Genomic DNA, 115,343 nt, shown 5'->3' on the forward strand with positions numbered 1-115,343 from the left:
GCCGAAGCGATGGCCGGACTGAGCTGGCACGCGCCGCAGATTCCGGTGGTGCAGAACGTCGATGCGCGCGTGCACACCGGCAGCGATGCGATCCGCCAGGCGCTGGCCGAGCAGCTGTACCTGCCGGTGCAGTGGACCGGCTGCGTGCAGGCGCTGGCCGCCCAGGGCATCACCCGGGTCGCCGAATGCGGCCCCGGCAAGGTGTTGAGCGGGCTGATCAAGCGCATCGACAAAAGCCTGGACGCCCGTCCGCTGGCCACGCCTGCCGATTACGCCGGCGCGCTCGAGGCGTGGACGCACTGATTCGACGCACCTGCCGGCGCTGCCGGCAGCCCTCATCGTTCGCGGCTGCGGTCGCGAGCTCCCCACTCGAGGAACAGCATTCATGAGCAAGCCTCTGCAGGGCGAGATCGCCCTCGTCACCGGTGCCAGTCGCGGCATCGGCGCGGCCATCGCCGACACGCTGGCCGCCCAGGGCGCCACCGTGATCGGCACCGCGACCTCGGCCTCCGGCGCCGCGGCGATCGGCGCGCGCCTGGCTGCCCAGGGCGGCCACGGCCGCGAGCTCAACGTCACCGACGCCGCGGCGGTCGATGGCCTGATCGATGCGATCGGCAAGGAGTTCGGCGCGATCTCGATCCTGGTCAACAACGCCGGCATCACCCGCGACAACCTGTTGATGCGGATGAAGGACGACGACTGGCAGGCGATCATCGACACCAACCTGACCAGCGTGTTCCGCACCTCCAAGGCGGTGATGCGCGGCATGATGAAGGCGCGCAAGGGCCGCATCGTCAACATCGCCTCGGTGGTGGGCGTGACCGGCAACCCCGGCCAGACCAACTACGCTGCGGCCAAGGCCGGCATCATCGCGTTCTCCAAGTCGCTGGCCAAGGAAATCGGCTCGCGCGGGGTCACCGTGAATGTGGTGGCGCCCGGCTTCATCGATACCGACATGACCAAGGCGCTGCCGGAGGAGGCCAAGGCCGCCCTGCTGCAGCAGATCGCGCTCGGGCATCTGGGCGCGCCGGAAGACATCGCCAACGCGGTGGCGTTCCTGGCCGGCCCGAGCGCCGGTTACATCACCGGTGAGACCCTGCACGTCAACGGCGGCATGTACATGCCGTGAGCGTGCGGCGCCGGGAGGCGCTAAGTGGCTGATCGGCCGGGACTTGTGATGCAATGCAAGGCTCGGTCGCTTCCACTACACTATCCAACGCGGCCATCGCAGCCCGATGGCGTTTTTTTCGTACCACCACTACTCCATCTGGAGCGATATCCCCAATGAGCACCATCGAAGAACGCGTCAAGAAAATCGTCGTCGAACAACTCGGCGTCAAGGAAGAGGAAGTCACCACCAGCGCATCGTTCGTCGATGACCTGGGTGCCGACTCGCTGGACACCGTCGAGCTGGTGATGGCGCTGGAAGAAGAGTTCGAGTGCGAGATCCCGGACGAAGAGGCTGAGAAGATCACCTCGGTCCAGCAGGCGATCGACTACGTCAAGGCTCACGTCAAGAGCTGATGCGTTGTTCCTGACCGCGGTGGCGTGCGTCAAGCCGTTGCTGCGTCAGACATTCCATGGGGCCGCTGATGCGGCCCTGTGTTTTTCAAGCGTCATCCGCAAACCGCAAGCACCGTCCGTTCCGTGGTGAGGAGATCTGCAATGAGTCGTCGTGTTGTCGTTACCGGCATGGGCATGGTGTCGCCGCTAGGCAATGATCTGGCCACCAGCTGGGATGGAATCATCCACGGGCGCTCAGGCATCGGCCCGATCACGCAGATCGATGCCTCGCAGTTCACCACCAAGATCGCCGGCGAGATCAAGAATTTCGACCCCACGCTTTTTGTGTCCGCCAAGGACGTCAAGAAGATGGATTCGTTCATCCATTACGGTGTCGGCGCCTCGTTCATGGCGCTGGACGATTCCGGCCTGGAAATCGACGAAAGCAATGCCGAACGCGTTGGCGCCATTCTCGGCTCCGGCATCGGCGGGCTGCTCGGTATCGAAGAGCAGACCATCAAATTCCACGAGGGCGGCGCGCGCAAGATTTCGCCGTTCTATGTGCCCAGCACCATCATCAACATGCTGCCGGGCCAGGTCAGCCTGATCAAGGGCCTGAAAGGCCCGACCTTCTCGGCCGTATCGGCCTGCGCCACCTCCAACCATTCGATCGGCACCGCGATGCGCATGATCCAGCACGGCGACGCCGATGTGATGCTGGCCGGCGGCGCCGAGCGCGGCTCCTCGCCGAGTTCGGTGGGCGGCTTCTGCGCGATGAAGGCCATGTCCACCCGCAACGACGACCCGACCGGCGCCTCGCGTCCGTGGGACAAGCAGCGCGACGGCTTCGTGCTGGGCGACGGTGCCGGCGTGCTGGTGCTGGAAGAGTACGAACACGCCAAGGCGCGTGGCGCGCGCATCTATGCAGAACTGGTCGGCTTTGGCGCCAGCTCCGACGCCTTCCACATGACCGCACCGAGCGAAGACGGTGAGGGTGCGGCGCGCAGCATGGCCGCGGCGATGCGCGATGCCAAGCTCAATCCCGAGCAGATCGGCTACCTCAACGCGCACGGCACCTCCACGCCGCTGGGCGATCTGGCCGAGACCCTGGCGATGAAGCGCGCGCTTGGCGACCACGCCTACAAGACCATGGTCAGCTCGACCAAGTCGATGACCGGCCACCTGCTCGGCGCGGCCGGCGGCGTGGAAGCGATCTTCTCGGTGATGGCGCTGCATACCGGCATCATTCCGCCGACCATCAATCTGGAAGAGCCCAGCGAAGGCTGCGACCTGGATTACGTGCCGAACGTGGCGCGCGAGGTGCAGGTGGATGCGGTGATGTCCAACGGCTTCGGCTTCGGCGGCACCAACGGCACGCTGGTGTTCAAGCGCGTCTGACGTCCCGGCGCTGGTGTACCGCGAACAATGCTTCGCGGTACACGCCGCACGCAGGTTACGGCGGTCGGGCAGGGCGCGTGTACGCGGCCGAACGTCGCTCCGCGAGCTGATCCTTCTCTTCATGCGTGCCCTGCCTCCCCTGCAGGGCGGCGCCTCTTAGCACCCCACGCCCAACCGGCCGATGACGCTCACCAGACCCCTGCACGCCGACATCGACCTGCTGGCGCTGCATCGGCTGGCGCCGCAGCGGTATCCGGCACTGCTCGAATCCACCGCCTCCGGCACCGCGCACGGTCGCTGGGACGTATTGCTGCTGGCAGACGGCGCAAGCCTGCGGCTGGATGCCGATGGGCGCACGCGCGACGGCGATGGACGCGTGCTGGACGGCGGCTTTCTGCAGGCACTGGATGCGGCCTGGCAGGCCGAGCGCGTGCCGCACGATGCGACCAGCCCCTGGCCGTTTCGCGGCGGCTGGGCGGTATTGCTGGATTACGAACTGGCCGCGCAGGTCGAACCGATTCTGCAGTTGCCCACGCGCAGCGATGGCCTGCCGAGTGCACTGGCCTTGCGCGCGCCTGCCGCGGTGCTGCGCGACCGGGTGCAAGGCCGCTGCATCGCGCTGGCCGAGCCGGGCCGCGAGGATCTGCTGACCCGCATCGTCGAGGACATCGCCGCCTGCGCCGCATTGCCACCATTGCCCGGCTGGGTCGGGCCGCTGGCTGTTGATGAGGACGCGCCGGAGCGCTTCACCGATGCAGTGGAGCGCGTGCTCGATTATCTGCGCGCAGGCGATGTGTTCCAGGCCAATATCTCGCGCGCCTGGCATGCGAGGTTCGCCGCGGCGGTCGATCCGGCGGCGTTGCATGCGCGCCTGCGCGCGGCCAATCCCGCTCCGTTTGCCGGCCTGTTCGTCGCGGCAGGACGCGCGGTGGTGAGTTCCTCGCCGGAGCGGCTGGTGTCGGTGCAGGGCGATGTGGTGCAGACGCGCCCGATCGCCGGCACCCGCGCGCGCTTTGCCGGCGACGACGATGCCGCACGCATACGCGAGCTGGTCGGCCATCCGAAGGAGCGCGCCGAGCACGTCATGCTGATCGACCTGGAGCGCAACGACCTGGGACGCATCTGCGCGCCCGGCACGGTGGAGGTGGACGAGCTGATGGGCGTGGAAAGCTACGCGCATGTGCACCACATCGTCAGCAATGTGCGCGGCCGTCTGCGCGCCGACGTCACTCCGGGCGAGGCGATCGCCGCGGTGTTTCCCGGCGGCACCATCACCGGATGTCCGAAGGTGCGCTGCATGCAGATCATCGCCGAGCTCGAACGCACCGCGCGTGGGGCCTACACCGGCGCATTCGGCTGGCTCAATCGCGACGGCGACATGGATCTGAACATCCTGATCCGCACCGCCGAGGTGGCCGGGGAGCAGGTGCATTTCCGCACCGGCGCCGGGATCGTGGTGGATTCGGACCCGCAGCGCGAACTGGACGAGACCCGCGCCAAGGCGCGCGGCGTGCTGCGCGCCTTCGACCAGGCATGAGCGCTTCAACGGGACATCACCGGCGCGCGGTATCCTGCGCGGCGCTGGGGCAATGACGAGGTGCGTGTGGCGGTGACTGGCAAACGTGGATGTCTGGCTGTGCTGGGCACGGCCCTGTTGCTCGTGGCGCTGCTGGCGATTGCGGGGCTGGTGGCGTGGCGGCATTACCTGCACTTTGCCGACACACCGGTGAGCGCGAGCGCGCCCAGCGTGGTGATCGCGCCCGGCGATTCGCTCAAGGCCACGTTGCGCAAGTTGCGCGCCGCCGGCGTGGCGCAGGGCACCGATCTGGAATGGCAGTTGCTCGCGCGCCAGGTCGATGCGGCCGGCAAACTCAAGGTGGGCGAATACGCGCTGGCGCCGGCGCTGTCACCGCGCGAGCTGCTCGAACGCATGCGCCAGGGCCGGGTGATCCAGTACCGCTTCACCATCGTGGAAGGCTGGAATTTCCGCCAGCTGCGCGCCGCGATCGCCACCGCCACGCCGCTGCAGCAATCCATCGCTGCGCTGGACGATGCGGCGTTGATGGCGCGGCTGGGGTTCGCCAACCAGCACCCGGAAGGGCGCTTCCTGCCGGAAACCTATCTCTACCAGCGCGGCGACAGCGATCTGGACGTGCTCAAGCGTGCCCACCTGGCCATGGACAAGGCGCTGGCGCAGGCCTGGGAGCAGCGCGCGCCGGATCTGCCGCTCGGCTCGCCGGAACAGGCCTTGATCCTGGCCTCGATCATCGAAAAGGAAACCGCGCTGGGCTCGGAGCGCCCGTTGATTGCCGGCGTGTTCCTGCGCCGCCTGCAGCTGGGTATGAAGCTGCAGACCGACCCCACCGTGATCTACGGCATCGGCAGCAGTTACGACGGCAATATCCGTCGCCGCGACCTGACCACCGATACGCCGTACAACACCTACACGCGTACCGGCCTGACCCCGACGCCGATTGCCATGCCCGGCCGTGAGGCCTTGCTGGCGGCGGTGCGTCCGGCGCCAGGGAATGCCCTGTACTTCGTGGCGGTCGGCGATGGCACCGGCGCGCATGCGTTCTCGGCCACCCTGGCCGAACACAATGCCGCGGTGGCGCGTTACCTGCAGCGCCGTCGCCTGCCGCAACCGGAGTCCACTCCATGACCACTGCGTTTTCACCCTGGCAGCAGCGCGCCTACGACCAGACGCTGGCGGCACTGGACGCCGGCCGGCTCGGGCACGGCCTGCTGATCTGCGGGCCGGATGGCCTGGGCAAGCGTGCGGTGGCCCTGGCGCTGGCCGAGCACGTGCTGGCCAGCTCGCCGGACCCGGCGCTGGCGCAGCGCAGCCGGCAGCTGATCGCCGCTGGAACCCACCCGGACCTGCAGCTGATCTCGTTCATTCCCAACCGTACCGGCGACAAGCTGCGCACCGAGATCGTGATCGAGCAGGTACGCGAGATTTCGCAAAAGCTGTCGTTGACCCCGCAATACGGCATCGCCCAGATCGTGATCGTCGATCCGGCCGATGCGATCAATCGCGCCGCCTGCAACGCCTTGCTCAAGACGCTGGAAGAACCCTCGCCGGGGCGCTACCTGTGGTTGATCAGCGCGCAGCCGGCGCGCCTGCCGGCGACCATCCGCAGCCGCTGCCAGCGTCTGGAATTCAAGCTGCCGCCCGCGCACGAGGCGCTGGCCTGGCTACTGTCGCAAGGTGTCGACGAGCGGGCTGCACAGGAAGCGCTGGATGCCGCACGCGGTCATCCGGGGCTTGCGGCGCAGTGGCTGCGCGAGGATGGCCTGGCGGTGCGCCGCGCGGTGGCACAGGACCTGGAGCAGATCGCCGCAGGGCGCGCCAGCGCAGTGGATATTGCGCAGCGCTGGACCAACGACGGCCAGGCCGACCAACGCCTGCGCCACGCGGCAGACCTTGCGCTGGCACAGGCATCGGCCGGCTTGACCGATCCATCGCGGTTGCACAAGCTGGCGACCTGGTTCGACGCCGCCAATCGCACCCGCGACCTGCTGCGCACCACCGTCCGCGCCGATCTGGCGGTGACGGAATTGTTGCTGGCCTGGCGCGAGGGAGAGCGTCCGGCACGTTCTAGGGGAACTCGATGAGTGCAATGAATGCACGCCAGGGCATTTTGTCGCTGGCGTTGAAGGACAAGCCGGCGCTCTACAGCGCCTACATGCCGTTCGTGAAAGGCGGCGGTATCTTCGTACCCACGCCCAAGCGCTACATGCTCGGCGACGAAGTCTTCCTGCTGCTGACCCTGCCAGACTCCAGCGAGCGCCTGCCGGTGGCCGGCAAGGTGGTCTGGACCACCCCGGCCGGCGCGCAGGGCAACCGCGCCGCCGGCATCGGCGTGCAGTTCCCGGACGGCCCGGAAGGCGAGGGCGTGCGCAACAAGATCGAGATGTTGCTGGCGGGCCTGACGACCTCGGACAAGCCGACGCATACTATGTGAGGCGATGCGGTGGAGGCGGGTGCGCGTGATCGCAGCCGTGTTGGACGCGGGGCATCGAAGCTGAGTATCGGGCGTTTGAACGGCGCCGAATCGATCGCCGCGTCATCGCTGCAAGCTAGCGGGAATGCCGCGCCCGGTCACCGGAACGCGGCGTTTTCGACCGCATCATCATCGCAGTGGATGAACCTGTTGACGAGCGCCGCAGCTGCCCTATAATGTGCGGCTCGCGTCATCGGGCGGTTAGCTCAGCGGTAGAGCATTGCCTTCACACGGCAAGGGTCACAAGTTCGAACCTTGTACCGCCCACCATCGAAACCCAGCAACAGCAAGGGTTTCAGCGCGAGAAGAAGAGCCGGCCATGCGCCGGCTTTTTTGTTTTCCTGCAGTGTCCTGCAAAGCCTGGGCACCTGGCTCGGTTGAAATGCTGGTATGGACGTGGCCGATGCCGTCGAATCGTCGTTGTCGCCGACATCCGTGCGAGTCGAGTGCAGAGCCTGTTGATTCAGTGGTTTGTTCAAGTCGCTGACAGCCGTGTTCATCCGGTTGTGCCTGCTTGTTGCAGGCTCGGGAACGAATCGCCATCCTGCAATCCCCCGCGTTGAAGAAGGAGTGGCGATGAAGGCGCTGCTTGGAAGTGCTCTGGTTGCAATGATGTTGCTGGCGGGTTGTGCCCGTGACGTGGGCGAGCAGTACGTGGGCAAGTGGGTCAACATGAAGTCGGAGAAGAACGTGCTCAGCATCGAGCACAACGGCGAGAGCTTCATCATTCGCGACACCACGCCGGAGCTGCTGGGCGGTGGCGTCAGGACCAGGAATCATCCGGCGATCTTGAACAAGGGCGTGCTGCAGGTGTCCAACGCCGATGGCACGGTCAACTACGCGATCGACCAGGCGACCGGGCACCTGAGCACGGGCGATACCGAATACACGCGGGTCAAGTGATCGCTGCGCGCTCGCTCACTGGGCGAGTGCTGAGTGGCGTGCTGCATGTGCTGCGGGATCACACCACCAACGTCGCAGCGATCCCGTCGTGTAGATCGCATCGCATGCCCGGTCGCCGCTGACCGCCAGTCTTGCGTGCCAAAAACTCGCCGACCAACGTCTGCGCTTGCGGCCCGAGCGGGCGAAGCCAAAGCCCGCAGCTGCATCTCAAGCAGGCGATGCCGACGCGTGCGCCTGCATCCAGCGCCACAACGTCGTGCGCGAGACGCCGAGCGCCTGTGCGGCGAGGGCGCGATTGCCGTTTGCGCGATCGAGCGCGGCGCGTACTGCTGCGGCGGTGAGTTGCATGCGCGAGGTTGCAAGATCGCTGTGTTCGGGTGCCGCCACGCTGTCGCCAGTACGCATGTCAAACAGCTCGGGTGCCCAGCTTCGCAATTGATCCAGGCCCAGGCTGTCGTGCGGTTGGGCCTTCCAGTGGATGCACAGGCGTTCGACCAGGTTGCGTAGTTCGCGCACGTTGCCCGGCCAGGTGTGCTGTTGCAGCCGCTGCAGCGCTGCTGGAGACAATGGCGACGGCAGCGCGCCGAGTTGCTGGAAGTAATGTGCCAGCAACAAGGCGATCTCGTTGGGGCGGTCACGTAGCGGCGGCAGGGCGATGCGTAACGCCGCCAGGCGATAAAAAAGGTCGCGGCGGAAGCGCCCCTGTTCGACCAGGGCCTGCAATGGCTGCAGGCTGGCGGCGATGACGCGTACGTCGACGGAAACCGGCAGTGTGGCGCCGACACGCAGCACTTCGCGCTCTTCCAGCACGCGCAACAGGCGTGTCTGCAGCGGCATCGGCAGTTCGCCGATTTCGTCGAGAAACAGCGTGCCGTCCTGCGCGGCTTCGATCAGGCCGACATGGCCGCCGCGGCGTGCGCCGGTAAAGGCGCCGTCGCTGTAGCCGAACAATTCCGCTTCCAGCAGCGATTCGCTGATGGCGCCGCAGTTGATGGCGACAAAACGGCCGCGTCGTCTACTGCCGGCATGCAACTGGCGTGCGACCAGTTCCTTGCCTGTGCCGGTCTCGCCGCTGATCAAGACGGTGCCCGGATGCGGGGCGTACAGCTGCACCAGCTCGCGCACCTGCGCGATTGCGGCGTCTTCGCCAAGCAATGCGTCGGTGCGCCGCACCCGGCGCGTGCCGGTGCGGCTGGCGACGCGCTCGTTGCCGGGCGCGGTACCCAGCGCGATGGCGTGTTCGAGCGCCAGGCGGACCGAATCTGCCGAATACAGCAGCACGCCGGGTAAACCGGCCTGTTCGGCGAAATCGATCGCCATGCCGGTGCCGACGATGACCTGGATGCCGCTGGCGCGGAGGTCGGCAATGCAGTCGCGCGCGTCTTCGGCGGTGACGAAGCGGCGGTGCTCGATGTCGAGGTCGAAGCTGTCCTGGAAGGCGCGGAACGAGGGCACGTCGGTGGCATGGGTGACCACGCCGATACGCGGTGCGATGCGGCGTGCGCGCGCCAGCGCTTCCATTAGATCGAACCCGGTAGCCTGGATCGGCGCCAGTGGCAGTGCGAGCCGGCTGCGCAGATAGGCGGCATTGGAGCCGCCGGCGACCAGTACGTCGCAACGCTCGCGGCGCAGGCGCTGGCCGATGACCTCCACCGCCTCGGCAAAACCGAGGTTGATCTGCTCGATGCGCGCGCGCTGGTCGAACTCGGGGATGACGTCGGCCAGCAGGCCGGTCAGGCGAGAGACGCTGACGGTCCAGATGACCGGTGGAGATGGCTCCATCGGCTCGGTAAACCTGGGGCTGCGCATCGTTGGTGCCGCGTTGCAAAGATGTTGCATGCTGCGCGTTGCGTTTCAGATTTGCAACATATGGTTCGTTCTGGCCGAATGAAATCAATGGCTTGGCGTTGGCATGCCATTTGCGCCTAATTCCGCATCCCAACTCTGGAATCGCCATGACGTCCTCATCCACCGCTTCCGCCGGCACGCGCTTCCGCGCGGCGTTGGCTGCCGAATCGCCGCTGCAGGTGATCGGCGCGATCAATGCCAACCATGCGCTGCTGGCGCAGCGTGCCGGCTACCAGGCCATCTACCTGTCTGGCGGCGGTGTGGCGGCCGGTTCGCTGGGGCTACCGGACCTGGGCATCAATACGCTGGAAGACGTGCTGATCGACGTGCGCCGCATCACCGATGTCTGCGAGCTGCCGCTGCTGGTGGACGTGGACACCGGCTTTGGGCCGAGCGCGTTCAATATCGAGCGCACCATCAAGTCGCTGATCAAGGCGGGTGCAGCCGGCTGCCATATCGAGGACCAGGTCGGCGCCAAGCGTTGCGGGCATCGTCCGGGCAAGGAGATCGTCAGCCAGGCCGAAATGGTCGACCGGGTCAAGGCGGCAGCCGATGCCAAGACCGATCCGGCGTTCTTCCTGATTGCGCGCACCGATGCGATTCAGATGGAAGGCGTGGATGCGGCGATCGAACGTGCGATCGCCTGCGTGGAAGCCGGTGCCGACGGCATCTTTGCCGAAGCCGCGTACGACCTGGACACCTACAAGCGGTTTGTCGATGCAGTGGGCGTGCCGGTGCTGGCCAATATCACCGAGTTCGGCAAGACGCCGCTGTTCACGCGCGACCAGCTTGCGCAGGCCGGTGTGGCGATCCAGCTGTTTCCGCTGTCGGCATTTCGCGCGGCCAACAAGGCGGCCGAGGCGGTCTACACCGCGATCCGGCGCGATGGTCATCAGCAGGCCGTGCTGGACACCATGCAGACGCGCGAAGAGCTGTACGAGCGCATCGGCTACCACGGCTACGAGCAGCGCCTGGACGCGTTGTTTGCACGCAAAGGCGCATGATCGCGCCTTGCTGCGTGCAGGTTTGGCCACTTCTTCCGTGACACCGCAACACGACACCGTTTGGGAGCGCATCGCATGAACGACACCGTCAATTCCGGCTTCAAGCCGAAGAAATCCGTCGCACTGTCCGGCACTGCTGCAGGCAACACCGCGCTGTGCACGGTGGGCCGCAGCGGCAACGATCTGCATTACCGCGGCTACGACATCCTGGATCTGGCCACCACCAGCGAGTTCGAGGAAATTGCCTATCTGCTGGTGCACGGCAAGCTGCCCAACAACGGCGAACTGCGCGGCTACAAGGCCAAGCTGCGTTCGCTGCGCGGCGTGCCGGCGGCAGTGAAAACCGCACTGGAGCAGCTGCCGCCGTCGGCGCATCCGATGGATGTGATGCGCACTGGCGTGTCGGTGCTGGGTTGCCTGCAGCCGGAGAAGGACGATCACAATCATCCAGGCGCGCGCGATATCGCCGACAAGCTGATGGCCTCGCTGGGCTCGATGCTGCTGTACTGGTATCACTACAGCCACAACGGCAAGCGCATCGAGGTGGAAACCGACGACGACTCGATCGGCGGGCACTTCCTGCATCTGCTGCACGGGTTTGCACCGAAGGACTCGTGGGTGCGTGCGATGCACACCAGCCTGATCCTGTACGCCGAACACGAGTTCAATGCGTCCACGTTTGCAAGCCGGGTGATCGCCGGCACCGGCAGCGACATGTACAGCGCCATCGCCGGCGGCATCGGCGCGTTGCGCGGCCCCAAGCATGGTGGCGCCAACGAGGTGGCCTTCGAGGTGCAGAAGCGCTACGACACCCCGGACGAGGCCGAGGCCGACATCAAGGCGCGTGTGGAACGCAAGGAAGTGGTGATCGGCTTCGGGCACCCGGTCTACACCGTGTCCGATCCGCGCAACAAGGTGATCAAGGACGTGGCGCGCGAACTCTCTGACGAGCAGGGCAGCCGCAAGATGTACGACATCGCCGAGCGCCTGGAGACGGTGATGTGGGACATCAAGAAGATGTTCCCGAACCTGGATTGGTTCAGTGCGGTGAGCTACCACATGATGGGCGTGCCGACGGCGATGTTTACGCCGCTGTTCGTGCTGGCGCGCACTGCCGGGTGGAGCGCGCACATCATCGAGCAGCGCATGGACGGCAAGATCATTCGTCCCTCGGCCAATTACACCGGCCCGGAAGATCAGGTCTTCGTACCGCTGGATCAGCGTTCCTGAGGACGCGCCAGCGGTTGGATTAATCCGCTGATCGCCTTCGTTCAATGAAGGCGATCGAGCTCACGAAAGCGCAATGAGAGATGGCAAAAATCATCGGTGCCTGAAACCCTGATCCGATTCCCGATTCCCGATTCCCGATTCCCGATTCCCGATTCCCGATTCCCGATTCCCGATTTCCGATTTCCGATTTCCGATTTCCGATTTCCGATTTCCGAATCCCGAATCCCGAATCCCGAAATACCCCCGCCCGCTTCGATATCGCCAGCCATGAACAGCCAGTACCGCAAGCCCTTGCCGGGCACCTCGTTGGACTACTTCGATGCACGCGCCGCTGTGGATGCGCTGCAACCCGGCGCCTACGCAACGCTGCCGTACACCGCACGTGTGCATGCGGAGAATCTGGTGCGGCGCGCCGAACCGCAGATGCTGGAGGCCTACCTGCGCCAGCTGATCGAGCGCAAGCGCGACCTGGATTTTCCGTGGTTTCCGGCGCGGGTGGTCTGTCACGACATCCTGGGTCAGACCGCGCTGGTCGACCTGGCCGGGCTGCGCGATGCGATCGCCGAGCAGGGTGGCGACCCGGCGCAGGTCAACCCAGTGGTGCCGGTGCAGTTGATCGTCGATCACTCGCTGGCGGTGGAATACGCCGGTTTCGACAAGCAGGCCTTCGCCAAGAATCGCAGCGTTGAAGATCGGCGCAACGCCGACCGCTTCCACTTCATCGAGTGGACCAAGCGCGCATTCGAAAACATGGAAGTGATTCCGCCGGGCAACGGGATCATGCATCAGATTAATCTGGAGAAGATGTCGCCAGTGATCTATACGCTCGATGGTGTGGCGTTCCCCGATACCTGCGTAGGCACTGACAGCCACACCCCGCATGTGGATGCGCTGGGTGTGATCGCGGTGGGCGTGGGCGGGCTGGAAGCGGAAAACGTGATGCTGGGGCGCGCCTCGTGGATGCGCCTGCCCGACATCATCGGTGTGGAACTGCTGGGCCGGCCGGCGCCCGGCATCACCGCCACCGACATCGTGCTGGCCCTGACCGAGTTCCTGCGTCAGCAACGTGTGGTCGGTGCTTATCTGGAGTTCTATGGGGCCGGCGCCAGCGCGCTGACCATCGGCGATCGCGCGACCATCTCCAACATGACGCCGGAATTCGGCGCCACTGCGGCAATGTTCTATATCGATCAGCAGACGCTGGATTACCTGCGCCTGACCGGGCGCGAGGACGCACAGATCGCCTTGGTGGAGACCTACGCGCGCCAGACCGGCCTGTGGGCGGATGACCTGATCACAGCGCAATACGAGCGTGTGCTGCAGTTTGACCTGTCGAGCGTGGTGCGCAACATGGCCGGGCCGTCCAATCCGCACAAACGCGTGGCCACCAGCGAGCTGGCCGAGCGCGGCATTGCCGGCGTCTGGGAGGAGGTACCGGACCAGATGCCCGATGGCGCGGTGATCATCGCGGCAATCACCTCGTGCACCAATACCTCCAACCCGCGCAATGTCATTGCCGCAGGCTTGCTGGCGCGCAACGCGAATGCACGCGGATTGACGCGCAAACCCTGGGTGAAGAGTTCGCTGGCGCCGGGTTCCAAGGCGGTGCAGTTATACCTGGAAGAGGCCGGGTTGCTGGGCGAGCTGGAACAGCTGGGTTTCGGCATCGTCGCGTTTGCCTGCACCACCTGTAATGGCATGAGCGGTGCGCTGGACCCTGCGATCCAGCAGGAGATCATCGACCGCGATCTGTATGCCACCGCGGTGTTGTCGGGCAACCGTAATTTCGACGGGCGCATCCATCCGTATGCGAAACAGGCGTTTCTGGCATCGCCGCCGTTGGTGATCGCCTATGCCATCGCCGGCACGGTGCGCTTCGATATCGAAAAGGATGTGCTGGGCATCGATGCCGATGGCGTGGCGGTGACGCTTAAGGATCTATGGCCGAGCGATGCGGAGATCGATGCGGTGGTGGCGCGCAGCGTCAAGCCGGAGCACTTCCGCAGCGTCTACGACCCGATGTTCAAGCGCAGCGCGGGGCAGGGCATCCGCGTCAGTCCGTTGTACGACTGGCGGCCGGCCAGCACCTACATCCGGCGCCCGCCGTATTGGGAAGGCGCACTTGCCGGTGCACGCAGTTTGCAGGGCCTGCGCCCGTTGGCGGTGCTGGGCGATAACATCACCACCGACCATCTGTCGCCGTCGAATGCGATCCTGGCCGGCAGCGCGGCAGGCGAATACCTGGCGCAGATGGGCGTGCCGGAGGAAGACTTCAATTCCTACGCCACCCATCGCGGCGATCACCTCACCGCGCAGCGCGCCACTTTCGCCAACCCCAAACTGGTCAACGAAATGGCGGTGATCGATGGGCAGGTCACCGCCGGTTCGCTGGCGCGCCTGGAACCGGAAGGGCAGGTGCTGCGCATGTGGGAGGCGATCGAAGCCTACATGATGCGCAAGCAGCCGCTGATCATCATTGCCGGTGCCGATTACGGCCAGGGCTCCTCGCGCGACTGGGCCGCCAAAGGCGTGCGTCTGGCCGGCGTGGAGGTGATCGTGGCCGAAGGCTTCGAGCGGATTCACCGCACCAACCTGATCGGCATGGGCGTATTGCCGCTGGAGTTCAAGCCGGGCACCGATCGCAAGACGCTGGGCATCGACGGCAGCGAAACCTTCGATGTGGTCGGCGAGCGCACGCCGGGCGCCACGCTGACGCTGTCGATCCATCGGCGCAATGGCGAGCAGGTGCAGGTGCCGGTCACCTGCCGCCTGGACACCGCCGAAGAAGTGTCCATCTATGAGGCGGGCGGCGTGCTGCAACGGTTTGCGCAGGATTTTCTTGAGGCCTCGGCAGCTTGATGGCTTCGACGCCCGAGGACGCCAGGTCGCCCGCTTGCACCCACCCGTGCGGGCGCGCACACTTTGGCAATCTTTGCCATCAGGAGGTCGCATGGCCACGATGAATATCTCTTTGCCCGACGAGCTCAAGCAGTTCGTCGATCAGCAAGTCCAGGAGCATGCCTACGGTTCTAGCAGCGAGTACCTGCGCGAACTGATCCGCAAGCAACGCGATGTAGAACAGCTGCGTGGGTTGCTGCTGGATGGGGCCAACTCCGGGCCGGCCGTGGCAACGGAGCCTGATTTCTTCGACAAGATGCGTGAGCGCGCGCAGGCACGCGCTGCCAGCAAGTGAAGCCGGCGCGCTGGCGCCCGTTGGCGCTGCGCGACGTCGACGAAGCCGCTGCGTGGTATGGCGAACAAGCCGGGCTCGCGCTGGAACTGGCGTTTGCCGACGCGCTGGAGTCGGCGGTCAAGATGCTGATGCAGCACCCGGGTGTCGGTTCCAGCCGGCATGCGGTGCTGTTGAAGCTGCAGGACCTGCGGGCGTGGCCACTCAAGGGATTTCCCTATTTGATTTTCTACATCGAACGCGACACGGACATCGTCATCTGGCGTGTGCTGCAGATGCAGCGCGACATTCCTGCGTGGATGAGCGGCGACGCTTGAGCGGTTCAACGCAAGTTTTGCCTCAACTTTCCGGCAGCGCCGCAGTCAGTGCGTCTTCGCTGTGATCACGATCAACCGAGATAGACCAAGCCCATGACCCATCTCCCCCAACTCCGCATCCCGGCCACCTACATGCGTGGCGGCACCAGCAAGGGCGTGTTCTTTCGCCTGCAGGATCTGCCCGCTGCCGCGCAGCAGCCCGGGCCTGCGCGCGATGCGTTGCTGCTGCGGGTGATCGGCAGCCCCGATCCCTACGGCAAGCAGATTGATGGCATGGGCGGGGCGACTTCCAGCACCAGCAAAAGCGTGATCGTGTCGGCCAGCACGCGTGCCGGGCACGATGTGGACTACCTGTTCGGGCAGGTGTCCATCGACAAAGCGTTCGTGGACTGGAGCGGCAACTGCGGCAACCTGTCGGCGGCGGTGGGGCCGTTTGCGATCGCCAATGGCCTGGTCGATGCCGCGCGGGTGCCGCGCGATGGCGTGGCGACGGTGCGGATCTGGCAGGCCAATATCGGCAAGACCATCGTGGCGCATGTGCCGATGACCGGTGGCCAGGTGCAGGAAACCGGCGACTTCGAACTGGATGGGGTGACCTTTCCCGCGGCCGAAGTGCAGCTGGAATTTCTCGACCCGGCAGACGATGCCGAAGGCGAGGGCGGTGCGATGTTCCCCACCGGCCAACTGATCGATCAGCTGGAGATTCCCGGTCTGGGCACGATCGCCGCGACGCTGATCAATGCCGGCATCCCGACCATCTTCGTCAACGCGCGCGACCTGGGCTATACCGGTACCGAGCTGCAGGAAGCGATCAATGGCGACCCGCGTGCATTGACGATGTTCGAGACCCTGCGTGCGCACGGCGCGGTGCGGATGGGCTTGATTGCGAAGGTGGAAGACGCAGCGACGCGGCAGCACACGCCGAAGGTGGCGTTCGTGGCGCCGCCGGCCGATTACACCGCCTCCAGCGGCAGGCCGGTGCATGCCGCCGAGCTCGATCTGCTGGTGCGCGCGATGTCGATGGGCAAGTTGCATCACGCCATGATGGGCACCGCCGCGGTGGCGATCGGCACTGCAGCCGCGGTGCCCGGCACCCTGGTCAATCTGGCGGCGGGCGGCGCGGCGCGTTCTGCGGTGCGCTTCGGGCATCCCTCCGGGACCTTGCGCGTCGGTGCCGAGGCGCAGCTGGTGGACGGGCAGTGGCAGGTGACCAAGGCACTGATGAGCCGCAGTGCGCGGGTGCTGATGGAAGGCTGGGTGCGGGTGCCGGTCGATGCCGCCGGGGGCGGCTGATCGCCCACTGAGACCGGGCAGGCCCCAACGCACAAATTGCATGCGCGTGTTGCATTAATTCGAACGCCTTTTCGAATTCGGAAAACTTTTTCGCACGCGCTCTGCCAAATTTGTGTAAATCGTGTTAATTCTGTTGCAACGCGGCATGCAGATCAGGCCGCTCCGCCAACCGAATTCGGAGTCTTCCCATGTCCGCCAGCCGGTCGCTCAAGATCAGCGCGCTCGCCGTTGCCGTTGCTTCCCTTCTCCCGCTCCATGCCGTTGCCCAGCAGGCGCCCGGCGACGACGGTGTCGTGCGCCTGGACGCGGTCAAGGTCACGGTCGAGCGCCGCTCGGAAGATTCCAAGGACGTGCCGGTCTCGGCATCGGTGCTGCGTCCGGAGTTCCTGGATGCCATCTCCACCAGCGGCTCGGATATCCGCGTGCTCGCGGGCAAGGCGCCCAGCCTCAACATCGAGTCGTCCAACGGCCGTGTGTTCCCGCGCGTGTACATCCGCGGCTACGGCAACACCGACTTCAACACCTATGCCTCGCAGCCGGTGTCGCTGATCTATGACGACGTGGTGCAGGAAAATGCATTCCTGAAGGGCTTCCCGATCTTCGATCTGGAAGGCCTGGAAGTGCTGCGCGGTCCGCAGGGCACGCTGTTCGGCCGCAACACGCCGGCCGGCGTGGTCAAGTTCAACTCGGTCAAGCCGGCCATCGGCGCCAATGACGGCTACGCCAGCCTGTCCTACGGCACCTACGGCACCATGACCCTGGAAAGCGGCCTGAGCATCGCCATGGGCGACCATTGGGCGGCGCGTCTGTCCACGCTGGGCCAGCGCCGCGACGATTGGGTGGAAAACCGCGATGGCCGCGATCTGGAAGGCTATACCGATTCGGCCGTGCGCCTGCAGCTGCTGTACCAGGCCAGCGACGATTTCAGCGCCTTGTTCAACGCGCATGCGCGTCACCTGGACGGCACCGCGCGGCTGTTCCGCGCCAACATCATCCAGCCCGGCACCAACCAGCTGGTGGACGGCTTCGACGAAGAGAAGTCCTTCATCGACGGCGCTAACAACCAGGAATTGCAGACCTACGGCGGCAGCGCCAATCTGACCTGGGACCTGGGCGACATCGCGCTGCACTCGATCACTGCCTACGAAGGCATCGGCAAGTACTACAGCCGCGGCGATATCGATGGCGGCTTCGGCGCGGTGTTCGCACCGCCGTCCGGCCCGGGCGTGATTCCGTTCCCGGTGGAAACCGCCGGCGGCATCAAGAGCCTGGACCAGTACAGCCAGGAACTGCGTGCCGAATCGCAATACGAAGGCCCGCTCAACTGGCAGGCCGGCCTGTACTACTTCCACGACGATGTGGAAGGCGAAAACTACACCTACAACACCTTCAGCGGCGGCGACCTGGCCAGCTACCAGCTGACCCGCCAGCGCAATACCTCGTGGGCGGCATTCGGCTCGTTGAACTACGCGGCCACCGATCGCCTGAACCTGCGCGCCGGCATCCGCTACACCTACGACAAGAAGACCTTCGACGTGCTGGCGCTGGACCGCGTCACGCTGGTCGAGCCGTCCAGCGGCGAGACCGACAACTCCAAGGTCACCGGCGATCTGGCGGCCACCTTCGCCATCAACGACGGCGTCAACGTGTACGCCCGTGCCGCACGCGGCTTCCGCGGTGCCAGCTTCGGCGTGCCCTCGGGCACCGCGCCGCTGACCGTGGCCGAGCCGGAGACGGTGGATTCGTTCGAGATCGGCATCAAGTCCGACCTGTTCGACAACCGCGCGCGTCTGAGCTTCGACATCTACGATTTCCGCGTCAAGAACCAGCAGCTCACCGCAGTGGGCGGCGTCTCCAATGACGTGCGCCTGCTCAACGCCGACAAGACCAAGGCGCGCGGCGCCGAGTTCGACTTCGAAGCGCTGCTCACCCAGAACCTGCGCGTCACCGCCGGCGGCGCCTACAACTGGACCCGCATCGACGACCCGACCCTGTCGGTGGGCGTGTGCCGCACCTGCACCGTGACCGACCCGCTCAATGCGGCCGGCAACGCCATCATCGACGGCAACGACCTGCCGCAGGCTGCCAAGTGGATGGCCAACGCCACCCTGCGTTACGGCATCCCGATGGGCAACGACGGCGAGCTGTTCTTCTACACCGACTGGTCCTACCGCAGCGAAGTGAACTTCTTCCTGTACGACTCCAAGGAGTTCACCGGCCAGCCGCTGGTCGAGGGCGGCGCCAAGATCGGCTACAACTGGGGCGCGGGCGCGTACGAGTTGTCGGTGTTCTGCCGCAATTGCACCAACCAGATCCGCGTGACCGGTGCGATCGACTTCAACAACCTCACCGGCTTCATCAACGACCCGCGCATCGTCGGTGCGCAGTTCCGCGCCAACTTCTGATCGGCGTCGTGGTGTAGCACTATCGAACCGCCGGCCAACATGCCGGCGGTTTTTTTATGGTCGCAGGAGTGGATGCATGCAGCGTGGATGGCGAAACATGTGGTGGATGCTGGGCCTGTGGTGTGCGTCGGCAGTGGCATGGGCGCAGACGCCTGCTGCCACTGCCGCCACTGCCGCGCAGCCGGCGCCAAGGCCCACGTCGACGTCGACGTCCCCCGAGTTGCTGGTGGTCTCCACCGATATCGGCGACGACATCGACGATGCGTTTGCGCTCGGGCTGCTGTTGCGTAGCCCGCAGCTGCATGTGCTGGGCATCGCATCGTCCTGGGGCGACACCGGCTTGCGTGCGCAGTTGCTGCAGCGCCTGTTGCAGCAGGCCGGGCGCAGCGAGATTCCGTTGGCGGTGGGCGCACGCACCACCAGCGCGATCCCCTTCAGCCAGGCGCGCTGGGCCGCCAGGGGACAGTTGCCCGGCAAGCTGCCGGATGCGGCGGCGATGATCCTGCAGCAGGCGCGCCTGCACCCTGGCAAGGTGACCTTGCTGGTATTGGGGCCGATGACCGACGCCGCAGTGGCGCAGCAGCGCGACCCGGCCGGCTTTGCCAAGCTCAAGCGCATCGTGGCGATGGGCGGTTCGGTACGCGTTGGCTACGGCAAGTCGGCCTATCGGCCGGCCAGCGCGCCAGCGCCGGAGTACAACATCCTGGCCGATGTGCCGGCGGCGCAGCAGGTGTTCGCGGCCGGCGTGCCGATCGTGTTGCTGCCCTTGGACGCCACCCAGATCACGCTGGAAGAACCCGAGCGCATCGCCTTGTTTGCGCACGGCGATGGGCTCACCGATGCGCTCACCCAGCTGTATTACCAGTGGCGCAATACCGACCAACCCTGGGCCAGCGCCACGCCGACCCTGTTCGACGCAGTGCCGGTGGCCTGGCTGCTGCGCCCCGACCTGTGCCCGACCACGCCGTTGCATCTGGACGTCGATGCGCAGGGCTACACCCGCGAAAGCACAGGCACGCCGAACGTGCAGGCCTGCCTGCGTGCGGACAAGCCGGCGTTGATCGACCTGTACATGCGCACGGTGCTGCAGTTGCGCTAGGAGTGGCTATCAACATGTGGGGAGCGCCCGCTTGGTGGCGAGCGCAGTGGTTTTATTGGCCGTACTTTGGGATGCAGTCAAAAGCCTGGTTGGTCGTGTGCGCGGTGCCCTCACCGCTCGCGGGACACGCCGCAAGTACGTCCTTGTAGGCTCGGTGGCGGCATCCATGCCGCCACACGGTCCCGCAATCGGCGAGGACACCGCACCAGAAAATGCGTCGGCTGCTTTGTTGAACGCCTGCTTGTTGCTCTGCTTGTGATGGAACGTTTGTTGGACGCACCATCCTCCGAACAATGCACGCCATGCCCTGAGTGCGCCCCTGCACACCGACCATCTCGACTGGTCCTTGCCCGCCCACCGTCGCGTAAGAGCCTACAGGGACGTACTTGCGGCGTGTCCCGCGATGGTGGGCGGGCAAGGGCCCTGCAGCCAAGCCGCAACTCAGCGACCTGCCATGGACCGGCGTCAAACCACTGCGCTCACCGCCGGTCGGGCGCGCAGGTCCCATCGCAGCGCTGGCCCGGTGGCGCATCATCGCCGCCCATCGGCAAGTCGCTGCGTCGCCCCGTGCCGCCATCGGTGACGTGAACGGCATCGCTATACTTGCGTCCTCAGTCATGGGGTAGTGCGAATGGATAGCCGGGAATCAGGGATGACGTGGTCGGGTACGCGGCGCATGTTGCTGTGGGTGGTCTTGCTGGGCGTGGCGATCGGCGCGGTGGCGTGCAAGCGCAACGAAAGCGGCCAGCTGCCTGTCGCCAGCGGCGAGGCGATCAAGGCCGACAAGCAGGCCATCACCGGTTTTGCGCTGGCGCGCGCCTATCCCGACCAGACCAGCGACGGCCTGTCGCTGGCGCTGGAATTCTCGCGGCCGTTGGTGGGCACGCAGGACTTCGATGCGCTGGTGCGTTTCGAGGAAAAGGTCGGCACAGGCGACAGCAGCTGGACCCTGTCCGACGACGGCAAGACGCTGCGCTACCCGTACGTGGAAGCGGCCAAGGACTACACCGTGCTGGTCGACGCCAACCTGCTGGCCGCCGATGGCAGTCGCCTGGGCAAGCCGCTCAAGCAGAAGGTCTACACCGGCGCGCTCAAGCCGGTGGCCGGGTTCGCTTCGCAAGGCAGCGTGCTGCCGGCACGCGAGAGCCGCGGCCTGCCGGTGGTGTCGGTCAACGTGCCGGAAGTGGACGTGGAGTTCCTGCGCGTGCGCGAGAAGTCGCTGCCGGCGTTCTTCCAGCAGTTCCAGCGCGGTGGTCGTCGCGGCAGCTGGGAGCTGGAGAGCGAATATAACGACAAGCAGCCGTTGTCCAAGCTGGCCGACCCGGTCTACGTCAATCGTTTCATTCTTGGCGGCAAGCAGAACGAGCGCGTGCTGACCTACCTGCCCACGCAGGACATCAAGGAACTGCAGGAGCCGGGCCTGTACTTTGCGGTGATGAAGCGCGCCGGCAGTTTCGACAATGGCTTCGATACCGCGTTCTTCACCGTCAGCGACATCGGCCTGCACACGCGCGCCTACAAGGACAAGCTGTTCGTGCACACCGCCTCGCTGCAAAGCGGCGAGCCGATCAAGAACGTGGAAGTGCGCGTCCTCGATGCCAAGGGCGAGCTGTTCCTCAAGGGCGCCACCGACGGCAACGGCAATGCGCTGCTCAACTACACGCTCGATGCCGGCCACGTGCTGGTGGCGCGCAGCAAGACCGATATCTCGGTGCTGCCGTTCAACCAGCCGGCGCTGGACCTGAGCGAATTCGCAGTGGCAGGGCGCGAGAGCGCCTGGTTCGACGTGTTCGCCTGGGCCGGCCGCGACCTGTATCGCCCCGGCGAGACCATGCGCGTGTCGGCGATCCTGCGCGACAACGACGGCAAGCCGACCAAGCCGCAACCGGTATTTCTGCGCCTCAAGCAGCCGGACGGCAAGACCTTCCGCGAGACCAAGCTGCAGCCGGGTGAGCAGGGCTATTTCGAGTTCAGCCAGCAGATTCCGGCCGATGCGCCGACCGGCCGCTGGCAGGTGGAATTCCGCACCGATCCGGCCAGCAAGGACGCCGTGCAGGGCATGACCGTGCGCGTAGAAGAGTTCCTGCCCGAGCGCATGAAGCTGGATCTGGACAGCACCCAAAAGACCCTGAGCGCCGGCCAGCCGTTCACGCTGGTCGCCAATGCCGCGTACCTGTATGGCGCGCCGGCCGACGGCAACCGCTTCACCGCCAAGCTTGCGGTCAGCGTCGAGCAGCATCCGCTCGAGTCGTTGCCGGGCTGGTTCTTCGGCGACCCCACGCTGGAGCTGCCGCGCGAAGCCAAGGACGTGATCGACACCGAGTTCGGCAGCGATGGCGTATTGCGCGAAGACATCGCGCTGCCTGCCGAAGCCAAGCCGGTCAGCACGATTGCGGCGGTGGTCTCGGGCAGCGTGTACGAGACCGGCGGGCGCACCGTCACCCGCAGCGTCAAGCGCGTGCTGTGGCCGGCCAAGGCGCTGGTCGGCGTGCGCCCCCTGTTCGATGACAAGGAGGGCACCGACGCCAACGGCACCGCGCGCTTCGAAATCACCCGCGTGGATGCCGATGGCAAGCCGCAACCGGCCAAGGGCCTGAAGGCCACGCTGGTGCGCGAGCTGCGCGACTACCACTGGAACTACACCGACGACCACTGGGATTACGACTTCACCCGCCGCTTCGAGAACAAGGACACGCGCACGCTCGACATTGCCGGCGGCAACGCCAAGCTCGAGGTCCCGGTGGAGTGGGGCGAGTACCGCCTGGACGTGTTCGACCCGGCCACCGGGCTGACCACGCGCTACCCGTTCCGCGCCGGCTGGAGCTGGAACGACGAAAACCGCGGCCTGGACGCGCGCCCGGACAAGGTCAAGCTGGCCTTGGACAAGACCGCCTATCGCGCCGGCGACACGCTCACCGTCACGCTGACCCCGCCGCATGCCGGCAAGGGCGTGCTGCTGGTGGAAAGCGACAAGCTGCTGTACGTGCAGGACATCGACGTCAAGCCGGGCAGCAGCTTCGAAATTCCGGTGACCGACGCGTGGGAACGCCACGATGTCTACATCACCGCGTTGGTGTTCCGCGGCGGCAGTGCGCCGAGCAAGATCACCCCGGCGCGTGCGGTGGGCGTGGCGTATGTGCCGATGGACCGCAAGGCGCGACGCGTGGCGGTGGGCCTGGCCGCGCCCAAGCAGATGCGCCCCGAGCAGGCGTTGCCGGTGACGGTGAGCGTGCCGGAGCTGGCCGGCAAGGCGGCGCACGTGACTATCTCGGCGGTGGACGTGGGCATCCTCAACATCACCCGCTTCCCGGTGCCCGATGCCAACGCGCAGTTCTTCGCGCAGCGTCGTCTGGGTACTGATGCCTACGACATCTATGGCCGCGTGATCGAGAGCTTCGAAGGCGCCAGCGGCAAGCTCAAGTTCGGCGGCGACATGGCGCTGGAAGCCTTGCCGCAGGCCAAGCGCCCGACCGCGCGCGTGCAGACCGTGGACCTGTTCTCCGGCTCGGTGAAGCTCGATGCCAAGGGCAATGCGCGCGTGCAACTGCCAGTGCCGGATTTCAACGGCACGCTGCGGGTGTCGGCGTTGGTGTATTCGGATACGCGGTTCGGCAACCACGCGGTGGAAACCGTGGTGCGTGCCCCGATCCTGGCCGAGGCCAGCATGCCGCGCGTGATGGCACCGGGCGACCGCAGCACGGTGACGCTAGATGTGCAGAACTTCACCGGCAAGCCGGGCGAGTTCAATGTGCGCGTGGACGGGATCGGCCCGCTGGCCATCGCCGAGGCGGCGCGCAGCGTCAAGCTCGGTGTGGATGCCAAGCAGACGCTGAGCTTCCCGCTGAGCGCCACCGAAGGCTATAGCGTGGCCAAGGTGCGCGTGCGTGTGGACGGCAACGGCTTCAAGGCCGACCGCAGCTACGACCTGCCGGTGCGTGCCGGCTGGCCGCAGGTGTTGCGTGCGCAGACGCGCGTGCTCGATCCGCTGGCGCCGATCACCCTGGACAGCGGCTTTGCCGATGGCTTGATGGCCGGCTCGGTGACCGCGCGGATGGTGGTCAGCCCGCTGCCGCCGATTCCCTTCGCCAGCGCCCTGCAGGGTGCATTGGACTATCCGTATGGCTGCGCCGAGCAGACCACCAGCAAGGGTTACGCCGCGCTCTTGCTCGACGATGCCACCGCCAGGGCGCTGGGCACCAAGGGGCTTGAGGCGGCCAAGCGCCGCGAGCGCATGGAAGGCGCATTCGGTCGCCTGGCCTCGATGCAGATCGCCAGCGGGCATTTTTCGATGTGGGGCGACGACGGTTACGTCAATCCGGGCCTGACCCCGTATATCGCCGAGTTCCTGCTCGACGCCAAGGACGCCGGTTTTGCGGTGCCCGACAACGTGCTGCAGAAGGCGCTCAATCGGCTCAGCGAGGACCTGCTGTCCGGTGGCAACGAGTTCTACGGGCAGGACCGCCGCGATAGCCTGAAGTTCGCCAACCAGGCCTGGTCCGGCTATGTGCTGGCACGCGTCAACCGCGCCCCGCTGGGCACGCTGCGCGCGCTGTACGACAACCAGCGCGACAAGGCGCTGACCGGCTTGTCGCTGGTGCATCTGGGCGCGGCATTGTCGCTGCAGGGCGACACCAAGCGTGGGCAGGCGGCGATCAAGGCGGGTTTTGCCAAGGACAGCAGCGAGCGTCCGCCGTACTTCGCCGATTACGGCAGCGCGATCCGCGACGATGCCTTGATGATGGCGCTGCTGCACGAGCGTGGCTTGTCCAAGCCCGAGTACGACACCCGCGCAGTGGCATTGGGCCGCGCGCTGGATGCACGCCGCGCCACCGGCTGGCTGTGGCTGAGCACGCAGGAGCAGGTGGCGCTGGCGCGCTTGGGCAAGGCCTTGATGGTCGGGCAGGGCAAGCAAGTGTCCGGCACCTTGACTGTTGGCGGCGAGGCGCAGGAGATTGCGCCGGCACGTCTGTTCGGGCGCAGTTTCGACAGCGCCGCCCTGGCGCGCGGCGTGCAGTTCGCACCGCAGGGCGAGGCACCGATGTACGCCAGCCTGGAAGTGGCCGGCATCCCGCGCAGCGCACCGGAGCCGGACACGCGCAACCTCAGCGTGGAGCGCAGCTGGTACACCACCGACGGCAAACCGTGGACCCCACGTGCATTGAAGGAAGGCGAAGCGCTGATCGTGCGCGTCACCATCACCGCCAACAGCGACATGCCGGACGCGCTGCTGACCGACCTGTTGCCGGCCGGCTTGGAGATCGAGAACTTCAATCTCGGCGATGCCAAGCAATGGGCTGACGTGGTGGTGGACGGCATCGGCATCAGCGAGCGTTCCAGCGCCGCCGACGTCAAGCACGAAGAGTTCCGCGACGACCGCTATGTGGCCGCGCTAGCGCTGTCCTCGGGCAGCAAGGCGCAGCTGTATTACCTGGTGCGCGCAGTCACCCCGGGCACCTACACGGTGCCGCCATCGTTGGTGGAAGACATGTATCGCCCCGAGCTGCGCGGCGTGGGGCGCAGCACACCAGCGACGATGACGGTGGTGCAGCCGTAGGACAACAAGGTAGGAGCGCGCGCGCGCGCGATGGGGCTTTTCCGGTAACGCCCCCATCGCGCGCAAGCGCGCTCCTACGTTCAGGAATTTTCTCACCGAAGCAAGCATCCGATTCCGATGCAAGCGCTTGCATGGGCGGACCAGCATGCATCGATGATCAACTCTATTTCCGCAGGACATCGCGCGCTTCGTCGTGGCCGGCGCTCGCTGGCAGTTGCTGCTATCTCCTCACCGTTACAACCTGGCAGCGGCGACGTGTGTTCGACGATTTTCAGCTGGCCGCGTCAGCATGCCGCGCGTTCATCGCCGCGCTGCCAGAAGATGCCAAGTTACTTGCCTGGGTGCTGATGCCGGACCATGTCCACTGGCTGGTGCAGTTAGGCGATGTCACTCCGCTCGCGCGGACGGTGTCATGCATGAAGGCAGCAAGCACGCGTGCGGTCAACCAGCAACGCAGGATGCCCGCCGTGGTCTGGGCGCGGGCCTACCACGACCGCGGCCTGCGCAAGGACGACGATCTGCGCATCGTGGCTCGTTACCTGATCGCCAACCCGCTACGCGCCGGACTGGTCGAGCGGGTCGGCGATTATCCATTCTGGGGTGCAATCTGGCTGCCGTAGGAGCGCGCTTGCGCGCGATTGGGCATCACCGGGAAAGCTTCATCGCGCGCAAGCGCGCTCCTACGCCAGCACAACCGCTTCTTCGCTTACGACGACATCGCTGCGCACTGTCTTTTCGATGCGATGCCAGCGACACGCAAGGGTCATTTTTAGTGGCTACGTTGGCGTGCTTTCTTATAGGCGCGGCGTCCTTGCTGCGCGATCTCGGGATTCCATGCAGCGCTCCGATTCGTACCGTTTGCACTTGTCCGTTCTCGCCGTTGCCATTGCGGCGTGTTCGCCAGCTCCGCAGGCATGCGCCCACGAGTGGGCAGCTATTGCAGCCGATGCCTCCGCTCAAATGTCTGCTGCGGCCATGACCGCGACCGCGGGCGCATCAGCGAACGCAGCTACACCTACAGCTCATAATGACGAGACAACCACGCCCGATGCTGAAGTTGCGACTGCAAGGCAACGTTCTTCATTGCCAGCAGATGCATCCGCTGATTCCATAGACCCTGCATCCCCTGCATCCCCTGCATCCCCTGCATCCCCTGCATCGTCCACGTCGCCTGCATCGGCACAAGGCGAGGCATCCACTAGCGACGCATCGCCCACCACCAAAACCGGCGTGCAGACCCTCGACGCTATGCAGGTCACCGGCGTGCGCCGTGCCAATGCCGCCGCGGTGGAAAGCAAGCGCGCGGCAACCAATATCACCGATGTGATCAGCGCCACCGATGTGCGCGCCTTGCCCGACAGCACCATCGTCGAAGCGCTGCGCCGCGTGCCCGGTCTGTCGGTATTGCCGGCCACCGACAACGAGCATCCGCGCGACGAGGCGGCTACACCGGTCTTGCGCGGCCTGGGTCCGTCCTATAACAACGTCACCATCGATGGGCTGACCATTGCCTCGCCCGGCACGCCCAACGGCACGCTCGGCTCGATCACCCGAGGCGTGCGTCTGGACCTGCTGCCGGCATCGATGGTCAGCGAGTTGCAGGTGGTCAAGACCTTCACGCCCGATCTGGACCCCAACGCAACGGGCGGGGCCATCAACCTCAAGACGCGCAGCGCCTTCGAAAACGGCGGCAAGCCTTTTTTCAGTGCCGAAGCCGCGCTGGGCCATGCCAACGATGTCGGCAAGCCGCGCGATCAGGACGACCCCGGCTATCGCTTGAACGCCACCGGCAGCCGTACTTTCGGCAGCGAGCAGGAGTACGGGGTCACCCTGTCGGCCAACTACCAGACGCTGAGCAGCTACACCGAAACCCATATGACCACCGACACGGTGCATTACGGGTTCTACGACAACAACGGCGTGCTGCAGACCGGCGCCAACCTCGGCAATGGCTGGGCGGTGCCGCAGCAGGACAAGTACTGGTACGTGCAGAACCAGCGCGACCGCTATGGCGTCACCGGCAAGTTCGAAGTGCATCCCAGTGCCGCGCTCGAAGCCTATGCAACGGCCGGTTACTACTATTTCAAGGACAACATGGAGCGCAACGAGGTCCTCATCGATCCGCGCAACCGTGGCCAGGTGTTCAATCAGACCGCCACCTCCGGCAGCTATCCCGGCGGCGACATCGAGGTGGGGTACTCGAACCAGATCGTCACCACGCGCACCAAGGTCGCGCAGCTGGGCACGATCTGGCGGCCCACCGATCGGCAACAGTTTTCCGCGCGCGGCGCGTGGTCGGATGCGACCTACGACGAGCCGATCCGCATGATCAAGTACGCCACCGGCATCACCCGCGCCGCACCGGTACCGGTGGGTCAGACCGGCAGCGGTGTGACCATCAATGCCACGCCCAACTACGCATTCAACTACGACACCTCCGGCTTCGATCAGCGCTTCGGGGTGTCGCCGCAGGCCTACAACGATCTGGGCAATTACAGCCTGTCGTACTGGCGCCCGGACTACAAACGCACCGCGGCCGATCGCATCCTCACCGGCCGGCTGGATTACGGTTTCAACCAGGGCGAGAGCGATCAGGGCATCGGCTTTGCCGCAGGCATGTCGTACACCACCGACAAGCCGTCCTACGACATCTATCGCGTCGAGTATCAGCCTAATACCAGTGCGCCGGCATTCGGCCTAGCCGATGTGGCGGGCACCGGCCGGGCGCCGATGCGCTACGCCGGTCTGAACCTGATCACCATCGATCCTGACAAGGCCAATCGTGCGCTGGCTGCAACGCCGCTGAGCGCGTTCAACAGCACCGACCAGCAGGCCTTCAGCAATCAGGACAACTTCACCCATACCGAAAAGACCTTCGGCAGCTATGGCCTGGTCAGCTACCGCAGCGAGCGTTTCAATGTGCAGGGCGGCCTGCATTTCGACAGCACCAGGCTCGAAACGGTCGGCCGCCAGCGGCAGCTGGATGCCGCGACCAACCGCTATGTGTATGTCGATAACCCGACCAGCGCCGATTACCACTATCTGCTGCCCTCGGCCATCATGACTTACCACCTGACCGATGCACTGGACCTGCGCGCCGGCGCAAGCCGTACGCTCGGCCGCCCGCCATACGATGCGTATGCGGCGCGCACCTCGATTGGCTTCGTCAACACGGCCGATGCCGGCAACCCGAATGCGCAAGGCGTCACCGTCACCATCGGCAACCCGGACATCAAGCCGCGCGTGTCCAATAACCTGGATCTGTCGCTGGAATGGCGCCTGCCTGGCGATTTCGATGCGTTTGCGTCCACGGCCGTGTTCGACAAGCGCATCCAGGACGAGATCTTTACGCTTTCGCGCACCGACAGCTTCACGTTCGACGGCACCACCTACGCCAACGCGTTGATCAGCACGCCGGCCAATGCCGCCAAGGCGCGCATCCGCGGAGTGGAGTTCAACGGCATCGTCAACACCCTGGCGCCGATCGCGCCGTGGCTGAGTGGGGTTGGTTTCAGCGCGAATTTTGCGGTGCTCGATGGCAGCCTGGATGTGCCCTACAGCGTTGGCAGCGGCAGCAATGTGAGCCAGCGCGAGCGCAAGCTCGACAATCTGGTCGGACAGCCCGACTACACCGCCAACGCCACGCTGTTCTACAACACCGGCGGGCTGGAGCTGCGCGCGGCCTACAATCGCCAGGGCAAGGCCTTGCGTGCCATCGTCAGCAATATCGACTGGCAGGACCTGTATTGGTCGCCGCGTTCGCAGCTGGATTTCACCGCGACCTATGCGATCAGCAAACAGCTCAGCCTGATCGGCCAGGTCAGCAACCTCACCCACAGCCGCATCACCAGCGTGACCGGCCCCGGGCAGAACCTGCTCAAGGACAGTTATTCGGTACCCACGACGTATTGGTTCGGCTTGCGCTTTACGCCGACGTTCTAGGCGCGGCGAAGCTGGCATGGCGAGCAGAGCCCAGGTCGGTGCGTGCAGTGCGTGGAAATCAAGATGTGCACTTGGCAGGCGCCATGCTGAGTGCCCGCCGCGCCTACCTGACCGACACGCAATAGTTCTGTAAATCCCTTCAAGCGGAGTTGTTCGATGACCTTACGTACTGCCGCCACCGTCGCGGCCATGCTGTGCGCGGCACTGGCCACCCATGCGAGCGCGGCGCCCACCGGCGTGGCCGCAATCCAGGCCCGGCTGACCAATCCTGACGGCGGCATCGTGGTGGTGGCCCATCGCGGTTGCCATGCACCGGCACCGGAACATGGGTTCAAGGACAGCGCACCGGAGAACTCGCTGGCCGCGCTGGAGCGCTGCATCGCCATCGGTGCCGACGTGATGGAGACCGATGTGCGCCGCGCTGCCGACGGCACCCTGGTGATGCTGCACGACGCCACCGTGGACCGCACCACCGACGGCACCGGCAAGCTGTCCGAGCTGACCTTGGCCGACCTGCAAAAATTGCGGCTGCGCAGCGACGAAGGTGGCGCGCAGGCGCCGCTGACCGACCAACGCGTGGTAACGCTCGAGCAGATGCTGGCCAGGTCCAAGGGCCATATCCTGCTCAACCTGGACGTCAAGGATGCGATCTACGTGCAGGTGGTCGATGCGGTTGCCCGTGCCGGCATGCAGCACCAGGTGATCGTCAAGGCCGAAGCCGGCATCGCTACGCCGCCCCTGGCGGCGATGCTGCCGTTCGACAAGGTGTATTTCTTCCCGATCCTGATCAACGCCCATGGCACTGCCGACCTGGCCGCGATCGCCACTGCGCAGACACGCAACGCGCATCCGGTCGCGTTCGAGCTGCCCAAGATGTCGGCAGCGCAATTGCCGGCGTTGGTTGCAGTGAGCAAGGCACACAAGGTGCGGCTGATGGTCAACTCGCTGTGGGAAGGCTTCATCGCCGGCTACGGCGGCGACGCCGATGCCGAGCGCGATCCTGACAAGGTGTGGGGCCGCCTGTACCGCGAAGGCGTGTCGATCATCCAGACCGATGCGCCGGAAGCCTTGCTGCGCTATCGCGCGTCGCTGGAGCAGCGGTGAGTGTCGCGTTGCATCACCGCATGCAGTTGGCCTGCGACTGGAGCGGATGTCGCCGCGCAATGTGATCCGTAGAACTGCGTCGGTGGTGTTGCCGTTATAGTCAGCGTTCGTTTGCACGCAAGGACGTCTGCATGCCGCTCGATACATCCCTGCGCCGACTCACGCCGCATGTTGTCTGGTTGTTGGTGCTGCTGGTCGCGCTGCAGGTGCGTGATGTGGCCAAGGCCCTTGGTTTTCCAATCCCGAAAATTCCGGTGCCTTACGGCGGTGGGATTCTCGACAATCTGCTCAGCGTAGTGCTCGTGCTCGTCGCAGCGGCGTTGCTGCGTCCTGGCATGCCAGGCGAGCTCGCGGCACGTCTGGGGTTGCGTTGGAACGGCTTGCGCGGCCCGGCGCTGACGTTGCTTGCCACACTGCCGTGTTGGCTGGGGCTGTGGACGCAGTCCAGCTCGGTCGGCACCGACGATCTGCTTGGCCTGCTCTGGTTGGCGCTGCTGTTTCCGCTAGCGGAAGAAATCGTGTTTCGTGGTTTCGGCTTCGTCTTTGCCTGCCGTGCGCTGGCCTGGCGTCCGGCAATCGCCGCGCTGGTGCAGGCGGTTGTGTTTGGCGGTGTGCATTGGCTCGGGGCCGGCGGTGGAGGTGGCGAGGCGTTGTTGATCTTCGCCATTACTGGCATCGGTGCGCTGCTGTTTGCCATCGTGGACGCGCAGGATGGCTACACGATCTGGAGCGGCTGGGTGTTGCATGTCTCGCTCAACGCGGCCTGGACGGTCTTTGCGGTCTCCGATTCGGCCGCCAGCGGCGGGCTCGGCATTGCGTTACGCCTGTCTGCGGTATTTCTGGCGATGGGGTTGCTGCGGCTGTTCGTAAGGCCGCGTCGCTCGCCGCACGCGGACGTGGTGGGCTAGCGCACCTGTCGTCGCGCAAGCAGGAGCGTACAGTCACGTTGATCGCTCAACGCCACAGCTTGCCGCGCGCGATGGTGGCCGAAATGCGTTTTGCCCTGCATCCTTGGCAGGATGGATGAGCAGCAGCACGCGCAGGCAAGGATCGACCAGACGCAGGAACGCGTCGCTGGCAAGGAGGGTGTTGCTCGGCGTGGCCGGCGCTGGTTGACGGGGCTACGCTGGAGCGCCGTGGCACTATTGTCTGCGATGTTGCTGCTGGACCTGGCCTTCCCACTGCCACTACCCAAATCACGGGACACCTCCACGCTGGTGGTGGCACGCGATGGCACGCCGCTGCGCGCGTTCGCCGACCGCAACGGGGTGTGGCGTTATCCGGCCAGCCCGCAGAGTGTGTCGCCGCTGTATCTGCAGGCGCTGCTCAATTACGAGGACCGCTGGTTCTGGCGCCATCCCGGAGTCAACCCGTGGGGCCTGTTGCGTGCCGGCGGGCAGTGGATCGGGCAGGGGCACATCGTCTCCGGCGGTTCGACCTTGACCATGCAGGTGGCGCGCATCCTGGACCCGCATACGCGCACGCCGTGGGGCAAGGCCAAGCAGCTGCTGCGCGCGCTGCAGCTGGAAGCGCACCTGAGCAAGCGCGAGATTCTGACGCTGTATCTGGAGCGCGCGCCCTATGGCGGCACCATCGAAGGCGTGGAAGCGGCCAGCTGGGCGTACCTGGGCAAGCCAGCCAAGGCCTTGTCGCAGGCCGAGGCTGCGTTGCTGGCGGTGTTGCCGCAATCGCCCAGCCGCCTGCGCCCGGATCGCCATCCCGAAGCCGCGCAACGCGCGCGCGACAAGGTGCTCGATCGCATGGTGGAGCTGGGCGTGTGGTCGCGCGCGCAGGTGGACGATGCGCGGATCGAGCCGGTGGTGACGCGCTCGCTCAAACCGCCATTGCATGCGGCGCTGCTCGCGCAGAGGCTGCATAGCGCGCAACCGCGCGCGGCACGCATCGTGACCACGCTGGATGTGGAGCTACAGCGCACCCTGGAAGAACGCGTCACGACATACTTTTCGCAGCTGCCCGAGCGCACCTCCGCGGCATTGCTGGTGGTGGACAACGCCACCATGGAAGCGCGCGCATACGTGGGCTCGGCCAGCTTTGGCGATCGCAAGCGGCTGGGGCATGTGGACATGGTGCAGGCCTGGCGCTCGCCCGGTTCCACACTCAAGCCGTTCCTGTACGGCATGGCGTTGGACGATGGGTTGATCCACTCCGAAAGCCTGTTGGTGGATGCGCCGCAGAGTTTTGGCAGTTATCGGCCCGGCAATTTCGATGCGGCCTTCAATGGGCCGGTGAGCGCGGCGACGGCGTTGCGGTTGTCGCTGAACGTGCCGGCGGTGGACCTGCTCGACCGGATCGGCCCGGCGCGGTTTGCTGCGCGGCTGTCCAATGCCGGGATCGAGCTGCGCTTTGCGCACGGCAGCGTGCCCAATCTGGCGTTGATCCTGGGTGGCACAGGCGCGCAATTGCAGGAACTGGTCGGTACATTTGCGGCGCTCAATCGTGGCGGTATCGCCGGGCGCGTGCGCTATACGCCGGACGATCCGCGCATCGAGCGCCGGCTGATGTCGCCGGGTGCGGCCTGGATCGTGCGCGAGATCCTGCAAAGCAATCCGCGCCCCGGGTATGGCAGCGGTACCTTCGACACCGCCACGCGCCCAGGCGTGGCCTGGAAGACCGGCACCAGCTATGGCTACCGCGATGCCTGGGCGATCGGCGGCACGCGTCGCTACACGGTCGGGGTGTGGGTGGGGCGTCCGGACGGTACGCCGCTGCCGGGCCAGTACGGCGCCGTCACCGCGCTGCCGCTGATGTTCGAAGTCATCGATGCCTTGCCGCGCAGTGCCGGCGATAGCGCGCCGGTGCCGATGCCGGCCACCGTGCAGGCGCTGGACATCTGCTGGCCGCTCGGCGGCGCGGCCGATCAGACACCACCGGCGCAATGCGCACGCCGCGCCGACGCCTACGTGCTCGATGGCGCAGTGCCGCCCACCTTTGCCGAGCGCGACGCACGGCTATGGCAAAGCGGGCAGCTGCATTTCGACGTGGATGCGCGCAGCGGCCAGCGGCTGTCGCAGGAGTGCAGCCAGGCGCATGAACGCGTGCCGCATGCAGTGGCGCGCTGGCCGGCATTGGTCTCGCCGTGGCTCAGCGCCGCCGAGCGCAATGCTGCGCAACTGCCGCCACTTGCGGCGGACTGTCTGCCCGATGGGCGCATGACCGGGGGCGGCGTGCTGCGTATCGACGGGCTGAGCGATCGCGCCACGCTGGCGCGTGCCAACGCCACCTCGCGTCCGGTGCGCCTGCAACTGCGTGCACTGGGCAGCGACGCGCGCATCGACTGGTTGCTGGACGGCCGCTGGATCGCACAGACCAACGGACGCCAGGGATTTCAGCGCGAATTCGCCGAGGTCGGCACGCATACGCTCACCGCAATGGCCAGCGACGGTGCCTGGACGCAGCTGCGCTTTCGCGTATTGCGCTGACTAGCACGTGCTGCGCCCGGGTGCGCTCCTACGGCAGCAGGCAACCACGCACCATCCTGCGGCATAGAAAACAGACAGGGCGCTCGAGGCGCCCTGTTTGCTTAAATCATCGAGTCGGTTTCAACTTTCAACGTCACTGTGGATGTCGATACCGATCATCGCTCGCAACGCATCGCTGCATTGCAATCGCTCGGCTCACTCGCCGATCCAGCCTTCCAGCAGGTCGGCGAACTCGTCGGCGTGCTCTTCTTCCTGGGCCAGGATGTCTTCCAGGATGCGCTTGGTGGTGGTGTCCTTGTCGCCGATGAAATCGATCATCTCGCGGTAGCTGTCGATGGCGATGCGCTCGGCGATCAGGTTTTCCTTGACCATGTCGCGCAGGTCGCTGCCTTCCTTGTATTCGGCATGCGAGCGCTTGGTCAGCGTGTCCGGATTGAGGTCCGGTTCGCCGCCCAGCTGCACGATGCGCTCGGCGAGCCGGTGTGCGTGCGCCTGTTCCTGCTGCGCATGCTCCAGGAACTCGCCCTTGACCGCGTCGGCAAGCATGCCCTTGGCCATGAAATAGTGGCGGTAATACCGCAGGGTGCACACGTATTCGGTGGCCAGTGCGGTGTTGAGCAGCTCGATCACCGCCTCGCGGTCGGCGTGGTAGCTCTCGGTGATGGCACCGTCTTCGATGCTCTGGCGTGCGCGGCTGCGCAAGGTGGCGGTATCGGTGATGCCGTCAGGGAGTTGCTTGGCTGGCTGGTTAGACATGGCTGGCCGGTTTCCTTCTGAGTGGTTGGGGGGAATCAATGCATCAATCGGGCAGGTGCTGCAGTACGTAATCGGCGGCGGACACCTTGAATTCGCCGGGTTCTTCGACGAACAAGGCCTTGACCACGGCGTCGTCGGCATACAGCGCGTAGCGGCGCGAGCGCAGGCCCATGCCCGAGCCGCTGGCGTCGATCTCCAGGCCCAGTGCGCGGGCCAGTTCGGCGTTGCCGTCGGGCAGCAGGTGCAGGCCGTCGGGGATCAGCTGGCTGCGGCCCCAGGCCTGCATCACGAACGGGTCGTTGACCGCGGTGCACAGCACCTCAATGCCGCGTTTGCGGAATGCGTCGAAGTGCTCCACATAGCCCGGCAGGTGCTTGGCCGAGCAGGTCGGGGTAAAGGCGCCCGGCACCGCGAACAGCAGCACCTTGCGGCCGGCGAACAGGCTGTGGGTGTCCACCGCCTCGATGCCCTCGCGCAGGCGCTTGAGCACGACTTCGGGAATGCGGTCACCAACGTGGATGGTCATGGGGCTGGGCTCCTGCGGCTGAACGAAGTCTAGAAAGGGGCGAGGGAAAAGCGCGTCAACGCGCTTGAAATCCGCAGCGGCACGCCTATCTGACGCACATGGCCGGCGCAACGGCGCACGCCGCGGCAGCCGGCCCCTCACCCAACCTTTTGGAGGCTCGCAATGAACATCGTTCGTTATCCCCAGTGGCCCACCCATGCGCTGCAAAACGAGATCAAGCACGTGTTCGACCGTTTCTTCGAGCAGAACGGCGACACCGACGAATCGGCGGTGGTGACCGCGCAGTGGGTGCCGCGCGTGGACATCAAGGAAGAGGCCAACCATTTCGTGCTGTACGCCGACCTGCCGGGCATCGACCCCGGTCAGATCGAGGTGCAGATGGACAAGGGCATCCTGTCGATCAAGGGCGAGCGCAAGGGCGAGTCCAGCACCGAGACCGAGCGCTTCTCGCGCATCGAGCGCCGCTACGGCAGCTTCCACCGCCGCTTCGCGCTGCCCGACAGTGCCGACCCCGACGGCATCACCGCGACCGGGCACAACGGTGTGCTGGAAATCCGCATCCCCAAGCGCCCGGCGGCCACCCCGCGCCGCATCCAGGTCGGTAACGGCCAGGACCCGGCCGGCAATACGGTGCAGTAAGGCAGCAAAACCTGGAGCGGAGCGGCATGCTTCGCTTCCCGGCGGCAACCGCACCGTAGAATAGGTGCGGTTGCCCGCCCGGCTGCGATATGACTGGCTCGCGGCCTCGGCTGCGGGCCGTTTTTTTCAGAGGTGATTAGATGGAATTCAAGGATTACTACGCAACGCTGGGCGTGGAGCCCAGCGCGGGCGATGCGGAGATCAAGACCGCCTACCGCCGGCTGGCGCGCAAGTACCACCCCGACGTCAGCAAGGAGGCCGGCGCCGAAGACAAGTTCAAGGCGATCAACGAAGCCTACGAGGCGCTGCGCGACCCGGCCAAGCGCAAGGCCTACGACCAGCTCAAGGCGCAGGGCTTCCGCCCGGGCGACGAGTTCCAGGCCCCGCCCAGCTACGGCGGTGGGCAGGGCTACGACTACGAGGAAGTGTTCGGCAACGGCGGCGCCGGTGGCGGCTTCAGCGATTTCTTCGAAAGCCTGTTCGCCGGCCAGCGCGGCGGCCGTCCGCGTGGTCCGGGCGCCGGCCCTGGTGCAGGCGCGGGTCCGCAGGCGCGCGGCGACACCCGCGCCAAGCTGGCGGTGCCGTTGGAAGCGGTGTATGCGGGCGACAGCGTGCGCATCACCATCAACGGCAAGCAGCTGGATGTGCGCGTGCCCAAGGGCGTGCAGCCTGGCCAGGTGATCCGCCTGAGCGGGCAGGGCAACGGCGGCGGCAACCTGCTGCTGGAGATCGAATACGCCGCGCACCCGCAGTTCGAGGTGGACGGGCGCAACATCCTGTACACCCTGCAGGTCATGCCCTGGCAGGCGGCACTGGGCACCACCATCAGCGTGCCGACCCTGGGCGGGTCGGTGGAGTTGAAGGTGCCGGCCGACTCGGACGCCGGGCGCAAGCTGCGCCTGCGCGGCCGCGGCCTACCGGGCACCACGCCGGGCGACCAGATCGTGGAGCTGGAAATCCTGGCCCCGGCCCCCACCGACGATGCGCAGAAGAAGGCCTACCGCAACCTGGCCAAGGCGTTCGGCGAATCGGTGTAGGCCGCGTGGGTCGAGCTGGGAATGGGTGAGGGTTCGGCAGGCAGGTGGTGCGCCAGTGAACGTCGATCTGCGCGGTTGAATCGCCGCCGTCCCCTCATCAGGCGCTAGGTGCCACCTTCTCCCGATGGGAGAAGGGAGCAATTGCCTCTCCTGTGGTGAGAGATTGAGGGCAGGGCAGCATGCACGCGATGCGGTGGCGAACGGCCTTCTGCAACGTTGTTGAATCCAGTTGCCCCTGTGCAACGTAGTACGCGTTGCACAGCACAACAGCAACGTGTCACCAGATCAACACCTCGCAACAGCATCGCCGGGCGCACCGCCTGGCCCAGCTACCGAAAGCGCGGCCGGCGCACTACACTCGCCGCGCATACTAGGGGAAACACATGGCACGCATTCTGATCGTCGACGACTCGCCGTCGCAGCTGCTGGGGATTCAGCGCATCGTCGAGAAGCTGGGGCACGAAACCATCACCGCAACCGATGGTGCCGCCGGCGTGGAAGCGGCCAAGTCCTCGCTGCCGGACCTGGTGCTGATGGATGTGGTGATGCCCAACCTCAACGGCTTCCAGGCCACGCGCACGCTCAAGCGCGAGCCGACCACCCAGCACATCCCGGTGATCCTGGTGACCACCAAGGACCAGGACACCGATCGCATGTGGGGCATGCGCCAGGGCGCACGCGCCTACATCACCAAGCCGTTCTCCGAAGACGAGTTGCTGGAAGTGATGGAGCGCGTGTTCAACCAGAAAGACGAACCGCCGACCGTCTAAGCGCGCCGACGAGGTGCGACCGGGGCGTGGTTTCGCTCCGCAGTGCGACAAGCCGGCGCTGACCGCGGCTGGCGCGATCGACGAAGGCCTGCTTGATCCAGCTTCGCGCAGCGTGGAATCGGTAGACTGGCTGGCGCTGCGCGCCCGCGCGCATCACGCGGCCACCGGCAGCAACGCGCATCGAAGGCCGTTCACCCTCCGGCCTTGCCTGACTCCGAACGCCAAGGTCAGCACATGCGCGCCTTTCCCGCCCCCAGGATCGCGTCGACACGTGCCCCGACCGGTCCATGCCCTGCCATCGCCCGATTTCCCCCGCCCGATCCACCCCAGCGGCTAAACCGGGATGCGCCAATCGGGGCCTTTCAAAACGGTCGGTCTGCCCCATCTAGTAGAATCATCGAATCACACAACACGGCGGCACTGCGGGACTGGCCCGCACAGCCCCTCGATCATGGAGCGTGCATGGCCTGGAACACACCCGGCAACAAGGGCGGAGACGGCCCGGACCCCAACCGTCGCAGGTCCTGGGGCCCGCGCGGTGGTGGCAACGGTGGTGGCTGGGGCAATCTGCCCGCCCCGTTGAAGGAGCTGTTCGATGGCGGCGTGGGGCGCTGGATTCTGGTCGCGGTGGTGCTGATGGTGCTGTTCTCCAGCTTCCAGCTCATCGGCGAGCAGCAGCGTGGCGTGGTGCTGCGTTTCGGCCAGTTCTCGCGCATCCTGCAGCCCGGCCCGAACTTCAAGCTGCCCTGGCCGGTCGAGTCGGTGCGCAAGGTCAACGCCACCGAGATCAAGACCTTCAGCAACCAGGTGCCGGTGCTGACCCGCGACGAGAATATCGTCAACGTCTCGCTCAACGTGCAGTACCAGATCAGCGACCCGCGCAAGTACCTGTTCGGTTCGCGCAATGCCGACCTGGTGCTGGAGCAGGCCGCGCAAAGCGCCGTGCGTGAGCAGGTGGGTCGTTCCGACCTCAATACCGTGCTCAACAATCGCGGCCCGCTGGCCATCGCCTCCAAGGACCGCCTGCAGGCGGCACTGGATGCCTACAACACGGGTCTGTCCGTTACCGGTGTGACCCTGCCGGACGCGCGTCCGCCGGAAGAAGTGAAGCCGGCCTTCGACGAGGTCAACGGCGCCCAGCAGGTGCGCGAGCGCCTGATCAACGAAGCCCAGGCCTACGCCGCCAAGGTGGTGCCCGAGGCACGCGGCCAGGGTGCGCGCACCCGGACCGGCGCCGAAGGCTACAAGCAGGCGGTGATCTCCAAGGCCGAGGGCGACGCCGATCGCTTCACGCTGTTGCAGGAGCAGTACGCCAACGCTCCCGAGGTCACGCGCAAGCGCCTGTGGCTGGAAACCGTGCAGAAGGTGCTGTCGGAGAACCGCAAGGTGATCGGCAGCGATGGCCGCCAGGTCATCTATGTGCCGCTGCCGGCCGACGCCAGCAAGTCCGCCAGCAACAGCGGCACTGCGGGCAACGGCAGCATGCCGTCGATGGTGCCGCAGGATGTGCTGTTGAATCCGCCGCAAACCACTGGCGGCAGCGAGGGCATCCGCAATCCGGAGCGCGGCCCGCGCCCGACCGGCCGTGAGGGAACCGAATAATGAAGAATTCGCTAGTCATCGGCCTGATCGTCGCCGTGTTGCTGACCCTGATGGGCTCGGTGTTCGTGGTCCGCGAGGACCAGACCGCCATGGTGCTCAACCTGGGCCGTGTGGTGCGAGCCGACCTCAAGCCCGGCCTGCACTTCAAGATCCCGGTGGTGGAATCGGTGCGCGTGTTCGATCGCCGCTTCCAGGTGCTGGACACCGCCCCGGCGCGCTACTTCACCGCCGAGCAGAAAGACGTCAGCGTGGACTTCTTCGCCATCGGCTACATCTCCGATGTGCGGGCGTTCTATCGCGCCACCGGTGGTGAGGAGTCGGTCGCCAATTCGCGCCTGGCCCCGATCATCACCGACTCGCTGCGCAACCAGATCAACTCGCGCACCCTGCAGCAGCTGGTTTCCGGCGACCGCAGCGAGTTGATCGCCAACCAGCTCAAGGGCATCAACGGCGCGATCAAGGGCCTGGGCATGCAGATCACCGACCTGCGCATCAAGCAGATCGACCTGCCGACCGACAGCCAGGTGATCACCGACGTCTACGAGCGCATGCGCGCCCAGCGCAAGCAGGAAGCCAGCAAGCTGCGCGCCGAAGGCGAGGAACAGGCCCTGACCATCCGCGCCCAGGCCGACCGCGAGTCCACCGTGATCGTGGCCGACGCCGAGCGCGATGCGCAGAAGCTGCGCGGCGAAGGCGATGCCGATGCCGCCCGCATCTATGGCCAGGCCGGCTCCAAGGATCCGTCGTTCTACGCGTTCTATCGCAGCCTGGAGGCCTATCGCGGCTCCATGACCGACGGCAACGGTGTGGTGGTGCTGGACAAGAACGACCCGTTCCTGCAATACCTCAAGAGCGATCGTTGATCGCTCTGCGCTGAATCGACAACGCCCGCGTGATGCGGGCGTTGTCGTCTCTGGCGATTGCTGTAACTAAGCAAGTCGCCCATCAACAACGAATCAACATCGAGCACGACATCCGCTCAGGGTTGAGTGGTCAACGCTTGGCAATCGCGTTTGCTAGTGCGGTACGGTCGATCTTTGGCCCCAGCCGCTTGCCCATGGCAATGGCCGGCGCCTCAATGAATCTGTGCGTCAGCCACGCCATCGGCAACGTGACCAATAGCGTCGCTGCTGCACACGCTGCATATGAGAGTGCTGGATTCGGCATCGTTTCTTGAATGCGTCGGAACAACGGCACAAGGATTGCGATCACCACCGGGTGGCCCAAGTAGATCGAATAACTGATCTTGCCAAGGAAGCCAGTCACTGCATTGACTATCAAGCGCAGCGGCGACTGCGACATGCCGACCAGCAATAGCGCATACATCAGTCCGCTGACGATCCAGCCCGCTGCGGAGTTGATCAATCCCAGTGTCTGCAGTGCAATGGCCCCTGCCAGGCCCAGCAGTCCGGCTGCAATCAACAACGTTCCCCATCGCCGCGCTTTTTCAGGCTGTGTCGCGCTGAATTTTTCGTAGGCAAAGAAGGTGCACAGGCCGATTGCGAAAACCGGCAGATGGCGTAACAAGCCGTAATCACCAATTAGCGCGGTGCCGAGCTCGCCCATCATTCCCGAAGCTGCCAGACCTGCAGCAACCAGCGTGCACACCGCCAGTGCCACCGCAGTGGTCAGGTTTCGGACGACTGCAAAAAGCAATGGAAATACCGCGTAAAAGAGCATTTCCACGCCGATGGCCCAGCTGGCCCAGACGATGCCGGTTTCCCATCCACGCACCAGATTGAAGGTGAACGACAGGTTCGCTGCGATTTCCGTCCAGTGATGGCCGGCATGTGCACCGCGGCCATCCCGATAGAGCGAGAAAGCCAGCCAGCAATAAAACAGTGGGGCGATCCGGAAGAACCGGTGCAAATAGAAGCTGAGCAGCGGTCTGCCGGTGGCCACGTGACGGGGCATCGTGTAACACAACGAAAATGCGCTGATGACGAAGAACAGCGCAACCCCGCTGCCGCCAGCCGACAGCACCGGCGTCAGTAATGGGCCCGGAGAAATAGCCGGTGCCGGCATTGCCATGACATGGAACAACACCACGTACAGGGCTGCCAGGCCGCGTAGTGCATCCAGAAAAACCAATCTGTCGTTCTTGATCATGCGTCCTTGCTCATGCAGAAAAGGGGGCAACCATAGACGCTGCTGCGCATCAGCTCAAATGGCACGTGCCACAGCCGCTAAAAAGTGGTCATCGCGGCGCCGACGCATCTGCATCTCCCAACCGTGCACACTCCCATTCCCACGATGTCGCGGTACAGCCTATGCACGATTTCCTCACCGCTCTCTGTCTGATCGCCCTCATCGAAGGCCTGCTGCTGTTTGCCGCGCCCACCGCCTGGAAACGCATGGTCGAGCAACTGTTCAGTCTGCCCACCGCGCAACTGCGTGTGATTGGTGGTGTGACGTTGGTGCTGGGCGCGATCGCGCTGTGGATCGTGCGTCACTGAGTGGGTGGTCCATTCCGACTGCAGCGGGCAGCGTAGGAGCGCACCTGGGCGCGACGGCTCTACCGGGAATGCCCGTCGCGCCCAGGTGCGCTCCTACGAGCCATTGGGATTGTCGCTATGGTGATCTCCCAGGCTAGGGGCCGGCAGCGCTCGGAGCACCGCGTAACCGACGGCCAGCCGCAATCTGACCCGCCCCCGATCCGCTGTCCGCCAGGGGTAGTGCACGTCACCGGAAACCCGGATAATGCACAAAAGCCGGCCGGGCACGCTCACACAGGGCACCTCGTTCGGCTTTTTCCGTGTCAGGGCTTCACGCGCCGCTGCAACGCTCCCCGATGGAGCCGCGCGCCAGGCGGCGCCGCCAGCCGTGAACCGGTCCCATCCCGCGGCCCCGATGGCCGCAGCAAAACTCAGGAGTTCACCCGTCATGGGTCAGTCAGTTGTCGTGCTCGGTGCCCAGTGGGGCGATGAAGGCAAAGGCAAGATCGTCGATCTGCTTACCGAAGAGATCGGTGCGGTGGTCCGCTTCCAGGGTGGCCACAATGCCGGCCACACGCTCGTCATCAACGGCAAGAAGACCGTCTTGCATCTGATTCCGTCCGGCATCCTGCGCGACGACGCGCTGTGCCTAATCGGCAATGGCGTGGTGATCTCCCCGGCCGCGCTCATCAAGGAAATCAGCGAGCTGGAAGGTGCCGGCGTGGAAGTGCGCTCGCGCCTGAAGATCTCCCCGGCCGCGCCGTTGATCATGCCGTACCACATCGCCCTGGATCAGGCGCGCGAGAAGGCCGCCGGCGGCAAGGCCATTGGCACCACCGGCCGCGGTATCGGCCCGGCGTACGAAGACAAGGTTGCCCGCCGCGGTATCCGCATCGCCGACCTGCATTACCCGCCGCAGCTGGAAGAATTGCTGCGCACCGCGCTGGATTACCACAACTTCGTGCTGACCAAGTACCTGGGCGTGGAAGCGGTGGACTTCCAGAAAACCTTCGACGAAGCGCTTGCCTTCGGCGACTACGTGCAGCCGATGAAGTCGGACGTGGCCGGCATCCTGCACGACCTGCGCAAGCAGGGTAAGCGCGTGCTGTTCGAAGGCGCGCAGGGCGCGTTGCTGGACATCGACCACGGCACCTATCCGTACGTCACCAGCTCCAACACCACCGTCGGCGGCGCACTGGCCGGCACTGGCGTGGGCGCCGATGCGATCGACTACGTGCTGGGCATCGCCAAGGCTTATGCCACGCGCGTGGGCGGCGGCCCGTTCCCGACCGAGCTGGACGACGAAGTCGGCCAGGGCATCCGCGACCGCGGTGCCGAGTATGGCGCCTCCACCGGCCGCCCGCGTCGCTGCGGCTGGATGGACATCGTCGCGCTCAAGCGTGCGGTGGCCATCAACGGCATCTCCGGCCTGTGCATCACCAAGCTCGACGTGCTCGACGGCATGGAAAAGCTCAAGGTCTGCATCGCCTACGAATACCGCGGCAAGCGTACCGAATACGCCCCGCTGGACGCGCAGGGCTGGGAAGAGTGCACCCCGGTGTACCTGGAGTTCCCGGGCTGGACCGAAAACACCCACGGCATCACCGAGTGGGACAAGCTGCCGGTGGCCGCGCGTGCCTACCTGCGCGCGCTGGAAGAACTGGCCGGCTGCCCGATCTCGATCGTCTCCACCGGCCCGGATCGTGACCACACGATGGTGCTGCAGGATCCGTTCGCCTGATCGGCTGACGCCAGACGCGGCATCGTCCAACGGCCCGGCTTGTCCGGGCCGTTGGCATTTGAGGATTGCTGAGATTTGCCATGACTTCCGGCGGTGCCTGCGCGCACCGTTCCGGCGGATCATCCGCGGCCTGGCGCCGCTTGCCTGCCCACTTCGCCCACATCGAGAATTTCCCATGCGTCTTCCCCTGGTGACCGCCATCGCACTGGCCCTGGTCGGTACAAGTCCGGCTGCCTCCGTGCTCGCCGCCGCGCCCGCGCCGACGAGCGCCGCCGCCTCGTCCATCACCACCCAGTTGCCGCGCACGGCCAAGCCCACGCATTACGCGGTGGAGATCACGCCGCATGCCGACAAGATGACGTTCGACGGCAAGGTCGCCATCGATATCAGCGTGCTGCAGGCCACCGACCGCATCGTGTTGCAGGCGGCCAACCTGAGCTTGGCGCGTGGCACGCTCACGCAAAAGGGCGGCAAGCCGCAAGCTGCCACGGTCAGCACCGATGCCGAGGCGCAGACCGCCACGTTCGCGTTCGACAAGCCGCTGGCAGTGGGCGAGTACGTGCTGTCCATCGACTACAGCGGCGTGATCAACACGCAGGCCAACGGCTTGTTCGCGCTGGATTACACCACCGCGCAAGGTGCGCGCCGCGCGTTGTTCACCCAGTTCGAAAACTCCGATGCGCGCCGCTTCATTCCCTCCTGGGACGAGCCCAACTTCAAGGCCACCTTCGACCTGGCGATCAATGCGCCGGCCGGGCAGATGGCGGTGAGCAACATGCCGGTGGCCTCGTCCAAGCCGGGCGCAAACGGGCGCACCCGCATCGCGTTCCAGACCTCGCCCAAGATGTCCACGTACCTGCTGTTCGTCAGCGTGGGCGATTTCGAGCGTGCCACCGTCACCGCCGACAACGGCACTGAGATCGGCGTGATCGCGCAGAAGGGCAAGGTGGGTCAGGCGCAGTTCGCGCTGGAATCCGGCCGCGACGTGCTGCACGAATACAACGCCTACTTCGGCATCCCGTACCCGCTGCCCAAGCTGGACAACATCGCCGCGCCCGGGCGCAGCCAGTTCTTCAGCGCCATGGAAAACTGGGGCGCGATCTTCACCTTCGAATACTCGTTGTTGCTGGATCCGGCGGTGGCCAACATCGATACCAAGCAAGGCGTGTTCACCGTCGCCGCGCATGAGATCGCGCACCAGTGGTTCGGCAACCTGGTGACCATGGCGTGGTGGGACGACCTGTGGCTCAACGAAGGTTTCGCCAACTGGATGGAAGCGCGCACCACGGCAAAACTGCATCCGGAATGGGATATCGACAAGACCGGCCCGGCGCTGAAAAGCCGCGCAGCGATGCGGCGCGATGCGTATGCGACCACCCACCCGGTGGTGCAGCACGTGGCCACCGTGGAGCAGGCCAGCCAGGCCTTCGACGCCATCACCTACCAGAAGGGCGAGGCGGTGATTGCCATGCTGGAAGACTACGTCGGCTCGGACCACTGGCGCACCGGCGTGCGCAGCTACATCAAGCAGCACCAGTACGGCAACGCGGTGACCGACCAGTTGTGGCAGCAGATCGACGCGGTGGCCCCGGGCAAGCAATTCACCCAGGTGGCGCACGACTTCACCCTGCAGCCGGGCGTGCCGTTGATTAAGGCCAGCAGCCGTTGCGTCGGCGGCCAGACCGCGGTGACGCTGGAACAGGGCGAGTTCACGCTGGACCGCCCCGACAAGCAGCCGTTGCGCTGGCATGTGCCGGTGGTCCTGCGCAGCGGCGATGGCGCGCCGGTGCGCGTGCTGGTGGACGGCACCGCCCAGGTGCAGGTACCCGGCTGCGACGCACCGGTGGTGGTCAATGCCGGGCAAAAGGGCTACTTCCGCACCTTATATGCGCCCGCGCAGTTCAAAGCGCTGACCACCAGGTTTGCCGCGCTACCGGTGGTGGACCAGGTGGGCGTGTTGAACGACACCAACGCACTGGCCGGTGCCGGCGTGCAGGCACAGGCCGACGTGCTGGATCTCACCGCCCAGGTGGCGGCAGGCGCATCGCCCGATATCTGGGACATGGTGGCCAGCATCTACGACGATGTGGATGGCAGCTTCGAGCGCGACCCGGCTGCGCGCGCGGCGTGGCGTGCCTATGCCGTGCCGCGCCTGGCGGCCGAATTCGCAACGCTGGGCTGGGACAACCGCGCTGGCGATTCGGCGCAGATCCAGCAGTTGCGTACCCGCCTGATCGCCACCCGCAGCGACATGGGCGATGCCGCCGTGATCGCCGAGGCGCGCAGGCGCTTTGCCGCCTTCCAGGCCAACCCCGCCTCGCTGTCGCCGGAACTGCGCGACAGCGTGCTGGGCGCGGTTGCGCACAATGCCGACGCCGCCACCTGGGACGCCTTGCATGCCTTGGCCAGGCAGGAAACCTCGTCGATGGTGCGCGACACCTATTACGACTTCCTCTCCATGCCCAACGACGAGGCGCTGGCCAAGCGCGCGCTGGAACTGGCGTTGACAGCCGAGCCGGGCGCCACTACCGGTGCGAGCATGATCGACCGGGTCGCTTCCCGGCACCCGGAGCTTGCCTTCGACTTCGCGGTGGCGCATCGCACGCAGGTGGACACCCTGGTGGATTCCACCTCGCGTGCCCGCTACTACCCCGGCCTGGGCATGGACTCGGCCGAGCTTGCCACCGCCGACCGGATCAAGGCCTATGCCGAGCAGTACATCGCACCCACCTCGCGGCAGGCCGCAGACAACGCCGTCAACACGATCCAGACGCGGGTGAAGCTGCGGGCGGCATCGCTGCCGCAGATCAAGGCATGGTTGAAGGCGCGCAAGCGCTGAGCGTTGCGATCATCGCAGCACAGGAAACAGCCCGGTCTTGCCGGGCTTTTTCTTTGCCGCGCCGGCAGTCACCTGGAGGTGGGAGCGAGGCCGCCGAGCAGCGTTATGCCGGCATCGTGGCGTCCGCGAAGACCATCGCCTGGGACGACATGCGTGGCTATCTGGAAAAGCGCATAGCCGGCGAGCCGGCAAAGCGTCCCACGGCCCGCAAACTAGCCCGGTAGCATGGCGCGTATCGAGCTGGCACCGGAGCTTGCACAGGATCTTGAGCGGATCTTCGACCAGCTCCAGCGCCATGAGGCCGCACATGTCGCAGCACGCCTGCACGAGGTCATTGCGGCAATCGATGTGCTGGAAACCAATCCGCTGATCGGCTGGCCGGCCGGCGGCGACAAGCGCGAACTGGGGATCGGTCACGGCGCGCACGGCAATCTGGCGCTGTACTGCCATGTCGCGCAGATCGACACGCTGTTTGTGCTGGCCGTTCGATCGCAACGTGAGGCGGGCTTTGCCGGGCCGTGATGTCGGCAGTTCCCTGATCGCTGTAGCCGGTGTCCCTGTTATTCGATGCACTGCCACCCGACCCGCACAAGCCGGTGCTGGAGATCGTCGCGCGCCACGCCGACGTTGCCAACCGGCATCGCCTGCACGCCATTGCCCAGAAGCCGCCGCAATGCTCGCCACCCGCCTAGCGCCGTTATCCCATGCGCATCGACGCACTCTCACGCTGCCGGGTATCCATCTCCTGCTCCTGGCTCTGCGCCAACGCCTGTTGGCGATCGGTGCTGGCCACTTCCAGCTGCTGCAGCGACTGCTCCACCGGCGTCTGCACGGCTACGTCGGTCGGCATGTGGGCGCGCAGGTGCGCCGGGTTGTTCAACTCACCCTGCACCACAAACACATTGCGGCCGGCCGGGCTGTCGGTCGTCTGTTGGCTCAGTACCACGTGGTCGGCCCGGTCCAGGTTGTTCTGGCGGGCGAGGGTCATCACGCTGGCGATGAGGCGCTCGCTGTTCTCGTCCGGTGTGCGTCCGGCTTGCGCATCGATCGCATTCACGCCTGCGCGCACCTGCTGCAGCAATGCGTAGTCCCGGTGCTCAGGGCCGATATCGGCGAGTTTGGTGGGCGGCTGCATCCGATCGGGCAGCCCGTCGACCGATACCGTGAGCGGGCTGCGGGTAATGGAGCGGTGCGAATCGTCTTCGTGGAACTGCGTGGCTTTCTGCTGTCGTTCCAGACGCACGGCGCGGGCATCGTCGAGTTCGGCGATACGGCCGGGATTTGTTTCTTCGCGCATGGAAAGATGCCCGCCGCCTGCGCTGACGTTCATCCATTTTTGCTCTTTTTCAAAATACATCGCGTAGAAGCTGTTGCTGCCGATGACGTTGGGATCGACGGCTGAGCGGCCTTCCAGCATCTGGATCGCTTCGGTGGTGCCGAGCTTGGCCAGGTACTGGCTGCCGGCCGCCAGTCCCATCTGCGCAAAGGTCTCGTAGCCCGTGTTCCTGATACGGGCAGCGCCACCGTACTCGTTGTCGAGCATGTTGGTCCAGATCTGTTCTAGCTTCTGTGGGCCACTTTTTTCCAGGGCCGCTTGCAGGAGAACGCGTGGGGTCCAGCAGTTGGGGTCGAGCTCATGGTCCAGGAAGGCTTGATCGTGTGCCCGCATGACATCAGCACCAGGCAAATTCTGCGCTAGGTCCGGACGGTGTTCGCTCATCCAGTATTGCCTGGCTTCAAGATCCTTTTTGAGGAGGGTTTGCCCAAACGCTTCCCACTGCCTCTCGCTCAGGCTCGCGTTGGCAAAGTGAGAGCCGTTATCGTGCTGTGTCCTGGCATAATTCTGTGCGTAACTATTTGCAACCTGACCGGGCAAGCTATCGTTACGCACCACGCCCAGTGCCAGTGTCCCGTAGCCATCTGCACCATCTAGCTGCGAAAGATAATTCCAGTACAGCTCGCGGTTGCCCGCGTCCGCATAGCTGGAAAGAATCTTGAGGTCCTGCTCTTTCAATCCGCTCATGTCCTGCTCCTTATCGTCGCGCCGATCACCTGACTTTGGTGCGGGCCAGTACGGTCCTTACCGCGTCTTCCATGCGTTTCCAGTCCTTCAAGAAGGCGCGCTTATAGTTCAGGGTGATAGAAAGCTTGTTCTCGATATCAGAGAAGTAGTGGACACAACTTGCAGCAACAGCGCCTTTCTCGTGTACTACTTCAGCTCCCTCCAGCCGCACACCGTCTCCACGAAATTTGGTGCTGTCGCACTTGATGAAGGTGGTGAGGCCGCCGCTTGAGTCGCGCGCGATGTACCAGTCATCTTCGTAGGCAGGGTTGCGAATCGGCGGTTTCCCGTAGCGGTCTTCGTACTCTTTCGAATACGCCAGCATTTTCGCTTCGTCGATTGCGTAGGGCGTTAGGTCCAACGTGTCTTGCTGGGCAAGGCGGAGATCGAGGCGCTGCCTCGGATCTCGACGTTCCACTGAATTGGCCTCGGTAATCGCATCATTGGAAGAATGTCGCTCTAATGATGTCTCGATAGGAGCCCGGTCGATGTAATTGATTCGAACTGAGATCTCCTTTCGGAAATCATTCGTACGCGGGTTTGCCCGTGCCCCGGGCGGGGTGGGGGTCATGTCTGGCCACTCGATGACCAGCGTCACGCCTTCGCCCGGCCATGGTGCGATCTGGCTGTCCAGGTAGTTGGCGGGGATGCGGAAGGTGTTCGGCCCCAGCTTTACGTCAACCGGCGCGTCCGAATAGGTGTGCCCGTTGATGGTGCGGCCTGTGGTAACGGTGCCTGACATGGGGGAAGTCCTTTTTTGTTCGGGTGATGGCGTCCGTGCACAGGCACTGCCGGTGACGGCGATGGCGAGTGCAAGAGCCAGGCACCGGCCGGATGACATCATGTGCATTGGTCAATCCATTGCAGGGTTCGCCGCAACTATAGGCAACTTGGGATCAGCGCGACAGCAAGGGCCAAGCCTGCGATTGTCCGTGCCATGCGCCGCACGACACGGGAATGCGATCACGCTCTGCCGGAAGGAAAGGCGCGTGGATCAAAACGCGGGCGGTGCAACGGCAGCTCGCCCGTGTGACGAAGAAGGACGTTTGCCGCCCTTGATCGCACTAACTGTCGAGCTGCAGCGTGGTCAACGCAGACGTCGCCGCGTCATGCCCCAAACGCACCATCGATCGTATGCATCGCCCCGGTGACAAAGCTTGCTTCCGGGCCTGCCAGCCAGGCCACCATGCCGGCCACTTCGTCGGCGCGGCCGTGGCGTTTGATCGCCATGAAGCTGTGCATCAGGTCTTTCATCGGCCCGTTTTCCGGGTTGGCGTCGGTATCGATCGGGCCCGGTTGCACCACGTTGATGGTGATGCCACGCGGCCCGAAGTCGCGGGCCAGCCCGCGCGCCAGCCCTTGCAGCGCGGATTTGCTCAGCGCGTAGGACGCCATGCCGGGCAGCGGCATGCGGTCGCCGTTGACCGAGCCGATCACGATGATGCGCCCGCCGGGCGGCATCTGCCGCGCTGCCTCCACGGCGGCGTGGTAGGGCGCGTGCACGTTGATGCGGAACAGCCGGTCCACCGCGTCCGGATCCTGGTCCAGCGCATCGCCGAACAAGGCGATGCCGGAGTTGACCACCAGCACATCCAGCGGCCCGCTGCGGCGCACCGTGTCGATGACCGCATCGCGGTCGGCGCTGTCGGCCAGCACCGCGGTGCTGCCGGTGTCACCGGCCAGGCGCTGCGCCGCCTCGGCAGAGCCGGCATAGGTAAACGTCACCCGTGCGCCCTCGGCCACAAAGCGCCGCACGATGGCGGCCCCAATCCCCCGGCTGCCACCGAGCACCAATACCGACTTGTCTTTGAACGCTGACATGCATCACCTCGCAATTAATGTAGCGAGTAATACATAATAGTTTTCGCCTGCCGTCAAGGATTTTGTAACTATGACTACAGAAACCCCCCGGGCCCGCGGCCGGCCGCGCGCATTCGACCCGGACCAAGCGGTCGCCACTGCGCAGCAGCTGTTTCATGCGCGCGGCTACGACGCACTGAGCGTGGCCGACCTCACCCAGGCACTGGGCATCAATCCGCCCAGTTTCTACGCCGCCTTCGGCAGCAAGGCCGGCCTGTACGCGCGCATCCTCGACCGCTACGCGCAGACCGGGGCCATCCCGTTGCCCCAGATCCTGGACACCGCCCGCCCGCTGGCCGATGCCCTGGCCGACGTACTGGAGCAGGCCGCCCGCTGCTATGCCGCAGACCCCGCTGCCACCGGCTGCCTGGTGCTGGAAGGTACGCGCAGCAACGACGCGCAGGCGCGCGAGGCGGCCTGCGGTTTTCATGTCGCCGCCCAGGAGTTGATCCGCTCCCACATCGCCAAGCAATGCCCGCACGACGCCGACCGGCTGGCGGATTTCGTCAGCACCACCATGGCCGGGCTGTCCGCCAGCGCCCGGCATGGGCAGAGCCTGGAGCGTCTGTTGGCGAGTGCGCGGTTGGCGGGGGAGGGGATTCGGGCGGCGCTGCGGGGAATTGGGTGAGCATGTCTGGCTTTCGCCGTTGAGCGGTAGGCCCTCGTTTAGTCAGGGCTCTTAGCGAAGACCGCTTGCAAAAACAGCTCGCTCGCTGGATATTCCATATTCCGGAATATGGAATAAGGCGGGCTCGGCTGTGGAACTGAAGCCCCAGGATCTGGTGGTGCTGTACAAGCAGGTCGCGCAGGCGGGCCAGGCCTGGACGTATGCATCCCTTGGAGAAGCGCTGGGCATGAGCCCTTCTCAGGTGCATCGCAGCGTCAAGCGCGCGGTGGCATCCGGCTTGGCGCTGGAAAAAAGCCGTGGCGAGTGGGAGACGGTACGCACAGCGCTGCATGAATTTGCGGTCCACGGCGTGCGTTACGCCTTTCCTGCCGTCATCGGGCCGCTAAGGCGTGGCATTCCTACGGCCTTCGGCGTGCCCCCACTGTCCATTGCCATTTCCAGCTCCCCAGGGGATGCACCGGTGTGGCCAAGCGCGCAGGGCACGGCCAAAGGCCCCAGCTTGTTGCCGTTGTCGACCGGTGCGCCCAACGCTGCGCTGGCCGACCCTGCCTTGCACCAACTGCTGGCGCTGCAGGACGCCCTACGCAGCGGGCGTGCCCGCGAGCGCACTCTGGCAGGGAGCTATCTCAAACAATTGCTGAGGCTTGGCGATGCGCTCTGACGATCCTAATTTGCCGCACCTGCTTGTGATTGCGAATGCATTGGGCGAGCTTTGCGAACACGTAGTCTTCCTCGGCGGAGCAGTTGTTGGCCTGCTGGTATCCGATCCATTGGCGGAAAGCGTCCGCGCCACCTACGACGTCGATGCGGTGGTCAATCTTGATTGGGCCCGGTTCCGCGGTATCGAGGCGCGTGTGAAGTCGCAGGGCTTCGCGCGCGAGATGCAGAGCGGTGTCGTCTGCCGCTGGATACACGAAGCGTCGGGCGTCCTCTTCGACCTGATGCCGGTGGATGCTGGCGTGCTTGGCTTCTCCAACCGCTGGTACGCCCATGCGGTAGAGACGGCCCAAGTGGTGGCCTTGAGAGATCGCCTGTCCATCCGCTTGGTCACAGCGACGGCATTCGTGGCGACCAAGCTCGAAGCCTTCGCTACCCGAGGGAATTCTTTCCAGCCACGACCTGGAGGACGTACTCAATATCGTCGATGGCCGGGCCGAGCTGGTGGAAGAGCCCGCGCGGCCTTAAGCAGTCTTGTGAGTTGGTCCAGTACTCAACTAGCGACTGGGAGCGGAGATGGCGTGCGCCGTCCCATATAACTATTAGAATGCCATGGGGACTGAAGGGGTATTATGAAAATTGAGGACATCGCTAACGGGCAAAAGCTTGTAGGGGTGGATCCTGCCGGGCCTGTCGACGTTGTCGCCGTAGCGGCAAGTGGGCAAGACGCCATCACTCTTGTTTTCCGGTCTTCGCTAGGAGTGCTTGGCGAGCGGATGTTGTTCCGGGATGACGAGCCATCTTTGGCCGAGGCAACATCCACCCGTCCTTGGTCCTTTGCTGCCCCAGGGGAAGCCTTCCAACTCGCGGCAGAGGCACTGCGAATTCGTTTTGCGCATCTGTTCGACCCGATGATGGCCGTCCACACCTCGGACGTGGAGCCGCTGCCGCATCAGATCTCTGCGGTGTACGAGGCCATGCTGCCGCGTCAGCCGCTCCGGTTCGTCCTGGCCGACGACCCCGGTGCAGGCAAGACCATCATGGCCGGCCTGTTGATCCGTGAGCTGATCATGCGCTCTGACGCGCAGCGGATCCTAGTGGTGTCGCCGGGCTCGCTGTCCGGGCAGTGGCAGGATGAACTGCGCGACAAGTTCGGCCTAGAGTTCACCCTGTTCAGTCGCGAGCAGCAGGAGCTGTCCGCCAACGGCAACGCCTTCAACCAGACCGATCACATGATCGCGCGGCTGGACCAGTTGGCGCGCAACGACGACTTGAAAGAGAAGCTGCGGGCATCGCACTGGGACCTGATCATCATCGACGAGGCACACAAATGCGCGGCCAGCTTCTCTGGCGGTGAGGTCAAGAAGACACAGCGCTACGAACTGGCCGAACTGCTCGGCTCGATCTCCCGCCACTTCCTGCTGATGACGGCCACCCCGCACAACGGCAAGGAAGAAGACTTTCAGCTGTTCATGGCGCTGCTGGACGGGGACCGCTTCTACGGCAAGTTCCGCGAAGGCGCAACACGCGTTGACGTGTCAGATCTGATGCGTCGCCTGGTGAAGGAGGAGCTGCTCAAGTTCGACGGCACCAAGCTGTTCCCGCCGCGCTTTGCCTACACAGCCAACTACGACCTTTCCCCCGCCGAGGAAGCGCTCTACGCGCATGTCTCGGATTACGTGCGCAACGAGTGGAACCGTGCCGAGCAACTGGATGGCAAGCAGCGCACCAGCATTGGTTTCGCGCTGACGATGTTGCAACGCCGCCTCGCGTCCAGCCCTGCCGCCATCTATCAATCGCTCATGCGTCGTCGCAAGCGGCTTGAAGATCGACTTGAAGAGACAAAGCTCATCGCCCGCGGCAACCGCACCGGCGAGGAGCGCCCCATCTACGGCAAGGTGGTGGCGATTGATGTACCCGATGATCTCGACGAGGCCGAAGACGAGCTGTCCCCGGAGGACTTCGAGAACGTTGCCGATCAAGCGGTTGAGCAGGCCAGTACCGCCGACACCATCGTCGAGATGGAGGCCGAACTTTTCACTCTGCGCTCGCTGGAAGCTGAGGCCAGGGCGCTCTATGACAGCGGCAACGATCAGAAGTGGCGCCAGTTGTCGCAGATCTTGCAAGACAGCGCGCTGATGTTCGATGCGAATGGCAACCGCCGCAAGATCATCATCTTCACCGAGCACCGCGATACGCTGGCCTACCTGGCCAGCAAGATTGTCAGCTTGCTGGGCAGGCCGGAAGCCGTCGTCCATATCCACGGCAGCACCAACCGCGATGAGCGCCGCCGCGTGCAGGAGGAGTTCCGCCAGAACAAGGACGTCCAAGTGCTGCTGGCCACCGACGCGGCGGGTGAGGGCGTTAACCTCCAGAACGCCAACCTGATGGTCAACTACGATCTGCCCTGGAACCCGAACCGGCTGGAACAGCGCTTCGGTCGCATCCATCGCATCGGCCAGCGAGAAATCTGCCACCTGTGGAACCTGGTGGCTGACAAGACCCGCGAGGGCGCCGTGTTCCAGCGCCTGTTCGAGAAGATCGAAATCGAGCGCCAGGCCCTAGGGGGCCGTGTGTTCGACGTGCTGGGCGAAGCTTTCAACGGCAAGCCGCTGAAAGACCTGCTGTGGGAAGCCATTCGCTACGGCGAGCGCGAGGATGTCCAGCGCGAACTGTTCCGCGTCATCGACAACAGCCTGGACTCCGAGAAGCTGAAGGAGATCTTCCGGCGCAATGCGCTGGTGGACAACCACATGGGCCTGGAAGCGCTGCATGCCATCAAGGAGGAGATGGACAAAGCTGAGGCGCGCAAGCTGCAACCACACTTCATCCGCGCGTTTTTTCTGAAAGCCTTCGAACAGCTGGGCGGCGATGCGCGCTTGCGCGAGAAAGGCCGTTACGAGCTGCCGCATGTCCCCGCGGCGATCCGTGAGCGTGATCGTCGCATCGGCATGACGCGCCAGCCAGTGCTCCCGAAGTACGCGCGCATCTGCTTCGAGAAGGGCGACATCCGGTTCCTCAATCGCCCAATGGCCGACCTGATCCATCCGGCACATCCGCTGATGGGCGCCGTCATCGACATGACCCTGGAAGCGCGCCTGCCCGCCTTGAAACAGGGCAGCTTGCTGGTCGATCCGACCGACATAGGTACCGAGCCGCATCTGCTTTTGATGGTGGACCACGAAGTGCGAGAGGGGACAGGCGACTCCGAGCGCACCGTGTCACGCGAGGTCCAGTTCCTGCGGATCACGCCGAGCGGTGAAGCCACCTTCGCAGGCTGGGCGCCGCACCTGGACCTGCGCCCGGCGACCGAAGGAGAAGCTGACCAAGCACAGTCCCTGCTCGTCGCTACATGGCTCAATCAGGGCCTGGAGCAGCGGGCCTTGGAATGGGCCGGTGGACAACTGGTCCCCAAGCACCTGTCCTCCGTGCGCGATCGCCGGCTGCGCCACATCGACAAAGTAAGCCAGGCGGTGCATGAGCGTCTGACCCGCGAGATCAACTTCCTCTCTCATCGCGCCATCGCGCTGCAGGAGGAAGTGCGTGCGGGCAAGCAGCCACGGGTCCAGCCAGAGAACCTGATCCGTCGCGCGGAAGAACTGACCGCACGGCGCGCGGCGCGCTTGCAGGAACTGGAAACCCAGCGCCACATCGTGCCGGCCACGCCTAGGATCGTCGGTGGTGCGCTGGTCTTGCCGGTGGGCTGGTTCCAAGCCGACCAGGCCGCCGCCACGCCAGCTACATACAGTGTCGATCCGCTGGCGCGCTCGCGTATCGAGCTGCTGGCGATGGAAGCCGTTGCTGCGGCAGAGCGCGCAATGGGCTTCAGCCCCCGCGACGTGTCGACGGAGAAGTGCGGCTGGGACATTACCTCGGCGGTTCCACCCACCGGCGACACACTGCCCGATGACCGCCTGATCGAGGTGAAGGGTCGGGTCAAGGGGGCGACCACCATCACCCTGACCAAGAACGAGATCATCGCGGCCCTGAATAAGCCCGACCAGTTCTGGCTGGCCATCGTCCTGGTCAACGAGGACGACACCACGGACGGCCCGTACTACTTGCAAGGCCCTGTGTCGCAGGCGCCAGACTGGGCCGAAGTGAGCAAGAACCTGGAACTGGCCGAGCTGCTGGCCCGCGCCACGCGTTATGGAGGTGGGGCTTGAGTCTTGCAGCGGCACAAAGAGAGACGCCCGCGCGAGGCGGGCGTCGGGCCGGAGATGTTATTTCAGGCGGGGCGGTCTTTCATGGGCTAAGCCACAAAAGAGAATTGGCCCTTGCTGTGGGTCAGCAGGCCGAAAAGAAGATGACCGACGTGAACATCGCCGTGCGCCTGCTGGCCGATGCCATAGACGATGCTTTTGACATCGCGATGGTCGTGTCTGCCGACAGCGACCTGATACCGCCGGTGGAAGCCGTCCCTGCCCGCTTCCCGTCCAAGCGGATCATCATTGCCAGCTCGTCCGCGCGCCATTCGACGCGTCTAGCTGCAGCGGCCAACGGCTGCTTCACCATCGGACGCAAGAAGCTGCAGGACAGCCAGTTGCCCAATCAGATCACCAAGCCGGACGGCTTCGTCCCGGGCCGCCTCGCTTCCTGGACCTGAAATGCCACGTAATACACCCATCAAGCCCGCCAGCCAGATCGCGCTCAAGGCCGAGCAACGACTACACAAGACGCTGGTCCACATCGGCAGCGATGAGGCGCAATACCACCGTTGCTTCCGCACCGGCAATGGGCGCCAGCTGGCACTCAATCGCGTCAACGCGGGCATCGACGTGTGGACAGAGCCGGTCTGGGAGCAGGCCGCCCCTTTCCATGCCATGCGCAAGAAGCGTTACGCCGCCGATGAGAACCGCATCTCCAATCTGGAAGCCAACCCGCCGCGCCTGTCGAAGGGCATTGCGGCCGACTACTGGCGCTTCCCCGCCTTGGGTGACCTCTACGCCTTCATTGACTGGTACAAAACGCTTTGAACACCCCCATCAAATCCCCGAAGAAGCTGATCGAAGTCGCGCTGCCGCTCGACGACATCAACGCTGCCGCGGCGCGCGAGAAGTCGATCCGGCATGGCCATCCCAGCACACTGCATCTGTGGTGGGCGCGACGTCCTCTGGCGGCGGCGCGCGCGGTGCTTTTTGCGCAGATGGTCAACGACCCTGGCTACGAAACTGGCAAGGGCTTTTCCCGTGGGGTGAACAAGAAGGAGGCTACACGTGAGCGTGAGCGCCTGTTCGACATCATCCGTGAGTTGGTGAAGTGGGAAAACACCAACAACGAGGCCGTGCTGGAACGGGCACGGGCGGAGATCCGCAAGAGCTGGGAAGAGACCTGTGAGCTCAACAAGAAGCACCCGCAGGCGGCCGACTTGTTCAACCCAACCAAGTTGCCGGCGTTCCATGACCCGTTCGCGGGTGGCGGCGCTATTCCACTGGAAGCGCAACGGTTAGGACTGGAAAGCCATGCCAGCGACTTGAACCCGGTGGCGGTGCTGATCAACAAGGCGATGATCGAAATCCCGCCGAAGTTCGCGGGGCGTGCGCCTGTCGGGCCGCTGCCGCTGGCTGCCGAACCCACCGCACGTAAGACGCGTGAGATGCATGAGGACTGGTCCGGTGCGCGTGGTCTGGCCGAGGACGTGCGGCGCTATGGCCAATGGATGCGGGAAGAAGCGCAGAAGCGCATCGGCCATCTGTATCCGCAGGTGGAGATCACTGCGGAGATGGCGAAGGTCAGGCCCGACCTGAAGCAGTATGTCGGACAGAAGCTGACCGTGATCGCTTGGCTGTGGGCGCGCACGGTACGCAGCCCGAATCCGGCGTACTCATCGGTGCATGTGCCGCTGGCTTCCACATTCCTGTTGTCCACCAAGTCAGGAACGGAAGCGTGGGTAGATCCAGTCGTGGAAGGCAGCGCCTACCGTTTCGAGGTCCAGGTGGCGGATGGCAAACGCAAGCCGCCAGCTAGCGCCAAGGCTGGCACCAAGCTGGCGCGTGGTGCGAACTTCCGCTGTCTGATATCGGATACGCCAATCGAACCTGACTACATCAAGACGGAAGGTATGGCGGGGCGGATGGGGCAACAGCTGATGGCTGTGGTGGCCGAAGGAAAGCGAGGTCGTGTCTACTTGTCGCCTGATGACGCTATGCAGGCGTTGGCCGAGAGTGCCAAGCCCAGCTGGAAGCCTGATACGCCGTTGCCAGTTGACCCGCGCAACTTCTGGACGCTGAGCTACGGTCTGTCGACGTTTGGCGACCTGTTCACCCCGCGCCAACTCGTCGCGTTGAACACCCTATCCGACTTGGTGGGTGAGGTGAGGGAGAAGGTGCGCGCCGACGCGTTGCAGCACGGTACGCCGGATAGCGGCCGCGGGCTGGATGCCGGTGGCGATGGCGCGACAGCGTATGCGGAGGCGGTGGCGATCTATATCGCGTTCGCGATTGACAAGGTTTCAAACATTAGCTCCAGCATTGCCTCGTGGATGAGCGATAGAGGGGCGTTTCGGGAAACCTTTGCAAGGCAAGCAATCCCAATGACGTGGGACTTCGCAGAGTCCAATCCGTTCGCGGATGCGGGAGGAAGTCTTGCCACCGCGATTGACAAAGGTGTGATGGCTTTGGATTGGATGCCATGTGGCGAAGGTTTAGCGATCCAGGCGGATGCAGCCGCACAAGGCATTAGCGCTGGAAAAATAGTGTCCACCGATCCGCCGTATTACGACAATATCGGCTACGCCGACCTGTCCGATTTTTTCTACGTCTGGCTGCGGCGCAATCTGCGCGAAACGTATCCATCGTTGTTCGCCACGGTGGCTGTGCCTAAGGCCGAAGAACTGATCGCCACGCCCTATCGCCATGGTGGTAAGGAGGGTGCGGAGAAGTTCTTCCTCGACGGCATGACCGCGGCCATGCACAACATCGCCGACAAAGCGCATGGTGCATTTCCGGTCTCGATCTACTACGCCTTCAAGCAGTCTGACACCGGAAACGATGGCACAGCTTCGACGGGTTGGGAAACCTTCATTGCCGCCGTGTTACGTGCAGGGTTCGCCATTCATGGCACTTGGCCCATGCGAACTGAAGGTGCTGGACGAATGATTGCGAAAGGCACCAACGCGCTGGCCTCCAGCATCATCCTGGTCTGTCGCCGTCGTCCTGACGACGCACCGCAGATTCCGCGCCGCGAGTTCCAGCGTGAGTTGAAGGAAGTGTTGAGCGACGCACTGGAAGCCATGCTTGGTGGCGTGGATGGCGCTTCGCCCATCGCGCCAGTGGACTTGGCTCAAGCCGCCATTGGTCCTGGCATGGGCGTGTTCTCGCAGTATGCCGCCGTGCTTGAAAGCAACGGCGAGCCGATGAGCGTCAAGACCGCGCTCACGCTGATCAACCGCCAGGTGGACGAAGTGCTGGGCGGCGAGACCTTCGACGCCGACACCAACTTCTGCTTGGGCTGGTTCGACGAGGCCGGCTTCGGGACCGGCGCCTTCGGCAACGCCGACGTGCTTGCCCGCGCCAAGGCGACTAGCGTGGACGCAGTGAAGCATGCAGGTGTGCTGTCCTCCGACGGCGGCAAAGTGCGCCTGTTGAAGCCGGACGAGTACCCAGCCGGCTGGGACCCGCAATCCGACAATCGCACTCCGGTCTGGGAGGCGCTGCACCAGCTAATCCGCGCTTACAACCAGGGTGGCGAGAGCGCCGCCGGCGCACTGCTGGCACGCATGCCGGAGAAGTCGGGCGACATTCGCCGTCTGTCCTACTGGCTCTACAACGCCTGCGCCGAGCGCAAGCGCCTGCCTGAAGAAGCCCGCGCCTACAACGAATTGATCACCGCCTGGCACGCCATCGAAGCGGCGAGCCACGACATGGGTCATATCAACGTGCAGGGAAGCCTGGACGTCTGATGCTGCATTTACAGGGAGAGTGAAATGGACATGATTTGGGTCATTCTGGGGGTGGCAGCGATCTTGCTTACAGCCGCTATCGCACTTGTTGGAAAACGCTGTAGCGGACAGGTTGCGCCGCTAGCCATTAAGCCGCCGACATTGGATGTGGCCGTACGCTCGATCGATGAAGAAGCAAGTGCGACGGTGCCAGAAGAGCCGGAAGTTCCGACGCAGCTGGTACTGGCACTCGATAACGAGCCCGTATTCGCCATGACCATGCTGGATGAGGCTGAAGGGGGTAATCAGGTTTCTGGATTGCCCCGACATAGCCCATCCTCGTTCGGTCGCGCACTGGAGCCGCTTATGCAGTTGGCGCCTTCCATGTTAACCGCGGGCATGGCCGGCAGTCGTCAACTGATGGAGGTGGTAATCAATGGTCCACTGGTGGCCGCGGCAGACGGTAACGGCTTCCGCGCGATGACCATGGGTGCCAACGGTGTCCAGCAGAACGCCAGGCTGTTCGAGCCCAAGGCTCTGCAGAACGTGGCCAATGCTGCGGCTATCTGGCAGCTTGCTTCTGTCGCCGTGGCGCAGAAGCACCTGGCCGATATCAGCGCCACACTCAAACGAGTGGAGGACAAGGTTGCCGGCATCCAGTCCATGCTGGAGGAGGAGCGCGCGGCCCTGATCGGCGGTGCTCTCAATTACATCCACAGCGTGCGCGAAGCGATGCAGCAGGGCGAGTTCCTCGACCGCACCCGTGACAAGCTGGAAGATTTTGAGATACAGCTTGAGCAGGCTGGAACGACGCTGCTGCGACAGATCGAGCGTGAATCTAACACCGAACTGGAAAGAGATACCGTCGGTTGTGAGGGCGAGTACCAGAGCGCGTTAGCAAAGCATCAAGCGCTAGCCGCACGCGCTATGGAACTCGCGGCATGCGCAGAAGTGCGTCTGGCCAACTGGTATATGTGTTCGCTCTACCCTGACCGCAGCAAGATGCTGGATGGCCGGATGCAGCAGATCCAGCAGTTCATGGCCCAGGTCGCGAGGGTACAGAAGCAGTTGAGTAGGGCGCTGGACGCTGACTGCCAGAAGATCGACGCGCGCTTTACGTCTGACGAGACCATTGCCGAGCGGCGTACGCATGTTCGGAACCAGGCCCAGTCCGGGAATGAGGCGTTGAGCAAGGGCGCCGAGCGATGCGCGACCATCATTGCGCGGGTTCAAATGGTCGCGGATGAACGCAGTTCAACGAGTCGATTGTTGATCGAAACTGATGGCAAGACGCCTACAGCCGTCTATCTGACCAACGAGAAGCCTACGCTTCCTCCCATCCGCATACAGAACGGGGAGCTGGTTGCATGTCTGTGAGCGGAACAACGATACGTACTGCATCCGCCTCCTGTCGTAGAGGGATGAAATCGCATGCGTAACGAGCGCAATACCATCTGGAAGATCGTCCGCGCGCTCAACGACGCCGAGAGCAACGGCGGACTGTGGCTACCGAACATTCAGCGTCCCTTCGTGTGGAGCGAGGAGCAGATCGAGAAGCTGTTCGACTCGATCATGCGTGAGTACCCGATCAGCACGTTGCTAGTCTGGCGCACGCGAGAGAAGGTGAAGCATCGCAAGTTCATCGCCGACTGGAAGGACAGCCTTAAGGTGTCCGACGCCTACGTGATGGAAAACGCAGACGCCAAGGGCATGGTCCTGGATGGGCAGCAGCGCTTGCAGAGCCTGATCATCGGCCTGGCCGGCAGCTACAACGGCAGAGAGTTGCACTTCGACGTGCTTAGTGGCGCCAAAGCTTCGCCAGAGGACATCCGCTACCGGTTCCGCTTCCTAGCTGCGGCAAACGCGCATTGGCCCTGGATGAATTTCAAGCACGTGCTCAAGAATTTGGCGCGAGGCCGCAAGCTGGCAATGGAGGTTGGCCAAGACATCTGTGCCGCAGGACCAACCGGTTTGTCGGAAGGCGAAATCAAGTCAGTCCAAAAAAACATCGCGCGTGCTGAACGTGAGTTCGTCAGCGACGAGAATATTAGCTACCAGCTTCTGGATGGCGTTGACGACCCGGATGCCTACACCACCGAAGACGTGGTCGAGATCTTCATTCGCGCCAATTCCGGTGGCACCAAGCTGGGCAAGTCCGACCTGCTGTTCTCGCTGCTGGCCTCGGAATGGGCGCTGGCCGACGAGGAGATGGAGGAGCTGCTGGAGGAGTTAAATCGCACTGGCTACGGGTTTGACCGAGACTTCGTCCTCAAGTCCTGCCTAGTCATGCTGGGGCAGGGCGCCAAGTACGAGGTCACGAAGTTCCGCAAGCCAGAAGTGCGCGACGCGTTCGTCAAAAACTGGGTTGCGCTGTCGGACGCCACCAAGGCCGTCCGCGACTTCCTGCACGGCAAGACCTTCCTTAAGAGCGACAAGGCAGTTCCCTCGTACCTAGGCCTGATCCCGCTGATCTACCTGCGCTACAAGTATCCAGACCAATGGAATGCCATGGTTGGCCGCGAAGACTACGTGCTGCGGACGATGCTGACAGGCGCATTCAGTGGTACGCCGGATAATTTGATTGACCGCTGCGTGAAGTCCATCGACGAGCGCAAGGCCTTCGAGCTTGATGAGATTTTCCACATCATCCGCAGTGACGGCCGAAGCCTGGAAGTGACGGCGGAGTCCATCATCGGAACCCGCTATGGCAAGCCGCAGTCACACCTGATCTTCAATCTTTGGTATCGCGCCTTCGACTACGAACCGGCGCTGGAAGACAACCTACCGCAGCAGGACCACATTTTTCCTCAGAGCTTCCTCAATAGCCAGAAGGAACTGAACCCGCAGACCGGGCGTTCACGCAAGATGTATTGGGCGGACGAGCAGCACCAGATCGCCAATCTAGCTCTGTTGACGGCCAAGGAGAATGGCTTTCAGGGGAAGTCGGGGGAGCTACCGGAAACCTGGATACCGAGGCAGATCAAGGACGATCCGAGTTTCCTCGATAGGCACCTGATCCCGAAAGATCCGGAGCTTTGGAAGTCGGCAAACTTCCGCAAGTTTATTGAGACACGCAAAACGCTGATCCTGGAGCGCTTCAAACCCTACTTGCAAACCACTCAGACTGTTGGAGAGAACCATGTCGTTGAAGCCTTGGCGTGAAGTCGCCATCCCGCACGAGGATGTCCATCGCGGCACCTTCGTGCGCGCCGAGTTCGCGGCCGACATCACCCGCGTCCACGACGGCTCCGCCACTAAGGAGTACCAGGATCCGGTGCTGTTTTTCCAGCGCACTTTCATCACAGAGGGTATGGGCGCATTGCTCATCTCTGTGGCCAAGCGCTTGGCCGGCAAGACCGGCGATCCCGTCATCCAGCTGCAGACTGCGTTCGGTGGCGGCAAAACCCACACCATGCTGGCGGTCATGCACATGGTCGGCGGCAATGCGCCGAAGAGCAATCTGGCGGGCATCCCGCGGCTGCTGGATGCCGCGGGCGTCCTGGAACTGCCGACGGCCAGGGTGGTGGTGCTGGACGGTGTGAAACTGTCGCCCAGCCAGCCGCGACACGTGGATGGCCATACTTTGCGCACCTTATGGGGTGAGCTGGCCTGGCAGCTGGGTGGAGCCGAGGCCTATTTGGCCTTGGCGGACGCTGACGCTACGGGGACTAACCCGGGCAAGGACCTGTTGGCCGAACTGATCCGCAAGGCCGGGCCATGCGTGATCCTGATTGACGAGTTGGTGGCCTATATCCGTCAGTTTGAGGAGGGCAAGTCGCTGTCCGGCGGCACCTACGATGCCAACCTCACGTTCATCCAGGCGCTGACCGAGGCACTGAAGGCGGCACCGCAGGCGGTGCTGCTGGCATCCTTGCCCGAGAGTGAGCGCGAGGCCGGCAGCGAGCGCGGCGTGGCCGCGCTGCATGCGCTGGAGCACTACTTCTCTCGCGTCCAGGCGATCTGGAAGCCGGTCAGTACAGAAGAGTCGTTTGAAATTGTGCGTCGACGTTTATTCACTGAGATCCAAGACCACGACACGCGCGACACTGTATGCCGTGCCTTCGCCGACTGGTATGTGAAGTACGCCGACGACTTGCCGGGCGAAACGCAGGAAGGCCGCTACTACGACCGCCTGCGCTCCGCGTACCCGATCCACCCAGAAGTGTTCGAGCGTTTGTACCAGGACTGGTCGGCCTTGCCGAACTTCCAGCGTACGCGCGGCGTGCTGAAGCTAATGGCGCGCGTGATTCACCGCCTGTGGCAGAGCGATAACAAGGATTTCATGATCTTGCCAAGCAGCCTGCCGCTGTATGACGCTGAGGTCAGCGCTGAGTTGACCAGTAACCTGCCGGTGGGCTGGGATCCTGTTCTATCGCGCGACGTCGATGGTGAGCGCAGCGAGCCGGCTTTGCTGGAAACGCAGGAGGCCCGGTTTGGCTCGGTACAGGCCTGTCGGCGGATCAGCCGAAGCATCTTCCTAGGTAGTGCGCCGGTGTCCGGCAACGAGATGGCACGCGGTATCGAGACCGAGCGACTGATCCTTAGCTGTCTTCAGCCGGGGCAGGCTCCACACGTGTTCAAGGACGCGCTGTCGCGCCTGAAGAGCCGGCTGACCTTTCTCAACGAGGGCAACAACCGTTGGTGGCTGGACGTGAAGCCCAACCTGCGACGCGAGATGGAGGACCGCAAGCGGCGCTTCCAGGATCCGGAGGTGTTCGACGAAGTGTCCGACGTGCTGCGCAAGGTGCTGGGGGGTAGCTCTATCGCCAATCACCACGTGTTCACGTCGGCTGCGGACGTGCCGGATGATTGGAGTCTGCGCTTGGTGGTGCTGTCGCCCAACACTGGCTGGACGCGCGGTGCGGGCCCGAATCCGGCGCGCGACGCCGCAGCTGCCATTCTGCGCGATCGCGGTGGTCAGCCTCGCGTAAAGCAGAACCGGCTGTTGTTCCTGGCGGCCGACGCCGATCAGGTCAATCATCTGAAGGAAACGGTGCGAGCGCTATTGGCCTGGCGCAGCATCGAAACTGACCTCAACGAAACCCGGATCACATTGGACAACATCCAGGCCCGGCAGGTGAAGCAGAACAGGGAGCAAACCCGCGAAACCGTGCAGCGCCTGGTGCGCGATACCTACAAGTGGCTGATTGCGCCGGGCCAGACTGTGAGCAGGAAGGACGGCACTGTTGGTGAGATCGAGTGGGAGGCGCAGGCACTGAACCCGGCTGCGGTGGGGCTGGGCAAGGAGATTGACAGGGTACTCGCCGACAACGAGTGGGTGATTGCCCAGTGGGCACCAGTCAACCTTCACTATCTGCTCAAGCAATGGTTCTGGAAGGATGGCTTGGTAGATGTGAAGGCGCTGGACGTATGGCAGAAGTCATGTAGCTACCTCTACTTGCCGCGTCTACAAAACTCCGACGTCATGGCCCATGCCATGGCGGCAGGATCGTCGAGCTTGGACTTCTTCGGCCTGGCTAGCAGTAAGGAAGGCGACCGCTACCTGGGCTTTACCTTGGGTCAGGCGACATCACCCTTCATGGAAGTGGCGCTGCTGATCGAGCCCGCAGTCGCGGCTGCGTATGAAGAGGCTACGCGTCCGCCTCCACTCGAGGCGACCAGCGCATCGACTGAAACGGAGACAGCCGGGGCTACGACGACTTCGACGACGGAGAAGAGTGGAGCAGCCACCACCACAGGCGCAGCGGGTGCTACTGGTTTGGCAATGCCGACCCACTTCTGGGCATCAGCGGAACTGGATCCCGTGGGTGCGTCGTTGAAGTTTGCCAACATAATGAAAGAACTGGTCGAGCTATTCAGCGCGCGGCATGGCACCAATGTGGTCATAAAGTTAGACATCGAAGCTGCGGATGCCCGGGGGTTTGATGAGGTCACTGTGCGCGCGGCCAAAGAGAATAGCCGTGTTCTCGGAATTTCATCTGTGGACTTCGACTAGAAACTTGAGATGCATTTAATCTGAGCGTTCGTCGCTAGCCGCTTGCGCGAAGCGGCCGCTCTATCGATAACATCTCATGCTTGACGGTCGTTATTTTTCATCGCAAGGTATCGGTTACGGAGCCTCGAAACTCCCCGAACAGCGGTACCCACCTCCGACAAACCGGTGGGTTTTTTGTGCCTGCAACTTTGCTGGTGCAACCGACGCGATGCTCTGCGTCGGGAGGGCGGCTAATACAACACCCGCAAGGGGAATACGCCCGCCGGCTGTTCGCGGTTTCGAGCCTCCCGACTTCCCGTCCGTCGCCTTGCGGCGGGCGGGTTGATTCCATGGAATGAGGAGCAGGCCATGTCGGACGTTGTACGCGATATGCAGTCACACCCAGGCTACTACCTGCCAGAAGGCGCGCAATACCGCTTGCAGCAGCTGCGCGACCATATGCGATTTTTGGCGCGCCTGGCGCAGCCACGCACGCAGGCCGAAGAGCGGGATAGGCAGCCGGCCATCTGCATGGACGAGCTGGCATTTTGTCTGGAGCTACTTGCCGAACAGATGACTTATGCGCTGAAGCAGGTGGAGTGGCCGGCGAGTCTGGAAGAATCAGGCGGAAAGAAGTAGCGCTCCTACACCGGCGGAGACTTCAAAATCCCCGACAAACTCTCCCGCAGGATCAACTGCAAATGCATGCGGTTGAGTTCCATGCCGCTGGTCATCACGCTGTGCAGGCCGCCGCACATGGCGGCGACGGCGAAGACGCGGGCCTGGAATTCCTGTTCGCTGCTGGCCGGGTCGGCGTGGCCGCGGAGCAGGCGTTTGAGCAGGGCGCTGAGGTGTTCGATCAGCGATGCGCTCTGCCGGCGCATGAAGGCGGCCAGCACCGGGTCGCGCAGGGTGGCCAGGTGCAGTTCCAGGTCGATGCGGGTGCGCTTGATGTTGATTTCCTGCAGCAGCCATTCTTCGAGCAGGCCGGCGATGAAATCCACCACGTGCACATTGGCCGGGTGTTCCACCAGCCACATCTGGCGGATGGCGCGCATGTAGTTGCGCTCCAGCAATGCGCGCACCAGCGCGTCCTTGTCTTCGAAACGTTGCAGCAGGCTGCCGCAGCTGACCTTGGCGCGCTCGGCGATCAGTTCGAAGCTGGTGGCACTCAGGCCGATGACGTCGATGCACTGCTCGGTGGCGTCCAGCACCTCTTCCAGCAGCAGTTCTTCGCGCTCTTTTGCCGTGCGCAGCAACAGGACGTTGGACATGGGCAGCAGGGTGTCGGGGGGCTGCAGTATACCGACGCGGCGTTACCCATCCGTTGCGTTCGCTTGTTGCCGTGCCATCAGTCATGGATGCGCGTGCGTATTGAAACACCGGTCACAGATGCGCTGGTCGACCATGTTTTCACGGCGGCTGTGCGACATGTGAGGTCGACGTTGTGCAGGAGAAGCATGTGAGTGAGAACAGTGCGGTAGCCGGTGTCTCGGCGCAGTGGCCGGCGCGGTTGTGGGTGGTGCGGCATGGGCAAAGCGCGGGCAATGTGGCGCGCGATGTGGCCGAGTCCAACGGCTCGGCTTTGATCGACCTGGAGCACCGCGATGCGGATGTGCCGTTGTCGGCGCTGGGCGAGCGCCAGGCCGAGGCGTTGGGGGCGTGGATGGCCAGTTTGCCCGAGCACGAGCGCCCAACCTTGATCCTGAGTTCCACCTACGTGCGTGCGCGCCAGACCGCCGCTGCGGTGGCGCGTGCGCTTGGGCAGCCGGCCGAGTCGGTCAGCATGGACGAGCGTTTGCGCGAGAAGGAGTTCGGCGTGCTCGACCGTTACACCACGGCCGGCATTCTTGCGACCTTTCCGGAGCTGGCCGAGCAGCGCAAGCTAGTGGGCAAGTTCTACTTTCGCCCGCCCGGTGGTGAGAGCTGGTGCGATGTGATCTTCCGCCTGCGCGGTGTGGTGGGCGACCTGCAGCGCAACCATGTGGGCGCGCGCGTGCTGATCGTGGGCCATCAGGTGATTGTCAATTGCTTCCGCTACCTCATCGAGCGGATGGACGAAGCCACCATCCTGGGCATCGACCGCGAGGGCGACGTGCCCAATTGCGGTGTCACCGAATACGCGGCTGCGGCCGATGGGCAATCGCTGGAATTGCTGCGCACCAAGTTCGTGCCGCCAGAGCTGGCCGACGAGCCGGTGACCACCGAGTCCGACCGCCCGGCCGGGGCGCGCTGATGGCCGCCCCGCGCATGCGCATGCTCACCGCCGCCGCCTTGCGGTCGATGCCGTTGCCGGCCCCGGGTGGCGACAAGGAGCAGCGCGGGCGCGTGTTGATCGTGGGTGGCTCGATGCGTGTGCCGGGTGCGGTGCTGCTGGCCGGCGAGGCGGCGCTGCGCACCGGTGCAGGCAAGCTGCAGATCGCCACCGCCGCCAGTGTGGCGCCGGGCATGGCCTTGGCGGTGCCGGAGGCGCTGGTACTGGGGTTGGCGCAGAACCGGCAGGGCGAGATCGTGCGCGGGCATCGCGCGCTGGACGGGGCGATGGCGGCCTGCGATGCGGCAGTGATCGGTCCGGGGATGGCGTCGTCGGCCACCACCACGGCGATGGTCAGGCGCGCCGCCGAGCAGGCGGTGTGCACCTTGGTGCTGGATGCCGGTGCGTTGTCGCGTGGCCTGCGGGCGCCGATCGGGCGGCCATTCGTATTGACGCCGCATGCGGGCGAGATGGCGACCCTGGCCGGCGACGACAAGGCGGCGGTGGAAGCGGCACCGGGCGCGTACGCGCTGAAGTTTGCGCAGAAGCTGCGCAGCGTGGTGATCGTCAAGGGTGCGGACAGTTTTATTGCCGGCCCGGATGGAGTGGTGTGGATGCATCGCGGGGGCGCGTCCGGGTTGGGCACGTCCGGATCTGGCGATGTGCTGGCGGGATTGATTGCCGGCTTTGCCGCGCGCGGCTGCGATGCGTTGACCGCTGCGTTATGGGGCGTGTTTGTGCATGCGGCCGCGGGCAGGCAGTTGGCCAGGCGGATTGGGCCGGTGGGGTTTCTGGCGCGCGAGCTTGGGCTGGAAGTGCCTGGGATTCTGGATCGGTTGTCGCGCCGCTGATCGACGCTCGTCGCGGTGATGCCGCGCGCTGACCAGAAGCCCCTCTTCAGCGGGAGAGGGGCTGGGGTGAAGGTGCGTTTGCTGGAGTCGTGGGGCTGTCTTTCCAGTTGGGGTTTAGGTTGTTGCCTTGATTGCAGGGGGCGGGTTGCACTCTTGGCAGACGTAGCCTCATCCGGCCCTTCGGGCCACCTTCTCCCGAGGGGAGAAGGGAGTGTCCATTGGTGGAAGGATGCATGGTTGCGCTCGTTTGTTGCGCCATGTTGCGCCGCGTTGGTCGGTTAGGCTTGGTCACCAACCTGGGAGGGTGCACGGTGAAGCGAACGATTGCGTGGTCGATGGTGGGGGTTCTGGGGGTTTGGGGTGCTGCGACTGAAACGGTGTTGGCCTCTGTAGCAACAGCATCAGCAACAACAGCAACAACGCCGATTCCGGTGCCGGCATCGACGGCATCTGCATCCACGCCCGCATCGAAGGCGGTAGAGGCTCCGGTTGCGGATGCTGCTACTCCGCCAGCCGCCGCCGGCGCACTACGCGTTTACACCTCCGCCCAAGGCGCCACGCAGCAGATGCGTGTCAGCACTGCCGATGCGCCCACCGCCGGGCATGCGTTGACCGAGAAGGAGAACTCCATCTTCGTCAATCCGCAGCGGCGCTTCCAGGAGGTGCTGGGCATCGGCGGGGCGATCACCGATGCCAGTGCCGAGACCTTCGCCAGGCTGCCCAAGCCTGCGCAGCGCGCCTTGCTCACTGCTTATTACGACCCACAAAAGGGCATCGGCTATACGCTGGCGCGTACCACCATCCACAGCTCGGATTTCAGCAGCGGCAGCTACACCTACATCAAGGAAGGCGATGCGGCGCTGAAGAGCTTTTCGGTCAGGCACGATCAGCGTTATCGCATCCCGATGCTGCGCCAGGCCATTGCGGCGGCCGGCGGCAAGTTGACGACATTTGCCAGCCCGTGGAGCGCGCCGGCCTTTATGAAAGACAGCAACAACATGCTCAAGGGCGGCAAGTTGCTGCCCGCGTATGCGCAGGCCTGGGCCACCTACTACACGCGCTTTATTGCGGCCTACGAAAAGGCCGGCATCCCGATCTGGGGCATCAGCCTGCAGAATGAGCCGATGGCGGTGCAGACCTGGGAGTCGATGGTGTTTTCCGCCGAGGAAGAGCGCGACTTTTTGAAGAACCACCTCGGCCCGACGATGGAGCAGGCCGGCTATGGCGACCGCAAGATCATCGTGTGGGACCACAACCGCGACATGATGCTGCACCGCGCGCACGTGATCTTCGACGATCCGGAAGCGGCGAAATACGCGTGGGGCATGGGCTTCCACTGGTACGAGACCTGGGCCGGGTTCGCGCCGATGGTGGAGAACGTGGCGGCGGTGGCGCAGGCGTACCCGGACAAGCCGCTACTGCTGACCGAAGCGGCGGTGGAAAAGTTCGACCCAGCCAAGATGCAGCACTGGCCCAATGGCGAGCGCTACGGCACTGCCATCATCAACGATCTCAATCATGGTGCGGTGGGCTGGACCGACTGGAACATCCTGCTCGACCAGCACGGCGGGCCGAACCACGTGGGCAATTACTGCTTTGCGCCGGTGCATGCCGACACGCGCACCGGTGAGGTGATCTACACGCCGAGCTATTGGTATATCGGCCACTTTTCCAAGTTCATCCGCCCCGGCGCGCGGCGGGTGAGTGCGGCCAGCAGCCGCAGCAATCTGGCAACGACGTCCTTTCTCAACACCGATGGCAGCCTGGCCACGGTGGTGATGAATGCCAGCGATGTGGCGATCCGTTACAACCTGTACGTGGGCGATGCATCGAGTGAATTGGAGATTCCGGCGCATGCAATCCAGACGGTGGTGATGACGCAATAAACGCAGGCTGTGGGCGGAGCATTGGTGGGGTTGCGTACCCTCATCCGCCCTTCGGGCACCTTCTCCCGGTGGGAGACGGGGCGCTTCGCATGACCGAAGCCGTCTTTGCGTAGCTGGTCGAACTACCTTGCGGTTCGGTGGTGCTGATGCATCAGCATTCGAGACTGCCGCCAATACCAAAAGCGCCATCGAAGAAAACCCCGCCGACCGCTGCGCGTGCAGCGATCGTCAGGGCTCTGGTGGCGTGACGCTGGAAGTGCGCTTTAAGCTAACTCAGGACAGCAGCAACCCACCGGTGGCACCAAACACTTCGCCGGTGACATAGCTGGACTCCTGCGAGGCCAGGATCACATACAGCGGCGCCATCTCCACCGGCTGGCCGGCACGCTTGAGCGGGGTTTCCGAGCCGAACTCGGGAATCTTTTCCGGCGGCTGGCCACCGCTGGGTTGCAGCGGGGTCCACACCGGGCCGGGGGCGACGGCGTTGACACGGATGCCCTTCTCGGCGACCTGCTGAGCCAGGCCCTTGGTGAAGTTGACGATGGCCGCCTTGGTGGACGCGTAGTCCAGCAGCGTCGGCGAGGGCTGGTAGGACTGGATCGAGCCGGTGTTGATGATGGATGCGCCCGGCGGCAGGTGCGGGATGGCCGCCTTGCACAGCCAGAACATCGCGTACACGTTGGTCTTGTAGGTGGCGTCGAACTGCTCGGTGGTGATGTCGGCGATGTCTTTCATCGCGGTCTGCTTGCCGGCGATATTGACCAGCAGATCCAGCCCACCGAGTTCCTTGACCGCGCGTGCGACCAACTGGTTGCAGAAAGCCTCATCCTTGAGATCACCAGGGATGCTGATCGCCTTGCGGCCTTCGGCCTCGATCAACTTCACCACCTCCGCAGCGTCCTGTTCTTCTTCCGGCAGGTAGTTCAGCACGATGTCCGCGCCTTCGCGCGCATAGGCGATCGCAGTAGCGCGGCCGATGCCCGAGTCGGCGCCGGTGATCAGCGCCTTGCGGCCCTTCAGGCGGCCGAAGCCCTGGTAGCTCTGCTCGCCGTGGTCTGCCCTTGGCTGCAATGCATGGATGGTGCCTGGTGCTTCCTGGGTCTGCTCGGGAAACTTGGGCTGCGGAAACTGGGTGAGCGGGTTCTGCATTTCGTACTGGTTCTTGGTGCTGGACATGCGCTGGCTCCTGCAGTGGGGGATGGCAGGGCCGCAGCGTGCTGCGGCCTATGCAGTGCAGTCTGGAAACCACGGCGATGCGTGCGGGTGAACGAATGTTGTGCATGATGTGAACGCGTTACGCAGATGGCGTGCGTGCTGCTGCGCCGTGCACGCAGGCCACGACCGGGAGGACCGCAATGCAGTGTGTAGGGATCGATGGCGCCGGCAGCGGCTGGCTGGCGGTGTGGCAGGCCGGCGATGGATTGCAGTTTGCCGGCTACCCCACGGTGGCCGCGGTGGCGAGCGCATTGGGGGACGTCGCTGTGCTGGGCGTGGACATTCCGATCGGTCTGAGCGAGCACGCGCCCCGCGCGGCGGATGTGCAGGCGCGGCGCTTTGTGGGTGGGCGCCGCGCATCCAGCATCTTTGCCGCGCCATTGCGCGGCATGCTGCATGCATCCACGCAGGTGGACGCCTCTGCGTTGCATCGGGTGCTGGACCACGACGGGCAGCGTGGCTTTGGCGTGCAGTCGTTTGCGCTGCTGTCGAAGATTCGTGCCTGGGACGATGCCTTGCGTGCCGATCTGGCGTGGGCGGAGCGCGTGTTCGAGGTGCACCCGGAAGTGTCGTTCGCCTTGCTCGCCGGCGGGCACGGCCTGGCGGCGGGCAAGAAGAGCAGTGCAGGCCACCAACAGCGCGCCGCCTTGCTGGGCCAGTGCTATGGCGCCAGGCAGGTGGCCGCGTTGCTGGAGCGCGTGCCCCGTGCGCTGGCCAAGCCGGACGATGTGCTCGATGCCCTGGTGGCCTGCTGGAGCGCGGAGCGCATTGCCGCAGGCACCGCCGGCAGCCTGCCGGCGGTGGTGGAACGCGACGCCTGCGGGCTACGCATGGGCATCCACTACTGACTCAGCGCGTCTGCGTCGACATCGAATACGGCCGCTGCGCCGGATCGGTGGCCCATTGCGTGTTCGGCGTGGCCTGCATGCGGAAGCGCAACTCGCCGCCGGCCTGGATTTCTTCGTGCGTGAGGTAGGCGCGGGTCAGCGGCTGGCCGTTGAGGGTGGCGCTGCCGATGTAGCTGCGCGCCTTGCTCAGGCCATCGGCGATCACGCTGAAGCGCTTGCCATTGGGCAGCTTGAGCGTGGCGCGCGGCAGGAACGGGCGGCCGATGATGTACTGGTTGCTGCCCGGTGCCACCGGATAAAAGCCCAGCGTGGTGAACACGTACCAGGCCGACATCTGGCCGAGATCGTCGTTGCCGGCCAGGCCCTCGGGGCCGGCGTGGTACTGGGTGTCCATGATCTGGGTCAGCCGCGCCTGGGTGCGCCAGGGCTGGCCGGCGTAGGCGTAGAGATAGGCGACATGGTGGCTGGGTTCGTTGCCGTGCGCGTACCAGCCGATCAGGCCGGTGATGTCTTCCATATGCGCGAACACCTTGGGGTCGACCTTGGCGTCGAACACCGCATCCAGGCGTGCGAGCAGTTTGTCGTCGCCGCCATGTGCGGCGGCAAGCCCGGCGACGTCCTGTGGCACATACCAGGAGTATTGCCAGGCATTGCCTTCGGTGTAGTCGCTGCCGTAGCCGCTAGTGGATGGATCGAATGGTTCGCGGAAGTTGCCGGCACGGGTGCGTGCACGCATGTAGCCTGTAGCGGGGTCGAAGGCGTGCTTCCAGTTGCCGGCGCGCTTGCTGAATTCTGCGGCGATGGCGGGCTTGCCGAGCTTGTCGGCCATGCGCGCGATGGTCCAGTCGTCGAAGGCGTATTCCAGCGTCTTGGACGCGGCTTCGCCTTCTTCGTCGATGGGCACGTAGCCCAGCTCTCGGTACTGCGCGATGCCGTCGTAGGGGCCGTAGTTGGCGCTGGCGACCATGGCATCGAGCGCTTCGTTGGCATCGAAGCCGCCGATGCCTTTCATGTAGGCGTCGGCAATCACCGGCACGGCGTGGTAGCCGATCATGCACCAGGTTTCCAGGCCGTGGAACGCCCAGACGGGCAGGATGCCGTAGGCGCTCTCGCGGCGTGAGGCGAGCAAGGAATTGACCATGTCGCTGCTGCGTTGCGGCGGCTGCACCAGGGTCAGCAGCGGATGCAGGGCGCGGTAGGTGTCCCAGAGCGAGAAGGTGGAGTAGTTGGTCCAGCCACGCGCCTGATGCACGGCATTGTCCGGCCCGCGGTACTGGCCATCGCTGTCCATGAACAGGGTGGGGCCGAGCAGGGTGTGATACAGCGCGGTGTAGAGCTGGGTGCGTTGTTGCGGCGTGCCTTGCGCGTCGATCGCCGACAGCGCCTGTGTCCATTGCGCGCGCGCATCGGCGCGCACGCGGTCGAAATCGAAGCCCGGCACCTCCGCGTCGAGATTGGCGATGGCGCCGGCCTCGCTGACCGGCGACAGCGCAACCTTGACCACCAGCGGCGTGCCATCGTTGGCGACGTCGAACACGCCGACCAGTTGCCGGCCCTCGATCTGTGCGCGCTGCGCGGGGTTCTTCTCGCCCGGCGGCGGAAAGCCCTTGTACGGGATGTCCTGCTCGGTGTCGTGCAATTGCGTGGCGGTGAGCGGGCGGGAGAAGCGCATGGCGAAGTACAGCTGGCGGCCGGGTGCCCAGCCGCGGGTTTCGCGAAAGCCGGTGACGGTGCCATCGCCGCGTACGCGCAGCCGCGACCACTGCACCTTGCCGGGGTAGTCGTACAGGCTGGTGCGCAGGTCCACCAGCACATGCGCCGGCGTGCCCTTGGGGAAGGTGTAGCGATGCACGCCCACCCGCGCACTGGCGGTGAGTTCGGCGCGGATGTTGCGGTCTTTCAAGGTCACCGCGTAATAGCCGGGTTGCGCCTGCTCGCTGGCATGGTCGAACTGCGCGGTGTAGCCGCTACCCGGTGTGGCGGCGTCGCCGCGTTCGAGTCTGACCTGGCCGGTCTGCGGCATCAGCAACACATCGCCCAGGTCCGAATGCCCGGAGCCGGAAAAGTGCGTGTGCGAAAAGCCGACAATCGTGGTGTCGCTATGCCGGTAACCGGCGGCCCAGCCATAGGCCTCCTTGCGCGGCTTGATCTGCGTGTCCGGGCTCAGCTGCACCATGCCAAACGGCACCGTGGCACCGGGATAGGTGTGGCCTTCACCACCGGTGCCGATCAAGGGGTCAACCGCGCTGAAACCCGCGTCGTCCCCACGTGGCGCCGCATTGCCGGCAAAGCTGACGCAGGCGGCAAGCAGCGCCAGCCAACGCAGGGGAGAGAAGGCGATTGAGCGATGCTGCATGCGAACGGTTCCAGGCGGATGCAGCGCCGGACCGTAGCACAGCTGTCGGGCCTGATCGCATGACACCCATGCCTGCATCGTTGAGCTCGCTAACCTGTGCGGGGGCGGGCGGCGGTGATGCGTGTGCCTGCCTTGGAGAGGTTGCCGGTGTCGTGCGCAGGAGACAGCGGATGCGCAGATCGGTCGCCTTTCTGCACGGAACGAGCGCAATGCCAGTAGCTGCGAGAGAGCATGCGAATGCGGGGCTTCGGCAGCGGGCAATCGCAACGGCAGGCTGCTGAAATCGTGCAAACCGTCCGCATATCACCCCGATGGATCTGTTCGATACTCCCACCGCGCCGGTGCAGCTGCTGCACGATACGCAGGGCGGCGTGCGCTACTGGCCGCAGCTGCTGGCGCCTGCCATGGCGCAGCAGTGCTTTGCCGCGTTGCGCCAGGCGACCGACTGGCGCAGCCAGCGCCGCGAGATGTACGACCGTGTGGTGGAGGTGCCGCGGCTGCTGGCCTCGTATCGGCTGGACGCACCGCTGCCGCCCGGGCTGCCGCTGCAGGCGCTGCTCGCTGCGGTGCAGGCGGTGTTGCCTGCGCCGTACAACGCGGTAGGCCTGAATCTGTATCGCGATGGCCGCGACAGCGTGGCGATGCATCACGACAAGCTGCAGACGTTGCTGGCGCCGCATCCGATCGCATTGGTGTCACTGGGTGCGACGCGGCGGATGCAGCTGCGCGCAAAGGACGGCAACACGCGTGCGATCGGTGTGGAGCTGGCGCCCGGTAGCCTGCTGGCGATGAGCCATGCCTCGCAACTGAGCCACGAGCACGGCATCGCCAAGACCGCGCGTGCGGTGGGCGAGCGCATCAGCGTGGTGTTTCGCGTGCGCCCGGCCGAGCGCATGGCCGCCGGCCAGCACGGGCCGCACTGGGAGGCGGTACAAGCGTAGCGTGGCTGACAAGGCGTGGTGTGGGTTCATCGGCGCGCTGCGGAGTAACCAGAGCAAACCGAGCAACAGCAACAGCAGCAACAGCAGCAACCGAAGCAACCGAAGCAACCGAAGCAATCGGAGCGTTCGAGTGCCGCGTACCGGCTGCGGGCCCAGTGCCGTGTTCGCTTGGCCGCCAGCGCAGTAGCTACGTCGGCCACCTTCTGCGCGTACGGTTGCGGCTGATTGTGCCGATCACCGCTGGTGAGCCTGCGGTACCGCTGGCAGCCGCGTGAGGTGTCTTGCCTGTGCAGACACCGCGCTGGTATGCACGCGCGTGCTGCTCGCGCATGCGCGCTCTGTTGCGCCCGGCTTGGCCCGTTCGGGTGATTGCCATCACCCTCACGGCTGGCCATGCTTGCATGTACTCCCCCCTCAGCGTCGCCACTCCATGTCCCTGGCCGATACCCGCCACCATCAGATGTTCCCCGAGCTGGACTCGGGCCAATTGGCGATCACGCGGCGGTTTGCCAGCGGGCCGGCGCAGCGTTTCGATGCGGGCGAGATCGTCTTCGACGTGGGCGATGCGCACGCGCCGGTGTGGGTGGTGCTGGAAGGCGCCATTGAAGTGGTGCGGCGCGACGGGTTGGGCAACGAAAAGCCGATCACCTTGCAGACGCCCGGCCAGTTCACCGGGGAGGTCAGCCAGCTGGCCGGGCGCGCCTCACTCGCCGGTGGACGTGCCGGGCCGCAGGGCTGCCTGGCGCTGCCGTTCGACACCGCGCATCTGCGCGCGTTGATGATCAGCTCGGCCGAAGTGGGCGAGGTGGTGATGCGTGCGTTGATCCTGCGCCGCGTCGGCCTGATCGAAGGCGATGCCTCCGGCTCGGTGTTGATCGGCGAGCCGGACGATCCGCATCTGACCCGTTTGCAGGGCTTTCTGACCCGCAACGGTTACCCGAACACGGTGATCGATGCCTCCGACGAGGAAGGCCGCGCGTTGGTGCAGCGCTTCGGCATCCAGGAGCAGGAACTGCCGGTGATGGTGTGCCCGAGCGGGCGGGTGCTGCGTCAGCCCAGCGATGCCGAAGCGGCGCATTGCCTGGGCATGACGCCGGACATCGACCCGGACAAGCGCTACGACGTGGCCATCGTCGGCGCCGGCCCGGCCGGTCTGGCGACGGCGGTGTATGCGGCCTCCGAAGGCCTGTCGGTGCTGGTGCTGGACCAGCGCGCCATCGGCGGCCAGGCCGGCGCCTCGGCGCGGATCGAAAACTATCTGGGCTTTCCCACCGGCATTTCCGGCCAGGCGCTGGCCGGGCGCGCCTATAACCAGGCGCTGAAATTCGGCGCCGAACTGGCGATTCCGATCGAGGCCGGCACGCTGGAATGCGGGCGCGACGATGGTGCGCTGAAGCTGGATCTGGCCGACGGCAAGCAGCTGCTGGCCAGCACAGTGGTGGTCGCCTCGGGGGCGCGTTACCGGCGTCCGGAGATCGACGGGCTGGAGCGTTTCGAAGGCCATGGCGTGTCGTACTGGGCCTCGCCGGTGGAAGCGCGGCTGTGCGAGGGCGGCGTGGTGGCGCTGGTGGGCGGCGGCAATTCCGCCGGCCAGGCCGTGGCGTTTCTGGCACCGCGGGTGAAGGAACTGCACCTGATCATTCGCGGCGAGGGGCTGGAATCGTCGATGTCGCAATATCTGATCGACCGCATCGCCGTGCTGCCGAATGTGCAGCTGCATACCGGCACCGAAGTGTCCGCGCTGGAAGGTGACCCGGAGCGCGGCCTGCAGGCGGCGGTATTGCGCACGCGCGCCGATGGCCAGACCACGCGGGTGGAATTGCGGCACCTGTTCCTGTTCGTCGGCGCCGACCCCAACACCGGCTGGCTGCAGCAGTGCGTGGAGACCGATGCGCGTGGCTTCGTCGTCACCGGCAACGCACGCGGCGATGGCGTGCCGGCCTGCCTGCCGCTGGAAACCAACCGCCCCGGCGTGTTCGCCATCGGCGATGTGCGGGCCGGCTCGGTCAAGCGCGTGGCCGCGGCGGTGGGCGAGGGCGCGGCGGTCGTCGCGCAGATTCATCAATACCTGGCACACCAGGCCAACCCGGTGCCGGCATCCGAACTTGTCAGTGCCTCACAGGAGTCCACCACCTCATGAGCGACCAGTGCACACATACCGCGCAGATCAGCGAGGTCACGCCCAGCGCACGTGGCTGCGAAGACTGCCTGGCCATCGATAGCACCTGGGTGCATCTGCGCCTGTGCCGCAGCTGCGGCCACGTGGGGTGCTGCGATGACTCGCCGCACAAACACGCAACGGCGCATTACCACGCCACAAGCCATCCCATCATCGAAGGCTACGACCCGCCCGAAGGCTGGGGCTGGTGCTATGTGGACGAGGTGGAAGTGGAGTTGCCGGACCAGACGCCGCAGCTGGGGCCGATACCGCGGTATGTGTGAGGCGGCGCGGTTGGTTGGCGGGGTGTGGATGGGGGCTGGGCGCCGCTGGGAATCGGGAATCGGGATTGGGGAATCGTAAAAGCGGCTTGCGTGCTGTTTGATTTGGTCGGGTGCGGATTTTGTGTGGAGCGATTGCACGTTTGCTGAGGGGGCAGTTCGCGCACGTGCGCGCTCACTCCGGCCAGTGCACCTGCGGTAGTTCGCCGATTGTTGGGCGGGCGAACAGATAGCCTTGCTGCAGGTGGATGCCCATGTCGCGCAGGGTGCGGTATTCGTCCGGGTGTTCGATGCCTTCGGCAATGACGGCGATGCCGAGTTCTTCGCACATGCGGGTGGCGTGGCGGACGATGGCCTGGCGGCTGCGGTCGGCGTCGATGCCGCGCACCAGGGCGATGTCCAGCTTGAGCAGGTCCGGCTGGAAATCGGCCAGCAGGCCAAGGCCGGAATAGCCGGCGCCGAAGTCGTCGATGGCGGTCTTCAGGCCGCGCGCCTGGTAGGTGCGCATGATGTCGAGCAGATGCGCCGGCTCGGCCAGGTGTTCCTGTTCGCTGACCTCGAAGATGATGGCGTCCAGCGGCCAGCCGTACTGCGCTGTGGCCGAGAGCGTGGCGCGCAGACAGTGTTCGGGGTTGTAGACCGCGTTGGGCATGAAGTTGATCGACAACAGGGCCGGCAGCGCGATCTGCGCGGCGCATTCGATCGCCTTGATGCGGCAGGCCTGGTCGAAGGCGTAGCGGTTGCGCTCATCCACGGCGGCCAGGATGCTGCCGGCCGATTCGCCGTTGACGCCGCGCACCAGCGCCTCGCCGGCATAGATGCTGCGGGTGGACACGTCCACGATCGGCTGGAACGCCATGGTGATGGCGGTGGGAAAGTCCTGGCCGTCGCGGCAGGCGTTGCAAACGGGGAGCGTGGGCATGGCTGAGCAATCGTGCGGCGTGGAGGTAGCCTAGCGGTATCGGCCGCAACAGCGCGTCATTGAGTCTGCACACGCATCCTCGCGCCATCCTCACCTGGGGCGTCACCGGGCTCGGCGATAATGCGCCATTCCCCGCATCGGACGCCCCATGACCACTCTCACCGAACGTTACGCCCTGGCCGTGGATTACGCGCGCATCGCCCATGCCGGGCAGGTGCGCAAGGGCACGCAGATTCCGTATCTGAGCCACTTGCTGGGCGTATCCACGCTGGTGCTGGAATGCGGCGGCGACGAAGAGCAGGCCATCGCCGGGCTGCTGCACGATGTGGTGGAAGACTGCGGCGGCGGTCACGAGGCCTCGATCCGCGCGCAGTTCGGCGATGCAGTGGCCGACATCGTGATGGCATGCACCGATGCCACCGCCGAAGACAAGGCCGAGGTGGACAACACCGCCAGCGCGCGCAAACGCGACTGGCGCGAGCGCAAGCTGGCCTACCTGGAGCACCTGCGCAACACGCCCGAGCGCGCCTTGCTGGTGTCCGGCTGCGACAAGCTCTATAACGCGCGCACCATTGTGCAGGACCTGGAAAACCCGGACGTGGGCCAGGACATCTTCAACGTGTTCACCGCCGGGCGCGCCGGCACGCTGTGGTACTACGGCGAGCTTGAAGAGATCTTCCGCACGCGTGGCGCGGCGACTGCATGGCTGTTCAGTGGCGTGGTGGCGCGCATGCAGGCGCTGGCGGAGACCGGCGAGCAGCCGGTGCCGGCGCACGCGCTGGGGTGATCGGGTTGTAGAGCGGCTGGATTGTGAGTTGGCTGCGGGGCCCTTGCCCACCCACCCTCGCAGGACACGCCGCAAGTACGTCCTTGTAGGCTCTTACGCGGCATCCATGCCGCGGAAGGTCCCGCGACGGTGGGCGGGCAAGGACCTGTCGAGATGGCTGGTGTGCGTGGTTTTCGATAAGGCAACCGACTGACTTTCTGGTGAGGTGTTCTCGCCGCGCTCTTGACGCTGTGGGTTTGCTGCAGGGCCCTTGCCCGCCCACCCTCGCAGGACACGCCGCAAGTACGTCCCTGTAGGCGCTTACGCGGCATCCATGCCGCGTAAGGTCCCGCGACGGTGGGCGGACAAGGACCAGTTGAGTTGGCCGGCGCGCATGGTTTTCAACAAAGCAGCCGGCAACTGTCTTGTGCGGTGTCCTCGCCGATTGCGGGACCGTGTGGCGGCATGGATGCCGCCATCGAGCCCGTGGGATGGTTTACGGCATAGCCCGCGAGCGGTGAGGGCGTTGCGCCTTCGACCGATGCATTCCAGGGCGATCAGCGAGTTGCTTGATTGAAGCGCCGCAGGATTCGCCGTCAACACTGACACCGGCTGTATGCGGCACGCGGTAGGCTGGCGCATTGTCGAATGTCGGTGTGTCACTCATGTCCAGCGCAGCGTCGTCTTCCTCCGGCCTGGTGCGCGTGCGCGGTGCGCGCGAGCACAACCTCAAGAACGTGGACGTGGACATCCCGCGCGATGCGCTGGTGGTGTTCACCGGTGTGTCCGGCTCGGGCAAGTCTTCGCTGGCGTTCGGTACCGTGTTTGCCGAAGCGCAGCGGCGTTACCTGGATTCGATCTCGCCGTATGCGCGGCGCCTGATCGACCAGGTCGGTGTGCCGGAAGTGGATTCCATCGAAGGCCTGCCGCCGGCGGTGGCCTTGCAGCAGGCGCGCGGCGCGCCGAGTGCGCGCTCGTCGGTGGGCAGCGTCACCACCATCTCCAACTCCCTGCGCATGCTGTATTCGCGTGCGGGCAGCTACCCGCCGGGGCAGGACATCATCTACGCCGACGGCTTTTCGCCCAATACCCCGGCCGGCGCCTGCCCCACCTGCCATGGCCTGGGGCGGATCTACGATGCGACCGAGGCGACCATGGTGCTGGATCCCACGCTGAGCATCCGCGATCGCGCGGTTGCCGCCTGGCCTGGTGCCTGGCATGGCCAGAACCAGCGCGACATCCTCACCACGCTGGGCCACGACGTCGACCTGCCGTGGCACAAGCTGCCGAAGAAGACCCGCGACTGGATCCTCTACACCGATGAGCAACCGGTGGTGCCGGTGTACGCCGGCTACAGCCTGGACGAGGCCCGGCGCGCGCTGCGCCGCAAGGAGGAGCCCAGCTACATGGGCACCTTCACCAGTGCGCGGCGCTACGTGCTGCACACCTTTGCCACCACGCAGAGCGCGCAGATGAAAAAGCGCGTGGCGCAGTACCTGGTCAGCACGCAGTGCCCGCAGTGCGACGGCAAGCGGCTTCGCCGCGAGGCGCTGTCGGTGACCTTCGCCGGCCTGGATATCGGCGAGCTGTCGCGGCGGCCGCTGGACGAGGTGGCCGACCTGCTGCGCCCGGCTGCGGAAGGTGCCGGTGGCAAGCGCAACGACAAGCGCAAGCAGGCCGACACGCATCCCGAGCAGGCGATTGCCGCGCAACGCATCGCCGCCGACCTGCGCGCGCGGATCGAGGTGGTGCAGGCGCTGGGCCTGGGTTATCTCAGCCTGGAGCGCAGCACGCCGACGCTGTCGCCGGGCGAGCTGCAACGGCTACGGCTGGCCACGCAGATTCGTTCGCAGTTGTTCGGCGTGGTGTATGTGATGGACGAGCCATCGGCGGGCCTGCACCCGGCCGATGCGCAGGCCTTGCTGGGTGCGCTGGATCAGCTCAAGGCCGCCGGCAATTCGGTATTCGTGGTCGAACACGAGGTGGATGTGATCCGCCACGCCGACTGGATCGTCGACGTCGGCCCGGCTGCCGGCGTGCACGGCGGGCAAGTGCTGTACAGCGGCCCGCCCGCGGGACTGGAGCAGGTGGAGGCCTCGTCCACGCGGCGTTACCTGTTCGGCACCCCGCCGCAGGTGCACAGCCATGCGCGTGCGGCCACCGGTTGGCTGCAGCTGCGCGGCATCACCCGCAACAATGTGCGCGAGCTGGATGTGGACCTGCCGCTGGGTGTGTTCACCACCGTGACCGGTGTGTCCGGCTCGGGTAAGTCGTCGCTGGTGAGCCAGGCATTGGTGGAACTGCTGGCCGCCCATCTCGGACAAACCCAGGCAGAGGAAGACGAAGCGCTGGACCCGCTGGAGCGCGGCACGCAGGTGCCGCTGGGTGGTGCGATCGTCGGCGGGCTAGACCAGGTGCGCCGCCTGGTGCGGGTGGACCAGAAACCGATCGGCCGCACGCCACGTTCAAACTTGGCCACCTACACCGGCCTGTTCGATCCGGTGCGCAAGTTGTTCGCCGCCACACCGGCCGCGCGCCGCCGCCGTTACGACCCGGGGCAGTTTTCGTTCAACGTCGCCAAGGGCCGTTGCGCCACCTGCGAGGGCGAGGGCTCGGTGCATGTGGAATTGCTGTTCATGCCCAGCGTGTACGCGCCATGCCCCAGCTGCCACGGCGCGCGCTACAACGCCAAGACCCTGGAGATTGCGCTGCGGGGTCACAACATCGCGCAGGTGTTGGCGATGACGGTGGACCAGGCCGCCAGCTTCTTTGCCGACGACGCCAGCGTGCTGCGCCCGTTGCAGGTGTTGCGCGAAGTGGGGCTGGGCTATCTGCGGCTCGGCCAGCCGGCCACCGAGCTGTCCGGCGGCGAGGCGCAGCGCATCAAGCTGGCCACCGAGCTGCAACGTGCGCAGCGGCGCGACACCGTGTACGTGCTGGACGAGCCGACCACCGGCCTGCATCCGGCCGACGTGGATACCTTGATGCGTCAGCTGCAAGGCCTGGTGGAGGCCGGCAATACGGTGATCGTGGTCGAGCACGACATGCGCGTGGCCGCCAGCAGCGACTGGGTGCTGGACATGGGCCCGGGCGCGGGCGGCGCGGGTGGCGCTGTCGTGGCGGCGGGTGCGCCGGAGGCGGTTGCGCGGCAGCGTGGCAGCCGCACTGCGCCGTTCCTTGCAGAGGTGTTGCGCGGAAATACGATCGGCTGACAAACCTTTGGAAGGTTGTAGCGATGGCGTCAGCATGTTGGCCAGACGCGCCTTCGATGACGAGTGAATCGATGTCGGCATGGCAGCGAGTTGCGCATCGAAGAACGCCGATCAGACCGCACTGCATCGCATCGCATTGCAGGGCACGGCATCACTGCTCCTGACCACGCACACCGACCAACCCGACGGGTTCTTGCCCGCCTACCGTCGCGGGACCTTACGCGGCATGGATGCCGCGTAAGAGCCTACACGGACGTACTTGCGGCGTGTCCTGCGATGGTAGGCTGGCAAGGACCCTGCAGCAAACCCGCAGATCGTCCGCTGTAAACCGAGGCAGACGCACCGTCCAATCTCTCAAGACCCAGTCCCCTCTCAAAACGACCGAGAGCGGGAGCGTCAGCGCAATGGTGATGTGTTCCCGAGCCAACCTGGGCGCGATGCCCTCTGCGTGAGCGAGACACGCCTCATATCCATCCCCTGAGCTGAGCCATTCCGATTGCCGCTGGCGCTCAGCCCATCAATTCAAAACTCGCAGACACGCCCTCGGCCTCTGCAGAGGGCGCTACCCAGAGATCGAATACGCCAGGCTCTACCGTCGGCTTCAACGCCTGGCCGATAAACAGCAGGTCCTCACGGCGCAGCACGAACTCCACCACCGCGCTGCCGCCCGCCGGCACCGCCAGCTTGCGGAAGTCCTTCAGCTCGCGCACCGGGCGGGTGATGCTGGCGCTGCGGTCGCGGATGTAGAGCTGCGCCACTTCCTCGGCATCGCGCGTGCCGCGGTTGTGGATGCGCGCGCTGATGCGCAGGCTGCCGGCCGCCGCCATGCGTGCATCGCTCAAGCGCAGCTCGCCGTATTCGATGCGGCCATAGGTCAGGCCGTGCCCGAACGGAAACAACGCGGCGTTGGGCGCGGTGCGGTAACGGGTCTTGAACGGTTGCAAGGCATCCGGGCGCGGGTCGGCACGGCCGCTGGGCTTATGCGCATAGCTATAGGGCACCTGCCCGGCGGTGTGCGGAAAACTCACCGGCAGGCGCCCGGACGGACCGTGCGCGCCGAACAGGATGTCCGCCAGCGCGGCGCCCGATGCCGAGCCCAGGAACCAGCCGACCAGGATCGCCGGCGCCTTGAGCACCGGGCCATCGATCACCAGCGCACGGCCGTTGCTGAGCACCACCACCACCGGCGTGCCGGTGGCTGCCACCGCAGCCAGCAGCGCTTGCTGCACGGCGGGAATGACGATCTCGCTGCGCGACTGCGCTTCGCCGGAGTAGCGCATCGGCTCGCCGATCGCCAGCACCGCCACATCCGCGGACGCCGCTGCGGTGACGGCCGCCTGCACGCCGCCGGGCAGGCCATGTTCGAAGTCGCAGCCTTCCACCACCTGCAGGCTGTCCGGGTTGCCCAGCCGCGCGCGCACTGCAGTGGCCAGGTCGTTGCCGCTGTCGTCGCCGCCGAACAGCGTCCACGGGCCGGCGCTGTCGGTCCAGTTGCGTGCCATCGGCCCGATCAGCGCGATGCGTTGCCCCTGCGTCTTCAGTGGCAGCAGCTCGCCATCGTTCTTGAGCAGAACGATGGATTTGCGCGCCACCTCGCGCGCCAGAGCCAGGCTGTCCGGGCGCCGCTGCCGCGCCTGCGCGCGTGCCGGCACGATGCGCAGGAACGGATTGTCGAACAATCCAAGCTCGGCCTTGAACTGCAGCACGCGCCGCACCGAGGCATCCAGCTGCGCCATCGTCACGTCGCCGGCGGCCACCAGCGCCGGCAGATGCTGCAGGTACAGCCCGCTCTGCATACTGATGTCCACACCGGCCAGGAACGCCAGCCTGGTCGCCTCGCGCGCATCGCTGGCAAACCCGTGCCCGATCAGTTCCAGATCGCCGGTGTAGTCGGACACTACCAGGCCGCGGTAGTCCCACTCGCCGCGCAATACCTCGCCCAGCAACCAGCGATTGGCGGTGGCAGGGATGCCGGCGATCTCGTTGAAGGCCACCATCGTGGTCACTGCGCCGGCATCGAAGGCAGCCTGGAACGGTGGGAAATAGACCTCGCGCAGGCTGCGCTCGGAGATGTCGACGGTGTTGTAGTCCAGCCCCGCCTCGGCGGCGCCATAGGCCGCGAAATGCTTGGGGCAGGCCGCAAGTGCATCGGCATGATCCAGGCCCTCGCCCTGGAAGCCGCGCACGCGGGCCTGCGCAAAACGCCGGCCGAGCAGCACGTCTTCGCCACTGCCTTCCACGCCGCGCCCCCAGCGCGCATCGCGCGCGATATCCACCATCGGCGCGAAGGTCCAGTCGATGCCGACCGCACTGGCCTCCAGTGCGGCCGCACGCGCGGTGCGTTGCGCCAGCGCCGGCTCGAAGCTGGCGGCCTCGGCCAGCGGCACCGGAAACACCGTGGTGAACCCGTGGATCACATCGGCGGCAAACAGCAGCGGAATCTGCAGGCGGCTCTGCAGCGCGGCCTGTTGCAGTTGCTGATGCCACAGCACATTGGAGCCATTGAAGATGCCGCCGACCCGCCCGGCACGCGCGGCAGCAAGCTGGCCCTCGGCCGTGGGCACGGTATTGATCGGATTGGCCGCCGCGGCCGCATCGGTCTGCTGCGCCGAACCGGACAGCGTCAGCTGGCCGGCCTTTTCCTCCACGCTCATGCGTGCGATCAACGCATCGATAAAGGCCGGCGCCGCGGCCGCACGGCGCGGCAGCGCAACTCCCACCGGCACTTGTGCCAACACCGCTGCCGAAGCAGTGCCCAGCAGCAACCCGCGACGCGTGATCCCTTTCCGCATGCCCGCCATCCCCGTCTGTCCAGGCCAGACGCTAACGGATCGCCAGCGAAAAGCCGTGATGCGCTGCACGATGGGTGCCGGGCGGGCGGTCTCGGCAACGATGGCGACAGCACAGCGCCTTCACCGTTTCCGCACTAGCGTGCGCCATCGATCAACGGCGGTCAGGACACACGATGCTGGACGTGGAAACACGCGTGCGCTTTTACGAAATGATGCACCTGGACATGCCGTGGTGGGAGTTCGTGCTGCGTGCGGTAGCGGTCTATACCGTGGTTCTGCTGCTGACGCGCATGACCGGCAAGCGCGCGCTGGGCCAATCCACGCCGTTCGACGTACTGCTCATCGTGCTGCTGGGAACCGCGGTGCAGAACTCGTTGATCGGCAAGGACGTCTCGCTGCTGGGCGGCATGATCCTGGCGGCCACCTTGCTGGTGTTGAACTGGCTGGTGGGCATGGCCACCGCGCGCAGCCGGCGGATCGATACCTGGGTGCAGGGCAGCCCGGCGCTGCTGGCGCGTGGCGGTGAGATCTACTGGAAGGAACTGGTCCGCCACAACGTCAGCTACGCCGATTTCGAAGTGGCAAAACGCAAGGCCGATTGCCGCGACGATGCCGATATCGACATGGCGATCCTGGAGACCTCCGGGGAGATCAGCATCCTGAAAAAGCGCTAGCGCGCCGGCAGGCCGGCGGGCATGCCGGCGGTGCCGCCGCAGCAGCGTGGCGCATGTGCGCCACGGCATGGCGACCGGCGGATCAGCGGGCCTTGCAGAACAACGACAGGTCCACCGACTCGGCCATGCGCTGGTAACCGGCATCGTTGGGATGCAGGAAGTCGCGGGTCAGCGCGGCGGGCAGCCACTCCGGCCTGGCCGGGTCGCGCAGTGCGGCGTCGAAGTCGATCACCGCATCGAATGCCTGCCCGTCGCGGATGAAGCCGTTGAGCGTCTGGCGCGTGGCTGCCGCCACCGGTTCGTAGCGGTCGGAGTTGCCGAACGGGGTCAGCGTGGCGCCGATCACGGCGATGCCGTGTTGCTGCAGCCGGGTCACGATCTGGCGATATCCCAGCACCATGTCGGCGGCATTGCGGCCGGCAATCGCATCCGGCGGACCGCTGTGTCGGATGTCGTTGATGCCTTCGAACAGGATCACCTGGTCCACGCCGGGCAGTGCCAGCACGTCGCGATCCAGCCGCGCCAGCGCGCTGGGGCTGCGGCCGTCGTCGAGCAGCTTGTTGCCGCTGATGCCGGCGTTGAGCACCACCACGCTGCCGGGGCAACGCTGCTCCAGCCGCCTGGCCAGCAGGGCCGGCCAATCGCCATTGGCGCCGCGTGTGGCGGTGGCGCCTTCGGTGATCGAATCGCCCAGCGCCACCACCACCGTCTGGCGTGGGTGCGGTGGTTGCACGTAAAGGGCGGAGATGACGTTCTGGCGATACGCCAACGCCTTGCTGTCCGGTACCTCGGCCTGGCCCTTGACCACCCGCACGGCCGTGCGGCGTACCGCCGGGCGCGCCGGCGTGGGGAAATACAGGCTGACCGCCACCTCGCCCAATGCCGGTGCACGCAATGGCACCGGGTCGCTGAGCAGCACGCCACCGGGTGGCACGGTCACGCTGGCGCGCCCGTCAAAGCGCAGTGGTTGCGCGCCGCCGCCGCCAAGCAGGCGCGCGGTGCCCGCAGCGATGGTCAGCGGTGCGGTGCCCAGCTCGTTGCTGATGCGCACGCGCAGAGCCACTGCCGCACTGCCCAGGCGCATGTCCTGGCGCACCGTTTCATCGGCAAATTGCAGCGGCGTGTCGGCACCGCCGTCGAGCCGGTCCGGCGTTGCCGAAGCGATCCAGGCCGGCACCCAGCGTGGTGCCGGGTGCGCCGTGGCCGGGCCTGCCAGCACCACACTCAGTGTCGCAGTCATCATCCATCGCCAGCGCATGCGCAGGACTCCTTTGTCGATCAGGAAAAGAACACGCCGCCGTTGACGTCCAGGTTGGCGCCATTGATGAAGCTGGCCGCATCCGATGCCAGGTACAACGCCGCATCGGCAGCTTCCTCCGGGCGGCCTTCGCGCCGTAACGGGGTGGCATTGGCGACGAAGGCACGCACTTCCGGCTTGGTGAAGTCGTCGTGGAAGCGGGTGGAGATCATGCCGCAGCACAATGCGTTGACGCGGATGCCGCGCGGGCCCAGTTCCTTGGCCATCGCACGCGAGAACGTCATCACCGCCGCCTTGGCGGTGGCGTAGATGGCCGCGCCCGGCCCGCCGCCATCGCGCCCGGCAAGCGAGGCGAAATTGACGATCGCGCCGCCTTCGCGCATATGCGGCGCCACCGCCTGGGTGGTCAGGTAGACCGATTTGAGGTTGAGGTCCATCACCTGATGGAAGAAGGCCTCGTCGATGTCGGCCAGTGGCTTGCGCGCCAGCATGCCGCCGGCCACGTTGATCAGCACGTCGATGTGCTGGCCGAAGGCGGTGCGCGTGGCGGTCAGCAGGCCGGCCACGGCGGTGGCATCGGTAACGTCGGCGCGGTGCAGGATGCCCTGGCCGCCGGCGGCCTGCAGCTGTGCCAGGGTGTCGCGCGCGCTGGCGTCGTCGTTGGCGTAGTTGATGCAGACCTTGGCGCCGGCCGCGGCCAGCTTGAGCGAGATGGCGCGGCCGATATCGCGGCCACCGCCGGTGACGATGGCGACCTTGTCGTGGAAGTGCATGCGGGTGTGTCCTGTTGGTGTGGGGAAAGCGGGGTAGGCAGCGGGCACGCTCAGGTGCCTGCTGCGTCGAGTCGGTGGATGCGGCCGGTGACCAGCCACAGCGCGGCCAGCGAGGCCGGCACCAGCGCGGCGACCAGAATGAACATCGGTGCGTACGAGGTTGCGGTCATCACCGGAACCAGCCAGGTGGTGATCAAGGTGCCGGCCACCGCGGCCATGCCGCCGATGCCGGCCAGCGAGCCGACCGATTTGCCGGCGAACAGGTCGCCGGGCAGGGTCTGGATATTGCCGATGGCGATCTGGAAGCCGAACAGCACGGCGGCAATCGTCAGCACTGCCATGCGCGGGTCGGCGGCCTGCACGGCGCCCAGCAGCGCCGGCGCCATGATCGCTCCGCCCAGGGTGATGGTCCATTTGCGCGCGCGGTCCACGCTCCAGCCGGCCGCGATCAGGCGCCCGGACAGCCAGCCGCCGCACAGGCTGCCCAGCATCGCGCCTACGAACGGCACCCAGGCGAATGCGCCGATCTGCTTGATGTCGAAGTGGAAGGTCTCGGCCAGGTAGATCGGCAGCCACGACACGAACAGCCACCAGATCGGGTCCAGGAAGAACCGTGCCAGCACGATCCCCCAGCTTTGCCGGTGCGACATCAGCTGGCGCAGCGTGGGCAGGTAGGCCGGCGGCGGCGCGCTGCCGGCGTCGGGCGCATCCAGGATCAACGCACGTTCGGCCGCGTCGACCCAGGGATGCCGGTCCGGCCCGGCGCGGTAGATCACCAGCCATGGCAGCAACCACAGCATGCCAAGCACGCCGATCAGCACGAACGTGCCCTTCCAGCCGAACGACAGAAACAGCAGCGCGATCAGCGGCGCCGAAACGATCGCGCCGATGGAGGCGCCGGCATTGAAGATGCCCTGTGCCAACGCACGCTCGCGCGCGGGAAACCACTCCGCATTGGCCTTGACCGCGCCCGGCCAGGCGCCGGCTTCGCTGATGCCCAGCAGCGCGCGCACCACCGAGAACGCCATGATGGAGTGCGTGACCGCATGCAGCGCGATGGAGAGCGACCACACCGCGATGGACAGGGCAAAGCCGAGCCGGGTGCCGATGATGTCGAACAGCCGCCCGAACACGAACTGCCCGGCGGCATAGAACAGCATGAAGATGGTGACCAGCAGCGCGTAGTCTTCCTTGGTGGCGCCGATGTCGCGCGAGATCGCCGGCCACATCACCGCCAACGCGTTGCGGTCGATGTAGTTGATCACCGTGGCCACCGCGATCAGCGCCACGATCAGCCAGCGCACCGCCGAGCGCTTGCCTGCGGGGCGCGTGCGGGCGGTGCTCATTGCGCACCTGCAGTGCGATCGAAGCGCGCGTAGCCGCCGCGCCAGTTGTAGCGCTGACCGGCAGCCTGCACCTGGTGGCTGCGTTGTGCATCGGCGTCGTCGGCCACCGCCAGCGCGATGCGCTGGCCGCCGACCAGGGTGAGCACGATCACCTCGGCATCGTCGCCGCGTACGCGCTCGATGGCGCGGATGCGGCTGTTGGCGCCGCGCACGTATTCGGCGGTGCCGTTGTATTCGCCATGCGGTTCCAGCACGCCGAAGAAGCTGACGTTGGCCTGCCCATCGACGCGCTGGATCAGCGCCGGTTCGCGGCGCAGGTTGAAGTTCGGGTCGTTGGCTCCGCTCTCCACCAGCAGGGCACGCGCCGGCGCGCTGCTGCCGAAGCGGTAGCTGTAGAAGCGGCCGGCGAGCAGCCAGCTCAGGCTGCGCGTGTCGGTGCTGGCGTCGCTGGAGGCGTCCACCCACAGGTGCTGATAGCCGTTGGCCTTGCCCAGCACCGGGCGTTGCGTCAGTGCGCGCTCTGCGGTGAAGCCGACCTGCATGATCTGCCCGTTGAAGTGCAGCGGCAGGTCGTAACGTGCCGGAGCGCTGGCGTTGACGCGCAGCAGGTCGACCACCACCGGCAGGGGCAGCTGCGGGTGCGACAGCAGCGCCTGGGTGCGGGTGAAGCTGACCCCGTCGTAGGCCTGCTGCATGCGCGCCGACACGATCTGGGTGTCGGCAGTGCTGGCGAACAGCAGCTGCGTCGGCGCGTGTTGCTCGCCCACCTTCCAGTCGCCATTGAAGTGGCTGGTCTCGTTCACCACCAGCGTGTTGTGCGCAACGGTCTGCTTGGCCCAGCTGGTGTTCTCCGGCAGATAGATGCCGCCGGCCTTGGCTTCCACATTCAGGAAACGCACCGCGCCGTAGTCGGTGACCACGCGCTGGCCGTTGTCGTAGAACAGCCAGTTCAACTTGTCGAAGTGGCCGTGGCCCATGCCTTGCGAGGTGTTCTTCATCACCAGCGTCTGGCCGTCTTCGCCGCCGCTGCGCAGGATCGCCAGCGCGCCCTGGTCGCCCCGTGCGCCATCGCGCAGCAACACGCTGCCGAAGGCGAACGGTTGGGCGCGGCCTTGCGCGAGCGCGGTGGCCACGGCCAGGCCTTCGGGGGTGAGCAGCACGCGGCGCTGGCGTTGCGCGATGGACAGCAGCTGCGCATCGTGGGTCTGCGCGTAGGCGATGCCGATGCCGGCGACCAGTTCTTCGGTGTCCAGGCCCTTGTCGAGGATGGCGTCGTTGATCGGGAAGAAATAACCGCCGTAGCTGCTCTGCACCAGGCTGTTTACGGCCTTGAGCAGCACGCCGTCGCGGCGCTGGAAGATGTGCTGCTGCGGCTGGTTGCGCTCGATCGCATTGGCAAACAGCACGAACGGCGCCAGGGCATAGCGTTGGTAGTACGGGCCTTCGGCGTAGTAGCCGTCCGGCGAGAACAGCTGGTCCACCTGCGCCAGGAAGCCGGCCTTGCCATCGCGCCTGCTGCCGCGCAGTGCCTTGTCCACCAGTGCCTGATCGCGCAGCACATAACCGGTCATGCCGACCGCGGCCACTGCCCAGGTGGCGTGGTTGTGGATCTTGTCGAAGTTGTCGGCGCTTTCGTCGCACAGGAACTGCGCCACGCGCGCGAACACGTCGCGGTCGATGGTGGCGCGGTCCTGCGCGCTGAGCGTGTCGCGGATGGCGTCGTAGCCCTGGCTTGCGTAGACCAGCCACACCGAGTCGTTCAAGGACTGCCAGAACAGCCGCCCCGGCACCTGGCCGCGCCCGGCCGGGTGTGCGCCCAGCGTGGGATACAGGCGCGCGTAGGCCAGCAGCACGTCGCGCGCATAGTCGGCATAGGCGCGGTCGCCGGTGAGCCGGTACAGCGCGCCGGCGGCCTGGATGGCCTGGTAGTTGCGTTTGTGCTGCTCGTGGCTGGCGCCGCCGCCGGGATCGCTGGGCACCGGCACGTCCACCCCGGCCCGCATCGCCGCGCGCACGCTGGCTTCTGCGCGTGCCTGTTCGCGGGCGAACACCGGCAGCCTGGCGCCGGCGCTGGCCATCTCGCGCCATTGCTGGGCGGTGACCAGCACCGGCGCGGCGTCGGTGGCGCGCGGTTGCGGCTGCGCCGCTCGTTCGGCCGCGGGTGACGGGGCGGCGCTGCAGGGCAGGGCGCTGCCGGCGCCGACCAGGACCAGCAGCAACAGGCGGGTGGAACGGGTCATAGCAGGGGCTCCGCTGCGTCGGCGTGCAAGGCCGGAGTGCCGACGAACTGATTGCCGCTGGCGATGAGGTGAGGTGTGCCGGTGGTGTGCTGCGCCAGGATCGCGGCGCTGTCGGCGAAGCGGTTATTGCGCAGCGCAATGCGCTGCACGCCGTGCAGGCGCAGCGACGCACCTGCGTTGCGGCCGACCTGCGTGAAGTGCGAGTCGCTCACCTGCAGCACCGGGCCGAAGGTGCTTTCGTCGCGGCCGCCGCGATACAGGTCCAGCACCGGCCCGGCGACGCGGTGGAACTGCGACTGCTGCACCGTGACCTGTTCGACGTTGTAGGTGCCACGGTCGTCGGTCTCGGCGTGTGCGGACAACACCTTGCCGGAGACGTCCTCGACCAGCAGCCGGTCCAGCAGGATATGGTCGGCCAGGCTGCCCTTGCCGAGTGCGATCACGTCGAAGCCGGGTTGCGCGTCCAGATGATGCAGGTGCGTGTCGCGCAAGGTGAGCTGGTACTGCGCCACCGGGCTGCCCGGTGCGGTGCGGATCACCGCATTGCCCGGCTGCGCGGGTGCGGCGCGGCCATCGATCTCGAGCCGGGCCAGGTGGAGCGAGCCGCCGGGTGCGATCTGGAACAGCGCCGGCTGCGAAAAGCGGATGCGCGCGCGGCCGCGTTGCGGGCCTTCCAGCGTCAGCGGCCGGTCCACGTCGAGGATGTCATCGACCTGGTAGCGGCCTGCGTCCAGTTGCAGGCGATCGCCGGGGCCGGCCTGCGCCACGGCGTCGGTCAGGCTGGACTGCCCCGGCCGCACGCGGGTGCGGCGGCCGCTGTCGGCGACTGCCTGCGCTGCCTGCTTGGGGTACCAGCTCACGCCCACCTGTGTGCGCGCGATGTAGCTCAGCGCCGGGTCGGCGCCGACGCCAGTGGCGTTGTCGGCGACCAGCAAGCCGGTGCTGGCGCGGGTCATCGTCACCTGGCGGCTGTTGACGCCGCCGGGCAGGCGGGTGGAGGCCAGCGGGCTTTGCAGGTTGCTGGTGAAGGCAATGCCGGACAGATCGCCCAGCACGCGCACCGGGTCGCTGGCGGCCACGATCAGGTTGCCGGCAAAGCGGCTGTTGATCGGCGCGGCGGTGCGCTCGGCATCCATGCCGGCACCGAAGTACAACTGGTTGACGGTCACGAAGGTGTTGCGCTCGATGCGCGCCTGGTCCACCTGCACGTAGCGGTTGGCAGGCGAGTTGGGCACCCCGTACATGATGCTCAGCGCCGACGAATAGCCATCGCCGGCCAGGTTTTCCAGGTAGTTGTGGCGCACGGTCTGCTTGCGGTTGATCACGCGGATGCCGCCGGTGTTGGCCTTGCCGTCGCCGAAGAACACGTTGCGCTCGACCAGGTTGCCATCGCCATGCCGCAGCACCAACGCGCCGCGCGATTGCTTGAACACATTGCCACGGTAGGTGTTGCCGCCGGACTTGTTGGAGACCACCTCCACCTCGCCATCGCAGCCTTCGAACCAGTTGTTGTCCACCACCGAGTTGGAGGCGCTGTCGGCATCGCTGCTGGTGCCGATGCGTAGCGTTTCGCCGCCATTGGCGCCCAGGTTGGGGCGTGGCCCGAACCAGTTGTGGTCGATGCGATGGCGATTGTCCAGGCCCTGGGTGGCATCGCGCACCACCACCAGGGTGGGGCCGGCATTGGTCTTGCCGACCAGCTGGTTGTGGTCGAAGCGGTTGTCGCTGTCGTACAGCGCCACCCAGTTGTCCGAGTCGCTACGGGTGGGCTTGCTGAAGCCGTCCACCACCACGCCGGTGATGCGGCTGTGGCGCGCGCGTTCCTTGCTGGAGATGCGGTACGACAGCACCGCATCGCCCGGGCTATGGCCGTCGCGGAACACCAGGTCCGACACCACCAGGTAGGTGCCGGCCATGTGCAGGTCGGAGGTGCCGCTGATGATCACCTTGCCCGGCGTTTGCGCGGTGAGGGTGATCGGCTGCTCTGCAGTGCCTTGCCCGCGCAGCACGATGGCGAAATCCCGCCACTGCCCATCGGCCAGCACGATGCGATCGCCGGCACGCAGCGCGGCCGCCGCCACGGCGTACTCGCTCTGGTCGTGCACCAGGTACGAGGTGGCCTGGGCCGAGCCGACCCAGGCGGGCGCGCACAGCAGCAACAGGCAGGCAAGGGAGACGGGGGATCGCATCGGGATGCTCCTGGACGCTGGCGCGTCGGTGATGGCCGAGGGTAACAGTGCAAACTGGTTCGTCAACCAAAACGATAGTCCAGTTGGTCTGTATTGAAGCCCTTGATTGCCTCGATGTCATGCTGCAATTGCACAAAAAATTACCGATAACTGGCCTAGTCAGGTGGCTCGTTCGATAAATTGCAGAAATGGTTGACTTGGCATTGATCCGCGTGGAGTCTCCACCACGCTCGGTCTCGGGCGTCCTTTGGGAGGAGGAATTGTGCGGTATCTGAAACTAGTCCAATTACGTAGACCAATTATTCGGAATGCCCTGGCCCAGGCGCTGCTGACTGCCGTTGCACTGGCAAGCGCGCAGGCAGCCCTGGCCCAGCAAAGCGATGCCGCCCAGCAGGCACCGGAGCAAGCGCCCACCACGCTGGACCAGGTCAAGGTCACCGGCATCCGCAGCTCGATCCAGTCGTCCATCGACAGCAAGCGCGAGCAGACGGTGGTGGCCGACGTGCTGTCGGCCGAGGACATCGGCGACCTGCCGGCGCTGTCGATCGGCGAGGCGATCGAGACCATCACCGGTGCGGCCACGCACCGCGAAAAGGGCGGCGCGTCGGAGATCTCCATCCGTGGCCTGGGGCCGTTCCTGGGCTCGGCCACCTTTAACGGGCGCGAGGCCAGCAACGGCAGCGGCGACCGCTCGGTGAACTTCAACCAGTTCCCCTCCGAACTCATCAACACCGTGGCGATCTACAAGACCCAGCGCGCCGACTTCGTCGAAGGCGGCATCGCCGGCACGGTCAACATGCAGACCGTACGGCCGCTGGAATTCGGCAAGCGCCGCGTGCAACTGGACGGGCGGGCGACCTATGCCGATGGCGACAGCAAGTTGCGCAACGCCGATGGAGTGGGCTGGCGCGGCACCGTCAGCTACCTGGACCAGTTCGATCTGCGCGGGGCCGGCAAGCTGGGGGTCTCGCTCGGCCTGCAGCGGCTGGAAGGCACCAACCCGGAAGAGGTGATGAGCAGCAGCTCCACCTGGACGGCCTGCAACGCCAACGAGGTGGTGGGCGCCAGCCGCAACTGCACCGCCGTGACCCCGGCGCAGGTGCAGGCGGGGACGCCGTATTACATGGCGCCCGGCAGCCGCGTTTACCGCCAGATCAGCGAGCATGATCAACGCGACGCGGCCTTCGCCGCGCTGCAATGGCGGCCCTTCGACGGCCTGGAGGTGGCCCTGGATTATCAGGATTCGCAGCGCACCGTGACCGAAGACCGCGCCGAGCTGAACTTCTCCGAGACCCTGCGCAATCTCAACAACCGCCAGGTGGGCGACAACGGCGCCTTGCTCGGCCATACCGGCAGCAGCACGGTGGAATCCTCCACCGACTACAAGGTGCGCGACGAGCAGTACCGCGGTGGCGGGCTACGCGTGGAATGGCGCCCGAACGCGGCCTGGATGCTGTCCACCGACCTGTCGTATTCGCGCACCGAGCGCAGCGAGATCGACCGCCTGATGCGGCTGCGCTCCAATGCCACCGACATCAACGGCAACCGCGTGCCCGGGATCAACGGGCAACGCGTGGACTACACCTATACCTATGCCGGCGATGTGCCGGGGATCGTGGTCGATCCCGCGTTCGACCTGAACAATCCGGACAATTTCAGCGCCGCTGCGCGCGCGCGGCGCGACGAGTTGCGCCGCGAGCACACCATCCGGGCCTGGCGCTTCGATGGCGCCTTCACCCCGGAAAGCGGGCTGCTCACCTCCATCAAGGGCGGCGTGCGCCTGTCCGAGGCGACCTACCGTGACCTGGACGACCGCGTCGAGCGCAACGTCACCGATCCGGCCACGATCCGCGCCGCCAACCTGGCCTGCCGGCAACCGTTCCCGCAGGAGGATTTCCTTTCCAGTGCCAGCGGCAACACCATCCAGCAGTGGGCCACCTTCGACAGCCGCTGTCTGTTTGGCGCCATCACCGGCGTGGACGACACCGGCCGCAATGCCGACCCGCGCGGCACCGCCGACTCCGACGTGGAAGAAAAGACCCGCGCGTTGTATGTGATGGGCGAATTCGCCAGCACGCTGTTCGGGCTGCCGCTGGACGGCAACCTGGGCGTGCGCTGGGTGCGCACCGACGTCAGCTCGGTGGGGTTGCGCGGCGAGCTGGACGTAGTCGACAACCCCGACGGCACCATCCAGCTGGTGGAAACCGGGCGCTTCGCCGCGCAGACGGTGCGCGCGTCCAACCGCGTGTTCCTGCCCAGCTTCAACGCCAACATCGGCCTTACCGAGCAGACCCAGCTGCGCTTTGGGCTGTATCGGGCCATGGCGCGCCCGGATCTGGTGGCGCTGTCTGCCGGGCGCACCTTCATCCTGGAACCCGGGACCGAATTCACTACCGTCGGCGAGGCGATCGGCAGCATCACCGCCACCGGCAACCCGCGCACGCAGCCGCTGCTGTCGTCCAATGCGGACGTGTCGCTGGAGTGGTATCCCAATGCCGACTCCCTGCTCAGCGCCGCGGTGTACTACAAGCAGTTCACCGGTGGCGCGGTGCCCACGGTGGTGGACGAGCGCTTCGTCATCGACGGCACCGCGGTGGTGGTGCCAGTGGTGCAGGACGTCACCACCCGGCAAAAGAGCGATCTCACCGGGCTGGAGCTGACCGGCACCCACCGCTTCTCCTACCTGCCGGCGCCGTTCGACGGCCTGGGCGTCAAGCTGAGCTACAACTACGCCGATTCCAACTACAAGACCCAGGATCTGCGCCTGGGCGACCAGATCGACCCGGCAACCGGCCTGGTGAGCAGCGGCATCGTCGCGCCGGCCAATATCTTCGGCCTGTCGCGGCACGTGTTCTCCGGCCAGCTGTATTACGCCATCGGCGCGGTCGACCTGCAGGCCATCTACAAGTACCGCTCCGAGTATTTCCAGAAGTTCGTCGGCGCCCCGGCGCAGAACCGCTACGTGCGTGACAGCGGCACCCTGGACCTGCGTGCCAGCTACCGCGTCAATGCGCAGCTGTCGGTGTCGTTGGAGGCTTCCAACCTGACCAACGAGCCGCGGATCTCCGACATGCCGGTGCCCGGCAGCTTCCGTGAGTACAACACTTACGGGCGACGTTATTATTTGGGGGTGCGCTACCGGTTCTAGCGTCGCCCACCTGTCCGGCACCCGTGTGCCGGGCCGATCACCCTGAGGGTTTGAGTCGCCGATGTCCGAAAACCGCCTGTACCACTCCGTTGCCGCCAAGATCCGCGCGCTGATCGACACGGGCGAATTCCCGGTCGGCTCGCGCCTGCCGGGCGAGCGCGAGTTGGCCGAGCGCTTCGGCGTCAGTCGCGTCACCGTGCGCGAGGCCGAGATCGCGCTGGAGGCGCAGGGCCGCATCGTGATCAAGATCGGCTCGGGCGTGTACGTCAAGCCACGCCTGGCCTCGGACGAGGGCGCATTGCCGGATGTCAGCGCGTTCGAGCTGACTGCCGCGCGCGCGGTGATTGAGGCGGAGGCGGCCGCATTGGCCGCCAGCCACATCACCGATGCGGAGCTGGATGAGTTGAACGGCATGATCCAGGCGCTGTCCGCACCGGGGCTCAGCGATGCGGCCGCTGCCGACTACGACCGTGCCTTCCACCTGGCGATCGCGCGTATCAGCGGCAACCCGGTGGTGGCGCACTGCGTGCAGCTGATCTGGCGCATGCGCAACGAATTGCCGCGCGTACGCGAGGTGTATGCGCGGGTCTGCCACGACGACGGCGCCACCCGCGTGGACGAACACACCGCCATCCTGCAGGCCCTGCAGCAACGCGACCCGGTGGCGGCACGCACGGCCATGCGTAACCATTTCCAGCGCCTGTTCGAATCCATGCTGGAAGCGACCGAGAACGATGCACTGGCGGAGATCCGCCGCCGCACCCAGCAGGACCGCGCGCATTTTCTGGCAGCCACGCGCACCTGAGTGCATGTGAGGGATTGTTGGACGCGCTGCGTCGCCCGCCAGCGGCACTTTCGTACCGCTGACGCTGGATCCTCCGAAAGACACATCCACTAATCAGCTGGACGCGCCGTCTGCGCCGGTTCGGCGCCACCGACACGCGGCTGATCTGAGTGTCGCGCCTGCGGTTGCCGCGGACGCTGCAGCGACAACACGCTGCAGGCGCGTCCGCCCTCAGGCAGATCGCTCTACCTGATAGGGCGTAGGCACCTGCAAGTGCAGGTCTCAGTCCGCCATCACCTTGTCCGGCGTCATCGGGGTGCTGCGGATGCGCTTGCCGGTGGCATGGAAGATCGCATTGCAGATCGCCGCCGAAACACCGACCAGGCCGATTTCGCCCACGCCTTTTGCGCCCAGGCTGCTGACGATGCGGTCGTCCTCGTCGGCGAAGATCACATCGATGTCGTGGATGTCGGCATTGGCCGAGACGTGATACATCGCAAAATCGTGATTCATGAAACGGCCGAAGCGGTGATCGGACTGGGTATGTTCGTGCAGGGCCTGGCCGATGCCCCAGACCACGCCGCCGACGATCTGGCTGCGCGCGGTGATCGGGTTGAGGATGCGCCCGGCTGCAACCGCGCTGACCACGCGGGTGACGCGGACCGTGCCCAGCTCTTCATCCACCCGCACTTCCACAAACACCGCGCCGTGGGTGGCTCGGGTGTACTTGCGTTGCTTGAGCACATTGGGCAGCAGCAGGAACTTGTCTCCGATCTGTTCCAGTTCTGCTGCACGCAACAGCTCGGTCAGCGCAGTGGTGGTGCCGGCATCGGCGCGCAATGCCAGCGTGCCATCGGCAAACACCACCTCGTCCAGCTTGGCCTTGCCAAAGCGCGAATTCGGCAACGCCTGCGCCAGGCGCAGCAACCGTGCGCGCAGCTTCGCGCACACGCCATCCACCGCCGAGCCCACCGTGGTCACATGCGACGAGCCGCCTTCGATCGGTGCGACCGGCAGGGTCGAATCGCCGAGTTGGAAAGTGACCTGTTCCAGCGGCAGGCCCAGTGCTTCGGCCGCGATCATCGCCATCACCGTATAGGTGCCGGTGCCGATATCGCTGGCTGCGCTGCTCACCACCAGCCGGCCATCGGCGTGCAGCACCGCATGCGCGCGCGCAAACATCTGCATCGCATCCCATTGACCGGTGGCCATGCCCCAGCCGACCCACTCGTTGCCTTCCTTGCGTGCACGCGGCTGCAGCGGACGCTGCGCCCAGCCGAAGCGTTCGGCACCTTGCTGGTAGCACGCGCGCAGCGCCTTGGTGGAGTAGGGCTTGTCGTCGGCCGGGTTGACCTCGGCATAGTTCTTCAGGCGCAGCGCCAGCGGATCCATGCCCAGCTCATACGACAGTTCGTCCATCGCCACTTCCAGCGCATGCACGCCGTGTGCGGCACCGGGTGCGCGCATGTCCATCGGGCTGAACTGGTCCAGGCTCACCAGGTTGTAGCCCAGATGCACGTTGTCGCAGGCGTACAGCTGCCCGCTCCAGTTGACCACCACCTCGACGTAATCCTCGATGCGCGAGGTCTCGGCGATGGCCTCGTGCCAGATCGCGCGCAAGCTGCCGTCGCGGTCGGCGCCGAGCTTGAGCCGCTGCAATGTCTCCGGGCGATGGCCGAAGGTGAACATCTGTTGCCGCGTCAGCACCACGCGCACCGAGCGGTCCAGCAGGATCGACGCCATCACCGCCAGCGGCAACTGATACTGCGGGCGCAGCCCGGAGCCGAAGGCACCGCCCACGTACGGATTGCGCACGGTGACCTTGCGCTTGCTCAGGCCGAACACATGCGAGACATACCAGCGGCTGTTCTGCGAGCCCTGGGTCTTGTCGTAGATGGTGAAGTGGCCATCGGCATCGCGGATCACCGTGGAGGCGAACAACTCCATCGGATTGTGGTGCTCCACACCGCTGTAGTAGTCGGCCTGCACCTGGACAGCGGCATTGGCAAAGGCGGTGTCCGGCTCGCCCTTGTCCTTGGGCGGCGGCGAGAAACCGGCCTTCATGGCCTTGGGCTTGTGCGCACGGTCCAGGTTGGTCATCAGGTTGGTATCGTGCGGGTCCTGCAGCAATTCCACCTCCACCAGGTGGGCCGCGTGGCGCGCCGCTTCGAAGGTTTCTGCCACCACCAGGGCGATCGGCTGGCCGCTGTACAGGATCTTGTTGTCATACAGGGGCCGGAACGGCGAACCGGCCGGTGCGGTCATGTCCTTGTAGAACACATCCATGCCGCGCATATGCGGGCGGTTTTCATGGGTAACGATCTCCAGCACGCCCGGCACCGCACGCGCGGCATCAAGATGGAAGGCGACGATCTCGCCCTTGGCGATGCTGCTGTTGACCACCACACCATAGGCCAGATCCGCCACCGGCCATTCGGCGGCATAACGTGCCTGGCCGGTGACCTTGGCGCGCCCGTCGATGCGGGTGACGCCAGTGCCGGTGGGGCGATAGCCGGTGCCGCTGTCGGCAACCGGCGGACTCAGGTCGTTGTTGGGTACGTCGGTGCTGCGTGCGTTCATGGGGCTTCCTCCAGCGCGCTGGTTCGCCCGCGGTTGTCGATGGTGCCCTCGCGGGCGACGTCCAGGGCACGCACGATCGCGCGGCGTGCCAGCGGCAGCTTGAAGGCATTGTTGCCTTGCGGTTGCGCACCCTGCAGCAAGGCATCAGCCAGGCTGCCGAAGCTCTCGGCCGTGGCCGGTTTGCCCACCAGCTGCGCTTCGGCGTCGGGGTTGCGCCAGGGCTTGTGCGCCACGCCGCCCAGGGCCACGCGCACCTCACGGATGCTGCCGTCCTCGGCCAGGTCCAGCGCCGCCGCCACCGACACCAGCGCGAATGCATACGACAGGCGCTCGCGGATCTTCAGGTAGGCGCTGTGCGCGACGAAGCGCTGTGCATCGGGCAGGTCGATATGCACGATCAACTCGTCCGGGGCCAGGGTGCTGTCCAGCTCCGGGTGCTCGCCGGGCAGGCGGTGGAACTGCGCGAACGGGATGTCGCGCTCGCCGTTGGGGCCTTGCACGTGCACCACTGCGTCCAGCGCAGCCAGCGCGACGCACATGTCCGACGGGTGCGTGGCAATGCACTGCGCGCTGGCGCCGAGGATGGCGTTGTAGGTGGTGAGCCCGCCGATCGCCGAGCAGCCGGTCCCGGGCGCGCGCTTGTTGCATGGGGTGGCATGGTCGTAGAAATACAGGCAGCGCGTGCGCTGCAGCAGGTTGCCGCCATTGCTGGCCATGTTGCGGATCTGCGGCGAGGCGCCGGCCAGGATCGCCGCGCTCAGCAAGGGATACCGCGTCTCCACGTCCGGGTGATAGGCGGTGTCGGCATTGCGTGCGAGTGCGCCCAGGCGCAGGCCGCTTTCGGGGAGCGTACTGATGCTGTCCAGCGGCAGGCGATTGATATCGACCAGGCTGCCTGGCCGCATCAGCTGCAGCTTCATCAGGTCGGTGAGATTGGTGCCGCCGGCGATCAGGCGCACCGGGACTTCGGCAGGCACCGGGTGCGGGTCACTGCCGCGCACAGACAGTGCAGTCAGCGCCGCATCGACGCTGTCCGCGCGCGTGTAGGTGAGCGGAATCATGCCGGCACCGTCCCTGGCGTCCACGGTGTGGCGGCGCTCTCGCTGCTGTCGCTGGGCTTGCCCATGACCTGCATCACCGCATCGGTGATCTGCGGGTAGGCACCGCAGCGGCACAGATTGCCGCTCATCAACTCGCGCACCTGGTCGCGATCATGCGCCTTGCCTTCATTGATCAGGCCCACTGCCGAGCACAACTGCCCGGGCGTGCAGTAGCCGCACTGGAAGGCATCGTTCTCGATGAAGGCACGCTGCAGCGGATGCAGCTGTTCGCCCTCGGCCAGGCCTTCGACGGTGGTGATCTCGGCGCCGTCCTGCATGACCGCAAGCGTCAGGCAGCTATTGATGCGGCGCCCATCGACCAGCACCGTACAGGCGCCGCATTGGCCGTGGTCGCAGCCTTTCTTGGTGCCGGTGAGGTCGAGCCGGTCGCGCAATAGATCGAGCAGGCTGACCCAGGCTTCGAGCTGCAATTGGTAAGGCTGGCCATTGATGCGCAGGTTGACCGGGTAGGTCGGCGCAGCAGTGGTGGCCGGCGCCAGATGCGTGGCAGTAGCGGGTGTGGCATTCATGCGAACCCCGTGGCGATGGCTGAGAGGAGGATCCTCACCTTGATGCCTGCGTGGTCAAGGTGTGGTGTAGGTGAGTGAGGTCTCTTTCACGCGTGCGTGAAGCCTGAGCGTGGTCATGCGCGGAACATGGCGGCGTTGCTGCGCATGACATCGCTTGATCGCAGGCCGGTGCCATCGTCGGTGCGTCATCGTGGTGTCACCTGCAGTGGCCAGGCTAGCCGGCCCAGCGCACAGGGGAACGCGCCCGCATGAAAGCCAACGCCACCCGCGCCTGGACGCAGGTGTTCACCCAGCACGGGTCGGTGCTGCGTGGTTTTTTCGTGCGTCGCGGCGCCAACGAGGATGCCGAAGACCTGGTGCAGGAAACCTATCTGCGGCTATTGCGTGCGCATCAGGATCAAGGCGAGGCGATCGCCAATCCCGAGGCGTATCTGTACACGGTGGCGCTGAACCTGGCGCGCGAGCAGGCCGCGCGACGCAAGCAGGCGCCACTGCGCATCGACGAGATGGAACAGTTTTCGCAGTTGCTGGCCGCAGGCGACGACGTGGAAGATGCTGCGCACCGGCAGCAGCGTCAGCAACGCCTGCAGGCCCTGCTGGCTACGTTGCCGGAGCGCACCTGCGCGGTATTGGTGATGCAGTACCGCGACGGGCTCAGTTACAAGCAGATCGCCGAGCGCATGGGGGTGTCGGCGCATATGGTCAAGAAGCATGTGGTGCGTGGCTTGTCGGCCTGCAGACGGGCGGTTGCCGACAGCGGGGACAGCTGGTGAGCAAGCCGGTGTTGCCGAGCCGCAGCGTTGTCGGTGAAGCCGCGCACTGGCATGCGCTGCAACGCATGCAGGCGCTGGATGCGACACAACAGGCCGGCTTTCTGCAATGGCTGACCGCATCGCCGTTGCATGTGCGCGAATACATGGCGGTGCTGCGTGTGGCCGGCGATCTGGGCGATGCCATACGTGGCATGGACCTGGACGTGGATGCCCTGCTTGCTGCCGACCGGCGCAAGAGTGCCGATGCCACGCCGCCCAACGTGATTGCGCTGCCGCTGCGGTCACGAGGGCAGCCAGCACAGCAATCAACTGCCCGGCCGCGCCGCAGCGAAGGCCAACCCAATGCACGCATGCGCAGCTGGCGCATGGGCCTGGCCGCGACGCTGTGCGGGGTGGCGATCCTGACCGGCTGGGCCTGGCCACGCACCCAGACCTACGCCACCGCGCACGGCGAGCAGCGCAGCGTGCAGTTGGCCGACCGCAGCGTGGTGCATTTGAACGGGCAAAGCAGCGTGCGTGCCACCATGACGCCGTGGAGCCGCAACCTGCAGCTGCTGCGTGGCCAGGCCAGCTTCGTGGTCGCAGCGGACCGGCGCCCGTTGCAGGTGCATGCAGGCCATCTGCGTGTCGAGGATATCGGCACCACCTTCGATATTGCCCTGTATCAACACCAGGCACGCATCGAGGTCGCCGAGGGCCGTGTCCATGTCTGGCGCGACGCGCGCGATGGGCAGCCGATGCTTGCCAACCTGGGGGCAGGGCAGAGCGCACGGATCGATGCGGCCACCGGCAAGATCGAACTGGCCAGCGAAGAGGTGGCCGCCATGCATGCCTGGCGGCAGCGGCGCATCGTGTTCCGCGACGCGCCGCTGGCCACGGTGGCCGAAGACTTCAATCGTCTCAACCGCACGCGTTTGTCGATCGACGATGCTGCCGCCGGTGCGCTGCGGCTCACCGGCAATCTGCGTGGTGACGATCTCGCCGCGCTGCGTGCCTTCCTGGATGGCCAGCCGAACCTGCGCGTGGTCAGCGCGCCGGGGATGCTGCGCGTGAGCAGCCGGCCTGCGCAGGGAACGGCGACGCGATAGCCACGGCGCTGCACGACGTCGTGATGCGTGCAGCGCGTGCGCATGCCGCATCTCGCGCGCGCGTAGCGCACATGGATTGGTCCTGCGCGCAGTGGATGAGGTTGCCGATGCCATTGCGCCCCGTGCGTACCGATGGCCGTCTGCGGCTGCGTCCGCGCACATGCAAGACCTCACGTCCTCGCGTGCATGCAAGGCGCAGCGCGATGCAGATGCAGTGCGTCGCGCCTGCGCGGTTCGGTGCCTGCGCAGATGTCACAGAAAATTCATCAAAAAACGGTGCCCGACCGTCGCTGTCGATGCTCGTAGTCCAGGTACAACGCAGCATTCCCGCGTGGCGGGTGGTGTTGCGCATTGCTTCCTCCCCTACTGGATTCCACGATGCGCCGTACGTTGTTTCTTTCGATCGCTCTTGCCCTGCATGCCGGCACCGCTGGCGCCCAGACGGCTGCTGCCACCGTCGCGGTCGAGGCGATTCCGGCCCAGCCACTGGCACGCGCGCTCAATGCGCTGTCGCGCCAGACCGGGCTGCAGTTTGTCTATGCCGCCGGCGTGGCCGGCAACCCGCAGACCCGCGCCACCGCGGCCGGCGTCGCACCCGAGCAGGCCCTGCAGCAGTTACTCGATGGCACCGGCCTGCGCTACCGCTATCTCGATGCGACCACGGTGACCATCGAAACCGCCGAGCCGGCGCCCGGCCTGCCGCCAGCGGTTCCGGCAACGGCCGCGGTCGCCACGGCACCGGTGCCGCGTGCAGACGCGCCGGTACAGGAACTGGACAGCATCCAGGTGCTCGGCAGTTACGCCGGCAGCCTCAGCGCCGCGTTGCGCCAGAAACGCTATGCCGACAGCGTGGTGGATGTGATCGCCGCCGAAGACATCGGCAAGCTGCCCGCGCAGAACGTGGCCGAGGCGCTGCAGCGCGTGCCGGGCGTGTCGATCGTGCGCGACCGCGGCGAAGGCGTGTACGTGCGCGTGCGCGGCCTGGGCCCGAATTTCCAGGTCACCACGCTCAACGGCCAGACCATGGCGGTCAACGAGAACGTGCGCACCTCCGGCCAGACCGGGCGGCAGTTCCGCTACGACACGCTGCCGGCCGAACTGGTCTCCGGGCTGGACGTGATCAAGAGCCCCACCGCCGACCTGGACGAAGGCGCCATCGGCGGCATCGTCAACGTGCGTACATTCCGCCCGCTGGAGCTGGGCAAGACACTGACCAACGTATCGCTGGAATCCAGCCAGGCCCAGCGCACCCAGGCTAACGATCCGCGCGTCTCCGGGCTGTTCAACTGGGTCAATGCCGAAGGCACCTTCGGCATGCTGATTTCCGGCGCGTATGCGCAACGCACCTTGCGCCAGGACCGCGTCAACGAGGTGAGCTGGGACTACTACCGCAACGGCGTGCCGGGCGTGCCCGGTGCCAATTACGTTCCCACCGGCCTGCGCCCGACACTGGAGCTGGAGGAGCGCGAGCGCACCGGCGTGGCGGCCTCGCTGCAATGGAAGCCCAGCGCAGCGTGGGAGACCAACCTGGATCTGCTCTACGCCAGGCAGACCGTGCATTACGACGAATACAGCATGGGCGTGGGCTTCGACAGCCTGGCCAAGCTGAGCAATCTGCGAGTGGAAAACGGCGGTGTTACCGGCTTCGATTATCGCAACGGCCAGGTGCAGATCTCGCGCGAGACCTCCGGCATCACCGACGACAATCGCAGTGCACGCCTGTCCAGCACCTGGAGCGGAGACCAGTGGACGCTGGGCGCAGTGGCGTTCCACTCGCAGGCGCACAGCTACGACTCCGATCCGATCCGGCGCACCCGTCTGCGCAGCGGCACCAACCTGTCGATGCGCGTGGACATGCCGCAAGCCGACGGCGACAACGTACCGGACTGGAGCTTCACCAACGGCTTCGATCCGACCAACCCGGCCACCGTGGCAGGGCGCCGGCTGGAATGGCGCGAGATCGATGCGCGCGACAAGGAAGACGCGCTGCAGTTCGATGCCAGGCGCATACTCGACGGCAGCTTCTTCCGCGATGTCAAGGTGGGAGCCAAGTATCGCCAGCGCTCGCGTACCTATGATCGCGCCGACCTGCTGCTCAACAGCATTGCCGGGGTACGTTTCCCGGGTAGCTATTTCACCACGTTGCCGGTGGGCGACATGCTGTCGGACGCCAACGGCAACCTGCCGCGGCAATGGCTGGCGCCGATCGAATCCGCGTTCTGGGGCAATTGGCCGACCAGCGCCGATCTGAACAACACGCCCAACAGCGCCGACCTGCAGAATTCCTACGAGGTGCAGGAAAAGATCGCCTCGGCGTACGCGATGAGCAACTTCGCCACCCAGCTGGCGGGCCGCGAACTGCGCGGTAATGTCGGCGCGCGGGTGGTGCGCACCGAGCAGGCCACCGATGGCCATGCCGATGTCAACGGCAGCGCACAGCCGGTGCATTTCGAGCGCAGCTATACCAATGTGCTGCCTTCGTTCAACGCGGCCTGGGATGTGCGCGAGGACATGGTGCTGCGGACTTCCGCGGCCAAGGTGATCACGCGCCCGGACCTTACCGATCTGTCGTCCAAGCTGACCTTCAATTCCAGTGGCGAACGCCTCACCGCCAGCGGCGGCAACCCAGCGCTGCAGCCCTTCGAAGCGTGGCAGTACGACCTGACCTTCGAGTGGTACATCGACGGCACCTCGGCACTGACCGGCGGTTTGTTCTACAAGGACATCTCCAGCTTCATCCAGACCCAGATGTCCAACCTGGTTTACCAAGGCCAGACCTATCTGCTGTCGTCCAAGACCAACGGCAGCAAGGCGATGGTGCAAGGCGCGGAAGTGGCGTATCAGCAGGTCTTCAGCGGCCTGCCGTCGACGCTGGACGGCCTGGGCATGCAGCTCAACTACACCTGGACCGACAGCAAGGCGACCTATCACGACGGCACCGGCAGCTTCACCGACAGCCTGGAAGGCGTGGCCAGGAACACCTACAACGCCGTGCTGTTTTACGAGAAGGGGCCGTTGATGGCGCGCGTCAGCTACAGCTGGAGCGACGACATCCTCAACGCGGTGGGCACCGCTAATGTGGCCACGCTCAACAGCGACCGGTTCGGCAGCCTGGATGCCAATGTCGCCTACAAGGTCAACGACACGCTGTCGGTGTTCGTCAACGCGATCAATCTCACCGGCGAAGTGCAGCGCCAGTTCGTTGGCGATCACTTGTTCGGCGGCTATACCGACTACGGCCGCACCTGGTCGCTGGGGTTGCGCGCGCGGTTTTGAGAAGGGCTGGAGAGCTGACGAGCAGTTGTCAGCGACGTGCGGTGTGCATCGGGGGCGCTGCGCTTGCGGGTGACATGCCGCCACGGAGGCCTTGCGACAAGTGCAGCCGTCGTGATCGCCGATCCAGTTTGTTGGCGTCAGCCAATGCCGCCACCGGGCGCCTTGCTGCAAGGCGCCATCTGCAAGGGCCATGGCTTCGGCTGTGGCGCTGTTGCCAGCCGCACATCGCCTCGTATCGCGGTGTGCAACAGCTGCACCACGTGTTGAGACCACTCATGTCATTACTGCTTCGTAACTGTATCGGTTTTTTTGTCTTGATCGTGGCTGGCCTGGCCATGCCGGTAGCGCCTGCCGCCACCACGTCGGAGACGCTTGAGAAAGTCGTCATCCTCAAACGCCACGGCGTGCGTGCGGCGATGTCCAGCCCGGAGCAACTGGGTCGCTATTCCGCACGTCCCTGGCCACGCTTCGATGTGCCGGCCGGCCACCTGACCGCAAACGGTGCGCGTCTGGAGGCATTATTCGGTGCCTATTACCGCGCCCGTTACATGCCGTTGGGTCTGTTCGATGGTGATGGCTGCGCCAATGTCTACTACTGGGCCAATCGCACCCAGCGCACCATCGCCTCGGCGCGTGCGTTGGCAAGCACGCTCACCCCGGGGTGTACGAACACGGTGCACCACGTGGCCGATGACGCGTCCGATCCACTGTTCGACGGCGCGCCGGCATTGCGACAACCCGCTGCGGCGGCATTGATGCGCGCGGCCATCGCCGGCCGCGTCGGCGGCGATGTGGTCGCCTGGAATGCGGCGCAACGCGATGCGATCGACAGCTTGCAGCAACTGTTGCTGCAATGCGCGCAGCGGCCATGCCCGACCCGGGCCGGTGCCGGCAAGCAACGCCTGGATGCGGTGCCCGCAGGCATGGGCGCCGCCCACGACGGAATCGCCGGTGTCGAAGGCCCGGCACCGGCAGCCTCCGGCATCAGCGAAAGCCTGTTGATGGGCTGGGCCGACGGCCAGGACTTTGCCGCCTTGGGATGGCAAGGCGTGGACGAAGCCAGTTTGCTGCGCGCGTTCGCCCCGCATCAGGCCGAGTTCGCGCTGCGTCTGCGCGCGCCGACGGTGGCGCGCATGGCCAGTACGCCGCTGGCGGCGCGGCTGCTGGCGACACTGCAGCAAGGCAGTGTCGCCAGTGGCAATCGCAATCCGCCGCAGGCCACGCCGATCGGTGGCGATGCACGGCTGGTGGTGCTATCCGGTCACGACGGCACGCTGACCCTGCTGGCCGGCATGTTCGATCTGCATTGGCAATTGCCCGGTTACCAACCCGACCAGACCGTGCCTGGCGGCGCCTTGGTATTCGAGCGCTGGCGGCGTGCCGATGGGCAGCGCGTGATCCGTCTGCGCTATACCGCGCAGACGCTGGCGCAACTGCGCGAACGCCGCGCACTGACGCCGCAGGCGCCGCCGCCGTCATCGCCGGTGTTCATTCCCGGCTGCAGCAGCGCCACCCCGGAGTACGACTGCCCGCTGCCAACCTTGGCGACATTGATCGACGCCGCGATCGACCCGCATTACCTGAGCGAATGACGCCGCGCGCGCCGGCCGCGACCGGCGCGTGTGGTTGCATCGGCGCATCGGCGCCGTTTCCCTGGCCACCGTGCCAGCCGCTGTTTCTCATCACTGCAAGAGGCGATTTATGCTCCACCAGCGATGTACTCTCGTCAGTCTCGCAATCACTCTCGGTCTTGCCTGCGCAGGCATCGCACAGGCGCAAACGGACGTCGGCGTACTCGACGTACTGACCTACAACGTCGCCGGCCTGCCCGAAGGCCTGTCCAGCGGAACGCCGGCCACTAACACCGCACTGCTCGCACCGAAACTGGCGCCTTACGGGCTGGTCAACGTGCAGGAAGACTTCAACTACCACGCCACGCTGTACGCCGGCGATGCGCATCCCTATCGTACTGCCACCAGCGGCGGTGCAGCGTTCGGCGACGGGCTCAACACGCTCAGCAACTATCCCTTCAGCGACTTCACCCGGGTCAAGTGGAACCAGTGCAACGGCACCGACTGCCTGACACCGAAGGGTTTCAGTTACATGCGCGTGCGCCTGGCCGACGGCGTGTTGCTGGACGTCTACAACGCGCACCCCAATGCCGGGGTCGAAGCGGGCGACCTGTCCGCACGTCGCGCCAATATCGGCCAGCTCTCGCAGTTCATCCAGACCTGGTCGGCCGGCAATGCGGTGCTGGTGATGATGGATTCCAATACGCGCTACACCCGCAGCGACGACAACATCCGCGAGTTGATCGCCTCCAACGGTTTGACCGATCCGTGGGTGGAGCTGATCAAGGGCGCAGCACCGGCGGCCGGCGCCGCACCGCTGTTGTGCGGCACGCTGCCCACCAACAGCTGCGAAGTGGTCGACAAGATCCTGTACCGCGACGCGCCGCAATTGACCCTGGTGGCCAACCGTTACCAGCTCGATGGCGGCGGCTTCTACGACAGCGCCGGCAAGCCGCTGTCCGACCACTACCCGCTGCATGCGCAATTCGGATGGGCCGTGGGCGACCGATTGCGCACCAGCGACCAGTTCGGTGGTCCGCATGGCGTTCCGTTCAACGATCTGGCCGGCAACCCGGGCGTGCGCCCGCTCAGTGGCGTGACCCTGCGCGGCGGTGCGCGCCTGGATGGCGTCGGCGTGATCCTGGACAGCGGCAAGCTGCTCGCGCATGGCGGCAGTGGTGGGCAGGCGACCACACTGTCGCTGGGTGCCAACGAAACGCTGTCCTCGGCCACCTTCACTGTGGGCAAGTACAACGACCGCACCCGCCTGTTCTCGCTGAGCCTGCGCACCAACAAAGGCCGCAGCGTGCAGGTGGGCAGCCCGACCAGCGAGAGCTACACGCTGACCGCTCCCAGCGGCTGGCATATCGCCGGTTTCACCGGTCGCGCGGGTGAGGAGATCGACAAGCTGGGGGTGGTGTATGCGAAGGACTGAGGGCATTGCGGACTAGCAGCCACTCAGACCCCTCGCAGTCTGCGGCGTGAGCTGTAAAGCAGCGACGCACGGCCATGGATGGCCTCTCCGTTAAAGCGGCAATCCACGCAGCATTGAATCTGGCGGTGCGTTGAAACATCCGTGCAGCCGCAACGTTGTGCGGATCAGAACGTAGGTATCCTGCGCAATTGTTGATGCTCCACGATAATTCGTCGGCGGGGCGACGCAATGCATCAACCGTAATGCCCGCGGGGTTCGTGCACATGCGTATCGGCACGCAAGCGCACGCGTGGACGCAACCATTGGGCAAACTCTGCTTCGCTCCATGCGCCATCGGCCAATCCCATCATGGCGACATACTTCTCTTCCTGCGAGGCCATGAGCTCGGCACCATTGAGCACGAGAAAAACGCGGTAGCAGACATGGGCGGTACGCTTGTTGCCATCCACAAACGGGTGATTGCGCGCCAGCCCGTAGGCCAGGCTGGCGGTCAACTGCACCAGATCGGGCGGAGGATCGCCATAAGAAAACAGCTGCTGTGGGCGGGCCAGCGCCGAGTCCAGCAATGCCTCATCGCGGATGCCAGCAGCGCCACCGTGTTCGCTCAATTGACGTTCGTGGATGGCCAGGGCAAGCGCGCGCGTGATCCACACGACCATGCGCGTGTTCATTTGGCCAGCTTGTTCAGCACCTGACGGTCCTCGCGCATCACCTGCTCGGCCACATCCATCTGCGCGGCCAGGGTCGGGTCGAACGCGGTCAGCTTGATGCCGTCGGGCGTTTCCAGTGCATAGAGTTCGTCGCCCTTGCCCAGGCGCAGGCGGGCGAGCAGTTCCTTGGGCAGGATGACGCCAGCGGAATTGCCGATGGAGGTGATCTTGAGCTTCATGGTCGACGCCTTCGTCAGTACGCAAGTTATAACTCCGCCTCCAGCCGATCACAAGCCCGTCCTGGCTGAAGCGGCTCAGCAACCTGCATGGGCCAATCTCGCCTGCTGCGATTGATAGGTGTACAAATGTACACCTTGTCCCGGCCGGCCGTTGCACTCCCATGGATTCTCTCTCCCCCAAGCGTCAGGCGGTGCTGGCTTTCCTGCAGGAGCAGGCCCGTGCAGGGGTATCCCCCAGCCTGGCCGAGATTGCGCAGGCGTTCGGGTTCGCCTCGCGCAATGCCGCGCAGAAGCACGTGCAGGCGCTGGCCGAGGCCGGGTTGATCGAGCTGCTGCCCAATCAGAAGCGTGGCATCCGCATGCCGGGCGGGGCCGCGCGCGATGCCTTGCTGGCCTTGCCGGTGCTGGGCCGGGTGGCGGCCGGTGTGCCGATCGGGGCGGATATCGGCCTGGACCGGCAGTTGTGGCTGGACCGCACGCTGTTCTCCTTGCGTCCGGACTATCTGCTGCAGGTGCAAGGCGATTCGATGATCGAAGACGGCATTCTGGACGGCGATCTGGTCGGCGTGCATCGCAGCAGCGAGGCGCGCGATGGGCAGATCGTGGTGGCGCGGGTGGATGGCGAAATCACCATCAAGCGGCTGGAGCGCGGTGCCGAACGTATCCGCCTGTTGCCGCGCAACCGCGCGCACGCGCCGATCGTGGTGGCGGCCGATGCCGACTTCGCGATCGAAGGACTGTACTGCGGTCTGATCCGGCAGGGTTGAGATGAGCCAGGAGCCCGCGCGCATCAGGCAGGACGGCAACGCGGCAGTCGCGCTGCCGCTGGACGCCCTGCTGGCCGCACGCACGGTGTGGCGCGCGGGTCGTGGCACCGCCATTGCCCATGGCGGCGAATCCACCGGGCATGCGGCGCTGGATGCGCTGCTGCCCGATGGCGGCTGGCCGCGGCGGGCACTGACCGAGTTGCTGCTGCCCGCGCACGGCGTGGGCGAGATCGCACTGCTGTTGCCCACGCTGGCGCGCATGACCGGCGCCAGCAGCCGGGTGGTGCTGGTGGCGCCGCCGTTCATTCCCTATGCGCCGGCCTGGCAGGCGGGCGGTGTGGTGCTGGAACATCTGGAAGTGGTGCAGGCCGAGCCGCGCAATGCCTTGTGGGCGTTCGAGCAATGCCTGCGCAGTGGCGCATGCGCGGCGGTGCTGGGCTGGCCGCAGACCGGCGATGCACGCGCATTGCGGCGGCTGCAGGTCGCCGCCGACAGCGGCAACTGCTGCGCGTTCGCGTTGCGCGATCGCAAGCATGCGGTCAATGCATCGCCGGCGGCATTACGGCTGGAATTTCTGCCCGAGCGCGATGCCTGGCAGGTACGCAAGTGCCGCGGCGGGCAGGTCCCGTCGCAGCCGTTGCGGCTGGCGCATTGAGGCGCGCGCATGTTGTGGGCCTGCATCTTGCTGCCGCAGCTGGCGCTGGACGCCGTCCTCCGGCGTCTGGAAGAGCCGGACGCACCGCTGGCGTTGGTGGAAGGGCCGGCGCAGTTGCGCAGCCTGCACTCGGTCAATGCAGCGGCGTCCGCCGCCGGCCTGAAAGCCGGCATGCGGCTGTCGGCGGCGCATGCGCTGATGGCCCATGTACGCACCATCGATTACGAGGCCCAGGCTGAGGCGCGTACGCAGCGGTTTCTCGCGGCGTGGGCGTACCGGCACAGTTCGTTGGTGAGCCAGCAGTGGTCGCGCGCCATCGTGCTGGAAGCCGGTGCCAGCTTTCGGCTGTTTGGTCCGTGGCCGCGTTTCGAACGCCGCCTGCGCGATGAGCTGCAGGCGCTGGGCTTCCAGCACCGGCTTGCACTGGCGCCCACACCGCGTGCGGCACGCGTGCTGGCCGGCTTGCGCGACGGCATGGTGGTGACGCAGTTGCCGGCCTTGCACACCACGCTGGACACGGTGCCGGTACGCCGTGCCGCATTGCCGGGCGATGCCGGCGAGCGCCTGCAACACATGGGCGTGCGCACGCTGGCGGCGGTGCGCGCGTTGCCGCGCGATGGGCTGCGCCGGCGGTTCGGCGCGGGCCTGCTCGAGCATCTGGACCGCCTCTACGGCCAGGTCGACGACCCCCTGGAGTGCTACGCGCCACCGGACCACTTCGACCAGCGTGTGGAACTCGGCTACGAGGTGGAAATGCATCCGGCGCTGCTGTTCCCGCTGCGGCGCCTGATCGGCGACCTGTGCACCTACCTGTCCATCCGCGACGGCGGCGTGCAACGGTTCCTGCTGCGGCTGGAACACGAGGAAGGCGCCACCGATGTCGAGATCGGCCTGCTGACGCCGGAGCGCGCGCCGACGCTGTTGTTCGAGCTTGCGCGCAACCGGCTGGAGCGGGTGGAGATTCCACGCCCGGTGGTGGCGATGCGCCTGCTGGCGCGGCAGCTGCCACCGTTCGTGCCGGCCATGCGTGATCTGTTCGATCAACGTGCGCAGCAATCGGTGGAGTGGCCGCAGCTGCGCGAGCGCCTGCGCGCGCGGCTGGGCGATGAGGCGGTGTACCGCGTACTGCCGGCAGACGACCCGCGCCCGGAACGTGCCTGGCGGCGCGCCATCGGCGATGCGGTGCGCGACGTTGCGGCGCCGCCGCGTCCGCCGCGTCCGACCTGGCTGTTGCCGCAGCCGGTGCCCCTGCACGAGACGCAGCTGCGCATCATCTCCGGCCCGGAGCGGCTGGAAAGCGGCTGGTGGGACGACGACGAGGCGCGCCGCGATTACTACGTGGTGGAAACCGCGCGCGGCCGGCGTGGCTGGGCGTTCGCCGCTCCTGGCCGTGTCGATGGCTGGATGCTGCACGGGTGGTTCGCATGATCGGTTGCGTGCCCTTGCAGCAGCCGAGCGTTGCCTGCGGGGCTGGTCATCGCAGCGGTGCCGCACGCGTCCGATGCCACGTAGCGAAGAAGCAAACACAACGTGTCGATCTGCAGCGCATGTGTGGCGGCAGCGCGATGTCGAAGAGGTGCGCGCATGAGCTGGGATGATGCCGTCGACGGCGTGGACCGCGATACGCCCGGTGGGCGCATGCCGCGCGCCTGGACGGTCGCCGCGCGGTTGCGCGCGGCAAACGACGATATCGCCCATGCCATGGTCGCCGATGGGTTGCCTGCCTATGCCGAGCTGCACTGCCTGTCGGATTTTTCGTTCCTGCGCGGCGCCTCCAGCGCCGAACAATTGTTCATGCGCGCGCACCACTGCGGCTACAGCGCCCTGGCGATCACCGACGAGTGCTCGCTGGCCGGCATCGTGCGCGGCCTGGAAGCCTCGCGCGCCACCGGCGTGCGTTTGATCGTCGGCAGCGAATTCACCCTGGTCGATGGCACCCGCTTCGTGCTGCTGGTGGAAAACGCGCACGGCTATCCGCAGTTGTGCGCGCTGATCACCACCGCGCGGCGTGCGGCAGGCAAGGGTGCGTACCGGCTCGGGTGTGCCGAGGTGGAGGCGCAGTTTCGCGCTATGGAACCGGGCATGTTCGCGCTGTGGTTACCCGGTGCGCAGCCGCAGGCCGAGCAGGGCGCCTGGTTGCAGCAGGTGTTCGGTGAGCGTGCATTCCTGGCGGTGGAACTGC

Annotated in this window: 86 protein-coding genes, 1 tRNA gene and 2 pseudogenes (2 of these 89 cut by a window edge); 66 read left to right on the forward strand and 23 right to left on the reverse strand. The window is 65.6% G+C overall.

The genetic code is table 11. The features are described from left to right. The 9 genes from fabD to ABQY64_RS05770 form a co-directional block, all read left to right on the forward strand. A protein-coding gene (fabD, locus tag ABQY64_RS05730; RefSeq protein WP_024938453.1) for an ACP S-malonyltransferase crosses the window boundary here: on the forward strand, window positions 1-303 show its end. It extends 642 nt beyond the left edge of the window; 303 of the gene's 945 nt are visible here — the last part of the coding sequence; its start codon lies off the left edge, out of view; its stop codon occupies window positions 301-303. An 82-nt stretch (window positions 304-385) separates the two neighbouring features. Then, window positions 386-1,129, forward strand: a complete 744-nt coding sequence (gene fabG, locus ABQY64_RS05735; protein ID WP_016902515.1) for a 3-oxoacyl-ACP reductase FabG — start codon at window positions 386-388, stop codon at window positions 1,127-1,129. Window positions 1,130-1,284: 155 nt separating this feature from the next. Beyond that, window positions 1,285-1,524 carry an acyl carrier protein gene (acpP, locus tag ABQY64_RS05740; RefSeq protein ID WP_002814322.1) on the forward strand — a complete coding sequence of 80 codons (240 nt, stop codon included), beginning with the start codon at window positions 1,285-1,287 and terminating at the stop codon, window positions 1,522-1,524. 141 nt (window positions 1,525-1,665) lie between these two features. Further along, window positions 1,666-2,901 carry a beta-ketoacyl-ACP synthase II gene (fabF, locus tag ABQY64_RS05745; protein WP_024938455.1) on the forward strand — a complete coding sequence of 412 codons (1,236 nt, stop codon included), beginning with the start codon at window positions 1,666-1,668 and terminating at the stop codon, window positions 2,899-2,901. Between the two features lie 181 nt (window positions 2,902-3,082). Further along, window positions 3,083-4,438: an aminodeoxychorismate synthase component I gene (locus tag ABQY64_RS05750; RefSeq protein ID WP_349779232.1), complete on the forward strand. Its 1,356-nt coding sequence runs from the start codon at window positions 3,083-3,085 to the stop codon at window positions 4,436-4,438. A gap of 60 nt (window positions 4,439-4,498) precedes the next feature. Next, window positions 4,499-5,563, forward strand: coding sequence for an endolytic transglycosylase MltG (mltG, locus tag ABQY64_RS05755; RefSeq protein WP_039530796.1), 1,065 nt, complete (start codon window positions 4,499-4,501; stop codon window positions 5,561-5,563). Then, window positions 5,560-6,519 carry a DNA polymerase III subunit delta' gene (locus tag ABQY64_RS05760; RefSeq protein WP_039523908.1) on the forward strand — a complete coding sequence of 320 codons (960 nt, stop codon included), beginning with the start codon at window positions 5,560-5,562 and terminating at the stop codon, window positions 6,517-6,519. Before mltG ends, ABQY64_RS05760 begins: the two co-directional genes overlap by 4 nt. Next, window positions 6,516-6,869 (forward strand): PilZ domain-containing protein, encoded by a 354-nt coding sequence (locus ABQY64_RS05765; RefSeq protein WP_024938459.1) that lies wholly within the window; start codon window positions 6,516-6,518, stop codon window positions 6,867-6,869. Before ABQY64_RS05760 ends, ABQY64_RS05765 begins: the two co-directional genes overlap by 4 nt. A 234-nt stretch (window positions 6,870-7,103) precedes the next feature. After that, window positions 7,104-7,178, forward strand: a tRNA-Val gene (locus ABQY64_RS05770). Here the strand turns inward: ABQY64_RS05770 and ABQY64_RS05775 are convergent. Beyond that, window positions 7,149-7,451 carry a hypothetical protein gene (locus ABQY64_RS05775; protein WP_181118738.1) on the reverse strand — a complete coding sequence of 101 codons (303 nt, stop codon included), beginning with the start codon at window positions 7,449-7,451 and terminating at the stop codon, window positions 7,149-7,151. The two genes, ABQY64_RS05770 and ABQY64_RS05775, sit on opposite strands and share 30 nt — an antisense overlap. A gap of 33 nt (window positions 7,452-7,484) precedes the next feature. Here ABQY64_RS05775 and ABQY64_RS05780 point away from each other — a divergent pair, with 33 nt between their 5' ends. After that, window positions 7,485-7,811 carry a hypothetical protein gene (locus ABQY64_RS05780; RefSeq protein ID WP_039511350.1) on the forward strand — a complete coding sequence of 109 codons (327 nt, stop codon included), beginning with the start codon at window positions 7,485-7,487 and terminating at the stop codon, window positions 7,809-7,811. Between the two features lie 207 nt (window positions 7,812-8,018). Here ABQY64_RS05780 and prpR read toward each other — a convergent pair whose 3' ends face one another. Beyond that, entirely contained in the window at window positions 8,019-9,620 is a 1,602-nt protein-coding gene (prpR, locus tag ABQY64_RS05785; protein ID WP_349779231.1) for a propionate catabolism operon regulatory protein PrpR, read from the reverse strand. Window positions 9,621-9,766: 146 nt separating this feature from the next. Here prpR and prpB point away from each other — a divergent pair, with 146 nt between their 5' ends. From prpB to pbpC, 14 genes and pseudogenes are all read left to right on the forward strand, one after another. Then, window positions 9,767-10,663: a methylisocitrate lyase gene (gene prpB, locus ABQY64_RS05790; protein WP_006448401.1), complete on the forward strand. Its 897-nt coding sequence runs from the start codon at window positions 9,767-9,769 to the stop codon at window positions 10,661-10,663. Between the two features lie 75 nt (window positions 10,664-10,738). Continuing rightward, window positions 10,739-11,893 carry a 2-methylcitrate synthase gene (prpC, locus tag ABQY64_RS05795; protein WP_104573943.1) on the forward strand — a complete coding sequence of 385 codons (1,155 nt, stop codon included), beginning with the start codon at window positions 10,739-10,741 and terminating at the stop codon, window positions 11,891-11,893. A gap of 267 nt (window positions 11,894-12,160) precedes the next feature. Continuing rightward, complete coding sequence (acnD, locus tag ABQY64_RS05800) at window positions 12,161-14,752, forward strand: Fe/S-dependent 2-methylisocitrate dehydratase AcnD (RefSeq protein WP_349779230.1); 2,592 nt, start codon at window positions 12,161-12,163, stop codon at window positions 14,750-14,752. Between the two features lie 91 nt (window positions 14,753-14,843). Further along, complete coding sequence (locus ABQY64_RS05805; protein WP_029220676.1) at window positions 14,844-15,086, forward strand: type II toxin-antitoxin system ParD family antitoxin; 243 nt, start codon at window positions 14,844-14,846, stop codon at window positions 15,084-15,086. Window positions 15,087-15,106: 20 nt separating this feature from the next. Then, complete coding sequence (locus tag ABQY64_RS05810; RefSeq protein WP_349779229.1) at window positions 15,107-15,400, forward strand: type II toxin-antitoxin system RelE/ParE family toxin; 294 nt, start codon at window positions 15,107-15,109, stop codon at window positions 15,398-15,400. Window positions 15,401-15,493: 93 nt separating this feature from the next. Next, window positions 15,494-16,693, forward strand: coding sequence for a 2-methylaconitate cis-trans isomerase PrpF (prpF, locus tag ABQY64_RS05815; RefSeq protein WP_349779228.1), 1,200 nt, complete (start codon window positions 15,494-15,496; stop codon window positions 16,691-16,693). A 188-nt stretch (window positions 16,694-16,881) separates the two neighbouring features. Then, a complete protein-coding gene (locus ABQY64_RS05820) occupies window positions 16,882-19,098 on the forward strand; it encodes a TonB-dependent receptor domain-containing protein (protein WP_184353457.1) in 2,217 nt (738 codons plus the stop codon). 106 nt (window positions 19,099-19,204) lie between these two features. Then, window positions 19,205-20,197 (forward strand): nucleoside hydrolase, encoded by a 993-nt coding sequence (locus ABQY64_RS05825; RefSeq protein WP_349779261.1) that lies wholly within the window; start codon window positions 19,205-19,207, stop codon window positions 20,195-20,197. A 652-nt stretch (window positions 20,198-20,849) separates the two neighbouring features. Further along, window positions 20,850-25,751: an alpha-2-macroglobulin gene (locus tag ABQY64_RS05830; protein WP_349779227.1), complete on the forward strand. Its 4,902-nt coding sequence runs from the start codon at window positions 20,850-20,852 to the stop codon at window positions 25,749-25,751. 153 nt (window positions 25,752-25,904) lie between these two features. Then, window positions 25,905-26,371: pseudogene (locus tag ABQY64_RS05835) on the forward strand (transposase). Between the two features lie 214 nt (window positions 26,372-26,585). Further along, window positions 26,586-29,693: a TonB-dependent receptor gene (locus ABQY64_RS05840; RefSeq protein ID WP_349779226.1), complete on the forward strand. Its 3,108-nt coding sequence runs from the start codon at window positions 26,586-26,588 to the stop codon at window positions 29,691-29,693. Window positions 29,694-29,849: 156 nt separating this feature from the next. Further along, window positions 29,850-30,797, forward strand: coding sequence for a glycerophosphodiester phosphodiesterase family protein (locus ABQY64_RS05845; RefSeq protein WP_349779225.1), 948 nt, complete (start codon window positions 29,850-29,852; stop codon window positions 30,795-30,797). Between the two features lie 131 nt (window positions 30,798-30,928). Then, window positions 30,929-31,705: a type II CAAX prenyl endopeptidase Rce1 family protein gene (locus ABQY64_RS05850; RefSeq protein WP_349779224.1), complete on the forward strand. Its 777-nt coding sequence runs from the start codon at window positions 30,929-30,931 to the stop codon at window positions 31,703-31,705. Window positions 31,706-31,816: 111 nt separating this feature from the next. Further along, window positions 31,817-34,237, forward strand: a complete 2,421-nt coding sequence (gene pbpC / locus ABQY64_RS05855; protein WP_349779223.1) for a penicillin-binding protein 1C — start codon at window positions 31,817-31,819, stop codon at window positions 34,235-34,237. A gap of 195 nt (window positions 34,238-34,432) precedes the next feature. Here the strand turns inward: pbpC and ABQY64_RS05860 are convergent, their stop codons facing one another. Next, window positions 34,433-34,993, reverse strand: coding sequence for a bacterioferritin (locus ABQY64_RS05860; protein ID WP_024938597.1), 561 nt, complete (start codon window positions 34,991-34,993; stop codon window positions 34,433-34,435). A gap of 43 nt (window positions 34,994-35,036) precedes the next feature. Beyond that, window positions 35,037-35,519 carry a peroxiredoxin gene (locus ABQY64_RS05865; RefSeq protein WP_016903926.1) on the reverse strand — a complete coding sequence of 161 codons (483 nt, stop codon included), beginning with the start codon at window positions 35,517-35,519 and terminating at the stop codon, window positions 35,037-35,039. A gap of 162 nt (window positions 35,520-35,681) precedes the next feature. Between ABQY64_RS05865 and ABQY64_RS05870 the strand changes: the two genes are divergently transcribed. From ABQY64_RS05870 to hflC, 5 genes are all read left to right on the forward strand, one after another. Continuing rightward, window positions 35,682-36,158, forward strand: a complete 477-nt coding sequence (locus ABQY64_RS05870) for an Hsp20/alpha crystallin family protein (RefSeq protein WP_016903925.1) — start codon at window positions 35,682-35,684, stop codon at window positions 36,156-36,158. A 140-nt stretch (window positions 36,159-36,298) separates the two neighbouring features. Continuing rightward, on the forward strand, window positions 36,299-37,195 hold the full coding sequence (locus tag ABQY64_RS05875; protein ID WP_054590856.1) for a DnaJ C-terminal domain-containing protein: 897 nt from the start codon (window positions 36,299-36,301) through the stop codon (window positions 37,193-37,195). A 383-nt stretch (window positions 37,196-37,578) separates the two neighbouring features. Continuing rightward, entirely contained in the window at window positions 37,579-37,965 is a 387-nt protein-coding gene (gene pilH / locus ABQY64_RS05880; protein WP_024938599.1) for a twitching motility response regulator PilH, read from the forward strand. Window positions 37,966-38,427: 462 nt separating this feature from the next. Continuing rightward, window positions 38,428-39,567, forward strand: a complete 1,140-nt coding sequence (gene hflK, locus ABQY64_RS05885; protein WP_166772513.1) for an FtsH protease activity modulator HflK — start codon at window positions 38,428-38,430, stop codon at window positions 39,565-39,567. Next, a complete protein-coding gene (gene hflC / locus ABQY64_RS05890) occupies window positions 39,567-40,430 on the forward strand; it encodes a protease modulator HflC (protein ID WP_016903921.1) in 864 nt (287 codons plus the stop codon). The genes hflK and hflC overlap by 1 nt, the downstream gene beginning before the upstream one ends. A gap of 130 nt (window positions 40,431-40,560) precedes the next feature. On the opposite strand, the gene ABQY64_RS05895 is transcribed toward hflC, so the two are convergent. Further along, the gene (locus tag ABQY64_RS05895; protein ID WP_349779222.1) at window positions 40,561-41,676 is read right to left on the reverse strand and encodes an acyltransferase; all 1,116 of its coding nucleotides are present in this window, start codon (window positions 41,674-41,676) and stop codon (window positions 40,561-40,563) included. A gap of 161 nt (window positions 41,677-41,837) precedes the next feature. On the opposite strand from ABQY64_RS05895, the gene ABQY64_RS05900 reads away from it, so the two are divergent. The 5 genes from ABQY64_RS05900 to ABQY64_RS05920 all read left to right on the forward strand — a co-directional run bounded on the left by ABQY64_RS05900 (window position 41,838) and on the right by ABQY64_RS05920 (window position 47,274). After that, window positions 41,838-42,023, forward strand: coding sequence for a DUF2065 family protein (locus tag ABQY64_RS05900; RefSeq protein ID WP_349779221.1), 186 nt, complete (start codon window positions 41,838-41,840; stop codon window positions 42,021-42,023). A gap of 427 nt (window positions 42,024-42,450) precedes the next feature. After that, the gene (locus ABQY64_RS05905) at window positions 42,451-43,743 is read left to right on the forward strand and encodes an adenylosuccinate synthase (RefSeq protein ID WP_024938603.1); all 1,293 of its coding nucleotides are present in this window, start codon (window positions 42,451-42,453) and stop codon (window positions 43,741-43,743) included. A 175-nt stretch (window positions 43,744-43,918) separates the two neighbouring features. Beyond that, window positions 43,919-46,582: a M1 family metallopeptidase gene (locus ABQY64_RS05910; RefSeq protein WP_349779220.1), complete on the forward strand. Its 2,664-nt coding sequence runs from the start codon at window positions 43,919-43,921 to the stop codon at window positions 46,580-46,582. A 225-nt stretch (window positions 46,583-46,807) separates the two neighbouring features. Beyond that, window positions 46,808-47,104 (forward strand): type II toxin-antitoxin system RelE/ParE family toxin, encoded by a 297-nt coding sequence (locus tag ABQY64_RS05915; protein WP_349779219.1) that lies wholly within the window; start codon window positions 46,808-46,810, stop codon window positions 47,102-47,104. A gap of 29 nt (window positions 47,105-47,133) precedes the next feature. Then, a complete protein-coding gene (locus ABQY64_RS05920) occupies window positions 47,134-47,274 on the forward strand; it encodes a hypothetical protein (protein ID WP_164739531.1) in 141 nt (46 codons plus the stop codon). 5 nt (window positions 47,275-47,279) lie between these two features. Here ABQY64_RS05920 and ABQY64_RS05925 read toward each other — a convergent pair whose 3' ends face one another. The 3 genes from ABQY64_RS05925 to bdcA form a co-directional block, all read right to left on the reverse strand. After that, window positions 47,280-48,605 carry an XVIPCD domain-containing protein gene (locus tag ABQY64_RS05925; RefSeq protein WP_349779218.1) on the reverse strand — a complete coding sequence of 442 codons (1,326 nt, stop codon included), beginning with the start codon at window positions 48,603-48,605 and terminating at the stop codon, window positions 47,280-47,282. 25 nt (window positions 48,606-48,630) lie between these two features. Then, on the reverse strand, window positions 48,631-49,494 hold the full coding sequence (locus ABQY64_RS05930) for a hypothetical protein (protein WP_104555404.1): 864 nt from the start codon (window positions 49,492-49,494) through the stop codon (window positions 48,631-48,633). Window positions 49,495-49,751: 257 nt separating this feature from the next. Continuing rightward, window positions 49,752-50,465, reverse strand: a complete 714-nt coding sequence (bdcA, locus tag ABQY64_RS05935) for an SDR family oxidoreductase (protein WP_014506929.1) — start codon at window positions 50,463-50,465, stop codon at window positions 49,752-49,754. A 70-nt stretch (window positions 50,466-50,535) separates the two neighbouring features. On the opposite strand from bdcA, the gene ABQY64_RS05940 reads away from it, so the two are divergent. The 11 genes and pseudogenes from ABQY64_RS05940 to ABQY64_RS05990 all read left to right on the forward strand — a co-directional run bounded on the left by ABQY64_RS05940 (window position 50,536) and on the right by ABQY64_RS05990 (window position 66,242). Beyond that, entirely contained in the window at window positions 50,536-51,132 is a 597-nt protein-coding gene (locus ABQY64_RS05940; protein WP_184431903.1) for a TetR/AcrR family transcriptional regulator, read from the forward strand. A 130-nt stretch (window positions 51,133-51,262) separates the two neighbouring features. After that, window positions 51,263-51,793, forward strand: a complete 531-nt coding sequence (locus tag ABQY64_RS05945; protein ID WP_349779217.1) for a MarR family transcriptional regulator — start codon at window positions 51,263-51,265, stop codon at window positions 51,791-51,793. Next, window positions 51,783-52,317: pseudogene (locus tag ABQY64_RS05950) on the forward strand (hypothetical protein). The gene ABQY64_RS05945 and the pseudogene ABQY64_RS05950 overlap by 11 nt, the downstream one beginning before the upstream one ends. 104 nt (window positions 52,318-52,421) lie before the next feature. Then, window positions 52,422-55,955, forward strand: a complete 3,534-nt coding sequence (locus ABQY64_RS05955) for a helicase-related protein (protein WP_349779216.1) — start codon at window positions 52,422-52,424, stop codon at window positions 55,953-55,955. A gap of 140 nt (window positions 55,956-56,095) precedes the next feature. After that, window positions 56,096-56,395 (forward strand): NYN domain-containing protein, encoded by a 300-nt coding sequence (locus ABQY64_RS05960; protein WP_349779215.1) that lies wholly within the window; start codon window positions 56,096-56,098, stop codon window positions 56,393-56,395. A 1-nt stretch (window position 56,396) separates the two neighbouring features. Beyond that, the gene (locus tag ABQY64_RS05965; protein WP_349779214.1) at window positions 56,397-56,765 is read left to right on the forward strand and encodes a hypothetical protein; all 369 of its coding nucleotides are present in this window, start codon (window positions 56,397-56,399) and stop codon (window positions 56,763-56,765) included. Next, entirely contained in the window at window positions 56,762-59,689 is a 2,928-nt protein-coding gene (locus tag ABQY64_RS05970) for a DUF1156 domain-containing protein (protein ID WP_349779213.1), read from the forward strand. Before ABQY64_RS05965 ends, ABQY64_RS05970 begins: the two co-directional genes overlap by 4 nt. Window positions 59,690-59,713: 24 nt before the next feature. Then, on the forward strand, window positions 59,714-61,045 hold the full coding sequence (locus ABQY64_RS05975) for a hypothetical protein (protein WP_349779212.1): 1,332 nt from the start codon (window positions 59,714-59,716) through the stop codon (window positions 61,043-61,045). A gap of 54 nt (window positions 61,046-61,099) precedes the next feature. Next, on the forward strand, window positions 61,100-62,830 hold the full coding sequence (locus ABQY64_RS05980; RefSeq protein WP_349779211.1) for a DUF262 domain-containing protein: 1,731 nt from the start codon (window positions 61,100-61,102) through the stop codon (window positions 62,828-62,830). Beyond that, window positions 62,808-65,624: a DUF499 domain-containing protein gene (locus ABQY64_RS05985; RefSeq protein ID WP_349779210.1), complete on the forward strand. Its 2,817-nt coding sequence runs from the start codon at window positions 62,808-62,810 to the stop codon at window positions 65,622-65,624. Before ABQY64_RS05980 ends, ABQY64_RS05985 begins: the two co-directional genes overlap by 23 nt. Window positions 65,625-65,972: 348 nt before the next feature. After that, the gene (locus ABQY64_RS05990; protein WP_349779209.1) at window positions 65,973-66,242 is read left to right on the forward strand and encodes an XAC0095 family protein; all 270 of its coding nucleotides are present in this window, start codon (window positions 65,973-65,975) and stop codon (window positions 66,240-66,242) included. Between the two features lie 5 nt (window positions 66,243-66,247). On the opposite strand, the gene ABQY64_RS05995 is transcribed toward ABQY64_RS05990, so the two are convergent. Further along, window positions 66,248-66,877 carry a TetR/AcrR family transcriptional regulator gene (locus ABQY64_RS05995; protein WP_349779208.1) on the reverse strand — a complete coding sequence of 210 codons (630 nt, stop codon included), beginning with the start codon at window positions 66,875-66,877 and terminating at the stop codon, window positions 66,248-66,250. A gap of 173 nt (window positions 66,878-67,050) precedes the next feature. On the opposite strand from ABQY64_RS05995, the gene ABQY64_RS06000 reads away from it, so the two are divergent. The 3 genes from ABQY64_RS06000 (at window position 67,051) to ABQY64_RS06010 (ending at window position 70,594) form a co-directional block, all read left to right on the forward strand. Next, window positions 67,051-67,839: a histidine phosphatase family protein gene (locus tag ABQY64_RS06000; protein ID WP_349779207.1), complete on the forward strand. Its 789-nt coding sequence runs from the start codon at window positions 67,051-67,053 to the stop codon at window positions 67,837-67,839. Beyond that, window positions 67,839-68,708 (forward strand): NAD(P)H-hydrate dehydratase, encoded by an 870-nt coding sequence (locus ABQY64_RS06005; protein WP_349779206.1) that lies wholly within the window; start codon window positions 67,839-67,841, stop codon window positions 68,706-68,708. The genes ABQY64_RS06000 and ABQY64_RS06005 overlap by 1 nt, the downstream gene beginning before the upstream one ends. Window positions 68,709-69,274: 566 nt before the next feature. Further along, complete coding sequence (locus ABQY64_RS06010) at window positions 69,275-70,594, forward strand: glycoside hydrolase family 30 protein (protein WP_349779205.1); 1,320 nt, start codon at window positions 69,275-69,277, stop codon at window positions 70,592-70,594. A 273-nt stretch (window positions 70,595-70,867) separates the two neighbouring features. On the opposite strand, the gene ABQY64_RS06015 is transcribed toward ABQY64_RS06010, so the two are convergent. After that, on the reverse strand, window positions 70,868-71,770 hold the full coding sequence (locus tag ABQY64_RS06015) for an SDR family oxidoreductase (protein WP_115043183.1): 903 nt from the start codon (window positions 71,768-71,770) through the stop codon (window positions 70,868-70,870). A gap of 179 nt (window positions 71,771-71,949) precedes the next feature. Between ABQY64_RS06015 and ABQY64_RS06020 the strand changes: the two genes are divergently transcribed. Beyond that, window positions 71,950-72,657 carry a DUF429 domain-containing protein gene (locus tag ABQY64_RS06020; protein ID WP_349779204.1) on the forward strand — a complete coding sequence of 236 codons (708 nt, stop codon included), beginning with the start codon at window positions 71,950-71,952 and terminating at the stop codon, window positions 72,655-72,657. A 1-nt stretch (window position 72,658) separates the two neighbouring features. Here the strand turns inward: ABQY64_RS06020 and ABQY64_RS06025 are convergent, their stop codons facing one another. Then, window positions 72,659-75,013 carry a GH92 family glycosyl hydrolase gene (locus tag ABQY64_RS06025; RefSeq protein ID WP_349779203.1) on the reverse strand — a complete coding sequence of 785 codons (2,355 nt, stop codon included), beginning with the start codon at window positions 75,011-75,013 and terminating at the stop codon, window positions 72,659-72,661. A gap of 311 nt (window positions 75,014-75,324) precedes the next feature. On the opposite strand from ABQY64_RS06025, the gene ABQY64_RS06030 reads away from it, so the two are divergent. The 3 genes from ABQY64_RS06030 (at window position 75,325) to ABQY64_RS06040 (ending at window position 78,396) form a co-directional block, all read left to right on the forward strand. Further along, window positions 75,325-75,954 (forward strand): alpha-ketoglutarate-dependent dioxygenase AlkB, encoded by a 630-nt coding sequence (locus ABQY64_RS06030; protein ID WP_104570261.1) that lies wholly within the window; start codon window positions 75,325-75,327, stop codon window positions 75,952-75,954. Between the two features lie 430 nt (window positions 75,955-76,384). Continuing rightward, window positions 76,385-78,094, forward strand: a complete 1,710-nt coding sequence (locus tag ABQY64_RS06035) for an FAD-dependent oxidoreductase (protein WP_104624201.1) — start codon at window positions 76,385-76,387, stop codon at window positions 78,092-78,094. Next, entirely contained in the window at window positions 78,091-78,396 is a 306-nt protein-coding gene (locus tag ABQY64_RS06040) for a UBP-type zinc finger domain-containing protein (protein WP_016904212.1), read from the forward strand. The genes ABQY64_RS06035 and ABQY64_RS06040 overlap by 4 nt, the downstream gene beginning before the upstream one ends. Window positions 78,397-78,568: 172 nt before the next feature. Here ABQY64_RS06040 and ABQY64_RS06045 read toward each other — a convergent pair whose 3' ends face one another. Next, window positions 78,569-79,315, reverse strand: coding sequence for an EAL domain-containing protein (locus ABQY64_RS06045; protein WP_104590529.1), 747 nt, complete (start codon window positions 79,313-79,315; stop codon window positions 78,569-78,571). Window positions 79,316-79,463: 148 nt separating this feature from the next. Between ABQY64_RS06045 and ABQY64_RS06050 the strand changes: the two genes are divergently transcribed. After that, the gene (locus ABQY64_RS06050; RefSeq protein ID WP_349779202.1) at window positions 79,464-80,102 is read left to right on the forward strand and encodes an HD domain-containing protein; all 639 of its coding nucleotides are present in this window, start codon (window positions 79,464-79,466) and stop codon (window positions 80,100-80,102) included. 644 nt (window positions 80,103-80,746) lie between these two features. After that, the gene (locus tag ABQY64_RS06055; protein WP_349779201.1) at window positions 80,747-83,293 is read left to right on the forward strand and encodes an excinuclease ABC subunit UvrA; all 2,547 of its coding nucleotides are present in this window, start codon (window positions 80,747-80,749) and stop codon (window positions 83,291-83,293) included. A 509-nt stretch (window positions 83,294-83,802) separates the two neighbouring features. On the opposite strand, the gene ABQY64_RS06060 is transcribed toward ABQY64_RS06055, so the two are convergent. Next, a complete protein-coding gene (locus ABQY64_RS06060) occupies window positions 83,803-86,085 on the reverse strand; it encodes a glycoside hydrolase family 3 N-terminal domain-containing protein (RefSeq protein WP_349779200.1) in 2,283 nt (760 codons plus the stop codon). A 173-nt stretch (window positions 86,086-86,258) separates the two neighbouring features. Here ABQY64_RS06060 and ABQY64_RS06065 point away from each other — a divergent pair, with 173 nt between their 5' ends. Further along, entirely contained in the window at window positions 86,259-86,759 is a 501-nt protein-coding gene (locus ABQY64_RS06065; protein WP_349779199.1) for a YetF domain-containing protein, read from the forward strand. Between the two features lie 82 nt (window positions 86,760-86,841). Here the strand turns inward: ABQY64_RS06065 and ABQY64_RS06070 are convergent, their stop codons facing one another. From ABQY64_RS06070 to ABQY64_RS06090, 5 genes are read right to left on the reverse strand one after another with little or no spacing between them, the layout of a single operon-like run. Beyond that, window positions 86,842-88,002, reverse strand: a complete 1,161-nt coding sequence (locus ABQY64_RS06070) for an SGNH/GDSL hydrolase family protein (protein ID WP_349779260.1) — start codon at window positions 88,000-88,002, stop codon at window positions 86,842-86,844. A gap of 35 nt (window positions 88,003-88,037) precedes the next feature. Next, entirely contained in the window at window positions 88,038-88,790 is a 753-nt protein-coding gene (locus ABQY64_RS06075) for an SDR family NAD(P)-dependent oxidoreductase (protein ID WP_024938633.1), read from the reverse strand. A 50-nt stretch (window positions 88,791-88,840) separates the two neighbouring features. Then, complete coding sequence (locus ABQY64_RS06080; RefSeq protein WP_046341984.1) at window positions 88,841-90,136, reverse strand: MFS transporter; 1,296 nt, start codon at window positions 90,134-90,136, stop codon at window positions 88,841-88,843. After that, window positions 90,133-92,376, reverse strand: coding sequence for an oligoalginate lyase (locus ABQY64_RS06085; RefSeq protein WP_349779198.1), 2,244 nt, complete (start codon window positions 92,374-92,376; stop codon window positions 90,133-90,135). Before ABQY64_RS06085 ends, ABQY64_RS06080 begins: the two co-directional genes overlap by 4 nt. Continuing rightward, window positions 92,373-94,565 (reverse strand): polysaccharide lyase 6 family protein, encoded by a 2,193-nt coding sequence (locus ABQY64_RS06090; protein WP_243851865.1) that lies wholly within the window; start codon window positions 94,563-94,565, stop codon window positions 92,373-92,375. Before ABQY64_RS06090 ends, ABQY64_RS06085 begins: the two co-directional genes overlap by 4 nt. Window positions 94,566-94,836: 271 nt before the next feature. Between ABQY64_RS06090 and ABQY64_RS06095 the strand changes: the two genes are divergently transcribed. Beyond that, entirely contained in the window at window positions 94,837-97,713 is a 2,877-nt protein-coding gene (locus ABQY64_RS06095) for a TonB-dependent receptor (protein WP_374151359.1), read from the forward strand. Between the two features lie 61 nt (window positions 97,714-97,774). Continuing rightward, on the forward strand, window positions 97,775-98,518 hold the full coding sequence (locus ABQY64_RS06100) for a FadR/GntR family transcriptional regulator (protein ID WP_024938638.1): 744 nt from the start codon (window positions 97,775-97,777) through the stop codon (window positions 98,516-98,518). A 261-nt stretch (window positions 98,519-98,779) separates the two neighbouring features. Here the strand turns inward: ABQY64_RS06100 and ABQY64_RS06105 are convergent, their stop codons facing one another. The 3 genes from ABQY64_RS06105 to ABQY64_RS06115 are packed head-to-tail and all read right to left on the reverse strand — an operon-like array spanning window position 98,780 to window position 102,707. After that, complete coding sequence (locus ABQY64_RS06105; RefSeq protein ID WP_349779196.1) at window positions 98,780-101,077, reverse strand: xanthine dehydrogenase family protein molybdopterin-binding subunit; 2,298 nt, start codon at window positions 101,075-101,077, stop codon at window positions 98,780-98,782. Continuing rightward, entirely contained in the window at window positions 101,074-102,162 is a 1,089-nt protein-coding gene (locus tag ABQY64_RS06110) for a xanthine dehydrogenase family protein subunit M (protein WP_349779195.1), read from the reverse strand. Before ABQY64_RS06110 ends, ABQY64_RS06105 begins: the two co-directional genes overlap by 4 nt. Then, complete coding sequence (locus ABQY64_RS06115; protein WP_349779194.1) at window positions 102,135-102,707, reverse strand: 2Fe-2S iron-sulfur cluster-binding protein; 573 nt, start codon at window positions 102,705-102,707, stop codon at window positions 102,135-102,137. Before ABQY64_RS06115 ends, ABQY64_RS06110 begins: the two co-directional genes overlap by 28 nt. Window positions 102,708-102,955: 248 nt before the next feature. Here ABQY64_RS06115 and ABQY64_RS06120 point away from each other — a divergent pair, with 248 nt between their 5' ends. The 5 genes from ABQY64_RS06120 (at window position 102,956) to ABQY64_RS06140 (ending at window position 110,850) form a co-directional block, all read left to right on the forward strand. Further along, complete coding sequence (locus ABQY64_RS06120) at window positions 102,956-103,480, forward strand: RNA polymerase sigma factor (protein ID WP_024938642.1); 525 nt, start codon at window positions 102,956-102,958, stop codon at window positions 103,478-103,480. Between the two features lie 65 nt (window positions 103,481-103,545). After that, window positions 103,546-104,568, forward strand: a complete 1,023-nt coding sequence (locus ABQY64_RS06125) for a FecR domain-containing protein (protein WP_349779259.1) — start codon at window positions 103,546-103,548, stop codon at window positions 104,566-104,568. Window positions 104,569-104,946: 378 nt separating this feature from the next. Continuing rightward, entirely contained in the window at window positions 104,947-107,844 is a 2,898-nt protein-coding gene (locus tag ABQY64_RS06130; RefSeq protein WP_349779193.1) for a TonB-dependent receptor, read from the forward strand. Window positions 107,845-108,119: 275 nt separating this feature from the next. Further along, entirely contained in the window at window positions 108,120-109,436 is a 1,317-nt protein-coding gene (locus ABQY64_RS06135; protein WP_349779192.1) for a histidine-type phosphatase, read from the forward strand. Window positions 109,437-109,545: 109 nt separating this feature from the next. Continuing rightward, window positions 109,546-110,850, forward strand: a complete 1,305-nt coding sequence (locus tag ABQY64_RS06140; protein WP_349779191.1) for a jacalin-like lectin — start codon at window positions 109,546-109,548, stop codon at window positions 110,848-110,850. Between the two features lie 233 nt (window positions 110,851-111,083). Here ABQY64_RS06140 and ABQY64_RS06145 read toward each other — a convergent pair whose 3' ends face one another. After that, complete coding sequence (locus ABQY64_RS06145) at window positions 111,084-111,509, reverse strand: type II toxin-antitoxin system death-on-curing family toxin (protein WP_024938646.1); 426 nt, start codon at window positions 111,507-111,509, stop codon at window positions 111,084-111,086. An 8-nt stretch (window positions 111,510-111,517) separates the two neighbouring features. After that, complete coding sequence (locus tag ABQY64_RS06150; protein ID WP_016849390.1) at window positions 111,518-111,739, reverse strand: AbrB/MazE/SpoVT family DNA-binding domain-containing protein; 222 nt, start codon at window positions 111,737-111,739, stop codon at window positions 111,518-111,520. Window positions 111,740-111,900: 161 nt separating this feature from the next. On the opposite strand from ABQY64_RS06150, the gene lexA reads away from it, so the two are divergent. The 4 genes from lexA to ABQY64_RS06170 all read left to right on the forward strand — a co-directional run. Next, window positions 111,901-112,506 (forward strand): transcriptional repressor LexA, encoded by a 606-nt coding sequence (lexA, locus tag ABQY64_RS06155; protein WP_349779190.1) that lies wholly within the window; start codon window positions 111,901-111,903, stop codon window positions 112,504-112,506. A 1-nt stretch (window position 112,507) separates the two neighbouring features. Next, entirely contained in the window at window positions 112,508-113,161 is a 654-nt protein-coding gene (imuA, locus tag ABQY64_RS06160) for a translesion DNA synthesis-associated protein ImuA (protein ID WP_349779189.1), read from the forward strand. A gap of 9 nt (window positions 113,162-113,170) precedes the next feature. After that, window positions 113,171-114,589 carry a DNA polymerase Y family protein gene (locus tag ABQY64_RS06165; protein WP_349779188.1) on the forward strand — a complete coding sequence of 473 codons (1,419 nt, stop codon included), beginning with the start codon at window positions 113,171-113,173 and terminating at the stop codon, window positions 114,587-114,589. Between the two features lie 156 nt (window positions 114,590-114,745). Further along, window positions 114,746-115,343 carry the start of an error-prone DNA polymerase gene (locus tag ABQY64_RS06170; RefSeq protein ID WP_349779187.1) on the forward strand. Its footprint extends 2,651 nt past the window's final position, so 598 of the gene's 3,249 nt are visible here — the first part of the coding sequence; it begins with the start codon at window positions 114,746-114,748; the stop codon falls past the right edge of the window.

The sequence above is a fragment of the Xanthomonas sp. WHRI 7065 genome, from assembly GCF_040203115.2.
In the GTDB taxonomy this organism is placed as follows: domain Bacteria; phylum Pseudomonadota; class Gammaproteobacteria; order Xanthomonadales; family Xanthomonadaceae; genus Xanthomonas; species Xanthomonas arboricola.

Coding starts and splice junctions, on each gene's coding strand:
- ABQY64_RS05980 (WP_349779211.1), top strand. CDS start 61,100: ATGCGTAACGAGCGCAATACCATCTGGAAGATCGTCCGCGCGCTCAAC.
- ABQY64_RS06010 (WP_349779205.1), top strand. CDS start 69,275: ATGCGTGTCAGCACTGCCGATGCGCCCACCGCCGGGCATGCGTTGACC.
- ABQY64_RS05845 (WP_349779225.1), top strand. CDS start 29,850: ATGACCTTACGTACTGCCGCCACCGTCGCGGCCATGCTGTGCGCGGCA.
- ABQY64_RS06020 (WP_349779204.1), top strand. CDS start 71,950: ATGCAGTGTGTAGGGATCGATGGCGCCGGCAGCGGCTGGCTGGCGGTG.
- ABQY64_RS06085 (WP_349779198.1), bottom strand. CDS start 92,376: ATGACCCGTTCCACCCGCCTGTTGCTGCTGGTCCTGGTCGGCGCCGGC.
- ABQY64_RS06075 (WP_024938633.1), bottom strand. CDS start 88,790: ATGCACTTCCACGACAAGGTCGCCATCGTCACCGGCGGTGGCCGCGAT.
- ABQY64_RS06130 (WP_349779193.1), top strand. CDS start 104,947: ATGCGCCGTACGTTGTTTCTTTCGATCGCTCTTGCCCTGCATGCCGGC.
- prpF (WP_349779228.1), top strand. CDS start 15,494: ATGACCCATCTCCCCCAACTCCGCATCCCGGCCACCTACATGCGTGGC.
- ABQY64_RS05775 (WP_181118738.1), bottom strand. CDS start 7,451: ATGGCGATTCGTTCCCGAGCCTGCAACAAGCAGGCACAACCGGATGAA.
- ABQY64_RS06050 (WP_349779202.1), top strand. CDS start 79,464: ATGACCACTCTCACCGAACGTTACGCCCTGGCCGTGGATTACGCGCGC.
- ABQY64_RS06145 (WP_024938646.1), bottom strand. CDS start 111,509: ATGGTCGTGTGGATCACGCGCGCGCTTGCCCTGGCCATCCACGAACGT.
- ABQY64_RS06105 (WP_349779196.1), bottom strand. CDS start 101,077: ATGAACGCACGCAGCACCGACGTACCCAACAACGACCTGAGTCCGCCG.
- ABQY64_RS05865 (WP_016903926.1), bottom strand. CDS start 35,519: ATGACCATCCACGTTGGTGACCGCATTCCCGAAGTCGTGCTCAAGCGC.
- hflK (WP_166772513.1), top strand. CDS start 38,428: ATGGCCTGGAACACACCCGGCAACAAGGGCGGAGACGGCCCGGACCCC.
- ABQY64_RS05850 (WP_349779224.1), top strand. CDS start 30,929: ATGCCGCTCGATACATCCCTGCGCCGACTCACGCCGCATGTTGTCTGG.
- ABQY64_RS05875 (WP_054590856.1), top strand. CDS start 36,299: ATGGAATTCAAGGATTACTACGCAACGCTGGGCGTGGAGCCCAGCGCG.
- ABQY64_RS06125 (WP_349779259.1), top strand. CDS start 103,546: ATGCAGGCGCTGGATGCGACACAACAGGCCGGCTTTCTGCAATGGCTG.
- hflC (WP_016903921.1), top strand. CDS start 39,567: ATGAAGAATTCGCTAGTCATCGGCCTGATCGTCGCCGTGTTGCTGACC.
- ABQY64_RS05780 (WP_039511350.1), top strand. CDS start 7,485: ATGAAGGCGCTGCTTGGAAGTGCTCTGGTTGCAATGATGTTGCTGGCG.
- acnD (WP_349779230.1), top strand. CDS start 12,161: ATGAACAGCCAGTACCGCAAGCCCTTGCCGGGCACCTCGTTGGACTAC.
- bdcA (WP_014506929.1), bottom strand. CDS start 50,465: ATGTCAGCGTTCAAAGACAAGTCGGTATTGGTGCTCGGTGGCAGCCGG.
- ABQY64_RS05915 (WP_349779219.1), top strand. CDS start 46,808: ATGGCGCGTATCGAGCTGGCACCGGAGCTTGCACAGGATCTTGAGCGG.
- ABQY64_RS06150 (WP_016849390.1), bottom strand. CDS start 111,739: ATGAAGCTCAAGATCACCTCCATCGGCAATTCCGCTGGCGTCATCCTG.
- ABQY64_RS05990 (WP_349779209.1), top strand. CDS start 65,973: ATGTCGGACGTTGTACGCGATATGCAGTCACACCCAGGCTACTACCTG.
- ABQY64_RS06165 (WP_349779188.1), top strand. CDS start 113,171: ATGTTGTGGGCCTGCATCTTGCTGCCGCAGCTGGCGCTGGACGCCGTC.
- ABQY64_RS05910 (WP_349779220.1), top strand. CDS start 43,919: ATGCGTCTTCCCCTGGTGACCGCCATCGCACTGGCCCTGGTCGGTACA.
- ABQY64_RS05940 (WP_184431903.1), top strand. CDS start 50,536: ATGACTACAGAAACCCCCCGGGCCCGCGGCCGGCCGCGCGCATTCGAC.
- ABQY64_RS06060 (WP_349779200.1), bottom strand. CDS start 86,085: ATGCGGAAAGGGATCACGCGTCGCGGGTTGCTGCTGGGCACTGCTTCG.
- ABQY64_RS05830 (WP_349779227.1), top strand. CDS start 20,850: ATGACGTGGTCGGGTACGCGGCGCATGTTGCTGTGGGTGGTCTTGCTG.
- ABQY64_RS06055 (WP_349779201.1), top strand. CDS start 80,747: ATGTCCAGCGCAGCGTCGTCTTCCTCCGGCCTGGTGCGCGTGCGCGGT.
- ABQY64_RS05995 (WP_349779208.1), bottom strand. CDS start 66,877: ATGTCCAACGTCCTGTTGCTGCGCACGGCAAAAGAGCGCGAAGAACTG.
- ABQY64_RS05860 (WP_024938597.1), bottom strand. CDS start 34,993: ATGTCTAACCAGCCAGCCAAGCAACTCCCTGACGGCATCACCGATACC.
- ABQY64_RS05805 (WP_029220676.1), top strand. CDS start 14,844: ATGGCCACGATGAATATCTCTTTGCCCGACGAGCTCAAGCAGTTCGTC.
- ABQY64_RS05925 (WP_349779218.1), bottom strand. CDS start 48,605: ATGAGCGGATTGAAAGAGCAGGACCTCAAGATTCTTTCCAGCTATGCG.
- fabF (WP_024938455.1), top strand. CDS start 1,666: ATGAGTCGTCGTGTTGTCGTTACCGGCATGGGCATGGTGTCGCCGCTA.
- ABQY64_RS06005 (WP_349779206.1), top strand. CDS start 67,839: ATGGCCGCCCCGCGCATGCGCATGCTCACCGCCGCCGCCTTGCGGTCG.
- pilH (WP_024938599.1), top strand. CDS start 37,579: ATGGCACGCATTCTGATCGTCGACGACTCGCCGTCGCAGCTGCTGGGG.
- ABQY64_RS06040 (WP_016904212.1), top strand. CDS start 78,091: ATGAGCGACCAGTGCACACATACCGCGCAGATCAGCGAGGTCACGCCC.
- ABQY64_RS05765 (WP_024938459.1), top strand. CDS start 6,516: ATGAGTGCAATGAATGCACGCCAGGGCATTTTGTCGCTGGCGTTGAAG.
- ABQY64_RS05840 (WP_349779226.1), top strand. CDS start 26,586: ATGCAGCGCTCCGATTCGTACCGTTTGCACTTGTCCGTTCTCGCCGTT.
- lexA (WP_349779190.1), top strand. CDS start 111,901: ATGGATTCTCTCTCCCCCAAGCGTCAGGCGGTGCTGGCTTTCCTGCAG.
- fabG (WP_016902515.1), top strand. CDS start 386: ATGAGCAAGCCTCTGCAGGGCGAGATCGCCCTCGTCACCGGTGCCAGT.
- ABQY64_RS06120 (WP_024938642.1), top strand. CDS start 102,956: ATGAAAGCCAACGCCACCCGCGCCTGGACGCAGGTGTTCACCCAGCAC.
- ABQY64_RS06115 (WP_349779194.1), bottom strand. CDS start 102,707: ATGAATGCCACACCCGCTACTGCCACGCATCTGGCGCCGGCCACCACT.
- ABQY64_RS05965 (WP_349779214.1), top strand. CDS start 56,397: ATGCCACGTAATACACCCATCAAGCCCGCCAGCCAGATCGCGCTCAAG.
- ABQY64_RS05820 (WP_184353457.1), top strand. CDS start 16,882: ATGTCCGCCAGCCGGTCGCTCAAGATCAGCGCGCTCGCCGTTGCCGTT.
- ABQY64_RS06100 (WP_024938638.1), top strand. CDS start 97,775: ATGTCCGAAAACCGCCTGTACCACTCCGTTGCCGCCAAGATCCGCGCG.
- ABQY64_RS05930 (WP_104555404.1), bottom strand. CDS start 49,494: ATGCACATGATGTCATCCGGCCGGTGCCTGGCTCTTGCACTCGCCATC.
- acpP (WP_002814322.1), top strand. CDS start 1,285: ATGAGCACCATCGAAGAACGCGTCAAGAAAATCGTCGTCGAACAACTC.
- ABQY64_RS06080 (WP_046341984.1), bottom strand. CDS start 90,136: ATGAGCACCGCCCGCACGCGCCCCGCAGGCAAGCGCTCGGCGGTGCGC.
- ABQY64_RS06140 (WP_349779191.1), top strand. CDS start 109,546: ATGCTCCACCAGCGATGTACTCTCGTCAGTCTCGCAATCACTCTCGGT.
- prpR (WP_349779231.1), bottom strand. CDS start 9,620: ATGCGCAGCCCCAGGTTTACCGAGCCGATGGAGCCATCTCCACCGGTC.
- ABQY64_RS06135 (WP_349779192.1), top strand. CDS start 108,120: ATGTCATTACTGCTTCGTAACTGTATCGGTTTTTTTGTCTTGATCGTG.
- ABQY64_RS05985 (WP_349779210.1), top strand. CDS start 62,808: ATGTCGTTGAAGCCTTGGCGTGAAGTCGCCATCCCGCACGAGGATGTC.
- ABQY64_RS05975 (WP_349779212.1), top strand. CDS start 59,714: ATGGACATGATTTGGGTCATTCTGGGGGTGGCAGCGATCTTGCTTACA.
- pbpC (WP_349779223.1), top strand. CDS start 31,817: ATGGATGAGCAGCAGCACGCGCAGGCAAGGATCGACCAGACGCAGGAA.
- ABQY64_RS05905 (WP_024938603.1), top strand. CDS start 42,451: ATGGGTCAGTCAGTTGTCGTGCTCGGTGCCCAGTGGGGCGATGAAGGC.
- ABQY64_RS06015 (WP_115043183.1), bottom strand. CDS start 71,770: ATGTCCAGCACCAAGAACCAGTACGAAATGCAGAACCCGCTCACCCAG.
- prpC (WP_104573943.1), top strand. CDS start 10,739: ATGAACGACACCGTCAATTCCGGCTTCAAGCCGAAGAAATCCGTCGCA.
- ABQY64_RS05760 (WP_039523908.1), top strand. CDS start 5,560: ATGACCACTGCGTTTTCACCCTGGCAGCAGCGCGCCTACGACCAGACG.
- imuA (WP_349779189.1), top strand. CDS start 112,508: ATGAGCCAGGAGCCCGCGCGCATCAGGCAGGACGGCAACGCGGCAGTC.
- ABQY64_RS06045 (WP_104590529.1), bottom strand. CDS start 79,315: ATGCCCACGCTCCCCGTTTGCAACGCCTGCCGCGACGGCCAGGACTTT.
- ABQY64_RS05900 (WP_349779221.1), top strand. CDS start 41,838: ATGCACGATTTCCTCACCGCTCTCTGTCTGATCGCCCTCATCGAAGGC.
- ABQY64_RS05960 (WP_349779215.1), top strand. CDS start 56,096: ATGACCGACGTGAACATCGCCGTGCGCCTGCTGGCCGATGCCATAGAC.
- ABQY64_RS05750 (WP_349779232.1), top strand. CDS start 3,083: ATGACGCTCACCAGACCCCTGCACGCCGACATCGACCTGCTGGCGCTG.
- ABQY64_RS05825 (WP_349779261.1), top strand. CDS start 19,205: ATGCTGGGCCTGTGGTGTGCGTCGGCAGTGGCATGGGCGCAGACGCCT.
- ABQY64_RS06035 (WP_104624201.1), top strand. CDS start 76,385: ATGTCCCTGGCCGATACCCGCCACCATCAGATGTTCCCCGAGCTGGAC.
- prpB (WP_006448401.1), top strand. CDS start 9,767: ATGACGTCCTCATCCACCGCTTCCGCCGGCACGCGCTTCCGCGCGGCG.
- ABQY64_RS05955 (WP_349779216.1), top strand. CDS start 52,422: ATGAAAATTGAGGACATCGCTAACGGGCAAAAGCTTGTAGGGGTGGAT.
- ABQY64_RS05895 (WP_349779222.1), bottom strand. CDS start 41,676: ATGATCAAGAACGACAGATTGGTTTTTCTGGATGCACTACGCGGCCTG.
- ABQY64_RS05870 (WP_016903925.1), top strand. CDS start 35,682: ATGAACATCGTTCGTTATCCCCAGTGGCCCACCCATGCGCTGCAAAAC.
- ABQY64_RS06070 (WP_349779260.1), bottom strand. CDS start 88,002: ATGATGACTGCGACACTGAGTGTGGTGCTGGCAGGCCCGGCCACGGCG.
- ABQY64_RS06065 (WP_349779199.1), top strand. CDS start 86,259: ATGCTGGACGTGGAAACACGCGTGCGCTTTTACGAAATGATGCACCTG.
- ABQY64_RS06025 (WP_349779203.1), bottom strand. CDS start 75,013: ATGCAGCATCGCTCAATCGCCTTCTCTCCCCTGCGTTGGCTGGCGCTG.
- ABQY64_RS06030 (WP_104570261.1), top strand. CDS start 75,325: ATGGATCTGTTCGATACTCCCACCGCGCCGGTGCAGCTGCTGCACGAT.
- ABQY64_RS06090 (WP_243851865.1), bottom strand. CDS start 94,565: ATGCGATCCCCCGTCTCCCTTGCCTGCCTGTTGCTGCTGTGCGCGCCC.